Origin of the sequence: Faecalispora jeddahensis, assembly GCF_000577335.1 — a bacterium.
GTDB classification, from domain to species: domain Bacteria; phylum Bacillota; class Clostridia; order Oscillospirales; family Acutalibacteraceae; genus Faecalispora; species Faecalispora jeddahensis.
In genome coordinates this window covers 1-115343 of the sequence record NZ_CBYL010000003.1, presented here as the reverse complement: position 1 = coordinate 115343, position 115343 = coordinate 1, and the positions used below count along the sequence as shown (strand labels likewise).

Sequence of the window (115343 nt, the reverse complement as noted above, 5' to 3'; positions counted from 1 at the left end):
GTGCTGAGAGAGCATCCAATTCAGCTGAATGAGGGGGATCTTGAGTACCTGGCCGGTTTTGATCTGATCCACACCAGCAACAACAGCTACATAGATTCCCAGCTGCCGGTGATAGCATCGCTGGGGAGGTTCATTTCTTATGATTTTTCCGGCACGTGGAGGGACCGGGAACGCACGCAGGGCATCTGCCGATGGGTAGACTGCGGTTTTCTGTCCTGCTCCGGTCTTACACGGGAGGAGGTTCAGGAGCAGCTTTCCGAAATCGTGCGCCTTGGCTGCGGGATCGCAGTAGCAACGATGGGCAGTGATGGCGCCATGGTGTGGGATGGCGAAAGCTTTTACCAGGCCAGAGCCAAACCCGTAGAGGTAATCGATACGCTCGGCGCGGGGGATTCGTTCGCGGCAGGATTTTTGATGGCCTACCTGACGGAAATCGTTCAGAAAAAGCTTCTAAAAGGCAGCGGCGCGTACCGGGAGAAGATGGAGCAGGTGCTTGCGGCGGCCTCAGAGCTTTCGGCAAAAACCTGCGGGCGCCCGGGCGCTTTTGGATTTGAGACCCAACTGGCATAAAAGTATAGATTTTTTCGAGAGGTGACAAAGATGGGATACATGATAGGCGTCGACGTTGGAGGAACCTTTACGGACTTTTCCGTATTTGATTCCGAAACGAAAAGACTGTTTCACTACAAGCACAGCTCTACCCCGGACGATCCGTCCCGCTCCATTGTCAGCGGAATCCACTACATACTGGAAAGCGAGGGGATCGACCCGGTCGCGGTGGAATACCTGGCGCACGGAACAACTGTAGCGACCAACGCGCTGATCGAAAAGCGCGGCGCGCGCATGGGCCTGATTACCACCAAGGGCTTTAAGGATTTGATGGAGATCGGCAATCAGAAGCGGCCTTCCCTGTACGACTTGCTCAAGGAAAAACCCGAAAGCCTGATTCCCTCCGGACTGAAATGCGAGGTGGAGGAACGCCTGCTGCATGACGGTTCCGTGAAAATCCCCCTCAATGAGGAGGATGTGCGAAAGGCTGTCCGGTTCTTTCAGGAGCAGAATGTGACCACCATCGCCGTCTGCACGCTGTTTTCCTTTATCAACCCGGCGCACGAGCGGCGGATCAAGGAAATCATTCTGGAGGAGTACCCCGAAGCATATGTTTCCATCTCCAGCGAGCTGGTCAGCGAGTTCCGCGAGTATTCGCGCATGAGCACCACGGTGCTCAACGCTTACCTTGGCCCGGTCATGAAGAAGTACGTTGAGAACTTCCAGAACAGCGTGCGGGAATCCGGGATCGCCGTGGCTCCTTATGTCACCCAGTCCAACGGCTCCATTATCTCCATCGCCGAAACGGTGGAATGCCCCATCAAAACCGCGGTGTCCGGCCCGAGCGCCGGTGTGGTGGGTGCAACCTACATCGGCCGCCAGTGCGGCATCGATAAAATCATTACGTTCGACATGGGCGGAACCAGCGCGGACATCAGCCTGATCAAAGACGGCAAGGCGCAGGTTTCGTATGAAAGAATGGTGGAGGGATACCCCGCCCGCATCCCCATGATCGATATTATTACAGTCGGCGCGGGCGGCGGCTCGATTGCCGCCATCGATGAGGGCGGCGCGCTCAAGGTGGGCCCGCGCAGCGCGGGAGCGGTACCTGGCCCGGCATGCTACATGCGCGGCGGCGAAAACCCCACCGTTACCGATGCGAACATTCTGCTCGGCAAGCTGAACCGCCACAAGATTTTGGGCGGCCGCATGGATGTGGATTGGAACCTCGCTTACGACGCAATTCAAAAGAAGATTTCAGGGAAATCCTCTCTGAGCGTAGAGGACGCCGCGGCGGGCATTATTTCGGTCGTCAACTCCAACATGGTGCGCGCGATCCGCGTCGTTTCTGTTGAGCGCGGCTACGATGCCCGTGAATTTACGCTGATGGCTTTCGGCGGCGCGGGCCCCCTGCACGCCTGCGAGGTGGCCAGAGAGCTTGGCATCACTCAGGTTCTGCTTCCCCCCGCGCCGGGCACGCTCTGCTCGCTGGGGCTTTTGATGGCCGATACCCGGTTCGATCTGAGCCAGTCGTACATTATGATCGCCGAACCGCAGAATTTGTCGGAAATGAACCGTATTTTCTCGCAGCTTACCGAAGAGGGCGACAAAATGCTCGAAAACGAAGGCATCGCCAAAGAAGATCGCGCGTTTGTTTATTCGCTTGACTGCCGGTATGAACGCCAGAACTACGAAATCACGGTAGAGCTCCCCACAGGAGAAATCACCGAAGAGGTGCTTTCGGGCCTGGTGGAGCAGTTCCACCAGGAGCATGAGCGTTCCTACGGCTATTACGATAAGAAAAAGAACATCCAGATGGTCAACTACCGCGTCGGCGCGGTCGGCACCATCGATAAGCCCGACCTGAGCGAGCACCCCGTGGAGGAAAATCCGCAGGTTCCAGCCCCGGTCGAGGTTCGCAAGGTTCGGTTCGAGGGCTCATCGGAGTATCTCGACACCAACATTTATCAGCGCACGCAGCTGCCCTGCGGCTGCACCGTCAGTGGCCCGGCGATTATTGAGCAGATGGATTCCACCTCCATTATCCCGCCCGGATGGCAGGCGTATAACGACCCGTTCCTGAATCTGATCGTCACTTATCATGGAGGTGAAACGGCATGAGCAAGCGTGTTGATGCAGTAACCGTAGAAATCATCGGCAATCTGCTGTTATCCATTGCAGAGGAAACCGGCATCGCGATCATCCGCAGCGCATATTCCACCAACATCAAGGAGCGCCGCGATATTTCCACCGCGGTGTTTGATCCGGACGGAAACATGGTGGCGCAGGCCGAGCATGTCGCCATGCACCTCGGTTCTCTTTTGGGAATTGTACAGGAGGTTTACAAGCATTTCGACCGCTCCGATATTCAGGAGGGCGACATGTTCATCGGCAATGACCCGTACAACGGCGGCGGTACCCATCTGCCGGACATTACCGTTGTCGCGCCGGTGTTCCACAGCGGCAGGCTGATCGGCTGGGTGGCCAACCTGGCGCACCACAGCGACGTGGGCGGCAAGGTGCCGGGTTCTACCTCTGGCGATGCGGTCAGCATCTTTCAGGAGGGAACGAAGATTCCGCTCGTGCGCATCTGCAGCGGCGGTGAAGTCTGCAAGGACATCGTCAGCATCATCATGGCGAACAGCCGCATCCCGAACGAGCGATACGGCGATTTGCAGGCACAGATCGCGGCGAATCGCGTGGGCCTGCGCCGCATGCTCGACGCTTACGACCGCTACGGCGATGTTCTGGTAGACAGTATGTATCAGCTGCAGGATTACGCCGAGCGCAAGCTTAAGGCGGGGATTGAGAAGCTGCCGGACGGCGTGTACCAATTTACCGATTATATGGACGACGCGGGTACTGCTTGCCCCGATCCGCTGAAGATCTGTGTTACGATCACTATCGCGGGCGATAGCATGACGCTCAACTTCAACGGCACCGCAAAGCAGGTTCCCGGCCCGATCAACGTCACCTACAACGGCCTGCTGGCCACGGTGTTCTATTCGCTGAAGGCGCTGATTGATCCCACTGTTCCGTCGAACGCAGGCATTTACCGCGCGTTTTCTGTGGAGTGCGAAAGCGGACTGCTGGTCAACGCGGAAAACCCCGCGCCCGTGGGCGAGCGAATCGATACCTGCCAGCGCGTGGCCGATGTGATCTTCGGCGCTCTGGCCCCCGCTGTTCCCGACCGCGCGATCGCCTGCTGCAACAGCTCGGTGACTTCGGCGATTTTCTCCGGCGCGGACCAAAAGGACAAAGACCGCTTCTTCGTATATCTGGAGGTAGTCGCGGGCGGCTCCGGCGCCAGCCGCGACGCGGACGGCCTTTCCGGTGTGCAGGTGCATATGACCAACACCTCAAACCTGCCGGTGGAGGCGCTCGAAATGGAGTTCCCGCTGGTTACCGTGAACAAATACGAGCTGCGGCGCGACAGCGGCGGCGCGGGGCGCAACCGCGGCGGACTCGGCATTGTCCGTGAATTTGAAATGATGTACGACGGCATCTCTTACACCGGTCTCGGCGACCGGCAGAAGATTCCGCCGTGGGGGCTGGAGGGCGGCCTTGCCGGCGAGGGCGGCGTTTACTATCTTGTCAAACCGGATGGAACCAGCACCCGCCTGCCCTCCAAATGCACCGACATCCCGCTCGAGCAGGGCGATGTGATCAGCGTGCAGACGCCCGGCTCGGGCGGGTACGGCAATCCGCTGGAGCGCGACCCCATCCGCGTTTTGACCGATGTGATCGAGGGGAAGGTTTCCCCCGAAAAGGCAAAGGAGCTATACAGTGTATGCGTTGTGAAAAATGGCAGCGGCTGGGCTGTAGACGAGGAGAAAACCAAAAGACTCAGAGAAAAGCGGTGATGTTTGGATGGCCGAACCCCTGTTGGATGTTCAGAACCTGGAAATGGTGTTTGAAAATAAATATCAGGCCTTTACCGCCGTGGATCACCTGAGCTTTTCGGTAGAAAAAGGCCAGACCTTGGGCATCGTGGGTGAAAGCGGCAGTGGAAAAACCATGGCGTCCCTTTCCGTGATGAAGCTGCTTCCCAATCAGGGCAGGGTATCCGGCGGAAAGATCCTGTTTGAGGGCAAAGACCTGGTGCCGCTGAAAGAAAAAGAGATGCAGAAGCTGCGCGGCAGGGAACTCGCGATGATCTTTCAGGACCCCATGATGTCGCTTGATCAGGTGTATACCGTGGGCAGCCAGATCGTAGAGGCGATTCTCACGCACGAGCCGGTGGGGAAGAAGCAGGCGGAAGAGCGTGCTCTTGAACTGCTCACCGCTGTGGGGATCGCGCAGCCAGAAAGGGTGTTTCGCAGCTACCCGTTCGAGCTTTCGGGCGGCATGTGCCAGAGGGTGATGATTGCCATTGCCCTCTCGTGCAACCCAAAGCTCTTATTTGCCGACGAGCCCACCACTGCGCTCGATGTGACCGTGCAGGCGCAGATTCTGGATCTGCTGCGCAAGGTGCGCGATGAATACCAGATGGGCATTGTTTTGATCACCCATGATCTCGGCGTGGTGTCGGATATTGCTGACCGTGTCATCGTGATGTATGCGGGCAAATCCATGGAGGATGCGCCTACCGATGTGATCATGAATCACCCGGCCCACCCGTATACCATGGGACTGATTCAGTCGGCCCCGAAGCTTGAAGAGCAGGTGGAACGCCTGCACAGTATTGAAGGCGCAGTCCCCGATATTCGGAACATGCCGAAAGGCTGTCGCTTCTGTACCCGGTGTCCGCAGGCAAACGACCTGTGCCGCGAAACCGAGCCGCAGGTCAGAGAGATTGCACCGGGCCACTTTGTACGGTGTCATTATGCGGGCAACTAGGAAAGGGGGATGCAGCTTGAATGAAGTATTATTGGATGTAAAAAACGTTTCAAAAACCTTTCCTGTCAAAGCCGGGCTGTTTTCTTCGGCGAAGGGTGTGGTACACGCCGTAGACAATGTCAGCTTTCAGATTCACCGCGGCGAGAGCTTTGGTCTTGTAGGGGAATCCGGGTGCGGAAAAAGCACTCTCTCCCGCACCTTGCTGCAGCTGGTTCCGGCGGATTCGGGCGAGATCTGTTTTAACGGCAACAACCTGGCGGCGCTCTCTAAAAAAGAGATGCGCGCCCAGCGCGAAAGCATGCGCATGGTGTTTCAGAAGCCGTTTGATTCGCTGAACCCCCGCCAGACGGTGCGGCAGATCATTTCGGCCCCGATGCAGGTTCACCGCAAGATGAACCGGCAGGAAATGGACGCCGAAGTGATGAAGCTGATGGACCTCGTCGGCCTCTCCCGCGGCTATGTAGACCGCTACCCCCACGAGTTTTCGGGCGGGCAGCGGCAGCGCATCGGCATTGCCCGGGCGCTCGCGCTTCAGCCGCAGCTGATTGTCTGCGACGAGCCGGTCTCTGCGCTGGATGTTTCGATTCAGGCGCAGATTCTGAATCTGCTCAAAGACCTGCAAAAGGAATTCGGGCTGACGTACCTGTTCATTTCTCATAATCTGGCGGTTGTCAAGCATATGTCGGACCGCATCGCCGTGATGTACCTCGGTTCTCTGGTAGAGGTGGCGAACGGACCGGAGCTGTACCGGGCTGCGCGGCACCCGTACACGCAGGCGCTGCTCTCCGCGATTCCAGACCCCGGCAGCGGACAGAAACGCCAGCGGATCATCCTTACCGGGGATATTCCCAGCCCGGTCAACCCGCCCGCGGGCTGCCGGTTCTGCACCAGGTGTCCCAATGTGATGGAACGCTGCAAAACCGAGCGCCCGGCGCTTCGAACCCTTGCGGATGGCGGGCAGGTCGCGTGTTTTCTGTATGAACAGGAGGGAGGAACGGCATGACGAAATTTATTGTGCGCCGAAGCGCGATTGCAGTGCTGCTCCTCTTCGTGGTTTCGAGTATCGTGTTTTTAACCGTTCATATGATGCCCGGCGACCCGGTGCTGCTGATGCTGGGCACCGATTCGAACCCCGACCCGCAGGCGGTGGAAGCGCTGCGCAGGGAGCTGGGGCTTGATCAGCCGATTCTGACGCAGTATGTGAACTGGATGCTCAATGCCCTGCAGGGAAATTTGGGAACGTCGTACAGCGAGCACGTTCCGGTGATGCAGTCCATTGGGTCGCGGCTGCCCCGCACACTGGAGCTTGCAGGCGTTTCGCTGCTGCTTGCGTGCATCATCGGTCTCCCTCTGGGCGTGCTTTCCGCTCTGCGGCGCGGCAAATTTTCCGATCTGGTGATGACGACCGGCGCCTCGCTCGGAACCTCCATTCCGGTTTACGTGCTTGGCTATCTTCTCATCATCCTGTTCTCCCTGAATGTGTTCGGGTGGAATATTCCCACATTGCCGTCGAGCGGCTATGTGAATTTCTCCAAGAGCCCCTCGGCGCATTTTCAGCGATTGATCTTGCCTGCGGTGGCGCTGGCCCTTGGGCTGGCCGCCTCGATCATGCGCATGACCCGTTCCTCCATGCTCGACGCGCTCTCCGCCGAATCGGTGCGGGCGCTGCGCGCCAAGGGCCTGCCGGAGCACAACGTCATCATCCGCCATGTGATCCGCAACGCCTTTATCCCGGTGGTAACGGTGATCGGATTACAAATGGGCAACCTGATCGGCGGCACGGTGCTGTGCGAAACGGTGTTTAACTGGCCGGGACTCGCGACGCTTCTGGTCAAGGCCATCAACCAGAGGGATTATCCGCTGATTCAGGGCTGTATTCTGGTGATGTCTTCCGTCTTTATTTTGACCAATATGGTTGTCGACATCATCTACGGTGTGCTCGACCCCAGAGCGCGGTAGGGGGGAACAATATGGATTTTTTAAAACGAAGCATGAAAAACAAGAAATTTGTGTTCAGCATCGTCGTTCTGGTGCCGCTGGTATTTGTGATCCTGTTCGGCCCCCAGCTTGCGCCGAATGATCCGCTGACAATGAATACATCGTCTGCGCTGGCTCCTTCCTCGTCCCAGTATCCGCTGGGGACCGACGAGTACGGCCGCTGCATTCTTTCCCGTTTGCTGGTGGGGGTGCGGCCCTCCATGACGGTGGCGCTGTTCGGTACGTTGGGCGCGTTTGCCGCGGGGCTGCTGCTCGGCATCTTTGCCGGGTACCTCGGCGGCAAAATCGGCGGCGCGATCATGAGAGCGGTTGATGTGATCCTCTGCTTCCCGCCGATTCTGCTTGCGATGATGGTCGTGGGGCTGTGGGGAGCAGGGGTGCGCAATCTGACCGTGGTGGTGGCGATTCTGTATACGCCCCACTTTACCCGAATTGCCTACTCCTCCACCATCAAGGTGCGGAAGATGGAGTTTGTGGAAAATGAAATTTCCATCGGTGCGACTTTGAACCGTGTGTTGTTCGGTACAATTTTTCCCAACATTTTTTCTCCGCTGGTCATTCAGATCAGCCTGACCGTCTCGAGCGCGATTCTGCTGGAATCCGGCCTGAGCTTTCTCGGCCTTGGCGTACAGCCGCCCGACCCCTCCTGGGGGCAGATGATCGGCGACGCGAGGAATTTCCTTTCAGTAGATGTGATGTATACGGTGTGGCCGTCGCTGTTTTTAAGCCTGACGATTCTGGCCACAAACCTGATGGGCGATGCGCTGCGAGATATTCTCGATCCCAAGCTGAGGGACAGCTTTTAATTATGAATCAGAGGATAAAAGGAGGAAAACAAATGAAAACAATCTGCAGGCGAATCCTGTCTGTGTCGCTGGCGGCCGTAATGGCGCTCACCGCACTGTCAGGATGCTCGGGAAACAATTCCAATTCGTCCGGGGTGGCGTCCAGCACGCCGGAATCTTCGGCGCAGAGCCAGGTCGGCAAAAAGGATGAGCTCGTTGTGGCCATCAGTTCAGACGTTTCCACGCTCGAGCCCATGGTGCAGTCCGGCCAGGCGATCCGGCTGATCAAAACGTGCCTCTACCGCGGCCTGATGGCTTACCAGGCCGACGGGAAGATCGGCACGGAAATCGCGGATTCATATGAGATCGGCGACGACGACAAGACGTATACCTTTAAAATCAAGCAGAACGCCAAGTTCCACGACGGCAGCGACATCACCGCCGAGGACGTCAAGTTCTCTCTGGAGCGTATTCTGGATGAGTCCGTCGGCGCGACCTTCCGCTCCGATTTTGCGAACGTGCTCGACAAAGTTGAGGCGGTGGACACCAAGACCGTCAAGATCACCCTCAAGGAGCCCTGCGCTCCGTTCATCGATTACCTCACCCTGCCTGAGTCGGTGATCGTGTCGAAGGCGTGGTGCGAGAGCCACAAGAACGACCTGAACGCCAACCCGATGGGCAGCGGCCCCTACACGTTTACCTCCTGGGATAAGGGCCGTGAGATCGTTCTCACCGCGTTCTCGGATTTCTACAAGCCCGGCAAGCCCGAAACCAAAAGCATCCGCTTTGTCATCACGCCCGACGCCACGACCAGAGCCAACGCTCTGCAGACTGGCGACGCAGACCTGATCGACTATGTGGCGGCCAAGGACATTACCGCGATGGAGAAGGACGACAACTACAAGGTCTATGTTTCTGAGGCTCCGTTCATGTGCCTGCAGTTCAACGTCAAGAGCGGCCCGCTGGCCAACCCCAAGGTTCGTCAGGCGATCGCCTATGCGGTTGACCGTCAGGGCGTCATTAACACCGCCTTTATGGGCCGCGGCACCCAGATCTTCGGCTTCCCCACCCAGAAGGGGGAGAACGGCTACGACGGCAAGTACGACAGCTACTTCAGCTTTGATCAGGAAAAGGCCAAGGCCCTGCTGAAAGAGGCCGGCTATCCCGACGGCTTTAAGATCAAGATTCTGTCCAGCTCTACCTACGACATGCACAAGCAGACCGCCATTGTGGTGCAGGACAGCCTGAAGAAGATCGGTATCGACGCCGAGGTGGAGCTGCCCGACTGGTCCACCCGCATCGAGCGCTCCAACAAGGGCGATTATGAGATCCTTGTTTCCGGCACCGCGGGCAACATCGTCGATATGGATTGGACGACCAACTATTTTGAAAGCGGCGAGCCCAGAATGAACAGTTCTGCGTGGTTCTCTGATGCGGAGATCGACAGCCTGCTGAAAGAAGGGCGCACCACCATCGACGCGGCCAAGCGCGAAGAGATTTACGACAAGCTGAGAAAGCGCGTGCTCGATCTGTCGCCGTTCGTATTCATCAATTACCGCGAACAGGCATTTGCCAGCTCGAATAAGGTAGAGGGCTTTGTCAATCTGCCGGGCGTTGTCACCTACAATTCCGGCCTGACACTGGAAGATACTTATGTAACCGAGTAAGGCGTATTGATTCGTTCGTCGTGTTTTCCCCGCTCTCGGCGGGGAAAACACCCGAACCTAAAAAGTCATTGTTAATAAAAATGGTAGGAACTTGTGCACCGGCCGGGCCTGTTTTTCGGCGGGCTTGGTTCGGTGCGCAACAATGAGAGGAGATTTTTATGGAGATCAAGGAAATCATCGCGGACATCAAGGGGAAAATGGAGTCGTCCGGTGGTTTGAAAAAGGTGTATTTTGTCGCATGCGGCGGCTCGCAGGCAGCGATTTATCCTGCGAAATATCTGATGGAGTGTGAAGCGAAAAATATCGGAACCGGCATCTTCAACAGCAACGAGTTTGTTTACGCAACGCCCGAATCGGTAGATAACCGCTGCATCTGCGTGATCTGCTCGCTGAAGGCCACAGCCGAAACCGTGGAAGCGGTCAAAATAGCGAATGCAAAAGGCGCTTACACCATCGCAATGACCGGGTTTCCCGACACCGCCATGGCCCAGACCGGCAAGTACGCGGTCGTCTATTCCAACGGGGATGACCAGGTCTATTCCGAGGCGAATCAGGCGCTGGCCTTAAAGCTTGTGTTTGAGATTCTGTATCAGTTTGAGGGCTATGCCCACTATGATGCGGCAATGCAGGCTTATGGAAAGATCGATTCGATCGTTGCTGAGGCAAAAGAGAGCATGCTGCCCGCCGCAAAGGCTTTTGGGGAGCGCTACAAGGACGAAGAAATCTTTTACGTGATGGGCAGCGGTCCGCTCACGGGCACAGCCTACACCATGGCATGCTGCCATTTGATGGAGATGCAGTGCCGCCACGCGGTGATGCTGCACAGCGGGGAGTATTTCCACGGCCCGTTTGAAACGACGGATCAGCGCTTGCCGATCATTCTGCTGATGAGCACGGGAAAAACACGTTTTCTGGATGAGAGGGTGCTGAAATTCCTGAAAACCTACTCAGAAAACTATACGGTCATCGACGCGGCAGACACCGGACTTTCTCAGATCGACAGCAGTGTTTCGGAGTATTTCAATTCTGCCGTCATGATTCCGCTCGAGCGCTTCTTCGTTTTGCAGATGGCGGAAATCCGCGGGCGTTCCATGGACGACCGCCGCTACATGTGGAAGGTGGAATATTGATTTTTCCTGCTTTGCTTGGCTGTTAAACAGGCAAATTGCCTCAGTTGTACTTGAATATTCCTGTTCCATGAAGTACACTAAAAAGGTAGATATGGGATTGGGAGCGAATTTGTTTCGCACTTTGATCCCTTCAATACAAATCGGCCAGAGCCGGCTTGCATAGGGAGAGATTCAGAATGTTGAAATCCAAGGCGATCACACCCTTGTATCAACAGTTGATGGATAAGCTGAAAGATCAGATCGGTGGCGGATACTATCAGCCCGGGGACCAATTGCCTTCTGAAGTGGATATGGCCAAACAGAACGACGTGAGCGTGATTACTGCCCGCAAGGCGGTAAACGAGCTGGCCGCTCTTGGTTTTGTTGAGAAAAAGCAGGGGAAAGGCACCTTTGTGGCGGTTCCGAAATATTGGAGGGATTACCGCAGAATCATGGGGTTTTCGGAATCCTGCCGGATGGCGGGGCTGACCGCGGGCAGCCGGCTGCTGGAGCATAAGCTGGTTGTGCCGTCGGATAAGATCGTGCAGTCTCTTGGCTTGCCTGCCGGGTCGCAGACGGTGTTTATTTCGCGCCTGCGGTTTGTCAATTTGGAACCCATGGCGATTGAAAACAGCTATTTCTCGTTGAAATACGCGTTTTTGCTGGAAGAATCGCTGGACGGCTCCTTGTTTGAGGTGCTCAGAGAGCGTGCGAACGTGGTCGTAGCAAAATCGCAAAAGCAGATTGAAATCTGCCGCGCCACTTCTTCGGAGGGCAAGCTGCTGAACATCAGCAAAAATGATCCGCTCCTTTTGGTAAAGAGCACGGCCTATGTCGAAACCGGCGAGCCGGTTTATGTCTGCTCGCAGATCATTAACGGAGAACGATTCACGCTGTATCTGTAAAGAACATACTGTGAAATGAGCTTCTTCCACCGTAAAAAAAGAGAGAGAAAAAGGGATGCGCACAGCTGCTGCTGTGCGCATCCCTTTTTCATTATAATAGATAGCTTAGCAGGCTGTACTGCACGGCCAGCGAAGTGACCGCCAGAATCGCCCAACAGGAGAGACCGAGCACGATTGGCCGCCAGCCGTGCTTGACCAGATCGACCAGATTTGTGTTCAGGCCGATCGCCGCCATTGCCATGACGATCACAAATTTTCCGAAGGTGGCCAGTGCCTTTCCCATTCCCGTCGGGAAGGGGATAAAGGTGTTGATGATCGCCGCCGCGACAAAGCCCAGAACGAACCACGGGAAAATTTTTGCGAAGCTGTAATTCGCATTGCCTGCACGCGACTGCCGTTTGGCTGTGTAAAAAGCAAGCACTAAAGTGATGGGGATGATCATCAGCGTGCGTGTCAGCTTGACAATGACCGCCAGATTGCCCGCTGCGTCGCTGAAGGTGTAGCCCGCCGCCACAACGGAAGAGGTATCGTTAATGGCAGTACCGGCCCACAGGCCGAAGTGAAAATCCGACATCTGCATGGTGTGTCCCAAAAACGGGAACAGGAACGCCGCAATGACATTGAAAAAGAAGATCGTTGAGATGGAGCGCGCTACGTCTTCATCCTTTGCGCCGATGACGGGGGCCGTTGCCGCGATGGCCGAGCCGCCGCAGATCGCCGTGCCAACGCCGATGAGGATATTCGTATCGCGGTCTACCTTCAGCGCCTTACCGATCAGATACGCTCCCAGGAACGTGGCGGTGAGGGTAAAGGCCATCAGCAGCAGGGTTTGGCTGCCGGCCTTAAAGATCTGGAACAGGTTCATGTCGAAGCCCAGCAGAATAATGGAATATTGCAGCAGCTTTTTCGAGGTGAAGGTGATGCCGCTCTGAAATGCCGCCGGGCGTTTCCAGAATGCCAGCAGCATGCCGAACAGGATGCCGAGTACCGGGCTGCCGATCACCGGGAATTGTTGGCCCAGAATCCATGCCGGTACGGCGATGATCGCCGCCAGCGAGATTCCGGGCAGTTTTTTAATGACTGAATCCATGGACTACCACTCCTTATGTTATCTGCTGATCAGCAGAAATTCTATCTTTTTCACTTGTTTTCTGGATGCGGAAAAGTTTTTCACTCGCGAAGAAAATCACCTTCTCTTAAAGGTGATAAAGCTTTAGCGGATTTCCTCGCACGGAAATTTCTGCTGGTGCAGTACACGCTTGCTTGTGCCGAGGCATGGGCCTTGCTTTCTTTGCCTGCTTATTATAACGCCGACTAATCAATAAGTAAAATATGATTATTTTATCTTGTGCATTATAGATTACTTATAATTAAAAATATGCAGCTCAAATCTCTCGCCTTCAAGCGGTGGTACATACCCTTACTTCGAGTCTTAAAGTTATTGGGCTCCACTCGAAATCTTTGATTTCGTCAGCGGGTCAGGTTTTTATCAATAAAAAAAGCAGCCCGTTCGGGCTGCTCGAAAAAGCGATTGTGAGGAATGCTGCAAATGATTATTCGTGAGAAAAACAGCCGGCCTCTGTGATCACGACCGGGACGGCAATATCGTGCGGCTCTGTCGGAATCTGCTCGCAAAGCAGGCGTTCCCGGCAGATCAGAACCGAGCAGAAAGACGCCTGTCCAAGAAAGCGGTCGTAATAGCCGCCTCCATAACCCAGACGGTTTCCCTGTCTGTCGCACGAAACACAGGGGAGAATCGCAAAATCGATTTCTGCTGGGGTGACGAGTGTACTGTCCGCAGCGGGCTCCAGAATTCCCATCATTCCGCTGTGCAGTTCAGCAAGCGAATGGATTTCCCGCGCTTCCATAATGCCTTTGCCGATGCAGAGCGGAATCGCGACGCGCTTGCCGTCGGAAAACGCCTGCTCGATCAAGAGGCTGGTGTTGATTTCGCTGGCAGTACCGACAAAACAAAAAATCGTTTTTGCTTTTTGGTAGCAGGGGTGACTGAGGATATTCTGTACAATCCCTCGATTGGATTCTTCAATATAGTCTGGGGTCAGTGCCGCAATTCTTTGTTTGAGTTCGGCACGCAGTTTCTTTTTTTCCTCCGGAACAGACATAAGGAGCCTCCTTTTCTGCTGTAAGGGCGCCCCAAAAGCGCCGCCTGCCTTAGCATAGCATGTCTGCGGTTCGATTGCAACCGGCATATCAACAGGGCGCCGGGAAAGCTGCGCGGCCGCAAAATGGTAAAACAACTTTGCTTCCTGTGTTGCCGTGTACCCTTAGGGGTACTGTGTGCCCGCAAGATAGCTGCATCCCGTAAGGTTATCCATATACAACGAGTATACGGTTTCCTTTGCCGTATGGCCGTCTTGTCTTGCACAGTTTTTGGCGGCCTGTATCGCTATACAGGAACAGGGCGCGGTACGAAAGCACCGCGCCCTGCCTGGGGGCAAAACTTATTTGAAAAAAGGAGAAGGTTATTTAAACAATGGCACAGACCCGGTAATAGCCGCCATAGCAATAAAGATGACAAAGATACCGATGGCCCATTTCGCGCACTGTTTCTGCCACTCGCCCATGTCCAGTCCGGTCAGGTTCAGCAGCAGGTAAATGAAAGCCACCAGGGGGCTCAAAAGGTGGAATGCCTGGCCCAGCAGAGATGCGGTGCCGAGCTCCAGAGCGGTATAGCCGTAACGGTAACCGGCCTCTGCGAATACCGGCAGCACGCCATAGTAGAACGCGTCGTTGGACAGGAAGAAGGTACCGGGTGCGGAGATGACCGCCGTTACCAGACCCCACCAGCGGCCCATCTGCTCGGGGATCAGGTAGATCATGCTGGAAGCCAGAGCGTCGGACATGCCGGAGTTGGTGAACAGACCCATAAAGATACCAGCCGCCATAACAAGGATGGATACCTGCAGAGCATCGCCGGCGTTGTCGGAGATACGGGCCTTCTGATCCTTAATGGAACGATAGTTGATAAGGACAGCCAGAGCAGTGCCAACCAGGAAGATAAAGACGGACGGGAAGGTGCCGAGAACCAGCATAACAACCGCGCCGATAGTCAGGATCGCGTTGATCCAGATCAGCTTCGGGCGCTTGAGGGCTTCCTCTTCGGGAGTAGCGGGCTTGGTCAGCGCTTCGATTTCCTCATGGTTCAGGTGCTGAATGCCGACTCTCTTGCGCTCCTTCAGACCCAGATAGTAAGCGACGCCGAGCATGTAAATGATGGCAACACCCATGCCGGGCAGCAGAGCGTTCAGGATGCTCTGTTCAGAAACCTCGCCCAGCACAGAGATCACGCGGGCGGTCGGTCCGCCCCAGGGCAGCAGGTTCATAATCGTGTTCATCAGAACGGTCAGAACGCCGAGGTTCATCATCTTGAGACCCAGCTTCTGGTAAATCGGGATGAACGCGGTGCAGACGATCAAAGTGGTGGTGGTTCCGTCGCCGTTCAGGGAGACCATCGCAGCAACCACTGCGGTGCCGACCAAAACCTTTACCGGGTCGCCGCCGGCCAGACGGATGATGAACTTGGTGACGGGATCAAACAGACCCACATTCAGCATCACAGAGAAGAACAGAATGGCGAACAGCAGCATGATTGCGGTGGTGGAGGTCGTTTTCAGACCGGCCGCAGTCCAATCACCGATGATGCGAACCTGATCCCAGATGGTTACATCGGCAACAGGAACTTCTTTGGCCTTTGCCACCAGCTCAGTGTACTGATTTCCCAGTGCACCAAAGAGTGTAAATACGATAGGTACCAGTACCAGAGCGGTAAATGGTTGCATTTTTTTGGAGATGACCAGCGCAAGGAATACGATGATCATAACCCATGCTAAAATAGTTAAAAACATAAGCGATCCTCCTCAAATTAGTTGGGCATGCCCGGCGACAATGGTTCCCGAACGTGCATGCACGCCTGACCGGACTATGTAGGCGGAAGGCTCCCGTTGCCGGGAGACATTCCAAAAAGGAAATAAGCCAGCGTGCTGTGTTACGATTCCGCGTTTCACTGCGTGGATCCGTTCTTCTCCAGCTCCCGTGCGTTTTCCGCCAGCAGCTGAATCAAGCGCTGCTGCAGCACGGGGACCGGATGAAGCCGTCTGCTTGCGCAGATTCTGGCATCCTGATCGCAGATCAGGCATCGTCTGGGCTCATAGCCGAGTTCCACTCTGCTTCGAGTCCGCACAAGCCCATCCTTTTGATCCAGCACATCCGCGTCGAACAATCTGCCCAGTTTTTCTTCCTCAAATAAAATCATGTTACGCTTCACCTCGAAGGAATCCTTCGGGATGACCCAGAAAGCTTCCGGCCCTGTGCGCAGGCTCAGCCGCTTCTGGTAGTTTGGCTGCCAGCTTTGGTTCGACAGGATTTCACGAATCCGGTTTTCTCCGTAATCGAACAAAGCTAAAATTTCCCCGTTGCTTTTGATAGGCCCGGGAATGTTGCACTTTAGAGAGATCACACAGCTTTTCGGGAAGCGCCTGAGCAGCTCCTCAATGAACTGTACCCGCCGCTCGCGGTTCAGAAGAACCTCATCGAGCTCGGGAGTCTCTCCGTGTGCGAACATTTCTGCCGTGTTCATCTCAGCGCTTAACCTGCCTTACCACATCGATCAGACTGCCGTCGCGGTACTCGATGAGAGCCACGACCTTGTCTCCGTACTCGATGGGGTCGGGTGTGCCGGCCAGCGCATAGGCCTTGTTTTTCAGCTCCTCCATGGTAAAGAGGTTCACTCCGGCGTTTTTCAGGGCCTCCTGCAGGTCTTTTCTGCGGGGGTTCACTGCAATGCCGACTTCCGTAACGACAACGTCGATTCCCTCGCCGGGGGTAATGACGGTGTTGACCTGCTCCACAATGGTCGGGATGCGTCCGCGCAGCAGGGGGCACAGAATCAGGCTCAGCTTTGCGCCGGCCGCTGTGTCGCTGTGTCCGCCGGAGGCACCGCGGATCACACCGTCGGAACCGGTCATGACGTTCACGTTAAAGTCTGTGTCGACCTCCAGTGCCGAGAGCATTACGACATCCAGCTGGTTCACCGCCGCGCCCTTGTTGCCGGGGTTGGCGTAAAAGGAAGCCGAAATCTCGTAGTGGTTCTCATTGCGGGCGATCGAGGCCGCAGCGCCGCGGTCAAAGGTCTGGGTGTCCAGAATCTTCTTGGCCAGGCCCTCTTCGAGCAGTTCCACCATGTTGCTGGTGATGCCACCCAGCAGGTATCCTGCGGTAATGCCGCTCTCACGCATTTTCTCTGCTAAGAAGCGGGTGACCGCCAGGGTGGAGCCGCCGGAACCGGACTGGAAGGAGATGCCGTCTTTAAAGTAAGGAGAGGCGGTGATGACTTTGCAGGCATTTTCCGCGATCAAAAGCTCCTTGGGGTCAGAAGTAAAGCGGGTTGCACCCTTTGCAATCCCGTCGGGATTGCCGATCGCGTCTACCACCACAACATAATCCACCAGAGTCTGGGAGATGCTGATGGGGGTGTTGGGGTAATCGACCAGGTGGTCGGTAATGATTACGACCTTATCTGCATATTCGGCGTCTACCTTGGCGTAGCCCAGGGAACCGCAGGTCGCGTTGCCCTGAGAGCCGTTCGCGTTGCCGTAAGGGTCCGCACTCGAGGCGCCGAGGAAAGCAACGTCGATATGAATCTCGCCGGATTCAATGGCGCGCGCGCGTCCGCCGTGGGAACGGATGACGACCGGCTTTTCCATCAGGCCGTGAGAGATCGCGGAGCCTACCTTGTCGCGCAGGCCGCTGCTGGTGATTTCGGTAATCACGCCGCTTTTGATGTGTTCAATGAGAGGCTCGTGCACATTGGCGATCGAGCTGGCGGCGAGCTTCAGGTTTTTGATGCCCATTTTGGCGATCTCTTCCATAACCATGTTCAAAACATAGTCGCCCTCGCGGAAGTGATGGTGGAACGAAATCGTCATGCCGTCCTTCAGGCCGGATTTCTCGATTGCTTCCCGCAGGGAAGAAACGAGCTTTGTCTCGCCGGGGAGGGTGGGCACCACCTTGCCGGCCGCTCTTCTATATTCGTTTTTGCGGGCGTACTGGCCCTCGAACACGCCGTACTGGTCTGCGTATTCCTTCGGGATTTCACGGCCCACTGCATTTTTAACCGTTTCCATTGCTTAACCCTCCTGTCCTTCCGGCCCGGTATAAACGCCGGCGGCTTTGGCCAGCGCGAGCACGCGCTCCGCACGCTCTACAAAGGGCTTATCGATCATCTTGCCGTTCAGGGCGATGACGCCGGAGCCCTTGGCGTTGGCTTCCTCAATTGCGCGGAAGACGTTGAGCGCATTGTCGATTTCCTTCTGGCTCGGGGTGTAAACGGAATTGACCACTGCGATCTGGCGGGGATGAATGACGGACTTGCCGTCAAAGCCGAGCTGACGGACAAACTCGGTTTCCTTTCGCAGGGTTTCCATGTCGTTCACATCGGCAAAGATCGTGTCGAGCGCGGCGATTCCGGCTGCACGGGCGGCGTGGACGATCATGGAGCGGGCGAAAAAGATTTCTTCGCTGTTGCGGTCTGCGTAGCGTTTGGTCTTCATCGCGGTAACGTAGTCTTCGGATCCCAGCGCGATGCCGATCAGGCGCTTGCTGGAATGGGCGATCGCAACCGCGTCCAAAACGCCGCGGGGATCCTCAATAGCCGCCATCATCCGGGTGGAGCCGGGTTCACGGCCGCAGGCTTTCTCCGCTTCCAGAATCACTTCCTCGGTGTCCAGAACATCCTGGGCACAGGTCGTTTTCGGCAAACGGATGACGTCGATGCCGGCGCGCACCATTGCGTGCACGTCGTCTATGCCACCTGCGTCCAGCGAGTTGATGCGGACAACGGTTTCCGTAGAAGAGAAATCAAAGGTTTTTACCGCCTGGAAAACAAGAAAGCGGGAAGTGTCCTTCTCCGCCAGGGAGATCGCGTCTTCCAGGTCAAACATAATGGAGTCCGCGCCGTAAATGATCGCGTCCTTCAGCATGCCGGGATTGCTCGCCGGCAAAAACATCATTGTTCTTCTTAAACGTTCCATGAATCGATCGCCTCCCAATCATAGTGCTCGGTAATTCCGCACGACCGATGTACCGCCGCAATGGTGCGGGCGATAATGGTACAGTCCAGCGCGCCCTTATCCACAGCGGTCAGCTTCGCGTTGTCGATCCCCATGTTCGAAAGGGTTTTACAGATCGTTTCGCGAATCTGCCGGCCGTACTGGTGCTCTACGCTGCTGGTCAGGTTGATGTCGATTCCCTCGCCGTCATTCTTGTCGATCATGATCTGAATATCGGAAGATTCCAGCGTGCCGGCAATTGCCGGTTTTTGAATTTGATAAAGCGGCATGTGTTTATCCCTCCTGCTGCAATTTCTGAATCAGTGCTTTTCCTTCGGGAGAAATCAGGTAGGCGTAAGTGCTTTCTGGAACAAGCTCTTTCGTTTCTTCTGTTTTTCCCCGTTTGAGAAGATCCCTTACACGGGAAGCGCTGATGACGTTTCCCCCTTGTTCGATGCGGGGGAGGATGACTAAATCAATCGCTCCGTGAAACACCTCTTTCATCGACTCATTATATAGCTGTGTCACCGGAGATAGGGGTTCTTCGCCAACGTACCTGCGGGTAATCCCCGCCGCCGGGGCGATATGATCCCGAAACAGGATCGCATCCAGCGTGGCCTGAACCTTTGCCACCTGAACGTCCTCTTTCAAAAAGTAGGAAGGGAACGTTTTGGCAGAAACCATGTAATCCCCTGTGGGGTGAACACGAACGTTCGGCAGATGCTGAACTCCGCGCCGGACAAGCTCCAGCCGGGTACTGGCCGGGAAAGCGGACAGATCTTCCGACAGAACGAACAGATGCAGCGTTTCGTTTTCTTTGGCGGCTCTTTCCGCCAGATAACGGTGCCCCAGTGTGAACGGGTTTGCGTTCATCACAATTCCGGCCGCCTGGCCGGGGACCCGCTGCCGCTCCAGATCCTTCAGGTACTGCGGGAAGCCGTAAATGGCTTTCTCCATAAATACCAGCTGATCGTCTACGCGGGCCAGCTCCCGAAATCCCAGCTCCTCAAAAGAGCGGGCCGCCTGGGGCTTGGTGTACACGTAGCAGGAGGAGCTGCCGTTTTCCATCACGGTGCTGAGCAGGTGGGAAAGCAGAATGCTGACCGCCTTGCCGCCCTGATGCGCGGGGCTGACTGCCACACACTTGATGATGTTCTGATACAGAGAACCGGTTGCAACGAGCTGGTCTTCAAAGAAAAGCCCTGCACAGTATGAGATGGCGGCCTCCGCACGGATGCCGCTGCTTTGCAGCAGATTCTGCCAAAGCTGTTTTTGGCGGGGATCACGGTCGATCCATAAACGCCTGATTTCGTACTCCATAACGTGGCTCCTGTTCTTCAGAACCGAATATCCCCCTGAAAAACGGCAATGTATGGTTTTAGGATATTTTTGCAATACTTTGTCGTAAAAGGAAGAGTTTTTACTCGAATCTGTCAAAATCACTTTTGCGCTTTTTTGCTTTGTCTGTGGACATTATACATTAATTAATCACAGGGTGGGTGTGCTTTTGATGTCCTTGGTGTTTTTTTATTGCTTTTTTTACGTATAAATAAAATTGACAAACAATCGAATATACCCTTATAATGATTATCATTAAAGGACGGTGGTTTTGTGCATGAGTATTTAAGCAGGTTGGTGCAAATCATCAATTTATCGCAGAACAGACCGCTCAACGACATGGTGTATGAGGGCCTGAGAAAAGCAATCATTCAGGGTGTGATTCCGGTCGGCGAAAGACTCAACGAAAAGGTCTTGTCCGACTACATGAACATCAGCCGTACGCCGATCCGAAACGCGATCAAAAAGCTGACGGAGGAAGATTTGGTGGAGTATATCCCCAAATACGGCGTGGTGGTCAAGCGGGTGACGATTGAGGATGCAGAAGAGATTTATCAGATCCGCATCGCGCTCGAAACCATGGCGACCATTGCCGCCATGGAGCGCATGACGCCGGAAAATCACCGCGAAATGCAGGAACTGCTGCGCAACATGGCAGAGAAGAACGAGGCGGGAGAGGTTCAGCAGGTCATCCGTTATTGTACCGATTTCAACGCGCTGATATACCGTTTTTCCCGCATGCAAAGACTGGAAGCAGTCGTCGGCAAGATGCTGGAATACGTCTCTCGCTTTCGCGACATTTCTCTGTACGACGCTCAAAGGCGGAGTCTTGCCGTGAAAGAACACGGCCTGATTTACCGCGGGATGCAGACAAAGGACGAGGAATTGATCACGCTGATCGTAAAAGAGCACCTGAATCATTCCAAGGAATTTGTGATGCGTGAAATCATCCGTTCACAGGAAAACATGAGGGATGACCTGAAGGATTTGTACCGGAGGATGGAATGACACGGCGAAATCAGAGAGAAACCATGCGGGCGGGCCATGCCCGGCGGGCGGCAGAGCGTGCCGCGCGTGAAGCTTACTGCGGCCAAATTTCAAAACTGGCGGTTCGTTCGCTGCTGTATGAGGTGTGCATTGGGCCGAAGCCCGGCCTGGTAGACCGTTTTAACAACGGCGCCCACCGCGATATGAACCTGTTTACCTTTCTGGACAGCGCCTGTGCGCTGTCCAGCTATTTTCGGGAGATTACCGCACAGGCGATGCGCCATGGCCGGATACCGCCGGAGCGGCTACTGCCGCACCTGCGCGCGCCGGGTATCGAGGCGGAGCGCGAAATGTTTCGCGCAACCGGGGGGGTAAACACCCACAAGGGAATCGTGTATTCCATGGGGATTTTCTGCGCCGCCTGCGGCCTTTTGTACAACCAGTCACACTGTGTTCCGGTGGAGCGGCTGTTTTCGCTGTGCGCGAAAATTGCCTGCGGCGACCACCCGCCGAAAGAAAAAACGGAAACAAACGGCGAACGTTTATACCGCCAGTACCGTATTGAGGGTGTGCGCGGTGAGGCGGCCAATGGGTTTCCTGCGGCGCGCGTGCATGGCCTGCCGGCGCTGCGCAAGGCCGGTGCATTGGGCTGGGATATTGACGCCGCCGGAATTTATGCGCTGTTTCATATTATGGCCAATTTGGAGGATACCAACCTGATCAGCCGTTCCGATCTGCAAACGCAGAGGCAGGTTCGGGAGCACCTGGCCGCTTTGCTGCAAGCACCCGACCTTTCGCCGGCGATGCTGCTTGCGGAGGCGGCGCGAATGGATCAGGAGTTCATCCGCAAAAATATCAGCCCGGGCGGCGCGGCGGACATGCTCTCCATGACGCTGATGGCCTTGTGGCTGGAGCGGGAGTTCCCGGAACGTTTTTGTCCGGTTGCTTCCGATCAGATGGATGAGAGCAGCAGGGATAAAAAGATTTGTTGATATTTAAAAAATAGTTTTTGAGCAGCGATGCACAGAAACCGGACAAATAAAAAGGGCGTCTTTCTTCTGCTCCATTCGGAGCGAAAGAAAGACGCCCTTGCTATGTTTTCCATCCTCAGGTAAAAATATTTGCCAAAACGGGAATCAGGCAGATGACCGAAATCAACCGGCAGGAATGCATCAAAACGATCTTCGGGGTATCTAGGCCCAGCTCTTCGGCAATCAGCCCCATTTCGGCGATTCCGCCGGGAGTGCAGCAAAACAGCGCGGTGGCTTTGTTCATCCCGGTGAAACGGCTCAACAGGTATGCCGTGACAAAAGACATGACAAAAACCTCTACGGCCATGATGATCATTGGAATGACCAGTTCACCCAGAGCGGCCCAGGTAGCCCGGCTGATCTGGCTGCCGATGTAGCACCCCGCCAGCACGCGGGACAGAACCTTGACAAAAGACGGGTAAGAGAGCAGATCCGAAGCCACGCTCAAAACGACTGTGGCAAGAATGGCACCGATGATTGCGCCGGCCGGAACACCCAAAAAGCGCAGCAGCAGCGCGCCGGCTGACGATACGATGAGAGAAACCGCAAATTTTTTCAGCTTTTCCGGAGAAAATTGCCTGGAGGAGTCTTCTTCCTTGGGTTCCGCCTCGCTGTCCTCCACAGAGATGGGGGGGGCAGAGGTGCTCAGATACAGCTTTTTGATGATATTGGGAAAAAACATGACCACAATGACAAACCGGAACAGTTGCAGCAGCATCACCTTGTCGGTGCTGGCGCCGAAGTCGACCGCAATCAGCGACAAGTCCGACATTCCGCCCGGCGAGCAGGCAAACAGCGAGGTCATGAAAGAAAGACCGGATATTTTTTGCATCAGCACGGAGAACAGGATCGTGAAGGTGAACATCATGGTCAGAAGAATCAAAATCGGCTTGCCCATCACGCGCAGCGCCTTCACGTCCTCACGCGTAAAACGGCCGCCGATGATCAGGCCCGACAGAATTTGTACGATCACGCGCAGGTTGGGTGGATAATGGGCCGCATGTCCTACCAGAGTGTTCATCAGTGCCACAGCCAGCAGCGCGCCGATCATCGCGCCGGCCGGAATCCCTTTTTTCTTTCCCCAATAGCCGCCCGCACCGCCTACAAGGTGCGTAAGAACCAGATACACGGAAGCATTTCCTCCCCTCAGTCGCGCACAGAGCTGCCGGCAGCGTGACACAGAATGTCCCACAGGCTGCAAATGACGCGTATTGCCGCATTAGTATAGCATAAAACAAATTCACAAATCAACTTTAGATCGTTTATCGTCTAAACGATTATTATACCACCCGATCGCAATTCCCGTCAACTCTGCTGCTTTGCTTTCACCCTTTCCCTGAAAAGAATTATTTTATATGCAATCCAAATCCATTCTCCCACTCACAAATGCCGCGCATGCCTAGCAATCAAAACCAATTACTATAAAAATATCGATAAATTTTACAAAATTGTAAATTATATTTTGTATATTGATAATAAGAATGTGATTTATTATAATGGTTAATATCAAATAATGAGAGGCAGGAGTGAAATATGAAAAAGAGAATGGCGCTGCTTTTGACAGTTTGCTGCTTTCTGGCAATAGTAGCCTGCACAGCGCAGAACAGTGAAACTTCCGCACCAGAGGAATCTACTGCCGCCAGTTCAGACACGGATATCTCTATTCCCGAAGAAAGCAGCACACCGCGCGAACTTAACATAGGCAGTGATGAGCAGGGGATTGAAAAGGCCAAAGAGATTGCCGATGATTACTATAAAAATGAAATTGAGGTTGAAAAACGGGGCTGGGAGGTTGAAAAATACACCTATGACCCTGTTTACGGTTCGGAGTTTGAGAGCATTTGGCTCGAAATGATTGGTACAAAGTGGGCGGTTTATCCCGAGTGGACTTTTTATGCGCTTGATGTGGAGTTAAATGATAATCAGCGGAATATGATCTTGATTGGGAAATCCCCTGAAAACAAATGGAAGGTAGTTAATTTTGGAAAGTGAGGGAAACACAAGAAATCCTGAAAAAGTATCGAAGAGGAATGACGATAAACGCTGACAAGATAAGGCTGCATGCTCCCGCTGTAGGAGCATACAGCCTGTTTTGTTGTCAACAGCCCGTTTAACGGGCTGCGTGCCGTTCCTTATCAACTGATCGAAATAAATTGCAAAACTTTTTTTGGTTCATTAAAAGAATTTGAATAGACGGATTTTGGCGTTTTGGAAACATAAAACTTTTAAAAAACCGATTCGCATCATGGGAAGCGACGATAAATGGCCTGATTTTGAGTGGGAGTAGACGAAAAATCGACGCAATTGTGATACTTTTATTTGCGGCACACAATATTTTTCTTTATAATAGAGAGTGCCAAAAGGCAATTTTTGAATCTATTAAGACTGCGCGTTTACCAAAGGAAGCTGCGCGGCAACGAGAGGGGCATTTTTCTTGAAAAACTGGATGGAACAAATCAGGTCCTCCGCACATGAGATGAAGCAGGTATCTACCATTTCTGTTGCCGGTCTGTTGGTGGCAATCAGCGTGGTTCTGGCGTTCTTTAAGCTTGCGATTACAGAAACCCTTCAAATCAGCTTTGCGTTTTTGCCGATTGCCGGCGGCGGTATGCTGTTCGGGCCGGTAGTGGGCGGAATCATCGGGGCTGTCAGCGATGTGGCGGGTTTTGTGATGCGCCCGACAGGGCCGTTTTTCCCCGGCTTTACCATCAGCGCAATGGTAACCGGCGCGCTGTTCGGGCAATTGCTGTATAGAAAGCCGATCACCGCTAAACGCGTTCTGACTGCCTGTATTCTGAATACCGTGCTGGTGAACTGGGTGCTCAATACATTGTGGCTGTCCCTGATGTATGGCAATGGATTTATCATACTGCTGGGCGCACGCATCATTAAAAATCTGATTATGCTGCCGATCGATACGGCGCTTTTGTTCTCGCTGCTCAAGCTGTTTGAACGTTTTCGATTTATCAACAAGGCAAAAGGGAACGGCAGTTTTTGAATATTCTTCTCTTCGGCAAACAGGTTCCTCACGCGATGTATGAATGAAAATTTTTGAATTCTTTTGTAGTCATTCCGTACAAATCCATTATTTTTCAAAAAAATGGATTGACAAATTGTGCAGGATTCATTTATACTGATTGCAGAAATCAGCAATTGCTTTTGCGGGATTTTCTGCAGGAACCGCCGATGATTTGCCGGGAGCCTTTTTTCAAAAGATACTGGCAGATAAAAAGCCGTTTTCTGAAAACAATACACGATTTTTATTTATTGGGGCCGGACGTCCTCCGGTTCTATCAGTAAAAGGAATCCGTTGTCTTGCATTTTTTGATGCAATACAGTGGGTTCCTTTTTGTGTTTTTATCAGGGGATCCGCGGGGTATTGTTTCCAGAAGCGAATGAATTGCCTGACAGGCAATCCTGCATAAAGCAATCTGGCTGTAAAGGTTGAATCCAGCGTACGGCGGGGGGTGACAACACAGAGAAAAACGCAGTTTCAAAGATCAGAAAGGGTGCGGTGCAGGCAGCTCCGCCGTAGTCTTTCGGCAGGGGTACGAGCCGCATGCCGTGAAAACAATGGTTGAAATTGATCTGAGGAGGTTATTTTATGGAACTTGGAAGCTGGTCACTGATCCACTCCCCTTCGCTGCTGGCATTAATTCCGCTGGCAGTTTACATCGTCATGGTGTTCCGGGGAAAAGACAATACGTCCGGCATTATCGTAGGTATCGCGATTGGCGCACTGATGATGGGTCAGGATCTGAAAATGCTTGCTTCCGCTTTTGCGGCGAGCCTGGGCTCCAGTACGGCGCTGATCGGTGTTATCATTATGACGGGCGCAGGCCTTGGCGTTCTAATGACAGAGGCGAGAGTGACCCATACGCTGGTTTACTGGATCGTAAAGCGGATCGGAGTCAATACACAGACAAAAGCAAAAGTCACCCTGGTGATCTGTTCCATCTTGGTCTGCGGTCTGCTCGGAACCCTTGGCGGCGGAAATGCAGTCATTGCGCCGATTTTGATTCCGCTGATGGCGACCCTGGGCGTAACGCCCACTGTGGTGGCGGCGCTGTTTAAGGTATCGGGAGAAGTCGGCCTGATGGTCGGGCCGCTGACCGGTGTTACGCTGATCACCATGGAGGTCACGGGGCTTTCTTACGGCCAGCTGATGATAGGCGCTGTGATTCCTTTTGCAATATTCTGGCTGGGCGGCATGTGGTTCGCAGTAAAGCGTACCCAGCGCCGTACCGAAGGCAAGGAATTCTACCGGCTGGACGATATGCAGAACATAAATGAAATTGTCATCACCCCCAGAGAGCGCACCACTACCATCGTATTTTTGCTTTCCTTCCTCCTGCTGATTGCCTATGGAATCATGACCAAGCAGGGCACCAGCTACGCTCTGATCGTCATGATCATCCTGTCGGCGGTGGTTGGCATTGTAGGCAGAATGGATATTGACCACGTGGTCGAATCCATGTCGAAAGGAATTGCGTCGCAGGCGAAAATGTTTGTCGTGTTCGTCACCATCGACGTGCTGCTGAATCTGGTCACCTTGGGCGGCGGCTTTGACGCGATTTCGAATCTGCTGGGCGGCGCGGCCGGTTCCAGCCCCACGGCTGTTATGCTGATCGCCTCTGTGGTAGGCGGCTTCGGAATCGAAGCGGCGGCTGTTGCGGAAATCAAGATCATTGCGGAGATGTTCGGTGCGGCGGCTGCTTCCAGCGGATTGCCCATGACCATGTTTGCCATTGCGATTTTGTCCGCGACACGCCTGACGGGCGGCATTTATCCTACCAGCAATATGATGGGACAGCTGGGGATCGCCCAAAGCGAAAACACGCGTGAAATGCTGGAGGCGAACTGGATCTCCAGCGGTGCAGCCATTGTATTCGTGGTCATCTGGGCTTTGATCGGGCCAATGATTCTGACCTGACCATGCCATTGGTGATGAAAAAGTAGAATCCAAAGGTGTTTCTGCAGCCCGCTGCTGCGCAAAGCGGCAATGTTCTCTTGACGCTGCGGGCATTTTTGGAATAACATAACAACGGTTTTATTTTTCAGTAAGGCAGCAAACCTGCATTGCGGTAAAAAGTGGGATCCCGTTGAAACGCTTGGCCAAAGAGGTCCTTCGGCCAAAATGAAAAAGCAAGGGGCTTACAGAGTTCATTTTGTCCTTGAAAGGCGGTTGCTGAACAGACCGCTTTTCACGAATGACCACGTCCGCAGACATGCCAAAAAATCGCTGAAAATAGAACCAGAACCATAAGAAAGGGGTTTCAGGGTATGGATTATCCCGAAAACACAGTGTATCTGGTGGGCCACGCGAAGGTAGCCAGCGACAATCCGATCAGCATTTCTTACGGAATTTTTTTCCTGCCTTTTGTGGTGGATCTGCATACTCATCAAATTGTTGATGTATCTTGTAATGCGATCCTCGATATCAGCAGGGATTTTGTACGAAGCCTGCTGGTGGGGTGCGACCTTCTGGATGGGTTGGACGATGCGATCCATCGGGTGAGAAGCCGGTATTTTGGTTCCTCGCAAAAGGCTCTGGTGGCAGCTCTGCGCGACGCAAACGGAAGATTGCGTGATATTTTGTCTGCCCAGCAGTAAGTTGAGGCAGAACTTAAAATGGGAGGCATTGCTGTTATGAAAATTGGAACCGTGAAAGAAATCAAGAACAATGAGTTTCGTGTGGGGCTTACTCCGGACCATGTGAAAGCGTATCACAGCGCGGGGCATCCGGTTTATGTGGAAAAGGACGCCGGAATCGGCTCCGGCTTTTCCAACGAGGAGTATTGTTCCGCGGGAGCCATTGTACTTGACACCGCAAAAGAGGTATGGGATACCGTTGATATGATGGTCAAGGTCAAAGAGCCTCTGGAAGCGGAGTACCAGTGTTTTCACAAGGATCTGATTTTGTATACGTATCTGCATCTGGCGGCGGACCGCTCCCTGACGGACGCGCTGCTGAGCGCCGGAGTAAAGGGTGTGGCTTACGAAACCCTGATTGAGCGCGACGGCAGTATTCCGCTGCTGGCGCCCATGAGCCAGATCGCGGGCCGCCTGAGCGTGCAGGAGGGAGCGAAGTATCTGGAAAAACCCATGGGAGGGTCCGGTATGCTGCTTTCCGGTGTGCCCGGTACGCCTAAGGCGAAAGTGATGATCCTCGGTGCGGGCACGGTTGGCGCCAATGCCTGTAAAATTGCTGTGGGCATGGGAGCCGACGTGACGATCACAGACATTAGCCTGCCGCGCCTGGCATACCTGGACGATATTTTCGGCGCGCGCATTCAAACCATTTACAGCACCGATTCCGCCGTAGAAAAAGAGCTGGCTCAAGCCGATTTGGTGATCGGTTCGGTGTTGATCCCCGGAAAGAAAGCGCCGAAGATCGTCAAACGCTCCTATCTGAAAAACATGCGCCCTGGCAGCGTCATCGTTGACGTGGCGGTGGATCAGGGCGGCTGCTGTGAAACAACCCATGTGACTTACCATGACGACCCGGTGTACACGGTGGACGGCGTAGTACATTACTGTGTGGGCAATATGCCCGGCGCGGTGCCCAGAACCTCTACCATCGCCCTGACCAACGCGACGCTTCGCTATGGCCTGCAGATTGCAGAAAATGGGCTGGAAGAAGCCTGCCGCAAAAATCCGGTGCTGTATTCCGCAGTCAATACCTATAACGGAAAGTGCACCTGTTTTAATGTAGCCGATGGTTTCGGAATCGAGTCCTGTTCCGCAGACCAATTGTTTTAAATAGTTTTCACACTCGTTCCGATCAGACCAGACGATGACATGGAAGAAAGGGGATCCCGGTATCATGAAAAAGTTATATGCCTTTGCAATGAGCGTTCTAATGGCCTGTACAGTTGCTTCATATCCAGATACTGTTTTTGCAGCTTCCCCCAGCGATGCGTCTCTGAAATATTCTCAGGTTCCCGTTGCGGAACATGTGACCCCCGAAATGCTTCAGGCTCAGTATTGGGTAGGCCGCATCCAGAATGCCAACGCGGTCATCCTGTCTCAGGATCAGATTCAGTCGTTTAACATCGCCACGCGTGAAACACTTGGTTCAGGTGTCATGTATGATCTGAGCAGTTATGGCGACACGATTGCTGGTTCTGAGCTGAAAAATCTGATTGAGTCACAGGCGTCCGTTCCCTCCGGGGAATGGTATGTCGACGGAAAAGCGCTGGAGGCCGTTTACTGGCAGGGTCTGCAGAGCCAGCTCAACCTGGGGAACATCGGCAGTGAAAACCCGGTTCGCTTTGGAGTGACGGTACACCGCACCAGCGTTCGCAGCTTCCCGACAAAGGATGTTGTGACGGACGAAGCGACCGATCTGGCCTATGACATTCTGCAGGAGACGGCGCTGCTGTGCAACGAGCCGGTTGTGGTTCTGCATGAATCCGCCAACGGGTTATGGTACTATGCCGTGTCGGGCTACTACCGGGGTTGGGTTCCGGCTGCGGACATCGCGCTGTTCCAAAACAAAACCCTGTGGGAGCAGGCGCGCGTCCACAGAGATTTTCTGGTAGTGACCGGCAGCCGGGTTCGCCTGGAGCAGACCCCGTATTCCGACGCGCTGTCGGAGCTGGAGCTTTCCATGGGAACGGTGATGGATCTTGTAAAGAAGGAGCAAATCCCCGCGACTGTGTTTGAGAGAGTGCCCATGAACAATTACGTGATAAAGCTTCCCACGCGGCAGGCCGACGGCATGGTGAAATATGAATATGCGCTGCTGCCGATGAACCGGGATGTCAGCGTGGGGTACCTTCCCTACACCAGAGCGAATGTTGTTACACAGAGCTTTAAGATGCTTGGCGATACCTATGGCTGGGGCGGGATGCTCAATGCAAGAGACTGCTCTTCTCTCACCTATGAGGTATACAAATGCTTTGGATTCCAGCTGCCCAGAAATTCCGGGGATCAGGGGAACATTCCGTGCCTGACGTACGATTTTACCGGCAAAACAACTGCTCAGCGCAAACAGATTCTGGATCAGCTGAAGCCCGGTTCGATTCTGAATCAGCCCGGACATATCACGCTTTACTTAGGAAAGGTGGACGGTCGTTACTATGTGATCAACTCTACGGGTGGGTTTGCGCCGGAAGGGACCGGTGCAACCTCTACCGCCAGAATCCGCAGTGTTGTTATCAACGATTTGACAGTCCGCCGCGCCAACGGCGTTTCTTGGCTGGATTCTTTGCAGAAAGCGAAGGAGATCGGAACGCCGGCGTAGTACCTGAGGCAGATTGCTCTGCATGTTGCCGGGCCGTCCGTTTTGGATACTGCGGTAAATGAAAAGGAGACTCCCTGCCCTTGCTATGATTTTGCTGCGGGGGCAGGGGAGTCTACCGGAAAGAAGGGGAAATATGCCTATTATTGATTTGCACTGCGATACCATCTCTGTTCTCCTGGAGAGCGGTGAGCCGCTGCTTTCCAGCGATCGGAACGTCAGTATTGAAAAAATGCGCTCATCGGATGTGTTCTGCCAGTTTTTTGCGATGTTTATCCGTCTGACGGATTTTAAAAGCGTCGACGCCGCGTATGAATACCTGAAAAAAATGCAGAGCCATTACCTGCGCGAGATGGAGCAAAATCGTGAGTACATTCGTCCGGTGCTGTGCGCCTCGGACCTGCATCAAAACCGGGAGGAAAAGAAGCTTTCCGGAATTCTTACTGTAGAGGAAGGCGGCGTGATCGGCGACTCTCCGGAGCGCCTGGAAGAGCTGCACGATATGGGCGTGCGGCTGATCACCCTCACATGGAACTACGAGAACTCGCTGGGCTACCCGAATTCGGATGACCCCGCCGTGATGGGTGCGGGCCTGAAACCGCTGGGCAAACAGATTGTGGAGCGTATGAACGAGCTGCACATGCTCGTAGATGTTTCTCACCTGTCCGACGGCGGCTTCTGGGATGTGATGGAGCTGACAAGCGGGCCGTTTGTGGCGTCTCATTCCAATGCAAGAGCGGTGCGCGATTTTCGCCGGAATCTGACGGACGAGATGCTGCGCGCGCTTGCGGATCGGGGCGGTGTGACCGGCATCAACTTTTACCATAAGTTTTTGGGTGAGGACGGACAGGGCAGCATCGCCGATATGGTCCGCCATATAGAGCACATCCGCAAGGTTGCGGGAATTGATGTGATCGCGCTGGGAAGCGACTTCGACGGCTTCTCCGGCCCCTGTGAGGTTCGTGACTGCACGCAGTTTTACAAGCTGACGGATGCGCTGACTGCCGCTGGCTTTACCGATGAGGAAATTGAAAAAATCTGCTGGAAGAACGCTCTGCGCGTGATCGACAGTGTGTTGTAATAAGCGAAGCTTTAGGTACCTTGTAATTGGAACATGATAATATGGGGCGGAAGGCAACTCATTATAGCAGAGTTTAGTTCTGTGCTTACCGTGATGGATCACACCGGTTAAATTGAAAAACAGAAAAGGACCGCTGAAAATGAAAATTTTCAGCGGTCCTTTTTTCAGGTCAATATGATTGGATCGGCTGGTGTACCTGTGCCGCGCGCAGACGCCTCTGCTACAGGATGGACAGTACTCGCCTGAGCACCTGCTGATAAGATTCATCGAGATGCTCGCTCATCAGCTGTACTGCCTTCTGCCGGTCATTTTTTAAAATCGCATCGATCATATCGGTATGCTCCTGATGGCGCGGCCTGTATTTTCGATTCTGCTCGAGCATGTACATCCGAACCAGAGTCAAATAGTCCAGGCTGCTGGCCAGCGATTTCACCGCATACTGATTATTCAGGCTTGCGATCAATACCATGTGAAATTCGTTGTCAAGCTCGACAAGCTCCCTGCTTTCCTGAACAGGAGAGGTACAGATCGTTACGAATTTTTTACGTGTTTCCAGCAGCCAGCTGCGGTCAATATTCTGCATGCCCTTTTCCAGCGCGTAAGGTTCAAGGATTTGGCGGATTTCGTAAACGTCCTGCAGGCGTCTGGGGGAAATATGGGCGATTCGGTATCCCTTGCGAAATTGCCGCAGAATGAGGCTTTCGTTTTCCAGCAGAAGAAAAGCGTCGCGGATGGCTTTTTGACTGAAAGCGGGGTATTTCATCTGTATTTTTGCTTCACTAATCGCCTCCCCGGGAGTACAGTTTTCATAAATGATGAATTTCTTGACGATGGTGTACGCTGAGTCATTTCGGTTTTCCAATTGCATGTTTGCCCTCACTTACCTTACAGTAATAAATTAAGGGGCAGGGGAATTCGAGCCTATGTGTATTATCATTTTAATTGTTTTTCGACAAAAAGTCAATTTTATTATATAATACTTACATTTTTTCATTTTCGTATAAGTGTATTTATATTTAACTATAACAAAACAGTTATGGCTAATTTTGGGAAAACCGAAATCAGCCATAGTTTGAAGCAAAATAAAAATTATGGTTGAAGCGGAAGCGTTACAATAAAGGAAGTACCCGCCCCGGCCGAGCTGACAGCAGAAATTTTTCCGCCGTGCGCTTCCACAATGGTTTTTGCGATGGAAAGGCCCAGGCCATAGCCCTCGGTTTTTCGGGCGCGGGATTGATCCAGACGATAGAAGCGTTCAAAAATCTGCTCCAGCTGATCCATGGGGATCAAGGCTCCGGTGTTGTTGACCGTCAATCTGGCTTTTGACTGCACCTGCTCGAGCGTCAGCGTAACGATTCCATGCTCACCGGCATATTTGCAGGCGTTGTCCAGCAGAATCACAATCAGCTGCTGCAGGCGGCCCGAGTCCCCCAGTATAAACAGGTTTGGCGCAATGCTGCTGTTCAGCGTAACGCCCTGCTCAAACGCGACGGATTCATACGGCAGAAGGCTGCTCCACGCAATGTTGCTGAGATCCACCGGCGTTTGGGGCTGCGGCATGCGCCGCGTGTCCGATTTGGCCAGGAACAGCAGGTCGTCTACCAGCTGCTTCATGCGGGTTGCCTCCATGCCGGTGTATTCCACCCATTTCAGCTGTTGTTCGATCGTGCTCTCGCGGTGGGAAAGTAAAATCCCGATGTTAGCCAAAATTACCGTCAGCGGAGTTTTCAACTCGTGAGAGGCGTCGGCAACAAATTGCCGCTGCTGCTCCCATGCGCGCTCCACCGGGCGCAGTGCCCACCGGGCCAGATACAGGCTGATCAGGAAAAAGGCGAACAGCCCGCCGGCTCCCACTAAAAGCGCGCTGAGCAGAAGGCTGCGGATGGAATCGCGTTCGTGGCTCCTGTCCGCAAAGGCGATTTTCACTCCGCTGGGCATGTCCTGCCGCAGAAAGCGCAGGTCGAGAGAAGAAATCGTCCCCTCCCGCGTATTTGCCTCCAGAGCCTGCTGTACCGCCTGCTCCAGAACCTGCTGTGAAATTTCCGCGTTCTGTCCCACGGTTTTCAGAATTTCTCCGTCGCTGTCAAGCACGGCACAGACGATCGGTGTGGTGGGGGGCAGATCCTGCGGCTTGCTGCCGCCGATTTCAAACTTCGGCGGCGTTTTTTCAGAGGTGCGGGTCAATGCCATCTTCATATCGTTTTTGCTGGTGTTTTCCAGCCGCTGATAGTTCGTGTACAGAAACACCGAGAATACGATGAGCAGCACGGAGAACACAAGCGACATATTGATCAGTACAAATTTACGCCGCAGCTTCTGGATCATGAAGCATCCTCCTCCAAACGGTAGCCCACCTTGCGCACGGTGCCGATGTTGACCTTGGAGCCGAGGAAGAACAGCTTTTTGCGCAGGAACGAAATGTAAGCCTCCACGTTGTTGTCCTCCGCGCCGGATTCAGTGCCCCATACCCTGGTAATTAAGTCGTCCTTTGGCACGATCATGGAGGGGTTCCCCATGAGAAGGCGCATCACCTCAAATTCCTTAAAGCCAAGGTGCACCGATTTTGCGCCGCACTCCAGCGTGTAGGCCGACAGATTCAGCGTTACATCAGAAAATGTCATTTCTTCCAGCACCACGTCGCCCTGGCGGCGCGCCAGGGCGCGGACCCTTGCCAGAAGCTCTTCGGGGGAAAACGGCTTTGTCATGTAGTCATCCGCTCCACAGTCCAGCCCGGTTACTTTATCCGAAATTTCATCCCGAGCGGTGAGCAGCAGCACGGGCGTGGCAATCTTCTTGCCGCGCAGGGCACGCACCACCTCGAACCCGCTGCGTTTCGGCAGCATCACATCCAGAACGACCACGTCGTATAATCCGCTTTCCGCATAGGCCAGGCCATCCTCCCCGTCATGAACCACATCCACGGAATACTTTTGCTCCGTCATGATTTGAGCGAGAGCCTCCGCAAGGCGAACCTCGTCCTCCACAATCAAAATATTCACAGCCGACCCCTCCCTGTTGTTCCGGTAATTTCCATTATAGTACGTTAAAGTATAGATCCTTTTATACATGAATCAGATGAATTTTTGATTTACCGGAGTCTCTCTTTGATGCTATCTTAACTGACCAGGCTGAAATTACTCTGAAGCCGCATTTTCAGAGTAATTTCAGCCTTTTGATTTATGATGGTCACACAACAAAACATTCCCGGACGTTTTCCTTTAGTGTAACATATCCAAATGGATTGTTCCAGCGGGAGATCGGCCGTGTATAAAATCTGACCGATGGAGGGATTTCAAATGACGCAGTATCAGGATGTGTTCAAACGATATGAAAAGAAATATCTGATGAATCAGACGCAGTATGCCGCGCTGGAAGCGGGGCTGACGCCTTATATGAAGCATGACCAGTACGGACGGCACACGATCTGCAACCTGTATCTGGATACCGAGGATTACCGGTTGATCCGCATGTCGCTGGAGAAACCGGTTTATAAAGAGAAAATCCGTGTGCGCAGCTATGGTGTGCCACAGCAGAACGATTCGGTGTTTCTGGAGCTGAAAAAGAAATACAAGGGCGTTGTGTACAAACGGCGGATTTCACTCCCGCTGAAAGAAGCCATGAATTTTCTCGCCTGCGGCCGCCTGCCGCAGGGGGATTCGCAGATTTTTGAGGAAATCCGCTGGTTTGTGGATTTCTACCGTCCCGTTCCAAAGACGTTTATCGGGTACGACCGTGCGGCGCTGTTTGGGCGGGAGGATTCAGAGCTGCGCATTACCTTTGACCAGAATCTGCGCTGGCGCGATACCTCTCTGGATTTAAGCATCGGTGATTTTGGCTCGCCCATCATCGGGCCGGAGCTGGTACTCATGGAAATCAAGGCGCCCGGCGCCATGCCCTTGTGGCTTTGCCGCCTGATGACGGAGCTGGAGATTTACCCGGTTTCGTTTTCCAAATACGGGGCCTGCTATGAAGAGTTCCTGGCTCCCAAAGACACATACAGAACCCGCTATGAGGGGGTTCCGGCATCCAGAACGTTCGAAAAACATTCGGGAGGGATCATCTGTGCTTGACAGTATCTTATCGACAGCCACAACCACCACCGCCGCTGCGGTGGGGATGAATGAGCTGATTCTCTGCACGCTGGCCTCCATGGCGCTTGGCATCGGCGTGGCGCTGTGCTACATGTTCCGCAACACCTACAGCAAAAGCTTCGTCGTCACTCTGGCCCTGATGCCGGTGATCATTCAGACGATCATCATGCTCGTCAACGGGAACCTCGGCACCGGAATCGCCGTCATGGGTGCGTTCAATCTGGTTCGGTTCCGTTCGGTGCCGGGCAGCGCCAGAGAAATCGGCAGCATCTTTTTTGCAATGGCCATCGGCCTTGCCACCGGGATGGGTTACCTGAGCTTTGCGCTGCTCTTTCTGGTGCTGGTCGGTGTAATGACGATGGTCCTGTACACCACTCCATTCGCAGAACCGCGCAAAATCCGCAAGGAGCTGAAAATCACCCTGCCGGAAGACCGTGACTACGACGGCATTTTTGATGATCTGTTCGAAAAATACACCAAGGGTGCGGAGCTGGTGCAGGTGAAAACCGCGAATATGGGCAGCTTGTATGAGCTGCGGTACCACGTAACGCTGGCTTCCCCGGTGGTGGAAAAAGAATTTATCGACGCGCTTCGCTGCCGTAATGGGAATCTGAGCATTTCCTGCGGGCAGGTTTCCAATCTTCGCGAGGAGCTGTAATACGACTCTTGGATCAAACGCAAATGCAAAATTTCTCCCCGCCATAGGTGGGGAGAAATTTGACAGCCTGTTTTACAAAATAGAAAGAGCAGTCATGGAGGAATTACGATGAAATTAAAAGGGAAAGCGGTTCTGGTGGGACTTTTGTCCGCCATGTTGCTTCTTTATACGGCCGCCGGGTGTGTCCAGACACAAGACACGAGCAGCAGCGCCGTCAGTGAAGTTTCCACAGAAAAACCGCTGACGGTGGAATACACGGAAGAAGATCTGGATGCCGCCTGGAGCGAATCCGGTTCCACATCCATCACACTCAGCGGGAATACCGCTACAGTTACCGGCAGCGGCGCTACGGTAAAGGACAGTACGGTTACGATTTCTGCCACAGGAACCTATGTGCTCAGCGGTACACTGACGGACGGGCAGATCGAGGTCAGCGCGGGGAAAGAGGATTTGGTTCGTTTGGTTCTGAATGGTGTAACGCTCTCCAATTCCACGAGCGCGCCGATTGATTCCAGCCAGGCCGGCAAGACTGTGATCATTCTTGCCGAGGGAAGCAAAAATACCGTGACCGACGCGACAGAATACAAATATGAAAGTGCAGATGACGATGAGCCGGACGCGGCCATTTTCAGCAAGGATGATCTGACCATCAACGGCACCGGCTCGCTGACGGTGACGGGCAACTATAAAAACGGGATCGGCAGCAAGGATACTTTGAAGATCGTCAGCGGTACGATCAGCGTGACTGCCGCGAATGACGGAATCAGGGGCCGCGACGCCGTGGCCGTAAAGGATGGCACCATTACCGTCGACGCAAAGGGTGACGCGGTTCGCTCGAACAACGACGAAGACACCGCCAAGGGCTGGGTCGCCATTGAAGGCGGCGCCTTCCAAATGACCAGCGGCCAAGATGCCTTCCAGGCAGAAACGATTCTGCAGGTGACCGGCGGAACGTTTGACATTACTGCCGGCGGCGGCAGCGCGAATGCGGCAGCCCATCAGGAGCAGTTCGGCGGGCAGGGCGGCGGCTTTGGCGGCGGTCGTCCCGGTGGGAACGGCGGCTTCCAGCCCGGCGGCGACAGAAGCTCCGCTTCCTCCGGCACTGCTTCCGGAGCGGCTTCGGGTACACAGGCTGAACGCCCGAACGTGATTCCGCCGGCGGAGTCGAGTGCCGGTACCGCGACGAAAAATGTTGCCGCTTCGGTCAGCTCCAATACAGCGGAAAGTCAGACTGCACAGCCGGATCAGAGCGGTTCTTCCGGCACAGCGGAAAGCACGGAAGAGGACAGCACCAGCACCAAGGCTTTAAAGGGCGGCAGTGAGGTGTACCTCAGCGGCGGCACCTTCCAGATTGATTCGGCGGACGACGCGGTGCATTCCAATGGGACGGTGATCGTGGCCGGCGGAAATCTGAACATTTCCACCGGGGATGACGGTATGCACGCCGACGACGCGCTCGTCATTCAGGACGGAACCATCGAGATTCAAAAGAGCTACGAGGGCCTCGAGGGCGCCAGCGTTACCATCAGCGGAGGAACCATACATGTAACCGCAAGCGATGACGGCATCAATGCCGCGGGCGGCAGTGACGACGACACGGATTCCCGCGACAGCTTCCAGGCAAACTCCAGCAATGAGATCCGCTTTACGGGCGGAACAGTCGTGATCGACGCGTCCGGCGATGGAGTCGATTCCAACGGAAACGTTGTGCAGGAGGGCGGCACGGTTCTGGTGAACGGGCCGGTCAATTCCGGCAACGGTGCGCTGGACTTTGGCGGCACCTATCAAATTTCTGGCGGAATCCTTGTGGCGGCGGGCAGCTCCGGCATGGCGCAGGCCCCTGATGAGGATTCGCAGCAGAATTCGCTGACGGTGGTCTTTACCGAAACGCAGGCCGCCGGTACCGCGGTGAACATTGCGGATGCTGCAGGCAATTCCATTCTCACGTTCGCCCCTGCGAAGCAGTTCCAGACGATCGTCGTCAGCGCACCGGGCCTGAAACAGGGCAGCAGTTACACGGTTTCTACCGGCGGCGAGAACAGCGGTATGAATGAAGACGGCTATGCCGCTTCCGGTACCTATTCCGGCGGTACACAGCTAACGAAGGTGACGCTTTCAGGCGCGAGCACCGTGATTTCCAGCACCGGGGAAGAGACCACTCTGGGTGGAATGGGAGGAATGGGCGGGGGCGGCCGCCCCAACCGAAACGATGGGCAGAACGCCGGCGGCTCCGGTAATGGCGGTACACCGCCCGATCTGGGCAGCGGCGCTCCCGCCGACGCAGGCGGCGGCCCGAACGGAAGAACACAGCAGAGCGGATCAGCATCCTCCCCCTCCTGAAAATAAAAAGCGTCCGGCTTTCGGGTTTCCCGCAGCCGGACGCTTGCGTTCTGTAAACAATGAAAAGGAGAACGATACTGCGTGAAAACCAATGTCCCCCTGCCAAAAGACAGGGGGACATTGATCTTTACATGTAGGAATGATCCATTTGAATTCAGTGCTGGGATGCACCGCAGTCAGCAGATGGTTCGTCATCCCAGGGTGAGGACAAAGACCCCTCCAGAGCGCTGGTCAGCAGCAAAAGCAGTTCGAGCGTGCTTTGAAAGGAACGGACCTGATTGGTGTCCGTCCGCTGGAGGATGCCCTGCCAGGTAGAATTCTGCCGCATGGTGACCTGTACAATGAAGGTTGTGCTGCCTTCGGGCTGCTCCTGCAGATTCCATTCCTCGGCGGTCGTTAAAACCTCGCGGGGCTTTTGCGAGGGGTATTTCACGGGGAATCCCTCCCTTGCCCGTTTGTTGTTGGTCTTTTTGGCAAATCTGCGAAGCCGCGTGGTGGACTGTGGAATTTCTTTGGAGTCCATCCATCGGGTCAGCAGCTTTAAAAGCTCCAGTTCACTTGAAAATGGAGCGCTTTTTTTGCAGTATGGGCTGTAAAAAGCTCCCTGCATTTCGCGATTGCGGTAAGAAGCAATGCGAATGAGATTTACCTCGTAACGGTTGATTCCGTTTGGTGCAGAAACCAGTTCCTGCAATCGATTCATTGGAATGTTTTTCCCTTCCCGGCCAAAAGAGAACCCGGCAGCGCGCCGCTGTGAAAAGCGCGGCACGATCATACGGAAAAAAGATTATTTTTCAAGCGGTTCTATCGGCCGCAGCGTAAAAATGATTTTCAGGTCTTTCTTTTTATAGGAGGCTTCAAATTTACGCGTGATGCGCTGCATGACTCCCTCTGCGTTTTCCAGATTCGTCAGGGGCAGCATCAGGATAAACTGAGATGAACTGTATGCGGCTACGGCGTCGCCTTTGCGCAGGTTATGCACAATCACCTCTCGAAACAGGTTTACGGCAGATACCGCTTCCGAGCCGTTTACGATCATTCCATTGTCATCCATCAGTGTCATCAGCGCCACGATGATGGATTGACCCGTCCGCTTCAGGCCGCGGGCCTGAATCCGATACAGATTTTTAAAGATTTCGTAATCACAGTAGTATGCTCCGGCATTGTCCGATTCTTCGCGCAGGCTCTCTTTAATGACAGACAGATCCAGCTCGGCCTTGTGAACCGTCTTTGTAATCTGGCGGTATAAGTCGCGAAGATTCTTCGAAATGTTTACACCAAGCTCTCGGTAAAACAGTTCGGTCACATATTGATAATGCGCCAGGGCCTTGCTGTTCTGGCCGGTGCGCAAATACGCGCCGGTCAGGTATTTGTGCAGGGATTCTTCAAAGGGGACCAGTGCGGTTGCAGATTCGCACAGGGCGATCATCTCCGCGTACTCCTGCGCTTCTTCGAGCAGCAGACAAAGGTTGCGCACACTTTGCAGGTAAAGGCCGGTCAACTCTTTCCTGCGGGCGATCACCCACGAGGAATAGCTGGAATTCGGCAGAAAATCCCCCCGGTACTGTGAAATCGCTTGCTGGTACAAAGAAATCTGCCGCGTCGCTTTCTGCCCGGGCAGTCCGGCCAAAGCAGAAAGGCGGCGAAGCTCTTCCTCATCCACCACGCAGTGCAGTTCGGGATTCCACAGATACGAACCCTGCGAATAGATAATAAATTCAGTTTCATTGTCATGCAGCTCTTTTTTGAGCAGGTCTCTGGCGCGGTAAACCAGGTTCTTCAGGGCGTTCATCGGGTCTGCGCTTGAGCGGGAATCCGCCCACAGAGCCTGAATCAGCTGTTCAATCCTGGGGCCGGAATTGCGGTTGGCGATCAAATACTCGATCAAAAGCCATACCTGCTTCGGCTTCCCGCTCGATTGCGTCAGAACATGTTCCCCGCGCTGTATACTGAATTTACCCAACGTATGTATCCATATCGTTTCGCTTTCGGGTTTTGTTTGTGCCACAGAGTCTGTAACCTCCTCCAAATGCGGTAAGGAGCTTGATTTAGCTTGTCTACCAGTATAACATGCAGAATGACAATTGGCAAGAAATAGGCAGGCTGGTATTGAATTTTCTTTCATAATTTTCTCAGAAAATGGATGCAGCCATCCGTTTTGATGTCATCTGCGAAATTTGCCCGGTTTGTGCCGGCAGAAAGGGGCATATTATGCGGAAAGCGATTCGCCGCCGCCGCGTTTTTTAGGGGATTTTTCTATTTTATCCGGTGACGAACTATGTTAGAATAGAACAGAAATAGGAAAGGCCGCTTTGGCGGCCGGAACGGGGGATTCAATGGCGGTCATCAGGGTGTATGTGGAGAAAAAGCCTGGCTTTCATGTGGAAGCGCAGCATCTGAAAGAGGATTTGCAGCAGAATTTGGGGATTACCGGCCTTACCGAGGTTCGCATTGTGAACCGGTACGATATTTCCGGCCTTTCGCCGGAGGAGTTTGAGGCGGCGCGGGGCACGATTTTTTCGGAGCCGAACGCGGACAATGTTTACGATGAGGAATACCCGGTGCCTGAGGGGGCGCGGGTGTTTGCAACCGAATACCTGCCCGGCCAGTACGACCAGCGGGCGGATTCCGCAGCCCAATGCGTGCAGCTGCTGACCGCAGGAGAGCGCCCGCAGGTAGCGTCGGCCAAGGTGATCGTTCTGCTGGGGAGTGTGAGCGACAGCGAGCTTGCCGAAATCAAGCGCTACCTGATTAACCCTGTGGAATCCCGCGAAGCTTCTCTGGACAAGCCCGAGTCGCTGGAGCTGCGAGTACAGGAGCCTGCGGCGGTCAGCCGGGTGGAGGGCCTGATTTCGTGGGACGACGAGAAGCTTTCGGAATATTACGATTCCATGGGCTTTGCGATGAGCCTTGAGGATTTGTTTTTCTGCCGCGATTACTTCCGCGACACGGAGCATCGTGATCCTTCCATTACCGAGCTGCGTGTGATTGATACGTATTGGTCGGATCACTGCCGCCATACGACCTTTGCCACCCGCCTTGAAAATATTCAGGTAGAGCCGGGCGCCCCGGCGATCGACAAAGCGCTCAAGGATTATTACGATGCGCGTGTAGAGGTTGCGGGCACGACGAAGCCGATCTGCCTGATGGACATCGCGGTGATGGGCATGAAGCTGCTGCGCCGTCGCGGCCGTCTGCCGGACCTGGATGTCAGCGAGGAAATCAACGCCTGCTCCATCGAGGTTCCCGTCGAGATCGACGGAAAGGCGGAGACCTGGCTGGTTCAGTTCAAAAACGAAACGCATAACCACCCGACGGAGATCGAGCCGTTCGGCGGCGCGGCCACGTGCCTTGGCGGCGCGATCCGCGATCCGCTTTCCGGCCGCGCGTATGTGTATCAGGCGATGCGCGTCACCGGTTCGGGCGATCCGCGCAATCCCAACACTCTGCCGGGCAAGCTGCCCACCCGTAAAATCACGGTGGGCGCGGCGCAGGGCTATAGCTCCTACGGCAATCAGGTGGGGTTGGCCACCGGTCAGGTAACCGAGCTGTACGACCCCGGCTATGTGGCCAAGCGAATGGAGATCGGCGCGGTGATTGGAGCTTCCCCGAAAGAAAATGTCGTGCGCGGTATTCCCGCTCCGGGCGACCGGATCGTTTTGCTGGGCGGTAGCACCGGCCGCGACGGCTGCGGCGGCGCAACCGGCTCCTCGAAGGCCCACACGCTGGAATCCGTCAAGGAGGCGGGGGCCGAGGTGCAAAAGGGCAACGCGCCTACCGAGCGCAAAATTCAGCGCCTGTTCCGCAGCCCCGAAGCAGCAAAGCTGATCAAGCGCTGCAACGATTTCGGCGCGGGCGGCGTGTGCGTCGCCATTGGCGAGTTGGCTGCCGGTTTGCAGATTCAGCTGGATGCCGTGCCGAAAAAATACGAAGGTCTTGACGGCACCGAGCTTGCGATTTCGGAATCGCAGGAGCGCATGGCCGTGGTGCTTGCCCCCGAAGACGTGGAGCGTTTCTGTGCGCTGGCGGAGGAAGAAAACCTGCAGGCGGTGGTGGTGGCTGAGGTCACCGAGCAGCCACGCCTGCGTATGGAGTGGCGCGGCGATACGGTCGTTGACCTCAGCCGCGCGTTCCTCGATACGAACGGCGTGACGCTTTCCGCGAAGGCGGCGATTCCGGTGCCCGATCTTTCTCAGAATTACCGCGAGCTGGTTCCCGCAGAGCTGGCGGGCCAGCCGCTGGCAAAGGCGTTTGAGCAGAATTTGTCGCGCCTCGAGGTCTGCTCGCAGCAGGGCCTTGCAGAGCGGTTCGACGCCAGCATCGGCGCGGCAACCGTGCTGATGCCCTTTGCGGGAAAATACCAGCGTACGCCTGAAGAGGCGATGGTGGCAAAGCTCCCGGTTCTCAGCGGAGAAACCGACGACGCAACCGCGATGAGCTACGGGTTTATTCCCGGCATTTCGCGTTTCAGCCCGTTCCACGGCGCGGCCTGGGCGGTGGTGGAAAGCCTGTCGAAGCTTGCAGCGGTCGGCGCAGACCCTCTGAGCGCGAGACTGACATTCCAGGAATATTTCGAGCGCCTGCGCAAGGACCCCGAGCGCTGGGGCAAGCCTGTAGCTGCGCTGCTTGGCGCGTTTTCTGCGCAGATCGGCATGGGCCTTGCCGCGATCGGCGGAAAAGACAGTATGTCCGGTTCGTTTGAAGAGCTGGATGTTCCGCCCACGCTCGTGAGCTTTGCGGTAGCGATGACAAAGGCGAGCTGCACGCTTTCGGCGGCCTTCTCCGCCCCCGGCGACAAAGTATATCTGCTGCCGCTGCCGGAGCAGAAGGAGACCGGTCTGCCGGATTATCCTGCTTTGCAGGAGTATTACCGCGCGGTGCGCGAAATGGCGGAGCTGGGCGGTATAACTGCCGCTTCGGTCGTGCGCGAGGGCGGCGCGGCCGCCGCAATTGCCCGCATGTGCTTCGGCAATCGTATGGGTTTCCGCTTTGAAAACGGAGCGCTGGCTGAAAAACTGCTATTCGCGCCGCAGTCCGGCGCGTTGGTGATCGACGCCGCACCCGGCGCCGTTTTGCCGAAGGAGCTGCGCGCCGCCCTGATGGGCACGGTAACCGAGGAACCCGATGTGGTGCTGGGCGAGGAAGCTCTTTCCGTCGATCATTTGCTTGCCGCTTGGACCGGTACGCTCGAAAAGATTTTCCCGACCCAAACGAAAGAGGTACCTGCTCCGGAGGTGCCGCTGTTTACAGAGCGCTTTGCAGGTGCGCCCGCCATTAAAGCGGCGAAGCCCCGCGTGGTGATCCCGGTGTTCCCGGGCACGAACTGCGAGTACGATACCGCACGCGCGTTTGAAAAAGCCGGAGCGGAGCCAGAGGTTCTGATTGTGCGCAACCTGACGCCGTCGGCGATCGAGGAGACGATTGACCGATTGGAGAAAGCGGTTCGCAATGCGCAGATCATCATGCTGCCCGGCGGATTTTCCGGCGGTGACGAGCCGGACGGCTCCGGCAAATTCATTGCCACCACATTCCGCAATCCGCGTCTTTCACAGGCGGTGGAAGAGCTGTTGTATCACCGCGATGGTCTGATGCTTGGTATCTGCAACGGTTTTCAGGCGCTGATCAAGCTGGGGCTTGTTCCGTTTGGTCACATTGTACCTACTGGGGAATCCGCGCCCACACTGACCTTTAACGAGCTGGGCCGCCACATTTCGCGCATGGCGTATACGCGCATCACCTCGGTCAAATCGCCCTGGTTTGCGGGTGTGCAGGCCGGTGACGTGTTCTGCGTGCCGGTTTCACACGGTGAGGGCCGCTTTGTAGCGGATGAGGAAACGCTGCGCCGCCTGATGGAAAACGGCCAGATCGCCACACAGTATACCACGCCGGAGGGAATCCTCAGCGGCGAAACGCAGTGGAACCCCAACGGTTCCGTGTGGGCGGTGGAAGGCATCACCAGCCCAGATGGCCGCGTGCTGGGCAAGATGGCCCATTCGGAGCGCAAGGGCGAAAACCTGTATAAGAACGTACCGGGCGAAAAGGATCAGCAGATTTTTGAATCCGGTGTAGCATACTTTCAATAAACAACAAAAAAATAAGGCTGTCGCGGCTGCTCCTTTGGAGCTCTGCGACAGCCTTTCTGTTTTTCGGTTTTCATATCCTTTAGCGCTCGCTTTCGTACCATTCTTCGCCATTGAAAATCAGATCATCCAGGTCAACACCGGCAGTTAGTTCGCTGTACAGACAACGGTACAGGTCATCATCCAGATTTTCAGGGCGATTCAGCTGCATGGTCTGTTCCATGTCATCGCCTCCCCAATCCCTTATCTTATTTTTTAAAAAGTGTTCTACCAGTATATGCCCTGAATTCTAAAAAAATGACGAATGATTTTCCGGTTCCAAAAAAATTTTGTTCGTTTTTTGCGCATTTTTATCTTGCCCGCGGCGGTTGATTATTTCACACAGCGGTACTATAATAGAAGCCATATCCGTACAAATAGAAGCACGGGCTTTGAGCCCGATTTTGAATTTAAAATAAGGAACCGGTGTTTCATGAATCATTTTTTAAAACGTACCTGGGCGGAGGTTGACCTGGATGCTCTGGATCACAATTACGATGTGATCCGTGCGGCGGTTGACCCCAGAACGAAGATTTGCTGTGTCGTGAAGGCGGACGCTTACGGCCATGGTGCGTCGTTTGTGTCGCGTGAGTTTCAGAAAAAAGGGGCGGACTGGTTTGCGGTATCCAATCTGGAAGAAGCGGTTCAGCTGCGGCGGGCCGGGATACTGCGCCCAATTTTGATTTTGGGCTATACGCCGCCTCAGATGGCGGAGCGCCTGCAGGAGCTGTCGATTTCGCAGTCGGTCTTTTCCGCGGAATACGGCAAAGAGCTTTCGGATTGTGCCGTGGCGGCCGGTGTTCGGGTGCGGATTCATATTAAGCTCGACAGCGGGATGAGCCGCATCGGCTTTTTGTATCAAAACCCGGAGAGGGACAGCGGGTCGCTTTCCGAAATCGAAGCCGTCTGCAAGGAGCCGGGCCTGATTCCGGAAGGAATTTTTACGCATTTTTCCGTTGCGGATGACGGCGGTGCCGGGGAAGATTTCACCATGCTTCAGTATGACTGCTTTGACGGTGCCGTCGGGGAGCTGAAACAGCGCGGGATTACCTTTGAGCTGCGCCATTGCTCGAACAGCGGCGCGGTGGTCGATTACCCGCAGTTGGATCTCGACATGGTGCGCCCCGGCGTGATTTTGTACGGTCTGATGCCGTCGGATCAGATGCGGCGCGATCTGGATCTGCGCCCCGCGATGGAGCTGAAAACGGTGATTTCTCAGCTGAAAACGGTGGAGCCGGGTACGAGCGTGAGCTATGGGCGGGAATTTGTGACCGAACGGCGCACGACCCTGGCCACGGTGCCGATCGGCTATGCCGACGGATACCCCCGCCGCCTGCACGACAGGGCCGATATGCTTGTCTGCGGGAAACGCGCCCGCGTGGTGGGACGCGTTTGCATGGATCAGGTGATTCTGGATGTGACCGATATTCCCGATGTTCGCACGGGGATGACAGTGACGATCTGGGGCCGTGACGGCGAAAATGAGGTCAGCGTGGATGAAATTGCCCGGCTGGACGGTACGATTCATTATGAGATGATCTGCCTGGTTGGCAAGCGTGTGCCGCGTGTGTTCCTGCGCGAAGGCAAGCCGGTCGGCCAGTTGAACTACATCTGCCCGGAGGAAGAAGGCTGAATTTTAAAACCACCCCTTGTCAAAGCAGGGCTTTGACAAGGGGATTTTTGTATTGCCAAGTCAATTCTAAATAACCTGATGTAAGTACAGCGATTTCTTCCCCCGCCACAGGCGGGGGAAGAAATCGCTCATTGTTTTAAAGTGGATGACTCTATTCTGAACGATCGGGCAAATCGCCAGAGCTTTCCTTTTAGGGAGAAAGTTCCGGCGATTTTTTTGGGTGGGTAGAGGCGTTTCCACACAATGCAAGCACTGTGTGGAAAAATGAATGAAAGAGGGGAGAAGAATATGGAGAAAATCAAGGCGGCGGCCATTTCGGGCTTTACCGTGCTTTCCGCCTGGATGGGAGTTTTGGCCGTGCCGGTCTATCTGCTGGTAGTGACGAACGTGATCGATTATGCCACAGGCATTGCGGCCTCTATCTGTCGGAAAGAAACGGTCAGTTCCTATCGGGGGATTCGCGGAATCATTAAGAAGGTGTGCATGTGGCTGCTGGTTGCCGTTGGCGCTGTCATCGACATATTGGCGGCATATGCCGCCGAGCAGACGGGAATCACGCTGCCGTTCGGCTATGCCGCAGCGTCGCTGGTCGCCGTATGGCTGATCTGCAACGAGCTGCTTTCCATTTTGGAGAACATTGCGCAAACCGGTGTGCAGCTTCCGCCGTTTCTGGAAAAGATGATTTCTTATCTGAAGACGCAGGCCGAAAATCTGCCATCCGGCGGGGAACAAAAATAAAGCAAAGGGCAGGCCATAATCGGCCTGCCCTTTTGCTTTTGTGTGTGAGCTCAATAAGCGGTAAAGCCTGCATCGGCTACCAGAAGGGCGCCGTTGATCAGGCTGGAGTCATCACTGGCTAAAAACAGTGCTGCGTTGGCAATCTCTTCGGGGCTGCCGCTGCGGTAATTCGCGCCGGTGCCGGCCATCGAGCGCTCCATGCCTTCTTTATGAATGTGAGAGGGATCACTGAGAATCTCGGTATCCACGCCGCCGGGGCAAATCGCGTTGCAGCGGATTTTCTTCGGCGCATACTGGAACGCGACGTTCTTCGTCATGCCGTTGAGCGCGTGCTTGGAGGCCGTGTAGGCTGTGCCGGCTCTGCATCCCTGCAGACCGCCGATCGACGAAATATTCAAAATCACGCCGCCGCCCTGCTCGACCATCGTGGGCAGCGCTTCGCGCATCGCAACCATCGGCGCGGTTACGTTAACGCGCATTACCTTGTCCCACAATTCGTCAGACACATCGGCAAGCATGGTGAAATCGTCCATGATTCCCGCATTGTTGACCAGAATATCGAGCCTGCCATAGGTTTTGATCGTATCTTTTACCATGGCGATGACCTGATCCTTTTCCATCATATCTGCTGCCAGAGGATGAATGTTGGAATTTTCGGCGGCCAGTTCGTCCAATCGGCTTTTTCTGCGGGCCACTGCAATTACGGTGGCGCCTTCATTCGCGAACAGTCTGGCGATGGCACGTCCCATACCAGCGCTCGCGCCGGTAACAATGCAAATCTTGTCCTTTAATTTCATATGGCATCCTCCTAATATTATAAAATGGTAGCTTGATAAATCAATCAAGTGATTGTCTATACTATAACAGCTTTACCACAAAAAGTATATATTTAACAATACAAATTTTTTAAATTTATATAAATATACGAAAATAATGAGAAATGATTGTTGAAATGGAAGAATACGGCATCGATTCTCCGGTCGCCCTTTGCGGCTGGCTTGCCTGCAAAAAGAGCTGGTGGGTTGCATTACTCCGGCGAATCGGCTAAAATGAAATCAAAAAGCTCTGGGAGGAATGCGTTATGTTGGTAAAAGAAAATGCGGCACTGCTGCTGATTGATATGCAGGGAAAGCTTGCACAGAGCATGTTTGAGCCCGATATGGTTCTGGAAAATTGCGCAAAGCTGATTCAGGCGGCCAAACTGTTTGAGATGCCGATTCTGATTCTGGAGCAATACCCGAAGGGCCTTGGGCCAACGGCTCCGGTCCTGCGCGAGCTGCTGGGCGACCAGCCTGCGATTGAGAAGGTTTTCTTCAGTGCCTGCGACAGTGAGGAATTCCAGCAGCAGCTGCGCGATGCGGGCCGCCGCCAGCTTCTGGTGGCCGGGATTGAAGCGCATGTTTGTGTGTACCAGACAGTGCGCGATCTGCTCAAGCAGCCGTATGAGGTGCATGTTGCGTCGGATGCGGTATCGTCGCGCACCGAGTGGAATCGCAATATTGCTCTTGAGCGCATGCGTGAAATGGGTGCGGTGATTACCAGCACCGAAATGGCCCTGTTTGAAATGATGCGCGCCGCGAAAGGCGACCTGTTTAAGCCCTTTGCGCAGATTGTAAAATAAAAAATAGAATACAAAAGCGCTGCGGAGTACATTCCGCGGCTCCAGATAAAAAAGCCACCGGGCACTCCGGTGGCTTTTTTTATCCGATTTTAAGGGGGTTAGTCCTGCGCAGTTCGGCACAGACAGCGCACCTGCTCACGGATATTCCTCTCTTGGGTTTCCGAAGAAAGAATGACCAGATAATCTCCGGGCAGAATCCGCGTTTTACCGCTGGGAATCAGTTCCTTTGTTCCGCGCCGCAGGCCCACAATCAAAAGGCCCTGCGGCCATTTGACCTCTTTTACCGTGTGATTTGCGGCGGTACTGCCGTATTCCACCGGGAACTCAATTAGGCCGCCCTGCTCGGGATGAGGTGAGGAATTCCCGCTCTTTTCCAGGTAGCGATCCAGCAGGGAATCGTAGATCGGCTCGATTTTCAGCATGTCTGAAACAAGGAGTGCAACAAATGCGCAGGCCGCCACCGGCAGTAAATGAACCAGCGAGCCAGACATCTCTGCCGTGAGCAGAATGCTGGTAACAGGCGCTTTTACAGAGGCTGCAAGCGCGCCGGCCATGGCACATACGGCAAAATCTGAAATATACTGCGGCGGCAGGCCCATTCCGGAAGCAGCGCATCCTACGATACTGCCAGAGAGCGCACCTACGGTGAGGATAGGGAAGAAGATGCCGCCTGGTACACCGCTGCCAAAGCTGGCGCCGGTAAACAGTAGCTTTACAATCAGGTAAACAAACAGCATGCCAAGGCCGAGCTGTGTGCTTTCGGAAAGGCGGATTAGATCGCGTCCACCGCCCAGCGTCAGAGGCAGAAACAGCCCACAGGGCAGCGCAATCAGCAGTGCTGCGCACGGACGTGCCGGCGCGGGAAGCTTGGTGTACAGCTTTTGAAAATCGAGCAGCGTACGGTTCAGAAGCGAACCGATCAGGCCCGAAACGATGCCCAGCGGCAGCAGCCACCCGTAATAGGGGATGGGCAGTACGGGTACATCGGTAAAATCAAGAACAGGCCTCAGCCCGAAAAAGTTTTTAGACAGAAAGTCTGCTGTAAGAGAAGCGGCGGTCGCCGAAATCAAAATGAGCGGGGAAAAACTGCGGTGGATTTCCTCGAGTGCGAACACCATTCCAGAAAGAGGCGCGCTGAATGCTGCGGAAAGTCCCGCCGCTGCGCCGCCGGTGATCAGGTAATCGTCCTCCAGCGTTCCATGGCGGCCGCAGCGCTCCGCCGCGGCCTGCCCCGCCGCCGCGCCGATCTGGATCGACGGACCTTCCCGTCCCAGAGACAAGCCGAAAAAGGAACATAGAATACCGCCGACAAACCGCACGGCCAGAATCGACTTCCACTTCATTTTCAGGCCGAACAGCACGACGCCCTTCACCTGCGGGATGCCGCTGCCGGAAGCCATCGGCTCGTGCTTTATCATCCAATTCAGAAGAAAACCGACTCCCGCGATCAAAGCCAGCCACGGCAGCAAAAGCAGGGGGTGTGTTTTCAGGTAAGCATAAATTTGAATGGAGGTATCTACTCCATGCTCAATGCCCATTCGGTAAAAGATGGAGAGTAACCCTGCCAGCACCCCAACCCCAATTCCTTTCAAAGTAAGGCTCCATTTGAGCTGGTTCATTCCAGAGAGGATGCGATAAATTCTGGTTTTTGCTTTTTCCACGTGAAATACAGCTCCCGTTCAGGAAAACGCGGCCCTGTGGGGCCGCATTTCGGATTCTATCATTAATCTTAAAATGAAATCACAGAAAAACAGCTCAAGCGGCAGAGCCACTAAGCTGATAGTTCCATATTTTCTCAGCCGCAGACCGAAGCTTTGCTTCGGTCTGCGGCTGAGGTTATTATAACACTTTGTCTGTGTGCCTTCAAATTGAATGGCATGTCCGTAGTGAAAAAATTACAAAATATTTGCGGTGGTTTTTATATAAAACACACAATTTGATTTTCTGAGGACCTGCTCAGAAAACAAGTGATTTTCCATAAAATCTCCACCTCAAAATAGATAATTTGCAGAATATTTTCAGCTCGATTTTGAAGAATTCTATAAATATTTATATAAATTTTTATATAAATATGCATGTAAAAATGTAAAATATCGTTTATTTTTAGACAATCCATGGTCGATTTAAATAATATACTAAATTTTTATTCGTTATAACTATATAAATTTATTTGAAAATATGAAAATGACTAAAATTTCGATTGTAAATTTTTAAATGATGTGTATAATGGTGAGCAACAGGAAGGAAATGAGGGATTCCGTTGAAGGGAACCATTAAATTGATCAGCGAAATGACCGGCTTTTCTCCGGCAACCGTTTCGAATGCATTGAACCATAAACGAGGGGTCAACAAGCAGACGGTGGAACGTGTTTTGCAGGTTGCAGAAGAGATCGGGTACTCTGTAAAGCCCAGAATATCCAAAATCAAATTTGTCATTTATAAAAAGAACGGTCTGATTATCAATGACAGCCCGTTTTTCCCGGCTGTGATCGAGGGAGTGGAACGTCAGGCGAAAAATCTTCAGTTTGAAACCGTGTTCTGCAATATCGACAGCAGCAGCCCCGACTGCGCGGAGCAGGTACATAGCATTTTGGAGGATACCAGCGCGGCGGTGATCCTCCTCGGTACCGAGATGACGGAGCAGGATTTTCAGTTGTTCCGCAATCCGAAATGCCACCTGATTCTGCTCGACGGCTGGAGCGATACCATCACGTTCGACAGTGTTTTGATCAGCAACACCGATTCCGCCTGCCATGCAGTGGAATACCTGATCGAAAAGGGGCATAAAAAGATCGGCTATCTGCGTGGGCGCTTCCGCATCAAGGCGTTTTCGTACCGCAGCATTGGCTATAAACGTGCGCTGGGAAAAGCGAATTTTTCCATAGAGCCGCAGCACATCATTACCCTGGGCACCACAACGGAGTCCGCTTACCGCGATATGGTTGCCCACCTGGAATGGGCAAGGGATCTGCCCACGGCCTTTTTTGCCGATAACGACGTGATCGCCCTTGGCGCCATGCGCGCGCTGCAGGAAAAAGGCTACCGCGTGCCGGAGGATGTTTCGATCATCGGGTTTGACAACATCCCGTACTGCGAGATTTCCAGCCCTCGCCTGAGTACCATCCACGTGTTCAAGCAGGAGATGGGCGAAATCGCCGTTCGGCGGCTGAACGACCATATCCGGCAGGAGAGCAAGGTCAAAACGAAAATACAGGTCTGCACCGAATTTGTGGAACGTGAAAGCGTTCGCGACCTGAATGCAACATAACTAAGGGAGGGCTTTTCGATGGAGAAAATCAAGCTGGGGTATGCGCCTACCAGAAGAAGCATTTTCAGTGCGCCGGACGCGCTCAAATACCGGAATCTGACGGCCGACCGGCTGCATGAGCTGGGCGTGGATTTTGTGGATATCACAGACATCAACGACGAGGGCCTGCTGTTCGACGACGCCGATATGCAAAAGATTGCCGAAAAATTCAAAGCCGAGAAGATCGACGGATTGTTTTTGCCGCACTGTAATTTCGGCACCGAATATGTGTGCGCAAGGCTTGCCAAAGAGCTGAATGTTCCGGTGCTGCTGTGGGGCCCGCTCGACGAGCGCCCCGAACCGAACGGCGTGCGTCTGCGCGACACCCAGTGCGGCCTGTTCGCCACCGGCAAGGTGCTGCGGCGCTTTCAGGTTCCCTTTACCTACATGACAAACTGTCGATTGAGTGACCCCGTGTTCGAGCGCGGTCTGCGTGATTTTATGGCGGTGTGCAATGTGGTCAAAACGTTCCGGCATACCCGTATTCTGCAGATTTCTACCCGCCCGTTCGATTTTTGGACCACCATGTGCAACGAGGGCGAGCTGCTCGAGCGCTTCAACATTCAGCTTTCGCCCATCCCGATGCCCGAGCTGACGCAGGAAATGCGGCTGGCCAAGGAGCACACTCCCGATGAGGTCGAGCAGGTGCTCGGCTACATACGCGAAAACATGGATGTCCGCATCGCGGAGGAGGCGCTGGAGAACGTGGCGGCTCTGAAGGTTGCGATGAAGCATCTGGTGAAAAAATACGGCTGCAACGCGGTGGCAATTCAGTGTTGGAATGCTCTGCAGCAGGAAATCGGGATCATGCCCTGCGCGGCGAACGCGCTGATGAACGATGAGGGGATCCCGGTGGTGTGCGAAACGGATATTCACGGCGCGATCACCGCCCTTTTGGTGGAAGCCGCCGGGATGGGCGAAACCCGTTCGTTCTTTGCGGACTGGACGGTGCGCCACCCCGACATTGAAAACGGCGAGCTGCTGCAGCACTGCGGCCCGTGGCCGGTTTCGGTCGCGCAGAAAAAGCCGGTTCTGGGCTACCCATTGGCGTTCAAGCATCCGGGGAGCCTGACCGCCGAAGCAAAGCACGGCGAGCTGACCCTATGCCGGTTTGACGGCGACAACGGCGAATACTCCATGCTGCTGGGCAACGCCAAGGGCGTCGACGGCCCGAACTGCATGGGAACCTACCTTTGGATCGAAGTGGAAAACATCAAGCGCCTGGAAGATAAAATCGTCTGCGGCCCGTATATCCACCACTGTGTGGGCATCCACAAAAATGTGGTGCCGGTTCTGTACGAGGCCTGCAAATACATCCATGTAACACCCGATTTTTATGATCCGATTGAGGAGCAGGTGCGCGCTTATCTCAGGGGGGAATAAAAATGGTGAATTTGCAGGAAAAGACATGGCAGATCAGACAAGACGTGGTGACTCTGATCCACAAGGCGGGCAGCGGCCACATCGGCGGCGATATGAGCGTAACCGATATTCTGGTTACGCTGTACTACAAGCACATGAACTGCTCGCCCGAAAACCAGAACGACCCGAATCGCGACCGCTTTATTTTAAGCAAGGGCCACTGTGTGGAGGCGCTGTACTGCATCCTGGCGGATAAGGGTTATTTCCCAAAGTCGGATCTGGATAGCTATTCTGGCTATCTTTCGAAATATATCGGTCACCCCAGCGATAAGGTCAACGGCGTCGAGATCGGCTCCGGCTCTTTGGGGCATGGCCTGTCGTATAGCATCGGCATGGCGCTGGCCGGCAAAATGGACGGCGCACCGTACCGCGTGTACACCGTGATGGGCGACGGCGAGTTGGCCGAGGGCTCCGTGTGGGAAGGCGCTATGGCGGCGGCCCACTACAAGCTTGACAACCTCACCGCCGTAATCGACCGCAACCGCCTGCAAATCTCCGGCTCGACAGAGACGGTGATGGCGCAGGACAGCCAAGAGGAGCGCTGGCGCGCATTTGGCTGGCATGTGCTTTCAGTGGACGGAAACAGCACGAAGGCGCTGGATTTCGCCTTGCGGGAGGCAAAGCAGATCAAAGGCAGGCCGACGATGATTATTGCGAACACCACAAAGGGCTGCGGTGTATCGTTTATGGAAAACCAGGCGTCCTGGCATCACAAATCTGTGGACGACGAGCATTATGAACTCGCGATGCGCGAGCTGGAGCAAAGGAGGGCGGCGGCACATGAACAAGATTGCAAATAAGCAGGCGATCTGCGACGTGCTGCTGCAGGAATCGGAGCACGATCAGGATATTGTTGTGCTGTGCAGCGATTCGCGCGGCTCCGGCTCTATGACTCCCTTTGCCGAGCAGCGGCCAAAGCAGTTTGTAGAAACCGGCATTGCCGAGCAGAATCTTGTCACGATCAGCGCGGGGCTGGCCAAATGCGGCAAAAAGTCATTTGCCGTTTCCCCCGCGTGCTTCCTCTCCACCCGCAGCATGGAGCAGGCCAAGGTCGATGTGGCGTATAACCACGCGAACGTGAAGCTGATCGGCATTTCCGGCGGTGTCAGCTACGGCGCGCTGGGCCTGACGCATCATTCCACCAACGACATCGCGGCGATGGCCTCGATTGTGAATATGCGAGTATATCTCCCGAGCGACCGCCTGCAGACGGAGTGTTTGATTCGGGCTCTGCTCAAGGACGGAGAGCCCGCGTATATCCGGGTGGGCCGCAACGCCGTGGAGGATGTTTACGATGAGGGGAAAGTTCCCTTTACATTAAATAAAGCGACGCTGCTGCGCGACGGTACGGATGTGACGATCATCGCGTGCGGCGAGATGGTTTCCGCCGCAAAGCAGGCGGGAGAGCTGTTGGAGCAGAAGGGTGTTTCGGCCCGTGTGTTCGACATGTACTGTCTCAAACCCATCGACCGGAAGGCAGTTTTAAAGGCTGCAAGGGAGACGCGGGGAATTGTGACGATCGAGGAGCACACCGCGTTCGGCGGGCTCGGCTCTATGGTCAGCCAGATTGTCTGCGCGGAGCACCCTGTGCGGGTAACCAGCCTCACACTGCCGGATGAACCGGTGATCACCGGAAAATCCCAGCAGGTATTTGATTATTACGGCCTGAATGCCGAGGGCATTGTGAGGGCTGCGATGGAGTTGATCTGACGATGCGGCAAACCTATTTGCTTGCGATAGACCAAAGTACTCAGGGCACCAAGGGGATGCTGTTTGACGCCGAAGGGAAACTGACCGCCCGGTGTGACCGCTCCCACGCGCAGCGGATCGATGATAAAGGCTGGGTAGAACATGACCCGGAGGAAATTTACCGCAATACCATCGCCGTTGTGCACGATGTGGTGGAGCGGGCGGGGATCGACAAAAATCAGGTCGCTGCTGTCGGCATCAGCAACCAGCGTGAAACTGCCGTGGTGTGGGATCGTGAATCCGGCAAGCCGGTTTACAACGCCATTGTGTGGCAGTGCGCGCGCGGCGAGCAGATCTGTGAGGAAATCCGCGCGGCGGGCTATGCCGAGCGGGTTCGCGAGAGCACGGGCCTTCCGCTTTCGCCGTACTTTTCGGCGGCGAAGATCGCCTGGGTGTTTCGAAATGTAGACGGCGTGGAGGAGCGCGCCAGAGCCGGGGGCATCTGCTGCGGCACGGTGGACAGCTGGCTTTTGTACCGCCTGACCGGCGGAAAAACCTATGCTACCGATTATTCCAATGCGTCGCGCACGCAGCTGTTCAACATTCGCGCCCTTTCGTGGGACCCGGAGCTCTGTATGCTGTTCGGCATTCCGCTGGACTGCATGGCGCAGATTCGGGGTTCTGACGAATGGTACGGGGATACGGATTTCGAGGGCTTTTTCGATCATTCCATTCCCATTCTTGCGGTGCTGGGCGATTCACACGGCGCACTGTTCGGGCAGGACTGCCGGGAGCCGGGACTGGTCAAGGCGACCTATGGCACGGGATCTTCCGTAATGCTGAACACGGGCGACGATCTCATCGTGAGTCAAAACGGGCTTGTCACCTCGCTTGCGTGGTGTATGCACGGCAAGGTGCAGTATGTGCTGGAAGGAAACATCAATTACACGGGTTCGGTCATCAGCTGGCTGAAAAACGATTTGCAGCTGGTGCAGACGGTGCAGCAGGCCCATGAGCTGGCCGCTGCCGCGAATCCACTCGATCAAACCTATTTTGTCCCCGCGTTCACGGGGCTGGGTGCGCCGTATTGGGACAGCGCCGCAACCGGGCTGTTTACGGGCATCACCCGCCTGACTGGCCGATCCGAGATGGTCAGGGCCGGGGTGGACTGTATCGCCTATCAGGTGGCGGATATCGTGAACCTGATGCGCGAGGAGTCGGGCCTTGCGATCCGCGAGCTGCGGGTAGACGGCGGGCCGACGGAGAGTGCCTATTTGATGCAGCGCCAGAGCGATATCTTGGGTATCCCCGTCTGTGTGCCACAGTGGCAGGAGCTTTCGGGGATGGGCGCGGCCTATGCCGCCGGAATTTCAGCAGGAGTTTATGATCAGGCGGCGATTTTCTCCTGTATGGAACGTACGGCTTATGAGCGCAGAATGCCGGCCGGGCAAAGCGAAGAGCTGTACCGGGGCTGGAAGCATGCCGTACAAACGGCACTGAATCACGGATAGAAGACCAACGGGAAATTTGGGGTCCTGTGGTCTCTATTGGGGCAGGCCGGAAAAGAGCACGGCAAGCCCCGAATATATTACAAAAACTGGGAGGAAACAAAATGAAGCACACAAGGAAACTGACAGCAGGTCTTTTGGCCATCGCAATGGCAGCGAGTATGGCAGGCTGCGGCGGAAACAACGCAAGCTCCGCGGCGCCGGCGTCCAGCACACCGGCTTCTTCTGCAGCTGAGGCAGCAAAGCCGCTTACCGGCGGCGGATCAAAAATCATGTACATCATTACTCCCTCGCACTCGAATCCTTTCTTTAAGACAGAGGCGGAGTCCGCTTCCGCCAAAGCAAAAGAGCTTGGCTATGAGGTAAAGGTTGTTTCTCACGATGATGATGCAACCAAGCAGGCCGAACTGTTCGACAACGCCATTGCCGATAAGGCAGCCGCGATCATTTGTGATAACGCCGGCGCCGACGCGACCGTTGCGGCAGTCAAGAAAGCCCGCGACAACAATATTCCCACCTTCCTGATTGACCGCGAAATCAATGAATCCGGCGTGGCGATCTCTCAGATCGTAGCGAACAACTACCAGGGCGCCAAGGCCATCGCAGAAAAATTTGTTGAGGCCATGGGTGAGAAGGGCGAATATGCCGAGCTGCTCGGCAAAGAGTCCGATACCAACGCGGGCGTGCGTTCCAGCGCATTCCACGAGATCATCGACCAGTATCCCGACATGAAGATGGTTGCACAGCAGACCGCGAACTGGGAGCAGACCGAAGCCTACCAGAAAGTGGAAACCATCCTGCAGTCCAACCCCAACATCAAAGGCATCGTCTGCGGCAACGACACCATGGCGGTCGGCGCGGCTGCGGCTATTAAAGCGGCCGGACTGAAGGATATTGCGATTGTCGGCGTTGACGGATCTGACGAAGCGGCGGAGCAGATCAAATCGGGCAACATGGTCGGCACAGCGCTGCAGCAGGCGGCCCTGATCGCCGAAATGGGCGCAGAGCAGGCAGACCAGTACCTGAAAACCGGCAGCACCGGCAAGGATGAGAAGCAGCTCGTAGACTGCATCGCCATCACCAAAGATAACGTAGACAAACTGAAGAACTTCGTATATTCCGGCTGAACCGCCAAGCACACTTTAGAACCGGCGGCTTTGGCGGGGTGCCAAAGCTCCAAAGAGAAGATTTTTTAACGGAATCTGCCATAAAAGATCAATTGAGCAGAAAGCGCAAGATTTGATGGGTGAGGATAAGGAGAAGGGTAAAAGAGCACGCTCTCCCTTATCCTCACTGATTTTAAAAGGGCATGTAACTTGGAAAACAAAAGCCTGTAAAGGGCTTTCAGCGATATTTCAGAAATGGGGAGTGCAAGTTGAAAAAACGATTAGCCGCACTGCTTTTGATTTTGGCGTTTGCAGCATCCTCCCTGACAGGCTGCGTAAAAGTGGTGAAAATCGGGGAAGAGGGCAAGTTGACGGGGGAAGTCGCCTTTAACGCGGACAGTGACGTGGAAAGCATCTGGCAGTCGAAAGCGGTACCGGAGTTGACGGAAAAAGCGGTGGACCTGAATGCGTTCCTGACGGAATCCAAGGGGGATCTCAAAACCCTGGCGGACAAATACGGTAAATACTCCATGGGAACCTCCGGCGAGCTGAACTATGTGGTAAAGGGAACCGCCGAGGTGGTAAAGGTAGACCAGACGAAGAAGGCCGGCGTAATGGATGTCAAGCTTCAGGGCTATGATGGCCCCGAAACCATCCAGCTGCAGATCGGCTCGGTGTTCAAGGGTTCTGCCGTGCGCGATTCTTTGAACTTTATCAAGTATGAGGATTACAAGAATCAGGTGCAGTGGGCCAACGTGTCCCAGAGCATCCACACGGTGATTCAAAAGCAGGTGCTCGATCCGCTGGACGTTTCCTCCCTTACCGGAAAAACCGTGGAATTCATCGGGTGCTTTACCGTAGACGGCAACGACAAGCTGCTCATCACCCCAGTGCAGATGACAGTGAAGTAGGGGGTAACAGCATGGATAATCAAGAGGTCTGCCTTAGGGCGGAGCACATCTGTAAGATTTACCCCGGCACCAAGGCGCTGGACGATGTGTCGTTTCAAGTGCTCAGGGGCAAGGTGAACGTGCTGATCGGAGAAAACGGAGCGGGAAAATCCACGCTGATGAAGATCATCGCGGGAATTGAGCAGCCCAGCTCCGGCAAGCTGTACATGGATGATCAGGAGCTTTCCTTCCGGGATACCACCGAGGCCCGCGCACATGGAATCGGAATCATTCATCAGGAGCTGAGCCTGTTCCCGAATCTGAATATTTATCAAAATATCTTTATGTCGCGCGAAAAAACAAAGCATCATATCCGGCTCGACAACGCCCAGCACGCGGAGCTTACCGAAAAAGTGCTGCAGCGCCTGGAGCATCCCATTCCACCGGAAACGCTGGTGGGCAACCTGCGCGTTGGACAGCAGCAGATTATTGAAATTGCCCGCAATCTGATCCAGGATGACCTGAAAATCCTGATTATGGATGAACCCACCTCGTCGCTTTCGGCGCAGGAGGTGCAGATTCTGTTCAAGATCATGCGCGAGCTGACCGCCGCAGGCATTTCGATCGTGTACATATCGCATCGTCTCGAAGAAATTTTGCAGATCGGCGACCACGTTACCATTCTGCGCGACGGGAAGTACGTTGCGGACGAAGAGGTTGCAAACATCACTGTGCCGTGGATCGTCAAGCGGATGGTCGGTGAGGAAAAGGGCTACGCCCACCGGGAGCGGAATGTGGATTGGAGCGAAGTCCCCACTGTGCTGGAGGTTCGCGACATCACCCTGCCGAAAAGCGGAGGCGGCTATTTGCTCGACCACGTCGGCTTTCAGGTGAAAAAAGGAGAGATCCTCGGTATCTACGGGCTGCTCGGCGCGGGGCGCACGGAGCTGTTTGAGTGCATTATGGGTCTGCATCCCGAGCATACCGGCCAGGTACTGCTGGACGGGGAGGAAATCAAGGTCGACAGTGTGGCAGGGCAGATTCACCGGGGCTTTGCGCTTGTGCCGGAGGACCGTCAGCGCGAGGGTCTGGTGCAGACCCTGAATATTGCGAAGAACATTTCCCTTTCCAGCCTGAAGGCCTGTACCAAAGGAATTTTTCTGGATAAAAAGACAGAAGACGAACAGGTGGAACGGCAGATCAAGGACATTCATATTAAGGTTGCGGATAAGCGCCTGCCCATCTTGTCGCTTTCAGGCGGCAACCAGCAAAAGGTGGTCATCGGCAAGGGAATTCTGACAGACCCCAAAATACTGCTGATGGATGAACCCAGCCGCGGAATCGATGTCGGCGCGAAGGCCGAGGTGTTCGACATCATCAATCAGTACGCGGAGCAGGGCCTGACCATCCTCGTGATTTCTTCTGAGCTGAAAGAAATTCTGGCGATCGCCGACCGCATTATCGTGCTTTCGAACGGAAAGAAGACAGCGGAGCTGGCCGGGGATGAAATTACGGAAGATAATCTTGTGATGGCGTCCTATCAGGGGCATCATTTGCAGGCATCGGGAACATAAAGGGGAGAATGCTGGTATGAAAAAGAATCAATCCAATCATGGGCTCGCGATGACGCTCCTGAAGGGCCGAACCTTCATCGTGCTGATTGTTCTGCTGATTTTCTTCAGCTTTGCGGCGCCCAACTTCTTTTCGCAGAATACGATGCTTCTGATTGCGAAGCATGTGGCCCTGTACGGGATTCTGGCGATCGGTATGACCTACGTCATCATCACGGGCGGCATCGATCTTTCGGTTGGCGCGGTGGTCGGTTTGGCCGGTATGGTGGCGGGCGGCCTGATCAACAAAGGCCTTACGCTGCCGATGTTCGGCGTCACACTGTATTTTGATGTGCCGCTCATCGTACTGATCACCATTGTGGTGGGCGCTTTGGTCGGCTGGTTGAACGGCATTGTGATCACGCGGTTCAATGTCGCGCCGTTTATCGCCACTCTGGGCATGATGTATGTGGCGCGCGGCCTTGCAATGCTGCATTCGAACGGCGCTACCTATTCCAATATCGTCGGCAAGCCGGCGCTTGGCAACACGGGCTATGATTTCTTCGGCAGCAATATTATGGGCATCCCGGTCGGCGCGATCATTCTGGTGATCATCGCGGTCATCACCGCGATCCTATTGAAATTCACGCCCTTCGGCTGGCATGTGTTTGCAATCGGAGGCAATGAAAAGGCCGCGAAGCTTTCGGGCATCAAGGTCAATCAAGTCAAAATCATGGTTTACATTTTGTCCGGCGTATGCGCGGCAATTGTCGGTATCATCAATTCCGCGCAGCTGGTGGCTGCACACCCCGCCTCCGGTGAATCGTGGGAAATGAACGCCATTGCGGCGGCGGTTCTGGGCGGAACCTCCATGGCCGGCGGCATCGGCGGTATCGGCGGCACTATTGTGGGCGCGTTCGTCATCGGTGTCATCAACGACGGCATGGTCATGTGCGGCGTTTCGGAGTTCTGGCAGATGGTCATTAAGGGCCTTGTGATTGTATTCGCGGTCGTCATTGACCAGTTCCAGCGAAACCTGCAGGCAAAAATGGCGCTTCAGGCGAGGGGCGAGGAAAAAGAAACGGCGGCTTCCAATCCGGGAGGAAATTTGGCATGAAAAAAACGGGTATTTTGAATGCCCAACTGGCGGGATATATCGCCGGGCTGGGGCATAAGGAACGCTTTTTGATCGGCGACGCGGGGATGCCGGTCCCAAAGGGGATTCCGGTTGTTGACTTGGTGCTGTGCGGCGGAATCCCCACCTTTCAGCAGGTAGTGGACGCCGTGCTGAATGAAACGGTAGTAGAGGGCTATACCTTTGCCGCAGAGGCGGAGGAGAAGAACCCCGCCATGGTGGCGTATGTGCGCGGCAAGCTTTTGGGGATTCCCGAACAGACGATTTCGCACGACGAGCTGAAGCGCCAGACGGAGAATATCAAGTTTGCCGTGCGCACCGGCGAGTTCACGCCGTATTCCAATCTGATTTTACAGGCGGGCGTGGCGTTCCCCGATTAAAGGAGCCTTTCTATGAAGATACTCAATTTCGGTTCTCTGAATTACGATTATGTGTATTCGGTCGACCATATCCTGCTGCCGGGAGAAACCTCCGCCGCATGGCGGATGGAAACCTTCATCGGCGGCAAGGGCCTGAATCAGTCGGTGGCGCTGGCCCGCGCGGGAGCCGAGGTGTGGCATGCCGGGCAGGTAGGCGAGGAAGGCGGGCAGCTTCTTACGATGTGCCGCGAAAACGGTGTGAATACCGAATATATTCGTCAGGTGCCGGGCAAAAGCGGCCACACGGTGATTCAGGTGGATAAGGGGGGCCAGAACAATATCCTGCTGTTCGGCGGAGCCAACCGCAGTATTCCGCAGGACTTTGCCGACGAGGTGCTTGCCGCATTCGGCGAGGGAGACCTTCTTCTGCTGCAGAACGAGATCAATGGAATCCCACGCCTGATTGAGAATGCCCACGCACGCGGCATGCGGATCGTTCTGAATCCCTCCCCGTATGATGAGGTGATCAGCGAGTGTGACCTCTCTAAGGTGTCCATCCTGCTGGTCAATGAAATCGAGGGCTGGCAGATCAGCGCGCAGCGGAAGCCTGACTCGATTCTGGAGGTTCTGGCACATCAATATCCCGAGCTGGCGGTCGTGCTGACGCTGGGCAGTCAGGGCGTGGTTTATCAACATCAAAGCGAACGCTTTTCGCACGGGATTTACCCCGTGCCGGTGGTGGATACCACCGCGGCGGGCGATACCTTTACCGGTTACTTCCTGGCCGGGATGACCCGCGGCCTGAGCGTGCCGCAGTCGCTGGAGCTGGCTTCGAAGGCTTCTTCTATTGCAGTTACCCGGCACGGGGCCGCACCGTCGATCCCCTTGCTGCGAGAAGTAGAAAGTTACGCGTTTTGACACTCTTTTTTGTGATTCTCATATTCCTCCTGAACGGCCCAAAGCATACTGGATGCGATGGGCCGTTCCTTTTTGATGTGAATCTGTGATGCAAGGGTGAAAACAGGGATTTTTCTCCGCCTTTGATTAGGGAAAATCAACGAATAGATTTATTATTTTTATGAAAAATTACTACATGGACATTTTTCACATAAATGGAAAATTTTTTCTCTACTCTACTATAATAATGAAAAAGGAGGGGGAAAAGATGAAATTTGGTCGAAAAAGCTCCGTTCTGGTCGTGTTGACGTTAGCTGCCGTCCTGCTGCTTACGGCGATTGGTACGCACTCTATTTTTGCGAGGGCTTCTGCCGCGGCGGTGTCTCTGACGTTCCCCTCCGGCTTCTCGGATCCGGAAGGGGTGGAGCTGCTGTCTGCCGGGGAGAATCATTTTCTGCTCTGCGGAACCGAGGAGAATCGATCATTTGTCCTTCTGCTGGATGAAAACGGACAGGTGATCGATCAGGCCACCGTTTCAGCCCACATGGCCTACCCCTTGTATCGTGAGGGAAATCTTTCACTGGTTTGTCCCTATCGGGGTACCAGCAAGGATGAGTTTGGCGTGGGTGTTTATACCTATACGGTTCGGCGTGATCGGCTGGATACAAAGCTCTTTATCGATCTTCCTCAGATTTATGTAGAGGAACGCAATGATTTCGATGTGGACTCCGCGGGGCGGTATTACGCGCTCCATACCCCAATGGAGGAAACAATTCTGCTGTTCGATTTTTCGGGTTGGCTGCTGAATCAGATCTCTTCGTCGCGCGGGGAGTTTTCCTCCCTGGCGGTATCGCCAGACGATGTGCTTTATACATTATATTCTGATGAAAGCAAGCTGGGTGTGAAGGTTCTGCCCGACTCCATTCGGGAGGAGACGCAGCTCGGGGAGCCATCGCTCTTTGCCAGTGAAATTCCGCGGGGCGGCTTCCGCTTTTTAAGCGCTGAAATTTTGATTGATGAGTCCGGTGATCTGTACGACGTGCTGCCCGACACGCGTCTGTTCAGCCGCTCGGCGGAAACAGGGGGAGACCTTAACTGTGCCGCCGCGCTTTCTTCCGGCTGCGTTCTGGTCAAAACAGGAGATTCCCGCGCCGACGCGTTTGAAAACGGCGAACGCATCGGCACCTATGGGTTCGGCAGAGAGCTGATTTCTTTGGCCGCGGACGGGGATCGCGCAGCCGCAGTGGTACGGGGTGAGGATGGCTGGTATTTTGTTCCGGTGACGGACGACCTGCTGGAGGAGCCCGATGATTCTTCGCAGGAAGATAGCAGCGAGGAAAGCTCTTCGCAGACAGGGGAGTCCTCGTCTTCTGAAGAATCTTCTCAGTCATCCTCGAACTCTGACCAGACTACAGAGATTTTCAGTCTCAGTGAAGCGGTTCGAATTGACCGCGATGCGCAAAAAATCTATTTACCTGCAAATACTACATATGCGGCGCTCAAAAACATGCTGCGGGTACAGAATGGAACGCTGGAGGCGCAGAAGCCCAACGGCGTGCCGCTTGTGAGCGGCTATGTGATGACGGGAGCGGTGCTGCTCGCCAAAAACGGAAGCGGAGAAGTGACGGACGGCCTTACCGCGATCGTGCCCGGTGACCTGAGCGGCACGGGGCGCCTGACGCAGACCGACAGCAAGCTGCTGTACCGTGTGCTGAATGGTACGGCGGAACTGGACGAGGCGTCGTTTTCCGCTGCGGACCTGGACGGCGACGGGCAGCTGACAACGGCAGACCTGCTGATCCTGAAAAAAGAATTGAATAAATCCCCTTGACATTTGCTCTTTTTCAGATAAAAATAAAATAATACAGTTTAAAATCGTGTTAACTTCATCCCTTAACTTTGTTAGGGGATGAAATTGCCGTTTTTTAGTGATAAGCTGAATAATGGTAAGAGGAAACAAAACGATACCAATTTTTAGGAGATCAGCAGTATGTCAAGTATTGAGACAAGGGATTTATTTGATCTGACGCATACGATGGCGGCTCCGTTTCTGCGGGACTGTCGGTATCCCTGGCAGGCGTTTCCCCAGATCAGCGGGTGGATCCGCGAGCTGGGCGCGGCGCTTTCAGCGGAAGAATATGAACAGCGCGGGGAAGACGTTTGGGTTGCGCGCAGCGCCAAGGTGGCCCCTACGGCTTACATCGCGGGGCCTGCGATCATCGGGCCGGGCACCGAGGTGCGCCACTGTGCGTTCATCCGGGGCAGCGCTCTGGTGGGCGCGGACTGTGTGGTGGGGAATTCCACGGAGTTGAAAAATGTCATTTTGTTCGACAAGGTGCAGGTTCCGCATTACAATTATGTGGGCGATTCGATTTTGGGCTATCGTTCCCATATGGGGGCCGGTTCCATTACGTCCAATGTGAAGTCCGACAAAACCTTGGTAACAGTTCGCAGCAAAGACGGAATACTGGAAACGGGGCTGAAAAAGTTCGGCGCCGTTCTGGGCGATTCAGTAGAGGTTGGATGCAATTCGGTTCTGAATCCCGGTACGGTTGTGGGGTCCGGCAGTACAGTGTATCCGCTTTCGATGGTGCGCGGAGTGATACCGCCGAACAGCATTTACAAATGTGCCGGCGAAATTGCAGAAAGAAAATAGAGGTGTTTTAGGGATGGAACGGCAAAAAAGAGTAGCGGCGATCCACGATATTTCGGGGTTCGGAAAATGTTCCCTCACCGTGGCACTGCCGATTATTTCGGCGGCTGGGATTGAAACCAGCGTGATGCCTACAGCGGTGCTTTCCACCCATACGGGCGGATTTACCGGCTTTACGTATCGGGATCTGACGGAGGATCTTCCGCCGTTCGCGGCGCACTGGAAGAGTCTTGGTCTGCAGTTCGATGCGCTGTACAGCGGTTTTTTGGGCTCGTTTGAGCAGATTGATATTGTAGAGGATATTTTCCGCCAATTCAGAACAGAAGATAACCTGATTATGGTGGACCCTGTCATGGCGGACAACGGGGAGCTATACTCCATTTACACGCCCGAAATGGCCAAGGGAATGGCGCGCCTGTGTAAAAGCGCGGATCTGATTGTGCCGAACCTGACTGAGGCGGCGTTCCTGCTGGAGAGGGAGTATCAGGAGGGCCCGTATGAGAAGCAGGAAATCGAAGAACTTCTGAAAACGCTGGCGGCGCTCGGCCCGAAGAAAGTGGTTCTGACCGGAGTTTGGTTCGATGAAAGTCAGCTTGGCTCCGCTGGGTACGACAGCACCACGGGTGAGATCAGTTATGCGTTTTCGGAGCGGATCGAGGGCTCTTACCACGGCACCGGTGATGTATACGGCAGTGCGCTGCTGGCGGGGCTCCTCAACGGGCTGGGTCTGCAGAAATCCATGCAGCTGGCGGTCGATTTCACCTGCGGGGCGATCCGCAGAACCAAAGCGGCGGGAACAGACATCCGCTTCGGCGTGAATTTCGAAATGGAGATTCCCGCACTCCTGAAAAACCTGGGTCTCGTAAAATAAAGATCGGATTATTTTCCGTTCGATCAGAAAAAGAGAAGCGCCCCTGTGCATTGCACAGGGGCGCTTCTCTTTTCGGGATAAATAGACTAGGATAGAACCTACGTGGAAAGCAATATAAAAATGAATCAAGAGGCCGGGAGGATGATGATATTATCGGATGGTGCGAAGGCCTCTGCGGGATTGGATTGCGGGAAAGCGGCTTTCATCAGTTGTACCGCCTTTTCCAGGTTATTCTGGAAAAGCTTGACCTCTTGTTTTTCTTTCAGGTCGCCCGCACAAATATTAATATACGGAATTAGCTCAGCTAACTCCTGGGTATTTCTTTGAAATGCTTCCTCTTGGGGAACTTGGCCATCTGTCTGCAGCCTGTTTCCGAGCTGCTCCAAATAATCGGATTCTGCGGCGGTAAAGGAGTCCAGGGATTGCTTGACATCCGTTGGAATCAGCTGGTCTTTCAGCTCAGACTGACTGAAATAAATATTCCGCAGAAAATAACCGACGCGGGAGGGGCTGCTGCCCTGCAGGTAGCCCAGCAGGTAGTCGGCAGATTTTCCAGAATCCTGCTCAGTCGCCATTTTTGCAACATTTTGCAGGGCATTGCATTTATCGAACCAGCCTCGTGTAAAGGAATTGGAGAGTGCCGTAGACAGCTGTATTTCCGACTGAATTTTTGCGGAGGAAGACGGAAGGGCGCAACCGCTCAACATCAGCAGTACAACTGTAAAAATAAGAATTCCGATTTCGGGGGGAGAGAGACGTTTCTGTTTTTCGTCGATTGGTAAATGCACGGCAATCTCTCCTCCTCCAATATTTTATTGTTTTAATTTTAAAGCTAATATATCACATAAAACAATAATTGTCAATAAAATATATGGTTTTTTAAGGAAAAAACTGTTAGTCATTCATTATCGCTATAGTTACATTCCGTTTGATATTGTCGGAATGAATTGATTTTCAGAATAAAGCCGATAAGGCGGGAGAATAAGGCGATGAAGAGGTTTGTATTTTTGAGGGTTCAGTATCCCATCCGCATCAATTGCGGATGGGATACTGAGAAAATGGAGGAATGTTACATCATGAAAAAGCGAATTCGTTGAAATTGTCTTTTTATTATGAGAAGTTGAGCCTCTATATATCGAAGTGTTTTTAAAAATTTAATTGCGCAGGGATGTCCTCATTTTTAAATCGGGAATAAATTGGGAAGAAATCAGCAAGAATCTCTGTCAGAAGCAGTGATATATTCTACCGTGCCGTTTCGATACACACTTGCGTTGACTTCCAGTATATATGTATTTCCGCTCGCAACATAATACGCTTCATCGAAATATAAGATTTCACCAGAAACACTCTTTGTCCATGATTTTACCGTTTTGGTTCCAGTACTGGTTACCTGCTTCAGTAAAAGAGTAGCAGAAATTTTGTTTGTTCCGGATTTAGCATAGACTTCTGCTACACATGATGCTCTGTTTCCGGAAAAATTCAAAGAGATTGCAACCATGTCCGTATTGGTCCACATAATCTGATATCCGGAATTTGCCTTGGGTACATCCAGCTTTTCTGTTTCCATTGCGAAAGCTGGAACATTCATGGTAAAGATTGCAGAAAATGCCAATAAAAATGCGAGGATTTTTTTACACATAATCATTCTCCTTTGTTTTTGAGTTTCTCTTATATTGATATAACGATTGAACCCCCCATTTTGTTACAAAATTTTTCCAAAAATTTAAAATTTTTTATTTTGCCACGCTTTCTGCCATTTTTACGAGTTCCTCCGGAGGAATTTTAGAGCTTAATTGGAAACTGTAGGAATGATTTTTCCACAACAAGTAAGACATTTCATCCGGCTTATCTGCAATAAAAAGGCTGGCTTTTTCTCCTTGTATTTCAATTTCTTTGTGAGTGGTGTGCTCCGTATCTACCAAAAGGGATCCTTGTTTTGATAGGGGGCTTTTTCGGAAAAGAATCAGTTCTCCCCGATCGTTTCGGTATTGTATAGTAAAACTTAAATCTGTCTGATTTATCTCGGCCTCAATAAAACCTTCCGGAAGATAGCGCGGCTTTATTTCGGAATCATCGGGCGAGGATGTTTTACCGGAAGAATTTTGTCCATCCTGATATTGAATATTGACATGGTCGGAGGCCCAATTCATCACAGCGTTGAAAATCAAATTCCGGGAAGCCTCTACGCTCAACAGACTAACCATAGAAACCGGGATGATGATCGCTGCGATCACCGCTGCCCTTTTCGCTGCTTTTTGCATTCGCAGGCGTGTGGATTTGTGATTGGCGGTTTTGATCCATTTTTCGATTTCTTTTCGGGTAGATTCAGATAATTCATAATCATCCGTCAGCTCTTTTGCTGTTGGAAGTTCGTGTAATTCTTTTTCGAAATTTTCCTTCACCGCCGTTTGGAGCATAACTTCAAAAATCTGATCTTTCATTTCCTTTTTATCCATGGTTTGCTCCCCCTTCTGTCAGTTTTTGTAAAAGGGCGGTTTTGGCCCGGTGTAGTCGCACCCGTACATTCTCCTGCGAAATATTTAGCAATTCCGCTATTTCACGATCAGAGTAATCGTAAATATATTTCAGCTTTAAAACGCTGCTCGATTTTTCACTAAGCTCAGAAATCCCACTTAAAATCATCTGGTAGCCTTCTTCTGACGCAAGCTTTTCGTAAGGAAAATCTTCCAAATTGCCGCGCAAATCGGCTTCATCCAGGGAAACCAGGCTCCATCGATTTTCTGACCTGAGCATGTCGTAACAAATATTCCTCACTAATATACCGATTAAGCCCTTTGTTTTGTTACAATCTTCGAAAGAAAATTTTTGCAGGTTGTCAATAATCTTGATAAAAGTTTGAGAAACTGCGTCTTCCGCTTTTTCCTGATCCTTTAAAATTTCTCTGGCTATGTACATCATCAGCCGATGGTAGTTATGGTATAAATTCTCTATTGTACTTCGGTCTTCCTCATTTTGAATTACCATGCCAAAAAACAGCATATATCATCACCCCTCTGCCTCTCTCTGCTGCTTTCATTATATACTATATATAGAAAGAAAACCAACTGTTGTCTTTGTGGTTTTTACAATTTTCAAGTGAATATATTGCAGGGAAAGAGCAAGGGCCGCAGTATGATACTGCGGCCCTTGCTCTTTCCCTGCAATTCTGTTTTCTTATGTTCCCGAATCAATCTGCCGCGGCTTCTCCCAGCACGATTGACAGAATTTCTTTCGGCTCGTGCACAATGTAGTTTGCCCGGCTTTTTTCCAGCTCGTTGCGGCAGCGAAAACCCCAAAGCACGCCCACGGTATCCATCCCGGCGGCGATGCCGGTTTGCATATCAATGTCGCTGTCGCCGATGTAAAGACAGTTCTTCGGCTCTACGCCAAGCTCTTTGGCGATTTCCAGCGCGCCATCCGGCGACGGCTTGCGCTCTACATTGAAACGCTGGCCATAGCACACGTTGAAAAGCCGCGACGAATACATCATCGTAATCAGGCGGGTAGTAATATTGTGGGGCTTATTCGACAGCACTCCCAGCTTGATCCCGCGATTTTTCAGATCACGCAGCACCTCTTCCATACCGTCGTACTGATCTACAAAGTACATCGGGTCCTGCTCGTAAAGATTTTCGTAAGTTTTGCGCAGCAGAATCACATCATCTTCAGTGTATCCTTTGGGAGAAACCTCCTGAAGCATTCCGCGCATCAGAAGATCCGAGCCTTTTCCAACCAGGTAGCGGTATTTTTCACGATCAATTGCCGGGTAACCGCACTCCGCCAGTGCAGAGTTGCCAAAATAAACAATGGAATCGAGTGTATCCGCCAGTGTTCCATCCAAGTCAAAGATACATGCTTGGTACATGATAAGCAATCTCCTTTCTGTATGGTATCTGAAATATTGCTTACATTCCTATCTAAACATATTTTTCGCCGTTTTGCAAGGATTTGCAGGAACTATTCTTGAATGCTGCAGAAAATATGTTATACTGAAACCAAATGTGCAAAAATTGGAGGAACAGCAAATGGATTATGCAGCAGAAGCATTAAAAAAGCATAAAGAATGGAAAGGAAAGATTCAGATTCAGGTGAACTGCCCTGTTGAAACCAGAGACGATCTTTCCATTGCGTATACACCCGGCGTGGCGGAGCCTTGCAAAGAGATCAGCAAGGATGTGGACAAGTCCTACGAATACACACGCCGCGGCAATATCGTGGCCGTTGTAACGGACGGTACGGCAGTGCTGGGCCTTGGCGACATCGGCCCGGAGGCCGGAATGCCTGTCATGGAAGGAAAAGCTGTTCTGTTCAAGGCGTTCGGCGGTGTGGATGCAATCCCGCTGTGTATCCGCTCCAAGGATACCGACGAGATCGTGCGTACGGTAGAGCTTCTGGCCGGTTCGTTCGGCGGCATCAATCTGGAGGATATTGCCGCGCCCCGCTGCTTTGAAATCGAGCGCCGGCTGAAAGAGTCGCTGGATATTCCGATATTCCACGACGATCAGCACGGTACGGCGATCGTGGTGGGCGCGGCGCTGATCAACGCGCTGAAGGTAGTGAAAAAGGAAATTTCCGAGGTGCACGGTGTTGTCAACGGCGCGGGCTCTGCAGGCATCGCGTGCGCAAAGCTGCTGCTGTCCCTCGGCGTAAAGAATCTGATTCTGTGCGACCGCAAGGGCGCTGTTTGTGAGGGCGAGGACTGGCTCAACCCGGCACAGGCCGAAATGGCGAAAATCACAAACCGGGAGCATGTTCGCGGCACGCTGGCCGACGTCATGAAGGGCGCGGATTTCTTTCTGGGCGTTTCCGCTCCGAACTGTGTGAGCGCAGAGATGGTCAAAAGCATGGCCCAGCAGCCGGTCGTATTTGCAATGGCGAACCCGGTGCCCGAAATTTTTCCCGATGAAGCTCTGGCTGCCGGGGCGGCTGTAGTTGGTACGGGCCGCTCCGATTACCCGAACCAGATCAACAATCTGCTGGCGTTCCCCGGTATTTTCCGCGGCGCGCTCGATGTTCGCGCAAAAGACATCAACGACGAAATGAAGCTTGCGGCTGCGTTCGCCATCGCCGGGATGATCCCCGAGGAGGAGCTTTCGCCGGAGTATATTATTCCCTCTCCGCTCGACAAGCGTGTGGCGCCGGAGGTGGCAAAAGCCGTGGCAGAGGCTGCCCACCGCACCAATGTGGCCCGTATTTGAACTCTTTCAGAGTATTTTCAGTTTACGGTCACATTTTTTTCTCGATTCCGTCATAAAAAAGATAAGCGGGCTTCATAGGTTTTTCATAATCCTTTGGCATACTAAGACTATCGAAACAAGCCACATAGGAAAGGACCTGATGTTATGTATCCCTATGACGATAACGATAATCAGAACAACGCACCGCGCGACAACTATACAACGGGAAGCAGTTACCAATGGAACAATCCGCAGCAGCAGGTGCAGTGGGACGGCAATACTTACCGTTCTTACGGTTCTCAGCCGGGCAGTTATAACAGCTCCTCACCAGAGCCAGAGTCTCCCAAAGGGCCAAAAAAGAGGACAGGCACAAAAATCCTGTGCGGTGTTTTGGCCTGCCTGATGATTTCGGCGGGTTCCATCGGCGGTTTTGTCGCATTGGTCAATAACGGATATGTTACCCTGAACGGCGGCGCTTCTTCCGGCAATGCTTCTTCAAGTCAGGCTTCCACATCCTCTTCCATTCTGACAACGCCGACCACGACGAAGGCCGGCGCCCTCACGGCGCAGGAGATTGCGAAAAAGGTGATTCCCTCCGTTGTCTGCATTCAGAATTACCAGGTAAGCCAGTCGCTGAATTTGCAGCGCAAATCCGGCAGCGATGAGACAGCGGTTTCCCCCACAAGTGAGGGCTCCGGTATCATCATCTCTTCGGACGGCTATATCGTGACAAACGCCCATGTGGTTTCCGGCGCGGATTCCCTCAAGGTGATTCTATCCGACGGAAAATCCCACGAGGCCAAGCTGATCGGCAGCGATACCGTAACCGACCTGGCGGTGGTGAAAATCGAGGCCACCGGCCTGACGGTCGCTGAGCTCGGTTCTTCCTCCTCCCTGCAGGTGGCGGACACCGTTATGGCGATCGGCAACCCTGGCGGCCTGGAGTTTAACTCCAGCGTAACCATCGGTTATGTTTCCGCTCTGAATCGTGAAATCACCAACAGTGAAAACGGCTACACCATGAAATGCATTCAGACCGATGCCGCGATCAATCCCGGCAACTCCGGCGGCGCGCTTGTCAACTCCGCCGGTCAGGTCATCGGCATCAACTCTTCCAAGATCGTAGCCGAGGGCTACGAGGGACTTGGGTTTGCGATCCCGGTCGACGATGCCAAGCCGATCATTGAAGATCTCAAGCAGTATGGCTATGTGAAGGACCGCGCAATGCTTGGGATTTCCGGCCAGTTTGTCGATACCATGATTTCCCGCTTCTATGGGTTGCCGGTTGGGTACTATGTATCCTCCGTGGTGAATCCCTCCGTCAATGCGGCGGGGATTGAGGCCGGCGACGTCATCACCAAGATCGACGGCAAGGAAATCAATTCCAGCACCGTGCTTACCACCGCAATTGCGGCGAAAAAGCCGGGCGAGACCGTTGCACTGAGTGTGACAAGGCCAAAGACGGGCAAGACCTTTACGGCAACCGTCACGCTGGCTCAGTCCACCGGCAGCTAATTTTACCAACAACGATTTTTCATAAACTCTCTTCCTTCCGAACAAAACGGCGCCTCAAATTTCGGGCGCCGCGGAAAAGCAGCAAAGCACCAATGCCTTGCTGCTTTTTCCGCGTTTTTCAGGCGTTTCGACGCGTTGCAAACGCCTGTGAAACATGCTAGAATTGAATGGAAAAGAAATAAAGATAAGTGTTTTCTTTCTCCTGCCGAAGGCGCGGGAAAAAAGCAAATATTTTGATCTTTTAAAATGGCATATTATGAAAAGAATACGAATAGGTGATGAAGTTGAGAAGGCTGCTTTCTGCGCTCCTTGTCGCGTGTATGCTGCTGGTATTCCCGTCCTGCGGGCAGCAAAAAAATGAGGCCGCGGACAAAATAATAAAATACTATGTTGATCAGGAGCCACAAACGCTTGACCCGCAGGTGGCTACCGATTCTTCCGCTGTTCTGACCATCGGCGCCCTTTACGAGGGCCTGGCCCGGCTGGACCAGAACGGAAAAGCGACTCCCGGTGTGGCGGAGAGCTGGAACGCGAACGATGCTGCCACCGTGTTTACCTTTCACCTGCGCGAAAACGCCGTCTGGTCTGACGGACAGCCGGTAACGGCGGCAGATTTTGTATTTGCGTTTCGCCGCGCGCTGGCCCCGCAGACAAAATCGGCAGCCTGCCGCCCGCTGTATGTGGTGAAAAATGCCCGTAAGGTCAGTACCGGTGCCCTGCCTGCCGATCAGCTTGGCGTGCGGGCCGAAAACGATAAAACTCTGGTGGTGGAGCTGGAGTACGCGTATGCGGATTTTCCGGCTTTGGCTGCGGAGAGCGTGTTCATGCCCTGCAACGAGAAATTTTTTCAGGAAACGCAGGGCAAATACGGCCTGGAATACAAATCCATTTTAAGCAACGGCCCGTTTGTTCTGGGGAACCAATACAGCTGGGATCACGGCAAGCAGATCAAGCTGACTCGCTCCGACACGTACCGCGGCGCGCAGGCCGCACTGCCGGCTGCTCTGATTTTCTCCATGAGCGGTTCGGATGTGGACGTTTCTGACCCGATCAAGGCGCTTACCACCTCGGCGGTAGACGCGATCGCTCTGCCGGAGCAGCAGGCGGCGAAGGCGCAGGAGCTGGGGCTGCCGATTACCTCGTTTCAGGATATTACCTGGGGGCTGGCGTTCAACACCCAGGACCCGCTGATGCAGAATGAAAAAATCCGGCAGGGCCTGGTGCAGGCGCTGCCGCGGCAGAAGCTTTTGGGACACCTGCCCGAGAAAGCGGAGCAGGCGGAGTATATCATTGGCCCGCAGGCCATTCTGATGGGCCAGAATTACCGGCAGCAGGCGGGTACGGCAGTGGGATACCTGAAAGAGAGCACGCAGGGCGGCACGCTGGTGCAGGCCGGCCTGAAAGAGCTTGGGCACCCGGAGTTTTCCCACGTTACGGTACTGTGCCCGGACACTGAGCAGAGTAAGCTGATGGTAAATGAAATGCTCGTGGCGTGGAACCGCCTGACAGGCCAGTATTTCAGCATGCAGCCCATGGCGGAAAGCGAGCTTCAGAAAGCGGTGGATTCCGGCGACTACCAGATTGCGCTCACCGGGATTTACCCGGAGAAGGAAGGCAAGATGCTTTCGGTGTTCCGCTCCGACAGTCCGCAGAATCCGTCGCGCCTTGCCAGCCAGGATTTTGACCGTTTGCTGCTCACAGCGGAGCAGTCCGGCGGTGCCGCCGCGCTTGCTTCGTATCTTCAGGCGGAGAATTACCTGAGCGCTCATGCCGTTTTTTACCCGGTTTATTACAAAAACAGCTATTATGCCTGCGGAAAAGGAGTCACCGGGATCGTATTCCGCCCTAACTCCGCCGGAATTGATTTTTTACTTGCTGGAAAAACGGACTAGGGATTGACGAAAGACTGCAAATTCTATATAATGTAACGACGGAGCCGCGGGGGATGTTTTTCCCTGCGTGTAACATGCACGAAGCAGGCCTGCCCGACTGCGGGATATGGCTTTGACAGAGAACCCTGACGGGGTTAAGGGAGGACGAAAGGATGTTAGACGCAGCCTTGTCGAAAAAGCTTTCTTTGATCGTTGCGATTGTAAACCGCCATCAAGGGGAAAAGGTATCAAAGCTTCTCAATTCCGAACATCTGAATTTTAACTATATCTTTCTGGGACATGGCACTGCCAGCTCAGAGCTGCTGAATTATCTTGGAATCGGTGAAACGGAAAAGGATATTGTACTCAGTTCCGCTCCGGCGGAGAAGGTTCCGGAACTGATGGAAAAGCTGCAGCGCGAGATGCAGCTGGATAAAGCAGGCAGCGGCGTTGCATTTACAATCCCGATTTCCAGTGTAGGTGGGTCAAAAACCCTGTCATTGATGACGGGCGAGTTTCAAAAAGGAAAGGGGGATTCCTGTGATTGCTGCGAACCAGTATAATCTGATCATTACCATTGTCAACCGTGGGTATTCGGAACAGGTAATGAAAGCGGCGAAACTGGGCGGCGCCACCGGAGGAACCATTGTGTTAGCGCGCGGAGCGGGAATGCACGAGGCGGAAAAAATCCTCGGGTTCTCGATCCATCCGGAAAAAGAAATTGTTCTGATTTTGACCCTTCGGGAGAAAAAGCAGGACATCATGCGGGCCATTTGCCAAAAATGCGGGTTCTGCACCGAAGCGCACGGTATCTCGATCGCGGTTCCTGTAGAGGATGCGATGGGTCTGCCGGTAGCTGATATGGAGCGGGAGCTGCATGCGCAGGAGCTTCGCAAAACAGGTACGTGAATCAAAACAGTTAGGGCTCTTTCCCAAAAGGGAAAGAGCCCTTTTTGTTTACGAAAGCTCGGATATGCCGCGGTACAGCTGGTCATACCTGCCCTGCTGGGCTAAAAGCTCCTCGTGGGTACCCTGTTCTATCATGCGGCCATGCTCCAGAACGAGAATTCGATCCGCGCCCCGCACGGTGGAAAGGCGGTGGGCGATCACAAACACGGTGCGGCCCCGCATCAGGCTGTCCATTCCCTGTTCGATCAGCGCCTCGGTGCGCGTGTCGATGGAAGAGGTCGCTTCATCCAGAATCAGCACGGGCGGGTCTGCCACGGCGGCCCGGGCAATCGCCAGCAGCTGCCGCTGCCCCTGCGACAGATTAGCCCCGTCGGCGGTCAGCAGAGTATCATACCCCTGCGGAAGATGCCGGATGAACGAATCGGCATTCGAAAGCTTTGCAGCAGTGATAACTTCATCGTCAGTCGCGTTCAGCCTGCCGTAACGGATGTTTTCCATCACCGTACCGGTGAACAGGTGGGTGTCCTGCAGCACCAGAGCAAGGGAGCGGCGCAGATCATCTTTTTTGATGCTCTGGATTTCAATGCCGTCAAAACGGATGCTGCCCCGCTGAACCTCATAAAAGCGATTGATCAGGTTGGTGATCGTCGTTTTTCCCGCTCCGGTAGAACCGACGAAGGCAAATTTTTCTCCGGGATCGGCGCACAGCGAAAGATCATTGAGCACGGGCTTTTCCGCGTCGTAGCCGAACACCACGTGATCAAGCTCTACCCGGCCCTCCAGCCTGCGCAGAGAAGGGCCTGCGGATGGGGAGGGGATTTTCCAGGCCCACAGACTGCCGTGCCCTTCGCTTTCGTACAGGGTACCGTCGGCGTTCTGCTCCGCATGTGTTAGTGTAACACAGCCGTCATCGATTTCCGGCGGCTCATCGATCAATGCAAAGATGCGTTCGGCCCCAGCCAGTGCGTTCAGCACCGAGCTAAGCTGCTGTGACATCTGCGTCAGCGGGGAGGAAAAGCTGCGGGTGAACTGCAAAAACAGCACCACGGTGCCGAGCGTGAGAATGTTGCCGATTGCCAGTATGCAGCCCAGAACAGCGGTGAGAGCGTATTGCAGACTGGCCAGATTGGTCATGATGGGCAGGAGGATGTTTGCAAACGTGTTGGCTCTGTCGGCGGATTCGCGCAGGGTTTCGTTGATGCGCCGGAATTCCTCGCGCGCAGCCTGCTCGTGTCGGAATACCTTGATGACCCGCTGTCCTTCGATCATTTCTTCAATATAGCCGTTCAGCGAGCCGAGTGCGGCCTGCTGCTTTTGAAAGGCATCTCCACTCCTTCCGCCGATCACGCGGATGACGTTCACCATCACCACCAGCAGGAGGACAGTCAGGAGCGTCAGCTGCCAGCTGTACCAGAGCATCAGCAGAAAAATTCCGGCAACGGTGAGAAAGGACGAAATAAAACTGGTCACGCTGCTGTTCAGCATATCGCGCAGGGCGTCGGTGTCGTTCGTAAAGCGGCTCATCAGCTCGCCGTTCGATTTGGAATCGAAATAGCGCAAGGGGAGGCGCTCCATTTTTGCAAACAGCTCTGTGCGGATTTTGTAGAGCGTCGTGGTGGAAATTTTGAGCATCAGATAGCTGTATAGATATGACCCAAGCGCGCTTGCCACGAACAGCGCGAGCATAACAAACGTCAAATGAAGAAATTTCTGCATCAATGTGTCGTCGTACTCCCGGATCAGCGGAGTCAGGCAGTCGTCGATGATCGTCTTCAGCAGGGCGCTGCCGGCAATTTGTGCGCCTGAGCTGACGAGGATAGCGGCTGTTACAACCGCCAGATGGGGTCGATAGGGGTGCAGGTAGCTCAAAATGCGCCGGATGGTTTTGCCGGTATTTTTCTTTTCCGCGGGGGAATCGTTTTTTTCTTCGGGACTTTTTTCTGCCGCGCTCATGTCGCCATCCCCCCTTTCTGTTGGGATTCGGCAATCTCGCGGTAAATTGGATTGCTGACGAGCAGCTCTTCATGGGTGCCGATTCCGCTGATCATTCCGTTTTCCATGACGATGATGCGGTCCGCGCCGCGCAGAGAACCGATGCGCTGGGCGATGAGCAGTACGGTCGCGCCATGAAGTTCCCTGCGCAGGCCCTCGCGGATCCGGGCGTCGGTGGCGGTGTCCACCGCGCTGGTGGAGTCGTCGAGGATCATGATCTTCGGGCGGCTGAGCAGGGCGCGGGCGATGCACAGCCGCTGCTTCTGTCCGCCGGAAAAATTGGCGCCGCCCTGCTCCACGTGGGTCTCAAGACCGTCTGGCAGGGCATCGATGAATTCCTTGGCCTGCGCGGCCCGGCAGGCGTTCTCCAGCTCCTGCTGCGTGGCGCTGGGATTTCCCCACAGCAGATTTTCCCGGATGGTGCCGGAAAAGAGAGTGTTTTTCTGCAATACCATCGAAATGCCTTTGCGCAGCGCGTCGAGGGAATACTCCTGTACCGGGCGGCCCCCTACCAGCAGCTGACCGTCTGACAGATCGTACAGGCGGGGGATCAGCTGCACCAGAGTGGATTTTGCCGAGCCGGTACCGCCGATGATGCCGATCATCTCGCCCGAGCGGATGGAAAGGCTGATGTGCTCCAGCGTCAGGTTATCGCCCGGCCCGCCATACGAAAAGGACGCGTCGATAAATTCGATGGAGCCGTTAGTCAGCTCGGGCGACGGCCCGGGGATATCCTGTATGGTAGGAGTCTCCGCCAACACTTCCTGAATTCGCGTGACGGATGCGCGGGACAACACGCACAGCAGGAAGATCATCGACAGAAACATCAGCGACATCAAAATTTGGGAGACATAGCTCAAAAAGGCCGAAAGCTGCCCGAGCTCCAGACCGCCTGCAATCACCAGATTGCCGCCAAACCACACTACCGCTACAATGCAGCCCGAAATCGTCAGCTGCAGGATAGGCAGGGTCAGCAGGATCAGGCGCTCAGCAAAAAACTGTGCCTTGCGTAGGGCTTCCGCATTTTCGGTGAATTTTTCGGTCTCGTGCTCCTCACGTACATAAGCCTTGACGACCCGGATGCCGGTCAGGTTTTCCTGAACGGAAGCATTCATGGCATCCACGCGGCGCAGCATCTGCTGAAAGCGCGGATACCCGTTTTTCATCATGGTAATGATCGCAGCAGCCAGTATGGGTAAGGCGGCGAGAAAGATCAGAGAAAGCCTGCGGCTGATGAGCACTGCCATAGAGGTCGCGCCCGCCAGCAGAATCGGCGCTCGCAGGCCCATACGCAGGATCATCAAAAACGCGTTCTGCACGTTGGTTACGTCGGAGGTAAGACGCGTGATCAGCGACGCGGAGGAAAAATGATCGACGTTGGAGAAGGAGAAATCCATCACTCTGTCGAACAGGGCGGTGCGCAGGTTTGCGGCCAGCCCGGTGCAGGCCCGGGAGGCAAGACGTCCGGCCAGCGCACCGAAGATCAGAGCCGCGAGCGCCATCAAAATCATCAGTCCGCCCATTTTTACGGTATAAGAGATTCCGCCGCCGCCCAGCACGCCTTGGTCAATCAGGCCGGCCATCACATAAGGGATGAATAGCTCCATCAGCACTTCCCCAAAAATCAGAAATGGAGCCAAAAGAGCGTCCCGCCGGTATTCGCCGAGCAGGGTGTACAGCTGTTTGAGCATGCAGTTCCTTCCTTCCGCCGCGCAGGGCGGCAAACTGTGCGTTCGGCCCGGTGAAAAAGCCGGGCTGCTTTGCAGTGTGAACGCATCTGCCAATAATTTGCGCAGAAATTTCCGTTCCATTCGGAAAAGCGGCGACTGTTTCGGCACAAAAAAGCCCCGCCCGTGTAATTACGGGCCGGGCTCAAAGCGTCAGGAAAGCTGTACATGGTTCGGTAAGCTCAGCGAAGCTCTTCTTCAATTAAGTAGCGGGGTCTGTCTTTCACCTCATTGTAAATTTTCCCGATGTAGCCGCCCAAAACGCCGATGCAAAGCAGCTGGATGCCGCCGAGCAGCCAGATGGAGCAGATAATGGCCGTCCAGCCCGCTACGGCGTTGCCGGTAAAATAAGAGATGAGGGCGTACAGCAGGCCGAGAATACTCAGAACGGAAACCAGCACGCCCAGGTTTGCGATGATCTTCAGGGGCTTGACGCTGAACGAGGTGATGCCGTCGAGCGCAAAGGAGATCATCTTTTTGAGCGGGTATTTCGATTCGCCCGCAAAGCGTTCGTGCCGTTCATACGTTACGGTACCGCTGCGCAAGCCGATGAGCGGCACAATGCCGCGCAAAAACAGATTCGTTTCGCGGTAGTCCGCCAGCGCGTCCAGCGCCCGGCGGCTCATCAGGCGGTAATCCGCGTGGTTGTAGACAAGATCGACGCCCAGCATCTTCATGACCCTGTAAAAGGCCAGAGCGGTGTTGCGCTTAAAAAAGGTATCGGTTTCGCGCTTGCTGCGCACGCCATACACCACATCGCAGCCGTCTTGGAATTGACGTACGAACTGGTCGAGCACCTCAATGTCATCCTGCAGGTCGGCATCCAGGCTGATGGCGCAGTCCGCGTATTTGCGCGCGGTCATCAGCCCGGCCAGAAGCGCATTCTGGTGGCCACGGTTATGCGCCAGCTTGACTCCGCCAACCAGCGGGTTTTCGCGGTGATAGCCCTCAATCAGCTCCCAGGTTTTGTCGCGGCTGCCGTCATCCACAAACAGCATACGGCTTTCGGGTGATGCGATTCCGCTTTCGATCATGCTGCCGAGCTTTACGGTCAGGCGCTTGACGGTTTCAGGGAGCACCTGCTCCTCGTTGTAGCAGGGAATCACAAAATAGACAATAGACATTACAATTCCTCCTCCGCAGCTCCGTTTTCCGAAGATTTGATTCGGAAGATGCGGCGCTTGCGGTCTTTCTGCAGGCGGTTGTCCATGCATAGGGTCAGGCGGTGATACAGCACCAGAAGAACCAGCGCTGCGCCGGACATGGCGAACCCTTCGCCGAGGCCCGGAGTACGGTATTCAAAGCGGATGTCCGATTCCCCGGCGGGAACCTTTACGGCCATAAAGCCGACGCTCACCTTTTCCACAGGAACCGCCTGCCCGTTTACGGTTGCGCTCCAGCCGGATTCATACGGAACGCTGAAAAAGACCAGCCGCTCTTTTTCCGCCGAATAATGCAGGGAAAACCCGGTGCCGTCGTGTGAGAACTCCGTTCCCGCACTAGCCCGCCGCTCCTGACACGCCTCGTAATACTCATCGTGGGTAAAGTCCAGATCCGCGGGATCGAGCTGTGTCAGCAGGGAGCCGTACGTTTGGATCTGTTCGTCTGAAAGCACCAGAGCGTGCAGCAAAAGCAGATCGCGGTCCCCTTCGGAGGCTTCGTCGTACTGCTCCTGGGTGACGTAAGAATCATAGGAAAAGCCCATGGGAATATAGTATTCGTTTTCCCAAACATCGAAGCCGTTCTGGGTGTCGTAATAGTGCCAGCCCGGCATTTCGGGGTTTTGCCGGTTTTCACCGCCAAAATAATTGTCGTCCCCGGTATAGTCAAACAACCAGCGGCAGGAGGTCAGCGCGCGCAGTCCATACGTTTTGGTGTCCGGCCGCGAGCCGACGTCACGCGTGACACCGATGGTGGGATAAAATTCCATAATCGAACCGGGCACAATGCTGTGAAACGCCTGAATGCTGGGAATCTGCCAGTACATGGCCTGATTGTCCATCGCGTGGTAAAAATCGGAGCGCACGTTCTGCAGATCGGGCAGGGAGACGTCCGCGCCGCCGTTGAGCGCATAGGGGATCAGCTGTCTGCGAACATCCTCCGACTGGGTTTTTCCGAGGGAGATAAAGTAGATGGAGTATAAAAAGGAGATCGCGGCAATCCCGGCAAACATCCGGCGCTGAAAGATTTTCTTGTCGCGCTTCCAGTATTTCATCACGATGCACAGCGCGAGCAGGCCGAGCAGAGCCAGAGCCACGTAGGCCCAGAAACGGGTGGGGTATTCCTCCAGCCCGATGGTGCGGGTGGTGGTACCGTTGTTGGTCTTCGACTGCGGCATCAGGCCGATCGGCAAAGCGATGCCGAGTGTGATGCCCAGCACCCAGTGCACGGCCCTGCGCCAGTCGCTGCTTTCGCGCTCCAGGGAAATCAGGGTGGCAAGGCACATCATGAGCACCAGCATATAGAACCACCGCGCGTAATACGAGGCGTTGAACAGCTGGAATGCGGAATTCAGGATCGGCACCATGGTCATCAAGAACAGAATGCCGAGCAGCTTTTTCAGCCAGTGACGGTGGCGGTTCTGCAGAAAAGCGAATACGCCCGTCATGCTGAACAGTGGCAGCCACGCCCCGAGAGACGCCCATTTTGCCTCGGAATTCGGCGTGAAATTCGGCCGGGCCGGGATATCCGGCGGGAAGAAGAACGACTGCAAAATGTGCATATAGCGCTGGTTCCAGCCGTACAGCAGCGCGCCCCAGCCGTCCGGCGGATTGTCGACGCGGGGGTTCTGAATCACCGTCAGGATGGTCGGCACCAGCAGCGCACCGGAGAGCGCGACACCCAGCACGGACTCCACAAGCAGAAGCAGAAAATCCTTCACCGTGATCTTCCAGCTGCCGCAGAATGCCCGCACCAGCCAGTACAAAATGCAGAATACGACTTGTCCCACAAAAAAGTAGTAATTGACAAAGCAGCTTGCGAACACCGTCACCGCGAAGATGCCGCGCCGGCGATGATACATATATTCATCCATCGCCCACAGCAGCAGGGGGAATACGATGATCGCTTCATGAAAATGATTGAAAAAGATGTTATAGACGGAAAAGCCGGAAAACGCGTACAGCATCCCGCCGGCCACGGCAAATTCGGGGTCGCGGACATAACGCTTGAGATACAGACAGCCGGTGCAGCCGGAGAAGGCAAATTTCAGCACCAGCAGAGGGCCCATCAGGTATGGAACCGCATTGCTGGGGAACGGGATAGTCAGCCAGAAAAACGGGCTGCCCAGCAGATAAAAGGAGTAGGAGCCGATAAAATTGGCGCCCAAATCCGTTGTCCAGCTCCACCGCCAGTTGCCGCTGCGGATTGCGTCGTGGCACATGCGGTAAAAAGGAACCTGCTGAACATTAAAATCGCCGTAAAATAAAAAATAGCCGCTGTCTACCAGCTGAAAGGGAAGAAAAATCAGCGTGGCAAGACCCAGACTATACAAAAATGCTTTCAAGAGTACGTTCTTGCTCGACACCGTTCTGGAAAGCAGGTTCAAAATCGTCCACTCCTTTGCGCAGAAAAATAAGCGTCTGCCTGTCCGCCGGAGAGTCGCCATATGGGGACAGTACGCAAACCGGCAGCAAATGCGGCGGGCGGCGCGCAGGGTATTCAGTGAAAGCGGCGCCTTTGCCTTTTTTGATTCATACCGGCTGGGAGCCTAAATGCCGCGGTCGATAGGCTGCAGGGTTTAGGGTCAAGAAAACAATAAATAATATTTTATAACAGAATGCATTTTAAACAAACTGATTTATAACAGGAAATAATGATTTCATGCTGGCTTATTCTGTTTCAATGTTCTCCCAGCCACCCGAAGCTCTGCTTCGGTTTGTGGTGTGAGGTTATTATAACAGAATGTATTTTAAACAAACCGATTTATAACAGGAAATAATGATTTCATGTTGACTTATTCTGTTTCAATGTTCTCCCAGCCACCCGAAGCTCTGCTTCGGTTTGTGGTGTGAGGTTATTATAACAGAATGTATTTTAAACAAACCGATTTATAACAGGAAATAATGATTTCATGTTGGCTTATTCTGTTTCAATGTTCTCCCAGCCACCCGAAGCTCTGCTTCGGTTTGTGGCGTGAGGTTATTATAACAGAATTCATCTGTAGAATGTACCTGATAAAAGTGAATTTGCAGTGAGAAAATAAAGCGGCCATACGGGCTGGATTACAGCGCGAGGTGATTATAACAGAATACATTGTAAAGAGCTCTATTCACAGCGGCAGAGCCGCCTTTTTATATGGTTTATTCTGTTTCAATGCTCTCTCAGCTGCCCGAAGCTTGCTTCTGTTTACAGCGTGAGGTTATTATAACATAGGAATTCCCCTGAATGAAGAGGAAATCATGTCAATTGTAAAATAATTTCGATTTGTTGTATCCTGCGTTTTTCTCTGTTATAATAACTGTCGTAGTTGCTTTGAGCCGAAATTTGTCACATAAGCGGCTGGGAGGAATGGAAATGTATCATTTTTATGCGATGCTTTCGCGAATGAAATACATTAACCGATGGGGCCTGATGCGCAATACCAGAAGCGAGAATATCTGTGAGCACAGTCTCGACGTTGCGGTGATTGCCCACGCGCTGGCGCTTTTGCGCAATACCCGCTTCGGCGGCAGCGTGAATCCCGAACGGGCCGCGGTACTGGCCATGTTCCACGATGTAACCGAGATCTTAACAGGGGATTTGCCGACACCGGTGAAATACGATAACCCTGAAATCCGGCAGGCATACCGCCGGGTGGAAGAAATGGCACAGCAGCGCCTTCTGGCTTTGCTGCCGAAGGATCTTCGGGGAGCATACGAGCCGCTGATTTGTGAAAACGAGCCGGGCGACGAGGAGCTTTATCCATTGGTGAAAGCAGCGGATAAAATTTCTGCTTTGATCAAATGCGTGGAGGAGCGCGGAATGGGCAACGCCGAATTCCGCCGGGCCGAACAGGCGCAGCGGGAGACGATTCTGGCGATGGGTCTGCCGGAAGCGGAATGCTTTCTGACAGAATTCCTGCCGTCCTACGAGCTGACGCTGGATGAGCAGGACCTGCCGGGAGAAGAGCCCGATCCGGCGAATCCGCAGAAAAAATAAGCTTATTTGCTGCCGGAATACGAGACATAAAAAAGGATAAAACAGAACAAGATAACACATAAGGGAGTGCCTGCGGTACAAGCAAGAGCTTGCCTGACCGAGACGCTGAAGAAGGGATGATGTTGTGAAAAAGAAAGAGCCGATGAAGGGTCGCCGGCCCGTTTCAGGAAAAGGAAAAAAGGCTGTGATTCTCAATGTGGCGATTTTGGTCGTCAGCCTTGTTTTAATTACGGTAGGCGGGACGCTGGTTTATGCGGATCATCTGCTGGGACGCATACAGTTTGAACCGGACCCGGTGCAGTCCTCGACGCCGAACAATTCGGGAGTCACCTCTTTTGATAACATGGGGAATTCCAAATATGTTGTTAATGGGCTGTATCATGATGACAAAATCCTGAATGTGCTGCTGATGGGCGTGGACGATTATCAGGAAAACGACAAGGGCCGCAGCGACAGCATGCTGATGGTCTCTCTGGACCGCAGACACGAAAAGCTGAAAATGACGTCCTTCATGCGCGACATGTACGTTTCCATCCCCGGCCATCAGGCCAACAAGCTGACGGTTGCGTATTCTATCGGCGGCCCGACGCTGACGGTGCAGACCATTGAAAACGGATTTGGCGTGGATATTGACCGCTATGTGCTGATCAGCAACGATTCCTTTAATAAAATTATCGACCGCCTGGGCGGCGTTACAGTGGAGATTAGCAGCGCGGAAGCAAAGCTGATCAATACGTATTCCGGCGAATCCTACTCCAAACGCCTGACCGGCGGTATACAGCATATGACCGGGAAGCAGGCGCATTATTATTCCCGTATCCGCGATATCGGCAACGATTATGAGCGTACGCTGCGTCAGCGCAAGGTGCTCCAGGCGATCATCGACGAATTCAAAACGTCCGATCTGGGAACGATCAACGGGATTCTGTACGATGTGCTTCCTCTTGTGACCACGAATATGACGAAGAACGAGATTTTGTCGCTTGCGGCCAACTCGCTGACGTATCTCAATTATCCCACCAGTCAGAACCGAATCCCTGTGGATGGGACCTTTGACGATCAGAATATTCCGGGTGTTGGTTCTTCCCTGGTTGTCAATTTTGAGAAAAACCATAAAAATCTGGTGGAATTCATTTACGAGGAAAACCTCGGGTCGTCCGATTCCTCTCAGGAATCTTCTTTTGAAAGCCGCTGAGATTGATTCAAAAAGCCTTGAGCTGGTAAAAACAGCTCAAGGCTTTTTTATCGTTCTTTCAGCAGAAGCCGTGTCTGCCCCTCGTTCAGGGAGATCAGCTTGCTTTGAATCCGCGCGTGTTTTAGCTCAAGGCGCACCATGTTTTTAAGTACCTGCCCGTGGCTGTACCCGTGGATCACCACGATTTCGCGAACATCTTTTCCAGCACGGGAGAGCAGCCGCTCCAGCTGACGCTTGGCGTCGTCTGAACGCATTCCGTGGATGTCTATGGTCAGGACGCTCCCTTTTTGGCTTGTCAACATGCGCGGCTACTCCTTTCTCCTGCAGAAAATTCCCGTGCGGGGAATGCAAATTATGGGGGTTTATGATATAATAACCTCACGCCGCGACCCGAAGCAGAGCTTCGGGCGGCTGAGAGAGCATTGAATCATCCAGTCCAGAGAAAAACAGATGTCTAGCTGTTTTTTCAGAACAAAGCAAGAAACGGGATGATATAATAACCTCACGCCGTAAGCAAAAGCGAAGCTTTTGGCGGCTGAGAGAGCATTGAATCATCCAGTCCAGAGAAAAACAGATGTCTAGCTGTTTTTTCAGAACAAAGCAAGAAACGGGATGATATAATAACCTCACGCCGTAAGCAAAAGCGAAGCTTTTGGCGGCTGAGGGAGCATTGAATCATCAGTTTTATTATCTAATATCTCAGGCGGCTTTTTGTAAGCCCATATCGGAATTTATGATATAATAAATCATCAGTCTATCAAGCCGGGCGGACAAGCTGTACCCGGCGGGAAAGCGGGGGAATCATATGACGGTTGTGGATATTCGCAACAAGGTCACCGACAGCCGTGTAAAGCTGATCGAAATCAGCGGGTCTACGGTATACTATGCAGAAGAAAAAGCGGAAGAGGGGCATTACAGCCTGTTTCTGCTGGAATATGACAGAAACACCAAGACGGAGCGGGTGGTCGCCAATTGCTTTTTGGGCGACCCGGCCGTGGTGCTGCACTTTTACTCTTTTCCCGGCGACATTATTGTCGTGATGGAAAGCGGAGAAAGCTCCGCCCGTCTTTTGCGGTTCGACAAACAGACCGGGCAGGAAAAAAAATCGGAAGAACTGCGCTTTGTGGGCAGCTTTGCAGACTGCCAGGCGCTTGACGAAAGCCGTGTGATTTTTTATACGGAAGAGAATGAGCGCCATCGACATCTGTTTGAGGAATATAAGAAGGCGTCCGGTTTTGAGCGGATCGCTTACCTGTATGATCTGGAGGAAGGACGCTATTATTATGTAAGGGATAAACGGCTCTGCAACCTTTCTGCCGAGAAGCTGGTTCCATTTGACGTGGCCGGCGAGCGGATGCTCCTGATTTTAGAGCCCTACGGCAGCGAAGAGGAAAAAGAAAAATGCTACCGCAACCGGCGATGGCTGGGGGATGACATCAGCGATAATGTGTGGCTGTGCCCGCTGCTGGATTTTGTTGTTGCCGTTAAGGCGGACGAAACTCACCTGCCGCTGGAGCTGCTGCTCAGCGCCGGCACACAGGGTTTGGTGCGCTATGTGGGGCAGGATCAGGACAGCTTGTATTTTCGCGCAAAATACTACCCTAACAGCGACCAGCGTATCTGTGCGGTAGAGAAGGCCGGCGGCAAAAAAACGGTTGCGGCCGAATTGAATCTGAAAGAAGGGGAAGAGCCGGCTACCTTTTTCATTGAGCCCTGCCCCACCCGGATTTACCGTGTGACGGAGCATGAGGATACTTATGAGATTCAGGGCGTGTTCAATTCCTCGGTGAGCAGTCAGTACAGCAAGGAGCTTGGGCAGTTTGTCGCCTGCGTGGAGGATCGTTTTCTGGTGGCGGAATACGTGATCAGTGATGAAACGGATTCATTTGTTTTTTACTCCATTTTTGATCTGGAAACACACCAGCAACAGAGCTTTGAATGCGGTTGCGCCGTTCAGGACGACACCATTGTGCTTTATTAATTGGTAGCAATCGGCTTAATAAATTGATTTTGATTTATCAGTTTGGGCCCCATATGCCGTTACAGCGTATGGGGCTTATTTATGTTTTCTCTGTTCCACATCCTAACATGCACCTTTTAATTTTGCAATAGAAGGTCGCCTTGCTGCATGAAAGAATTCCGGTTTTCTTTTGGGGTTGGCCGTAGCCGAAAAAATGAGAAATAGTATGCTCTGAACAGAAAAATCCGCCCTTGAATCAGAAATTCAAAGGCGGCAAAGTGTTTCGGGGAAAAGCATTACTGGAGTGCGGACACATCTCCGCCGCGAGAGAGATAATCCTTTTTTACTTTTTCCATGAGCGGTTCGATGGTTCGGATTTCTTCTTCGGCCTGGTTGATGTCTTCTATATTATAGGGGCGCTGCAGATGCTCTATCCATTGATTTTTATCGACTTGTAAAGCCGAGTATAGACGAGCCGTTTCTTCTATTGTATAATCCATTGATCGATGACTCCTTTTTATCATTTTGATTCATATTCTTAGCTTTTGCGTTTTTGTTTTTTCTATCCAAATCCATTCTTGAAAACCCTTTGAGCCTTTTCTTCAAAAGAAAGAAAAGACCCAAAGGGTTTCTGTTTTTTAATTAATTTAAAAAATAAAATTTACTTTCCCTCTACTGGGAAAGATTCCTGCTGATTGTCGGTAGTATTGTGAGCAGATTTTCCCTCAATGAATCGGAGCCGAGATTTGTGTTCCGAAAATTCGGAATACACCGTAATCCGTTGTTGCGGTTGCTTCCAGTTTGTTCCCGTTCACGACGCCTTTTGCGGTATATTTCAAACGGAAAAGACCGGTATTTAAGATTCCCGAAAACTCAAATGAGTTTCCTTTTGATTTTCCGTTTTTAAAGTAACTGGTATTGCCCATTGTGTGAATCGAACCGCTAATGGTTCCGCCTTCGTCTGTAAAGGAGAGCGTTCCATTTTGCGGGCCCATTGGAGTGCGCATAGAGATTCTGTAACTTCCACTCATTGTTGCCACCACATTTCTTTTCGTTTGATTCAAGATATGCGGTTTCGTACAGAAGTGATTCCACAGTTTCAACCGAGTTATCAACATGTTGTGGTTGGATGAGTTTGCATACACAATTTATTCTATAAAATGGAGGTTGATCATGCAACTATCTGAAAAAATAACGATTCCGCAGTCTCTGCAGAACGGGATTGAGAATGGCACCCTGACGATTTCTGATCACTTGATGCTGGCTGCGGCACAGCTTACCGCCACCCTATTCCCGGATGCCGAGACCTATATTGGTTTGCCGCAGACCGCCGTTGCCCCGGCCTTTTTCATTGACTATGATTCTATTGCAAACAAAAAGCGGCTGAAGCTGACGTCGGAATACGAATTCATGCTGAAAATCACCTATGTTCCGGTCGACAGCGCTGACCGCCGGGAGCTGCAGAATACCATCTTCCTGCTGGAACAGAGCTTCGATCGGCTCCAAAGCGAAATCGGAATATTCCGGTGCTTCTCCAGGAATTCAAGTATTGCAGATGGGCTGGCCCAAGTGGCCGGTACCGTAAAAGTATGGGAAACTGACGTGCCCGATGATCCGATCATCGGACATGCAGACCAAAATATAACACTGTAAGGAGCTGAGAAAGATTGATTACAAAAATCTTGCCAGGCACTAACATCGAGCTGAAATCCGGAGCCCGCGATGCTGATCTGAGCGTTACCGGCGTTGTGGCGATGGCCCTGCCTCTTCATTGGGGCGACCAGGTGACGGTTATCAATGCAGGCGACAATACGCTTTATTCGCTGGGGTATAAAACTTCTGATCCCGCGATGAAGCTGGTGCGAGAAGTCATGAACGGGGCAAAACAGCTGATTCTGTATCGCCTCAACACCGCAGGTGTGAAGGCTTCCGCAGAGGTTTCCACCGGTATCACCGCAGAAGCGGGTTTCCCCGGCACACGCGGAAACGACCTTTCCGTCGTAATCTCCGCCAGCGGCGAAAAATGGCTCGTTAAGACCTATCTTGGCACACAGGAGGTGGATTCGCAGATCATTTCGACCGCAGCAGACTTTTCGCCGTATTATGTGGCGCTCTCCGGCACCGAGATTCTGACGGCAGCCACTGTAAAGCTGACCGGCGGTACCGACGGCGCGGTAGAAAGCGATTACACCGGATTTTTCGCAGAACTGGAAAAGCGGGAATACAACGTGATTTGCAGCACGGATTCGGATCGTGCGGCTGACGTGGTGTCCTTTGTAAAGGAACAAAACGCTAACAAAGCCTATGTGCAGGGCGTTGTGGCCGGCGTTCATCCGGACAGCGAAAATATTTATGTTTGCAATTCCACCGGCGGCGTAACGGCCGATTATGAGCTGACACCGGCGGAATCCTGTGCCACACTGGCCGGTTTGATTGCGCAGGCCGGAGTAGTGAACAGCCTGACCTACTGCCGGGGAATTACCGGCTGGACGGATGTGAGGCCGCATTTGACCCGTGACCAGCAGATCAGCAGGACGCAAAACGGCGAAGTGCTGTTTGTGCCGCTGTATGGCTCCCCGTCCGTCTTGTATGACATTACCAGCCTGACCACGTTTGACGAGGATCATCCGAAAGATTTTGGAAAGGGTCTGGTCATGCGCACGCTGCAGAAGTATCAGGGCGACCTGCAAAAGCTGCTCGACACCAAATGTGTCGGCAAAATCCGCAACAGTGTGGAAGGGCGCGCGCAGATCAAAGCGATGGTGTTCGAGATGACCTCTCAGAACTACCTTGCGCCGGGATACATTGAAGATTTTTCTGCGGACGATATCACCGTGACAGCCGGTACGGAGCGTGACGCGGTAAACGTAATCGTGGGCATCAAAGCAGTGGATACGGTGGATAAGATCTATGTCACCGTAACCGCACTGTAAGGAGGGATAAGGAATGGCAAAAACAAGATTGCAGGACGTGTTCTCCGGACATGACGGAGAGGCATTTATTCGACTGAACGGCTCTATTGTTCCGGCGTTTAAGATTTCTAAAATCACCGCCAAATTAGAGGCCGTTGTGGAAAACAGACGCTTTTTGAACGACCCGATGGAACAGGCCGCGCAGCGCGGGCTCAAGGGCAGCGGCGATATGACATATTATCACACCACGCCCGCCTTTATTCAGGCGATGCGCGATTACAAAAATGGCGGTTCGGCTCCCAATATCAGTCTGCAGTTTTACGCAGACGCTGCGGGCTCTCAATATGACCGAATCGGGGTGACTCTGTCGGATGTCATCCTCGCCAATATCGGCTTGATTGCGCTGGATGACAGCAGCGACAACGCCCAGACCATTGAAACTACATTTACCTTCAACGATTTTGATCTGGCATAAGGAGGCGGGAGAATGGACAAGTCACTGATGCAGTTTTTGCATCCTGACCGAAAGCCCAACGCGACATTCAAGCTGAACAGCTTTGGCGACGCAGAATTTGAAATGCGTGTGCTGACTGCGGATGAAATGGCGCAGATGTCGGCTGAGGTACAGACCAAAGGGCTCAAAGGGCTGGAGGCGCTTTACCCCACCATTGCCGCGAGCCTGGTACGCCCGAATCTGCGCAGCGCGGAGCTGCTGGATGCTCTTTCTGAAAGGGAAGGCAGAAAAATCCTGAGCCCCACGGATGCGCTCAAATCCATGTTCACCGCCGGCGAAATCGGAGCGCTGCTCAGCATTTATAACGAGCACGCCGATGTGACGGTTGACTTTGGGAAAAAGGTGGAAGAGGCAAAAAACTGATTGAGCAGGGTGAAGACGGATTTTATTTCTACGTCCATCTGGCCCTGCAGAATCACAACATTCTTCCCCGCGATTTTATGGAGCTGTCGGTACAGGAGCGCGCCCTGATCATAGCAAGCGACCTGATCGTAAACAATGAGATGAGAAAAAAATGATGCGGCGGATTTCATCCGCCGCTTTCGGCTCCATCTAGTTCGGTAAATTTCTCAATATGCACCATAACGGAAAAGGGGTGATCCCTATCGCAAATACTTTAGATGATCTTCTGAAACTGGCAGACCAATACTCTGCCAATATGGAAAAGATTCTGCAAACCTCTAAAAAATATCGAAGCTACCAGAAAATGGCCTTGACCGCGACACAGGAGTTTAAAAGCGGGCTTGCAAACATCAAGAACGTTTCGAACGATGCTTCGAATGGGATTGGCAAAATCAATCAAAAAATTTCTGACACGATTTCAAAGGCTAAGCTGGGAAAAAAAGCACTTGATCTGATGGTCAGCGGCGTAAAGAACGGAGCGAATCAACAGGTACAGGAAATTTCGCTTCAATCGATGCTTGGCAGCGAGACAGCCGGTTCCGCTCTATACAATTACACCGAAGCCTACGGTGCGCAGAAATCTGTATTGGGGATTGCTGGAGTTCAAAATGCAACGAAAGCTTTTTTGCCATATACGCACGATCCGGATGAATTAACCGGGATGTACGGGCTGGCGGAACGCCTTTATGCGCGGGATCCGTCTCAGGGAGCCGATAATGCAGTTTCTTCCGTGCAGGCGCTGCTAGCGGGCGATGCCTCAGGAATCCAGGATAACTACCACATTGCCGGAGTGGACGAGGAAACGATAAAGGGCTTCACCGGCAGCGGAGACATGGGCGGGGCCATCGACTACCTTGACGGTGTGTTCAACAGCTTTGGTGCTACGCAGGAAATGGTGGAGAAAAATTTCCTCTCTTTGCAGACACAGGCGGCCAGGTTTGGTGAAAACATGCAATATGCCATGGGGGACCAGTCCAGCTCGGTGGTTCAGGGATTGTCCATCCTGCTCCAGCAGCTCAACGATCAGTTGCTATCCGGCGGCTTTGACTGGTTCTTCAATGCGGTCGGCAACGGAATGCAGATGCTTGGCTACGCGATGCAGTGGGTGGCAGACAACAGCAGCACATTGATTTCTGTTTTAAAAACAGTCGTTATTGCACTGGCTATTTATCAGACTGCAATGAAAATGGCTGCTATTATGACTGAGGTGATGAATTTAGCGACGGGCATTGCCTCCGGAAACATTTATAAAATCATTGCTTCGATTGCCGGAGGAATAGCGGGAGTCGCTGCATTTAGCTTTCTGGATAATTTGTTGCCGGATACCACGCAAAATGGAATGTTTGATGATCTGGATCAGGCGCACGCCAATGCCAAAAAAGAGATGGCTGATTCTAAAACACCGACTCTGAGCGCAATGAATCAGAAGGTTCAAGCAGAGATTACCAACACGGCTCCGATTGCGGTGACCGGTGAGGTGGAAATCCAAAAGGAAGTGCTGCGGTACCAGTTTGATCTGGCTGCGCAGAAGGCGATGGCGGTGTTCCGGATGCAGCAGTTTGTGCCGCAGGTTATCATCCAAAACCAAAATGTAAGCCAGACGGCAGACCTCAACGAAATCAACCTCAGCCTGGGGGACATGGTCTACCAGAATCAGCAGCTTCAGCCAGCGGGGGTGTACGCATGACCTACTATATTAATTTGGGCGGTATTTTGTTGTATGGAATAAAGAGCGTCAACGACGACGGCGAACGCGAGATTACCTCTTATGACGGCATCGGGCAGGGTTTCTTCCCGGTGCCGGAATCCCGAAAGCTGCGCACGTGGACGATCGAATGCGAAATGACGGAGAAAAATCTGAACGGGCTGCCGAATTGGTCTGCCGCCAGCAAGGCTTTCACAGCGTTTGAGGTGCTGCTCGCTACCAAAGACCCCAGTCGTTTTATTTTTGTTTCAGACAACCGGAGTGAATCGATGTCTGGCTATCTGACCGGGTACAGCAAAAAGGAGGAATACCCCGGCGTTTACAGTGTGACGGTAAAGGTGACGGAATATAAAGCAGCCGGTGTGAGAACGACGGCAATTCCGTACATTCAGCGCCCTGGGAAAGTGCCTGCTATTCTGAAGACAGTCGCTTTTAACAGTAAAACCACGCCGTACAAAATGAAGAAGGATGAAAAAAAGGGTAGCGGAGGCAGCGGTTCTGATAGTAAGGTGGTTCAAGGCCCTCAATCAGCGGTAATTGGTGGCGTGCTTAAAGTGCTCGACACTAAAACGGGAGAATATGTCGTGAAAAGAACGGCTTGGGGCGGGCTTTCTGATAAAGATACAGGAAAACCCGTTACGAATCCAGCGATGATAAAAGATAGATCCTATATTTATTCATCGGAAGCCAGTAAAGTGGCTGCAGAACGTGGAGCGGCGGACATGCAAAAAGTATTTAATGCGATCGGCGGGGCGTTCGATGCATTTAAAAAAGCGGCCAGAGCCGATCTCGCCGAACGTCAGAAAGCATTAGGTAGGTGATGCAATGCTTTTGATCAACAATACCGATATTTCTGATATCGCGCTGAACGTGACCTATCAATCTTCCTGGAACAACGGAGCCGGGCAGTTGACTTTTGATTACCCTTCCTTGAAAGCTGGAATGTTCCCGAATGGCAGCACGGTTGTTTTCACTTACGGTAATGCAAATATCTTTTATGGCTTTCTCTTTACGACAAAGCAGGATACGAAAAAATTTAGTTGTGTCTGCTACGACCAGCTGAGATATTTCAAAGCGAAAAACTCCATCATCCGGCCTGTTGGTACCCTGTCGGAGTTTTTAAATACGGTAGCGGCGGCCATCGGCGACCGGGTGAGGCTTGGCCAGGTTGACAGCACTGTTGCAAAGCTGACACAGTATCGATTTGATAATCAGACTCACCTGGATATGATTTACAAATCGATCGAGGAAAATCTGTATACAAACGGATACTGGTATGTTCTGCGAGATCACTTCGGAGCGATTGAGCTGCGCGATCTTGTAGACCTGCGGCTGCCGATTCTGATCGGAGACGGCTCGATGGGAACCGGCTTTGATTATGAGCGCTCCATCGACGAGGATACCTACAACTACATTAAAGTAGCCAGGGACGATAGCAAAACAGGCATCTGTAATAGCTATGTTTCGATGGATCCCGGTAACATCAAAAACTGGGGAAAGCTGATGCTTTTTGATAAGGTAAGCGCCAATCTGAATGAATCCCAGCTGGCGGTGCGTGCGAATCAGCTGTTGCAGCTGAAAAACCGGGAAACTCAAACCCTGAAGATCGACTGCATGGGGGATACCCGGGTGTTTGGCGGCAGCGGCATCCGGATAAAAATCGCCGAGGCCGGTCTGGATTTGTGGGCGGTTGCAGACCAGGTAACACACAATTTTGGTCACAACAAGCACACCATGAATCTGGAATTAAAATTTGTGTGGTGATGATATGGATTTAAATACCGCAATTAAAAGCATCGTAAAAGAATATCTGCAAAATGAGGCCCTGTGCGATCTGATCTATGGAACATGGGGAAGTTCCAGTATTAAGATAGATAACCGGCCCTTGGTGGTTCCTCTCGAAATGGTGGATGTGCCGAAGGGGCTTACAGTAACGATCGGAGCGCGGGTCAGCCTGATTCAAAAGCACGGCGGCCAGCGATTTGCAGTGATAGGGGTGATTGGATGAGCGTATTGAAAACCTATGGCGATGATACAAACAGTTTTCATCCCTCTAAAACATGGAGGCTGTCCGGGAACCGCCTGCAGGGGATGATCGATGGAAAAGAGGCCGCCGCGCAGGCGGCTGATCTGGCGCTTTCTACAGAGCGCTTTTTCTACGACATTTTTTCGTATGATTATGGTGTGGAGCTCGCCGATTTGATCGGAAAGGACCGTGAATATGGAAAGGCGGATTTGCGGCGGCGTATCGAAGAGGCGCTCGGCGAGGATGACCGGATTACAGGAATCTCTGATTTTACCATTGATTTTGATCGGGAAGCCGCAAATGTACGCTTTACAGTAAATACCATCTTTGGGGATTTTAACACGGAGAGGAGTGTAACGCTTGGCTGAAGCTTATGAGTACGAAGCAATCCTGAAGCAGATGCTGGATCAGGTGCCGGACGACATCGACAAGCGCGAAGGAAGCATCATTTACCACACGTTGGCGTCGACAGCTTTTGTGCTGGCCCAGCAGGCCTATATGATCGCGTATTTGACAGACCTGCTGTTTGCAGATACGGCACAGGAGGAATGGCTGGATCGGGTTACATCGGATTTCGGCATCGACCGCGAACAAGCGACGCAGGCAGTACGGCAGATCAACACCTTCGATGGCTCCGGTGCGCCGAAAGATATTCCGATTGGCAGCCGTTTTGCAGTGCAGGATATCTCCTTTACCGTCACGGAAAGGCTTGTGGCAGGCCAGTACAAAGCCATCTGCGACCAATCCGGCATTCAGGGCAATGCCTATGGCGGCACCATTTTGCCGGTGGACAACATCAACGGCCTTGCGTCGGCGGAGCTGGTTGCCCCCGCGCTCATCCCCGCGCGGGATCAGGAAAGCGATGATGATCTTCGTGCACGGTTTCACACAGCAGTGCGGCAGCAGCCCTACGGGGGAAACATCGCGGACTACAAGGAAAAAACGTTGGCCATTGACGGCGTGGGAACCGTTCAGGTATTCGGCGCCCCTTCGATGGGCGCCGGCCGGGTTGGGCTGATCATTGGCGATGAACAGGGTAACACCGCCACGCAAACGCTGGTGGACAAGGTGCAGACTGTAATGGGCACAGACGGTGACGGAATCGCGCCGATCGGCCACACGGTAACAGTGGGAACCTCTGTTAATCTGCCTGTGAATGTAACGGCGCAGATTCGATTGAGAGCCGGAGCCAGCTTAGAGCTTGTAAGACCGTCGGTGGAACAGGCAATTGCCGATTATATCGGCAGCATCGATTTTGCCGCGGAAACGCTGTTTTACGCAAAGCTGGTCGCGAATATCCTGAACGCACATGAGAGCATTGTCGATGTTGGTACCGTGACCATAAACGGCGCCAGCGCCAATCTGTCCCTGCAAAAAAGCTTTGCCGCATACCAGGTGCCGACAATCGGGATGATCACGGTGAGCGAGGTGGCCGACTGATGTTTTATGACCATAAAAACGATTTGAAAGGCTATCTGATTGAAAAACTGCAGGATGTCGTGGAGATCGACGCGATCGCGGGGGTCGTGAATATTCAGATGGATGCTTTATCGGAACAGGTGCGGCGGATGGTGAAGAACAAATCCGTTTCCACCTGCGACGAGGCGGGAGCACAGCGCTGGGAGCGCTTGCTTGGGGTGTCCTCTCCGCTAAATTCTACCTTGCAGGCACGGCGAGACGCGCTCAAAGCCAAGCTGATGACGAAGCCGCCGATCAATGTCAATGTATTGCGGGGAATGGTAGAGGCGTACATGGGACTTGGTGTTGACGTCAGTGTGCAGGATTTTGTCATCAAAATCCGCTACCGCGGAGAGAGCCGCGTGGCCGACCTGAATCCGCTGTACGCGACGGCCTATGAGACGATCCCGGCGAATCTTCTGTTGGATATTGCTTATCTCTATGTAACCTGGGATGAGCTGGACGCCCAATCGATCACTTTTGACCAGCTGGACGCGAAGAACTTAACCTTAACGCAATTAGAAAGGGGCGAGTGGATTGCCTGATATTACAACATTATTTGAAGGAACCGACGGGGTATCCCGCACTCTCTTTAACCAGAAGCTGAGCGATATCAATGCACACGGGAATGATGCCACTATGCATGTTACGGCGGCAGAGAAGTCTGTGTGGAACGGTAAGGCAAACGGCAATAACGCTGTGTGGGTAGCTACAGATGTTGTACAGGGTAGTACGCCGTGGTTTTTATCTTTAACTGTTCCGAATTTTATATTTACCGAAGGATGTCAGGTTACTTTTAGAATACCAACACTTGATTTTACGGGAGTTAGCAGTGGTAATGCCTGGGGAATGCAAATTAATACTCCAACCTCTGGAGCTACATATCGTTTTATAAATGGTGGTAGCAACACATCGGAAAATCTTGTGTATATGTCCGATATGCAGAGTAACGCCATTATTACTGTAACCCTTAGTCGAGCGCTTACGGACCCGGTAAATTCAATAAACGGTACGGCTTTTTTTAAAGGCGGCTCTGGGTCTCTCAAAGAGATATTGACTTTTCCACTCAGTATCCAGACGGCAGAGCCTACTCCGTTAGACACCAATCATATTTGGATACTGAATGACACAAAAAGACTTGTCATGTTTGACGAGGCAGTACGATCAGATCCATTAGATGATAGTTATTGGATTATTCAAGATAATATGGATAACTCGTTCATTTATCTGTATTCACCCATGCGGACGACAGATAACGTAACAGTGCCTAGCCTTCTTCGTAAAGTTAATCGAGATGCTGTCCCATGGAGATTAAGTGCTAGAGGCGGCACTAATGGATATGGTCATTTTTTTGCTAAAAAGAATGGAATAAACTTTTATGCAGATATTACCTCTAAATGGCCTCGCGTTCTATCCCGTGTTGGATCAACCATTGATGTAGAAAGTGCCAAACGTTGGGATGGTTCTGCCTGGCAATGGTTGAGTCAAAAAGGAAATTACTTGATATCTCCTGCTTATTTTTCTAACCGAACAGAGGGAGTCATATCGAACACTAGAGCATATGATCCAACTGTGAATGGTCGGGTTGCAATCTCGCTCGATAGAAATTGGGTGGCTCGTTCTGGAGCAGGCGGGGTTAAGGTTTATAAACGGAATGGAGATACTTTAACCTTAAATACAACCTTTCCGGAAGGTGGAATAAATTCCACTATGGCCCTTTCCTTTTCTGAGGATTGTCAGTATTTGGCTTTCTCTACGGGAACTGGTGGTTATAGATGTGTAATTGCAAAATTAGTAAATGGTGCTTGGTCGATTGTTTCCGAACTTACGTATAATGTACCTTCCGGTGGAACTTGCTATGCAACCAATGCTTGCTGGAATTCGGCCCAAAATCTCCTAATTGTGCGTTGGACTATAAGCTATAGTCGAGATACTTATATTGTTTATCAGCGAAGCGGGGATTCCTTTTCGATTAAAAATCAAAGTACTTTGACTACCGTAACCTATCGTTATTTTGGCGAAACCATGATTTCGAAAGATAATGATTTATATGATTATTATAATTATAGCACTGAGTCTGGAGGGGGGATAGGACATCATGTTCGCAGAATGTCTTTGTCCGATTTTTCGTCTATTAATAGTCAATATCTCGGAAACACCGCTCGTACCACCGTGTCTTTTGCTAGATTAAGCAACGGCAATTTAATTTTCCTAAAACACGAGCAAGCGAGGGATTACGTACAAATTTGGGATGCGTCATTAGGAACAAGGCTTGCAAATTTGGATCTTACTGTTAGAGCAGCTAGCTTTGCTCTGTCATTTGATGAGAGATACTTGTTCGTTTCCTTGGGCGGAAGTAGCGTGTCTGTTTTCACTCTATCCGGAAATACTTTGACGTATTTAACGAATATAAGCACTATTGGATATAACTCCGATTCCATTGAATGTTGGTAAGAAAGGAGATCTGTTATGTACTATCTCTATGACGATCAATCCGAAATCTACGCAAAGTCTGATACGGAACCCGAATCGGGTCTATATTGTATCAGCAATATAGACTTTGATTTGACTTTGTATCGGGTGATTGTAGGCGCTGTCAGCGAGGACAAGCAGCTTGCCTATTATACTCAAAAGGCGAGACCAGCAGAGCAGCTCGCGCAGATTGTCAGAGATCAGCAAGCCGAAAACGATGTACTCGGCCAGACCATCGCGGGCCTATCGCTGCAAAACATGCAGCTCAACGCAACATTGGACACGTTGAGAGAGACGCTCGCGCAGGCACAGCTTGATATTATGACGCTCAAAGGAGGCGCAGTATAATGGCATTTTGGCAGCTTGCTTACAGTCGCAAATGGGTGACAATTGATCAGTTGAGACTGGCGGTTAAGACAGAGAGCAACCCATACGGCCAGATTACCGCCGATGAGTTCAAGACCATCACAAGTGAGGATTACAATGCTTAACGGCATCGACGTCAGCAATGCTAACGGTCGTGTCGACTGGGACAAACTAAAGGGCAACATCGATTTTGCCATCCTGCGCTGCGGCTATGGCAGCGATATGGTCAGCCAAGACGACAAGCAGTGGGCGCACAATGTAGTCGAGTGCAGTCGGCTGAACATCCCGTGGGGCGCGTATCTGTACAGTTACGCAATAAACATGGCCGAAGCCGAAAGCGAGGCGGCGCATACTCTGCGGCTGCTCGAAGGTCTGAAACCTGTCTACCCGGTCTATATCGATATGGAAGACGCTGATGGCTATAAAGCCAAGCGTGGCGGCATCAGCAAACAGATGGCAACAGCCATCTGTTTGCTTTTTTGTGAGCGATTAACTGCTGCCGGATATACCGCCGGGGTTTACGCAAACAAAGATTGGGCGACGAACCGGCTCGATATGGCGCAGCTCTCTAAGTACACGTTTTGGCTGGCACAGTATAACGACAGGGTAACCTACCCCGGTCAATACGACATGTGGCAGTACACCAGTGACGGCAGCATGCCGGGCGTGAGCGGGCGAGTAGATCTCAATTACTGCTGCAAGGATTTTTCTTTGGCTGCTGTCCCGAATATCTCCGGCCTGAGTTTGGATACCTCAAGCAAAGACATGAACAGCGGTGAAAAATACACGGTGTTGGCTCGCTGTCAGGAGAAACCCGCAGTAATCACTGTTGGACGGGATGTGATCGCCGTATCGGAACCGCGCCCTGACCCGAAAGGGCGCGGCTGGCTGATCGACGTTCGGGGGCTGCCGCCGGAACCTGTGGTAAGGCATGGACATATTATGGTCACGTCGGGTGGACAGACCGTACAGTGCAATTTTAATGTGCGCTGAAATATCGAGTTCCATCTGACAGAAAGAGGGGTATCAAATGAGCAAAATCAATTGGGCACAGAAGCTGACATCCCGTAAATTCTGGATGGCGGTTGCGGCCTTCGTGGTTGGCGTGCTGGCTCTGTTCGGAGCAGACGCGAACGTTGGGCAGCAGGTCAGCGGTGTATTTCTGTCACTGGGCGCAGTCGTTGCCTATATTGTCGGTGAAGGATATGTGGATGGGCAGGCAGCGGGAGAAGACAAAACGGAATAGATGTGAAAACCGCATACTCAATGTATGAATGATGCTGAGAAGAACCGATCACAAAAGAAAGCCCCCAGCCACAGATTTTCCTGTGGCTGGGGGCTTTTGTCATATTACAGTTTCGTGTGAGGCTCCGCCGGCCGCGGAGGAAAGTATCCGCTGCGTCAGCAGCTCAATATCGTGAAAAACTGTCAGCTGCCCGGCCTCACGGCGAAAGGATGCCGCGTTCGGCAGGCCCTTAAGATACCACCCGGCATGCTTGCGGGCTTCGCGCATAGCGCGGTCTTCTCCCTTATCCTCGCACATGGCACGCACATGGCGCAGCATCACGAGCAGCCTCTCGTTTAAGGTGGGCGGCGGCAGGAGCACTCCTGTCGTGAGGTATGCGTGAATCTCGCGAAAAATCCAGGGATTCCCCAAAGCGGCACGGCCGATCATGACCATGTCGCAGCCGGTCTGCTCCAGCATTTTGGCGGCGCTTTTCGCATCGGTGACATCGCCGTTGCCGATTACGGGGATTTTTACTGCCTGCTTGACCGCAGTGATGATCTCCCAATCCGCGCTGGGCTGGTACATCTGCTCGCGGGTTCTCCCATGAACGGCGATTGCGTCTGCTCCCGCCGCTTCGCAAATCTGCGCCACTTCTACGGCGTTGACGCTGTTTTTATCCCATCCCTTGCGGATTTTTACCGTTACCGGTACGTCCACCGCGGCCTTGACTGCCGCCACGATTCTGCCGCAAAGCTCCGGATCCTTCATCAGCGCGCTGCCGCTGCCGTGGCCTCGGCCACTGGTTCCGCATACCTTTGGCGCGGGGCAGCCCATATTGATGTCGATGGCGTCGGGAGAAAAATTCATCGCGATTTCCGCTCCGCGCGCCAGATAATCCGGCTCATCCCCGAACAGCTGAATCGCCGCGGGCCGCTCTGTATCAGACAGCTTCATCAGCTGGTTTGTCTTATAGTTTTTATATGTCAGGCCCTGCGCGCTCACCATTTCGGTCACGACATACCCGGCACCGAAATCCACGCACAGCTGGCGGAACGAGGCATCGGTAATCCCGGCCATCGGCGCGAGAGCCGCACGGCCCTCAATTTGAAAAGAACCCAGTTTCAAGTAAAAAAATCCTTTCGGTTAAAAGTGAAAAGTCCCGATATAATATACCACAATCCGAGGCGAAAAGCACTTAATTTTTTTGCTGGAAGATGTTATAATAACCTCACGGCGCAAGCCGAAGCGAAGCTTCGGGCGCCTGAGAGAACATTGAAACAGAATAAACCGGAATCAAGGAAGAACTGTTTGTAATAATGAAAGCTGTTTGAAAGGCATTCTGTTATAATAACCTCACGGCGCAAGCCGAAGCGAAGCTTCGGGCGCCTGAGAGAACATTGAAACAGAATAAACCGGAATCAAGGAAGAACTGGTTGTTATAATGAAAGCTGTTTGAAAGGCATTCTGTTATAATAACCTCACGGCGCAAGCCGAAGCAGAGCTTCGGGTTCCTGAGAGAACATTGAAACAGAATAACTGGAATAAAGAAAGAACTTGTTGCTCTAACGAAAGTCGTTTGAAAGGCATTCTGTTATAATAACCTCACGGCATAACCGAAAGCAAAGCTTTCAATGCTTGGGAGAACGTTGAAACATGATAATATCGCTTAAAAAACGTCTTTTCATAATCAAGTGGGGTTTTGTACTTACGATCATGTTATAATAACACAATAAAGTAAACAGGGGAGACTCCTTTTTAAATATATCTGGTCCGCTATATTCAGCGGAGGAATGGAGAAGAATGATGAAATTACTGGTGCTGGACGGAAACAGTATCCTGAATCGCGCGTTTTACGGGATTAAACTGCTGACCACCAAGGATGGCCATTTTACCAATGCGATTTACGGTTTTCTGACGATGCTCAAAAAGATGTGGGATGAGACGCAGCCGGATGCAGTCGCCATTGCGTTTGACCGCAGGGAGCCCACGTTTCGCCACCTGGAATACGATGGCTACAAGGCCCAGCGCAAGGGAATGCCGGAAGAGCTGGCCGAGCAGATGCCCGTTTTAAAGGAATTGCTGGAGCTGCTCGGTTATCCTCTGGTGGAGCAGGCAGGGTTTGAGGCGGACGACATTTTGGGCACGCTGGCCAAAGCCAGCCGCGAGCAGGGCGCGGAATGCGTGATTGCCACCGGGGACCGCGACAGCCTGCAGCTGGTGGGTGACGGCGTCACGGTGCGCCTTGCCGCAACCAAGTTTGGGCAGCCGCAGGTAACGGTGTACGACGCCGAGAAAATCCGCGAGGAATACGGCGTGGAACCGCCCCAGATGATCGAGATCAAGGCGCTGCAGGGCGACAGCTCCGACAATATTCCCGGCGTGGCGGGCATCGGCCCCAAGGGTGCGGGTGAACTGATCCGCAGCTTTCACGACATCGACCATATCTACGAAAATCTGGATACCATCGACATCAAAGAAGGGATGCGCAAGAAGCTGCGCGAGGGAAAGGAAAGCGCCTACCTCAGCCGTAAGCTGGGCACGATCTGTACGGATGTGCCGATTGATACGAAGCTGGAAACGTATCGCCTGCAGTCGGGCGACAAGGCGGCCGCAGCCCGTTTGATGGCACGGTTGGAGCTGTTTTCGCTGATTCCGAAGCTGGGGCTCGACGCTGCGGCGCAGGAGACCCCCGAGCAGAGCAAAACGGCGGATTCCCTGCCGGTAAAGGTGCTGGCCGATGGTGCAGGATTGCTGATCCCCCTGCAGGAGCAGGGCCGTGCGGATTTGACAGCCGTGTACGACGGAAACGAAATTTCCTCTCTGCTTTTGCCGATGGATGGAACGGTATTTGTATTAAAGCCCGAAAAAGCGTTTTTGCGCGCGCTGTGCGGCAATGCAAAGATCGTCAAGAATATCCACAACAGCAAGCCGTTTTACGCCGCGCTGGAGCGGCTGGGCGTGGAGGTCAAAAATTTCGGCATGGATACCCTGCTTGCGGCCTATCTACTGAACCCCACGTCGTCCGATTACGGGGTGGAGCGGCTCGCAGCGGAATATGAGGTACCGGTTCCGAGTGCAAATGGGGAATATGCGGATGCGGCCCGCGCGGCGCTTCTGCCCGCTCTGGTCGATCGCCTGACGACCGAAATCGAACAGAACGGCCAGCTCGACCTGCTGAAAAAGATTGAGCTGCCGCTGGCAAAAGTGCTGGCCGGCATGGAAACGGTCGGCTTTGCCGTAGACGCGGCGGGCATTGAGGAATACGGTAAGGGGCTGCAGACCCGCATCGATGAAATCCAGAGCCGTATTTATGAGCAGGTCGGCTACGAATTTAATGTGAATTCGCCGAAGCAGCTCGGTCAGGCGCTGTTTGAAAAGCTGGGCCTGCATACGGGCAAAAAGACAAAAAGCGGCTACTCCACCAACGCGGAGGTTTTGGAAAGCCTGCGCTATGACCATCCTGCGGTAGAGATGATTTTGGAATACCGCGGGCTGACGAAGCTGAAATCCACCTATTGCGACGGTTTGCTCAAGGTGATCGGACCGGACGGGCGGATTCACTCAAGCTTTAATCAGACCGAAACGCGCACAGGGCGCATCAGCTCCACAGAGCCGAACCTGCAGAACATTCCCGTGCGCACCGAACAGGGCCGCGAGCTGCGCCGCTTTTTCATCGCCCGGCCCGGATGGGTGCTGGTAGACGCCGACTACTCGCAGATCGAGCTGCGGGTTCTGGCTCATGTGGCCGACGATAAAAATATGATCGAGGCATTCCGCGAAAATGCGGATATTCACCGCAGCACCGCCGCCCAGGTGTTCCGCATGCCGGAGGAGATGGTCACGCCCATCATGCGCAGCCGCGCCAAGGCGGTCAACTTCGGCATTGTATACGGCATCGGCGCGTTTTCGCTGTCGAAGAACATTGGCGTTACCCGCAAGGAAGCGGATGACTATATCAAGGCGTATCTGGCCCATTACGATGGCGTGCGAAGCTACATGAACCATGTGGTGGAGCTGGCAAAGGAGCGCGGCTATGCCGAAACGCTGTTCGGCCGCAGGCGCTACCTGCCGGAGCTGACCAGCAGCAACTTCAATCTGCGCTCGTTCGGCGAGCGCGTCGCGATGAACATGCCGATTCAAGGCACCGCGGCGGATATCATCAAGATCGCGATGATCCGTGTGGCGGAGCGCCTGACCCGTGAGAAAATGCAGGCGCAGCTGATTCTGCAGGTGCACGATGAGCTGATCGTCGAAGCGCCGCAGGAAGAAGCCGAGGCTGCGGCGAAGCTGCTCACGGAAGAAATGCAGAATGCGGTTTCGCTTTCCGTGCCGATGCTGGCGGAGGCCAAGATCGGCAAAACGTGGTACGACGCAAAAGAATAAACCCATCATTCAGCTCCCCGGTGATCTGCCGGGAAGAAAGAGGAATGCATATGAAAATCATCTTTATCTGTACGGGCAACACCTGCCGCAGTCCGATGGCCGAAGGCCTGTTCCGCAGGCTGCTGGCCGAGCGCGGCATCATGGACATTACCTGTGACAGCGCCGGGCTATTCGCGAATCCCGGCGAGCCTGCGGCAGACAACGCGGTGACCGCCTGCCGCGAGCTGGGCGTCGATCTTTCCGCTCACCGCGCCAAACCCCTTTCGCAGGAAATGCTGCAATCCGCCGATCTGTTTGTGGTCATGATGCAGAGCCATGCCGGGGTGCTCAAATCGTCGGGAGTACCGCAGGAGAAAATCAAGGTACTCGGCGGCGGAGTCGGCGACCCGTTCGGCGGCAGCATGGCCATTTACCGCGCCAGCCGCGACCAGATTCAAAAGGCGCTTGAGGAGCTTTTGCATGAGCTGGGGCACTGAAGAAATCCGCATTGTCCCGATGCGGGAACATCATCTGGACGCGCTCGCCGCGCTGGAGCGGCTCTGCTTTTCGCTGCCCTGGTCGCGTGAGGGCCTTGCGACAGAGCTTCTGGAGCCGACGGCCTGCTTTCTGGCGGCGGAGTGCGGCGGGGAAACTATCGGCTACGCGGGAATGCACTGTATTCTGGATGAAGCGTACGTCACCAATGTTGCGGTAGACCCAGGGTTCCGTCGGCACGGGGCCGGGCGGCTGCTGATGCAGGCATTGGAGCGGGCGGCGATCGGGCGCGGCGCGGCGGCCTTGTCGCTGGAGGTGCGCGTCTCGAATCAAAACGCGATCCATTTATACCGGAGCTGTGGATTTGCAGAAATCGGCCTGCGCCGCGGGATGTACGAGCAGCCGAAAGAAGATGGCCTGATCATGACAAAAGCCTTTTGCTGAAAGAAGGATTTCGATGAAATACTGTATTGTGTACGGCGGCCCCCGCAAAAAGAATACATACCACGCGGTGCAGATCGTCAAAAAGCGGCTGGCCGCTCTGGGGCCTGCGGAGTTTACCGAATTTTATCTGCCGCAGGATTTCCCGAAGTTCTGCACGGGATGCTATACCTGTTTTATGAAGGGTGAAGAGAAGTGTCCCCACCGGGAATATGCGGGGCCGATCGAAAGCGCAATGCTGGAGGCCGACGGCCTGATCTTTGCTTCGCCGGTGTACGTGATGGAAATGGCGGCGCCGATGAAAAACATGCTCGATCATTTCGGGTATCTGTTTATGGCGCACCGCCCGCGCAGGGAGATGTTCCATAAAAGCGCGCTGATCGTTTCCACCACGGCGGGCGCGGGGACCAAGTACGCAATCAATAATATTGCCCGTTCACTGTCGTATTGGGGAATCAGCCGGATTTTTCGCTGTGGGGTTACCTTATGGTCCGAAGGCTTTGATGATATGAAGGAAAGCCGCCGCATCAAAGCGGAGCGTTCTCTGGTGCGGACGGCGGAACGGCTGTACGAGAGCCTGAAAAAGGGCCCTTCGACGTCCATCCGGACAAAGGGAATGTTTTTTATCATGAAGCAGGCGGTATTCAAGTTTGCGGATAACCCCGCAGACCGGACTTACTGGACGGAGCAGGGCTGGGCGCAGGGCGAAAAACCGTGGAATCAGACAAAGGGGAAACAGGAATGAGATTGTTAGGAATTGAAAGCTCGTGCGATGAAACGGCTGCGTCCGTGGTAGAAGATGGCCGCCGTGTGCTGTCGTCTGTGATTGCGTCGCAGGTGCTGGAGCACCGCAAATTCGGCGGTGTGGTACCGGAAATAGCCTCGCGCCGCCATGCGGAGGCCATTGTCGGCGTGGTGCAGCAGGCGCTGGACGACGCCGGAACAAACATAAAGGAACTGGATGCGATCGCGGTCACTGCCGCACCGGGACTGATCGGCGCGCTTTTGGTCGGTGTGAATTTTGCGAAAGGGCTGAGCTTTGCGTCCGGTGTGCCGCTGGTGCCGGTGCACCACCTGCGCTCGCATGTGGCGGCGAATTATCTGACGAGCGCCTCGCTCAAGCCTCCCTTTTTGTGCCTGGTGGTTTCCGGCGGGCACACGCATATTGTACATGTGACGGATTATACCGAGTTCCGCGTATTGGGCTGCACGCGCGACGACGCCGCGGGCGAAGCATTCGACAAGGCGGCCCGTGCCATGGGCCTGCCTTACCCGGGCGGCGTATTTCTGGACAAAGAGGCAGAGCTGGGGAATCCGGACGCGTTTTCCCTGCCGCATCCGTCGGTGGATGGCGCTCCGTTTGATTTCAGCTTTTCCGGGCTGAAAACGGCGGTCATCAATCTGATCCACAATGCCGCGCAAAAAGGGGACGAGCTTCCCCGTGCCGATCTGGCGGCTTCGTTCCGCCGCGCGGTGGTGGACTGTCTGGTGCGCAACGTAGTTGCCGCCATGCGTGAAACCAAGGAACGCCGGCTGGTGATTGCGGGCGGTGTTTCCGCCAATTCGCTGCTGCGGCGCGAGCTGGAGCGAATCTGCCGTGCGAACGGATGGGAGTTTTACCGGCCCGAGCTTTCTTTGTGCGGGGACAACGCGGCGATGGTGGCGTCGCAGGGGTATTACGAATTTCAGGCGGGCAGGCGCGCCGGGCTTGATCTGAACGCGCTCGCTACTATGGACATTCAGCTTGATTTTAAAGCATGAGAGCCGATTGCAGCACCTTGTGTAAAAACCGGAATTTTCTCCTCTGTTTTCGGCGGAGGAAAAAATGAACGGGCTTTATCGGGTAAAATAAGTACTGGCTTGGAAAGGGTTGGCAGGCAGTGTTTTTTTCGTGATTCTTTAAACGAACTTAACAGATATTCCGTTTGTTTTTTGGTTGACAATCCACAAATATCAATTGATTCCTGAGCCAAAATCGATTATAATAAAACCAGAGTTATCGTATTTGGCTATCAGGCCGGAAGGAGAACTGGAATGACAAATAACAAATCGGTATTGAACTGGATCGAAGAAATGAAAGCTCTTGTCAGCCCCGATCAGGTCGTTTGGATCGACGGCTCAGAGCAGCAGATCGAACAGCTGAGAGCAGAGGCTTGCTCTACCGGTGAGCTCATTAAGCTCAACCAGGAAAAGCTGCCGGATTGCTATCTGCACCGCACAGCGGTCAATGACGTTGCCCGCGTGGAGGATCGTACCTTTATCTGCTCCCGCAAGGAAGAGGATGCAGGCCCTACTAACAACTGGATGGAGCCGAAGAAAGCCTACGAGATGCTTTATGATATTGCTCGGGACAGCTATAAGGGCCGCACAATGTATGTGATTCCCTACTCCATGGGCCCGGTTGGTTCTCCTCTGGCAAAAATCGGCGTTGAACTGACGGATTCCATCTACGTTGTGCTGAACATGGCGATCATGACCCGTGTTGGCCAGGCGGTTTGGGATGTTCTGGGCGATAATCCCGAGTGGGTGCGCGGGCTGCACTGCAAATGCCAGATCGATCAGGAAAAGCGCTACATATGCCATTTTCCTGAGGATAACACCATCATTTCCGTGAACTCCGGTTACGGCGGAAACGTTCTGCTGGGCAAAAAATGCTTTGCGCTGCGCATTGCATCCAATCTGGGCCGTCAGCAGGGCTGGATGGCGGAGCATATGCTGATTCTGGGCATCGAGAATCCCGAGGGCGAGGTCACCTATATTTCGGCGGCGTTCCCGTCTGCCTGCGGCAAGACGAACCTGGCGATGCTGATTCCGCCGGAGGGTTACCGCAGTAAGGGCTATAAGGTCTGGACAGTCGGCGACGACATCGCGTGGATGCGTCCCGGTGCGGACGGCAGACTGTATGCCATTAACCCCGAAAATGGATTCTTCGGCGTCGCGCCCGGCACGAACGCCAAATCCAACTTTAACGCTCTGGAGTCTACCAAGAGAGGCACCATCTTTACCAATGTTGCGCATAACCTCGACGACAACACTGTCTGGTGGGAGGGCCTTGACAAGAACCCTCCCAAGAACGCGTTGAACTGGAAGGGCGAGCCCTGGGACGGCACTACTTCCTCTGATAAGGGTGCGCACCCCAACAGCCGCTTTACCGCGCCTGCCAAGAATTGCCCCTGCATCAGCCCCGAGCTGGATAAGGGCGAGGGCGTGCCGATTTCCGCCATCATCTTCGGCGGCCGCCGCGCGCAGACCACTCCGCTGGTCTATCAGTCCCGCGATTGGGATAACGGTGTGTTCGTCGGTTCCATCATGGCTTCCGAAACCACAGCCGCCGCAGCCGGCGCTGTCGGCGTCGTTCGCCGCGATCCCATGGCGATGCTGCCATTCTGCGGTTACCACATGGGTGACTATTTCGGCCACTGGATCGAGATGGGCAAAACTCTGGGCGATAAGGCTCCAAAAATCTTCAACGTCAACTGGTTCCGTCTGGACGACGAGGGTCATTTCCTGTGGCCCGGCTTCGGCGACAACATGCGCGTGCTGGATTGGATCATTGCCCGCGTAGAGGGAAAAGCAGATGCGGAGGAAACCCCGATCGGCTTTGTACCAAAGGCGGAGGATATCAATATCAACGGCATTGAGGATGAGATTTCTCTCGAGACGCTGCGCAGCATCCTGAAGATTGACAAGGCACAGTGGGCCAAGGAAGCTGAGGGCATTGAGGAATTCTACCAGAAATTCGGCGATAAGCTGCCCAAAGAGCTGCATGACGAGCTCGAGAAGCTGAAAGAGCGCGTAAAATAAGTTTTTGATCAATCGTGTGGGTTTTTATTCCATACAAATAATCTGCATAAAAGGAACGGTTCCAGCAAGGAACCGTTCCTTTCTTACGTTCATGAAAAAATGTGCCTATATTTAAGGCCGAAAACACGGAAGAAACAGTCACTTTTGATGATGGTGTGGAATTTATAAATGAACTTATTTATATTATATAATTCATAAATAGAGCTTATAATCGTTTAAAAATACTTAAAAAATCAAAAAAATACAATAAAATGAAGCTTAAGTATTGAAAAAATTCAAAAACGGGGGTATAATCAGAACAATTTGTTAGAGGAGGTAATCCACATGTCCTTTCAAAATCAATATCTGTTGTCTGTGTATCAAGACGTATGCCAGCGTAACGCAGGTGAACCGGAATTTCTTCAGGCTGTTCAGGAAGTTCTGGAATCCCTTGATCCCGTGGTGAAAAAACGACCGGATCTGGTAGCGTCAGGTATCATAGAAAGGCTTGTGGAACCGGAACGGATGATTCAGTTTCGGGTATCCTGGATTGATGATAAAGGCGAAGTACGGGTAAACCGTGGCTGGCGCGTTCAATATAACTCTGCAATTGGCCCTTATAAAGGCGGGCTGCGTTTACACCCCAGTGTGAATGCTTCTATACTCAAGTTTCTCGGGTTTGAGCAAACCTTTAAAAATTCCCTGACAGGCCTGCCGATCGGCGGTGCAAAGGGTGGGGCGGATTTCAACTCAAGAGACAAAAGCGAAGGCGAAGTTATGCGATTCTGCCAAAGCTTTGCCACAGAGCTGACCAAACACATTGGGGCAGATACCGATGTGCCTGCGGGCGATATTGGAGTGGGCTCACGGGAGATTGGGTATATGTTTGGCCAATATAAACGGCTCAGCAACGAATTTACCGGCGCCTTTACCGGGAAATCCCTGTACTCCGGCGGCTCTCTGGTCCGTAAAGAGGCAACCGGTTATGGGTTGTGCTACTTTGTACAGGAATTGCTGTCTTACATAAAACAGGATTCCTTAGAAGGAAAAACCGTAGTGGTCTCCGGTTCAGGAAATGTAGCGATTTATGCCAATGAAAAAGCGGCGCAGCTGGGGGCAAAAGTAGTTGCCATGTCAGATTCCAACGGCTATATTTACGATGAAAACGGGATCGATCTGGCGGTAATGAAGCAAATCAAAGAGGTGGAACGCGGCAGAATTAAGTTGTATGCCGAGCGTGTTCCCGGAGCGGTATATACCCCGGGCTGCGGTGGAATCTGGAGTGTGAAATGTGATGTCGCTCTGCCCTGCGCCACGCAAAACGAGATCAATAGCGAACACGCGCAACAGCTTGTCAATAACGGGGTCTCCGTTGTGGCGGAGGGAGCAAACATGCCATGCACTCCCGAGGCGATAGAGATCTTCCGCTCCAACCATGTTCTGTATTCTCCCGGCAAAGCCTCCAATGCGGGCGGCGTTGCGGTGAGCAGTCTGGAAATGTGCCAGAATTCCATGCGCTATTCCTGGAGCTTTGAAGAGGTGGATGCAAAACTGAAAGAGATTATGGCGACTATTTTTCATAATGCATATCAGGCTTCCGAGGAGTTTGGCCATAAAGGGGATTTGGTGATAGGTGCAAATATCGCAGGCTTTTTGAAGGTGGCTGAAGCGATGAAATGGCAGGGTGTCGCGTACTAAATCAGTCCGCTGTCTCTTTTGTATCGATGTCGAAGGGTTTGTTCTGCAGAGCAAACCCTTCTTTCAAGTATAAAAAACCGCAGATTTTGACAATGATATAGAGCCAATTATTTTGAAAAAAGAAAGAAATCATGTAAAATTCTTAAAAAAGTTATGAATAAACTGTTTCCAAATCGAAAAATTTGTCGATTCGCACACTTGATTTTAAGCGAGGAATTCTCTATACTTAGGATTGTTGATTCAAGTCCTAAAAGATAGGCAAAATCCCTAAGAAGCCGCATTTGGCTTCTTACTTTATTTCAGGAGGAATGAACGAATGGCGGAAAACAAACAGGTCACGTTTCACCCCAAGGGAGATTTCTTTGATCTGAAGGGTCAGAACACCAACGTCAGAACCGAGGTCATGGCAGGCGTAACTACCTTCTTTACCATGGTGTACATTATTATGGTAAACCCCAGCATGCTGTCGCAGACGGGAATGCCCTGGGGCGCGGTTTTTCTGGCAACCATTATCGCTTCGGTGATCGGTACCCTTGTGATGGGGCTGTTTGCCAACGTACCTTATGCACAGGCTCCCGGTATGGGCCTGAACGCTTTCTTTGTTTTTACCGTTTGCTTCGGTTTAGGCTTTCAGTGGCAGGAAGCTCTCGCGATGGTTTTCCTGTGCGGTATCCTGAACATTATTATTACGGTCACCAGAATCCGTAAAATGATTATCGAGGCAATTCCTCCCATGCTGCAGCACGCGATCGGCGGCGGTATCGGCGTGTTCATCGCGTATATCGGCGTGAAAAAGTGCGGCCTGCTCACCTTTACCTCTGACCCCGGCCAGAATATCGTTCTGGACGGCGGCACGGTCATTGCGAATTCAAGCATTGTTCCCGCGATTGTGCAGTTCAACTCCCCGGCGGTTCTGCTGGCGCTGTTCGGCATTATCCTCACCGTGATTCTGATTATCCGCAACGTAAAGGGCGCGATCCTGCTCGGCATTCTGGTCACTGCCGTGATCGGTATTCCGCTGGGCCTGACCTCCATGAGCAATTCCGTCAGCTTTTCCGACGCGGTCAGCCAGCTGCCCGAGACCTTCGGCGCGGCGTTCGGCAACCCCGGCATGCAGTCACTGTTCTCAGATGCTTCGAAGCTTCCCCTCGTTTTAATGACAATTTTCGCATTCAGCTTGTCTGATACGTTTGATACCATCGGCACCTTTATCGGCACCGGCCGCAAGTCCGGCATTTTCTCCGAGCAGGATGAAAAGACGCTGGAAGAGAATCAGGGCTTTTCGTCCAAGATGGACAGAGCGCTGTTCGCGGATGCGACCGCTACCTCCATCGGTGCGATCTTCGGTACCTCTAACACCACTACTTATGTGGAAAGCGCAGCCGGTATCGGCGCGGGCGGACGCACCGGCCTGACCAGTGTTGTCACCGCAGCCATGTTTATTCTCAGCGCATTCTTTGCACCGCTTGTCAGTGCGATTCCCGACGCGGCCATCGCCCCGTCTTTGATTATTGTCGGTATCATGATGCTCAGCTCCTTCCGCGACATTAAGTGGGAAGACATGGAAGACGCGATTCCCGGATTTTTCGCCGGTATCTTCATGGCGCTTTGCTACAGCATTTCTTATGGTATCGCCGCAGGCTTCCTGTTCTACTGCATCATTAAGACAGTGAAGGGCAAGGCAAAAGAGATTCACCCCATCCTGTGGGTCGCTACCATCCTGTTCGTGCTGAATTTTGTAATCCTTGCAAAAATCAGTTAAATTTGTTTGTTCGCCTTTTTAGTTTAGCTTGAGGTTTTATACAGAAAAAACCGCCTTGGGAATTCGCTCCCGGAGGCGGTTTTTCCTTTATGTGTACAAAATAAAGTGCCGCCCCAAAAGTCATAAGACTTCTCAGGCGGCAAACGTGGTTCGTTATTTATCGGTGAGCTTCTCTTTTGCGCACCAGCTCGGTCAGACGCTCAATGTTGCGCAGCATCGCTTCTTTGTCCTCCGGCAAACGCCCGCGCACATCAATATAGTTGGAGGCGTGTGCGCTTGTGTAGTAGCAGTGCTTCAAATCCAGATTCTCGATCAGCAGCTTCATCTCCTCCAGCACCTGCGTCGCGGAGGGAAGACGGAACGTTCCCTCAGCGATTTTGCGGAACATGTCGGTGTCGTTGCCGGCGTGCAGAACCAGCATGCCCACGTAGTCGGGCTGCATCTGGTTCAGGGCGTCCGCGGTTTCAAGGATATGCTCGCGCGAGAACTCCTGCCCGCCAAGTCCGGAGATTATGCTGATCGAAAGGCGCAGGCCCGCGTCGGTGGCCGCTTTTGCAGCCGCGATCATCTCGGCCTTGGTGATGCCCTTGTTGACTTCCTCCAGAACCTTGTCGCTGCCGGATTCGAGACCAATGTAAACCATCTCGAGCCCTGCCTCGTGCAGCTGACACAATTCCTCATGGCTCTTGCGCAGAATGTCCTTGGCGGAAGCATAGACGCGAACCGCATCCAGATCGGGGTACAGCTCGCGGATGGTTCCCAGAATTTCGAGCAGCATCGGCGTTTTCAGCACCAGCGCATCGCCGTCGCACAAAAAGATGCGGCGGATTTGATTACGCCAGCGGGAGCCTTCTACAAGGTCTGCCTTGATTTCATCCAGATTGCGTACGCGGAACTGCTTATCGGAATACATGTCGCAGAATGTGCATTTATTCCACGAACAGCCCACCGTCACCTGAACCAGCAGGCTGTCGGCCTCCGACGGCGGGCGGAAAATGGTACCTTCATAATGCATGAGATTGAAATCCTCCTTATTGGTACCGCGCTCCCCGCAAATTTTCGGGAACGAGCGGGTAATCTATTGCATATTGACGATGTTTTCGGTATGCTATTACTAAATTGTAGCATGATTCGATTGTTAAGAAAAGATCACGCGTTATTTTTGGCGATTTTACCTGCCGGATGTCTGCAAACAGACCGCGAGTGAGCACAATGCTTGATTTTCGGCGTTCATCTGGAAGGATTATGCAGGTATGTTGCCCGATTGGAAATAAGAATTGGTTGGGAGGCTTTGGATATGGATCAGGAGAGAATCAAGGCAGCGGTAACGGAGCTGCTGCTTGCGGTGGGGGAGAACCCCGAGCGCGAGGGATTGCTCGAAACGCCGGACCGCGTCGCAAAGATGTATGCCGAGATTTTTTCAGGACTGGAGGAAGACCCCATGGAGCACCTGAAGATTTTTCAGGAGCCGCAGCAGCATGGGGAGCTGGTTCTGGTACGTGATATTCCGCTGTATTCCGTTTGTGAGCATCACCTGCTGCCCTTTGTGGGCAAGGTGCATATCGCCTATATTCCCAAGGATGGCAGGATCATCGGGCTTTCCAAATTCGCCCGGATCGTCAGGACCTTTGCCTCGCGCCCTCAGGTGCAGGAGCGTCTGACGGCGCAGATCGCGGATTTTCTGTTTGATAATCTCAAACCGTACGGCGTGGCGGTTGTGGCCGAGGCCGAGCATCTCTGCATGACGATGCGGGGAATCCGCGCGGCCGGAGCGGTTACGCAGACCTCCGCCCTGCGGGGAGCGATGCGCACTGAGGCGAAGACCCGCAGCGAGGTCATGTCGCTTCTGGCGGGAGGAGGTCGCCGATGAGCGGGTTCCGGGCGGGAAAATATTTCCTTTCATTGAATGGTCCGGCCTGTATCATGGGCATATTAAATGTAACGCCCGATTCGTTTTCTGACGGCGGGCAGAACTTTCGCCCGGAGGATGCGGTGGCGCACGCGCTCGAGATGCAGGAGCAGGGCGCCGGGATGATCGACATCGGC

Annotated in this window: 106 protein-coding genes (1 of these 106 running past the window's edge); 75 read left to right on the top strand and 31 right to left on the bottom strand. The window is 53.3% G+C overall.

From position 1 onward, the window contains the following. From TY09_RS02105 to TY09_RS02060, 10 genes are all read left to right on the top strand, one after another. Window positions 1–570, top strand: the 3' portion of a protein-coding gene (locus TY09_RS02105) for a fructoselysine 6-kinase (RefSeq protein WP_042430677.1). Its footprint begins 294 nt before the window's first position; only the last 570 of its 864 coding nucleotides appear in the window; the start codon falls outside the window, past its left edge; its stop codon occupies window positions 568–570. Between the two features lie 30 nt (window positions 571–600). Next, window positions 601–2670 carry a hydantoinase/oxoprolinase family protein gene (locus TY09_RS02100; RefSeq protein WP_042430674.1) on the top strand — a complete coding sequence of 690 codons (2070 nt, stop codon included), beginning with the start codon at window positions 601–603 and terminating at the stop codon, window positions 2668–2670. Next, window positions 2667–4412 carry a hydantoinase B/oxoprolinase family protein gene (locus TY09_RS02095; protein ID WP_042430671.1) on the top strand — a complete coding sequence of 582 codons (1746 nt, stop codon included), beginning with the start codon at window positions 2667–2669 and terminating at the stop codon, window positions 4410–4412. The genes TY09_RS02100 and TY09_RS02095 overlap by 4 nt, the downstream gene beginning before the upstream one ends. 7 nt (window positions 4413–4419) lie before the next feature. Next, window positions 4420–5388 carry an ABC transporter ATP-binding protein gene (locus TY09_RS02090; protein ID WP_009065648.1) on the top strand — a complete coding sequence of 323 codons (969 nt, stop codon included), beginning with the start codon at window positions 4420–4422 and terminating at the stop codon, window positions 5386–5388. Between the two features lie 16 nt (window positions 5389–5404). Continuing rightward, complete coding sequence (locus TY09_RS02085) at window positions 5405–6391, top strand: ABC transporter ATP-binding protein (protein WP_042430668.1); 987 nt, start codon at window positions 5405–5407, stop codon at window positions 6389–6391. Beyond that, window positions 6388–7347, top strand: coding sequence for an ABC transporter permease (locus TY09_RS02080; RefSeq protein ID WP_009065693.1), 960 nt, complete (start codon window positions 6388–6390; stop codon window positions 7345–7347). The genes TY09_RS02085 and TY09_RS02080 overlap by 4 nt, the downstream gene beginning before the upstream one ends. 11 nt (window positions 7348–7358) lie before the next feature. Next, window positions 7359–8192 (top strand): ABC transporter permease, encoded by an 834-nt coding sequence (locus tag TY09_RS02075; RefSeq protein WP_009065634.1) that lies wholly within the window; start codon window positions 7359–7361, stop codon window positions 8190–8192. Between the two features lie 32 nt (window positions 8193–8224). Next, complete coding sequence (locus tag TY09_RS02070; protein WP_042430664.1) at window positions 8225–9838, top strand: ABC transporter substrate-binding protein; 1614 nt, start codon at window positions 8225–8227, stop codon at window positions 9836–9838. Window positions 9839–9996: 158 nt separating this feature from the next. Further along, entirely contained in the window at window positions 9997–10968 is a 972-nt protein-coding gene (locus TY09_RS02065; protein WP_042430661.1) for an SIS domain-containing protein, read from the top strand. Window positions 10969–11144: 176 nt separating this feature from the next. Then, window positions 11145–11852, top strand: a complete 708-nt coding sequence (locus TY09_RS02060) for a GntR family transcriptional regulator (RefSeq protein WP_009065723.1) — start codon at window positions 11145–11147, stop codon at window positions 11850–11852. A 91-nt stretch (window positions 11853–11943) separates the two neighbouring features. Here TY09_RS02060 and TY09_RS02055 read toward each other — a convergent pair whose 3' ends face one another. The 8 genes from TY09_RS02055 to citC form a co-directional block, all read right to left on the bottom strand. Continuing rightward, window positions 11944–12942, bottom strand: coding sequence for a YeiH family protein (locus tag TY09_RS02055; protein ID WP_042430658.1), 999 nt, complete (start codon window positions 12940–12942; stop codon window positions 11944–11946). A gap of 463 nt (window positions 12943–13405) precedes the next feature. Further along, entirely contained in the window at window positions 13406–13975 is a 570-nt protein-coding gene (locus TY09_RS02050; protein WP_042430769.1) for a 5-formyltetrahydrofolate cyclo-ligase, read from the bottom strand. Between the two features lie 360 nt (window positions 13976–14335). After that, window positions 14336–15718, bottom strand: a complete 1383-nt coding sequence (locus tag TY09_RS02045) for a CitMHS family transporter (RefSeq protein WP_042430656.1) — start codon at window positions 15716–15718, stop codon at window positions 14336–14338. A gap of 155 nt (window positions 15719–15873) precedes the next feature. Next, window positions 15874–16449 (bottom strand): citrate lyase holo-[acyl-carrier protein] synthase, encoded by a 576-nt coding sequence (gene citX / locus TY09_RS02040; RefSeq protein WP_042430653.1) that lies wholly within the window; start codon window positions 16447–16449, stop codon window positions 15874–15876. A 1-nt stretch (window position 16450) separates the two neighbouring features. Next, on the bottom strand, window positions 16451–17995 hold the full coding sequence (gene citF / locus TY09_RS02035; protein ID WP_009060342.1) for a citrate lyase subunit alpha: 1545 nt from the start codon (window positions 17993–17995) through the stop codon (window positions 16451–16453). Between the two features lie 3 nt (window positions 17996–17998). Continuing rightward, window positions 17999–18901: an aldolase/citrate lyase family protein gene (locus tag TY09_RS02030; RefSeq protein ID WP_009060270.1), complete on the bottom strand. Its 903-nt coding sequence runs from the start codon at window positions 18899–18901 to the stop codon at window positions 17999–18001. Continuing rightward, the gene (gene citD / locus TY09_RS02025) at window positions 18889–19209 is read right to left on the bottom strand and encodes a citrate lyase acyl carrier protein (protein ID WP_009060331.1); all 321 of its coding nucleotides are present in this window, start codon (window positions 19207–19209) and stop codon (window positions 18889–18891) included. The genes TY09_RS02030 and citD overlap by 13 nt, the downstream gene beginning before the upstream one ends. A gap of 4 nt (window positions 19210–19213) precedes the next feature. Beyond that, window positions 19214–20239, bottom strand: coding sequence for a [citrate (pro-3S)-lyase] ligase (gene citC / locus TY09_RS02020; RefSeq protein WP_042430650.1), 1026 nt, complete (start codon window positions 20237–20239; stop codon window positions 19214–19216). A 291-nt stretch (window positions 20240–20530) separates the two neighbouring features. Here citC and TY09_RS02015 point away from each other — a divergent pair, with 291 nt between their 5' ends. Beyond that, window positions 20531–21265, top strand: coding sequence for a GntR family transcriptional regulator (locus TY09_RS02015; RefSeq protein ID WP_035316389.1), 735 nt, complete (start codon window positions 20531–20533; stop codon window positions 21263–21265). After that, complete coding sequence (locus tag TY09_RS02010; protein ID WP_242841420.1) at window positions 21262–22236, top strand: triphosphoribosyl-dephospho-CoA synthase; 975 nt, start codon at window positions 21262–21264, stop codon at window positions 22234–22236. Before TY09_RS02015 ends, TY09_RS02010 begins: the two co-directional genes overlap by 4 nt. Window positions 22237–22351: 115 nt before the next feature. Here TY09_RS02010 and TY09_RS02005 read toward each other — a convergent pair whose 3' ends face one another. Further along, complete coding sequence (locus TY09_RS02005) at window positions 22352–23404, bottom strand: AbrB family transcriptional regulator (protein WP_042430647.1); 1053 nt, start codon at window positions 23402–23404, stop codon at window positions 22352–22354. Window positions 23405–23808: 404 nt separating this feature from the next. Between TY09_RS02005 and TY09_RS02000 the strand changes: the two genes are divergently transcribed. The 8 genes from TY09_RS02000 to TY09_RS01965 all read left to right on the top strand — a co-directional run bounded on the left by TY09_RS02000 (window position 23809) and on the right by TY09_RS01965 (window position 31601). Next, entirely contained in the window at window positions 23809–24267 is a 459-nt protein-coding gene (locus tag TY09_RS02000) for a hypothetical protein (protein ID WP_042430644.1), read from the top strand. 454 nt (window positions 24268–24721) lie between these two features. Further along, window positions 24722–25273: a folate family ECF transporter S component gene (locus TY09_RS01995; protein ID WP_242841419.1), complete on the top strand. Its 552-nt coding sequence runs from the start codon at window positions 24722–24724 to the stop codon at window positions 25271–25273. 139 nt (window positions 25274–25412) lie between these two features. Then, a complete protein-coding gene (locus TY09_RS18220) occupies window positions 25413–25700 on the top strand; it encodes a hypothetical protein (RefSeq protein WP_147584575.1) in 288 nt (95 codons plus the stop codon). Between the two features lie 179 nt (window positions 25701–25879). Continuing rightward, window positions 25880–27208, top strand: coding sequence for a TRAP transporter large permease subunit (locus tag TY09_RS01985; protein ID WP_009060246.1), 1329 nt, complete (start codon window positions 25880–25882; stop codon window positions 27206–27208). Between the two features lie 350 nt (window positions 27209–27558). Further along, window positions 27559–27888, top strand: coding sequence for a DUF3870 domain-containing protein (locus tag TY09_RS01980; protein ID WP_009060259.1), 330 nt, complete (start codon window positions 27559–27561; stop codon window positions 27886–27888). Between the two features lie 36 nt (window positions 27889–27924). After that, entirely contained in the window at window positions 27925–29037 is a 1113-nt protein-coding gene (ald, locus tag TY09_RS01975; RefSeq protein WP_042430641.1) for an alanine dehydrogenase, read from the top strand. A gap of 64 nt (window positions 29038–29101) precedes the next feature. Next, window positions 29102–30523 carry an SH3 domain-containing protein gene (locus tag TY09_RS01970; protein ID WP_042430635.1) on the top strand — a complete coding sequence of 474 codons (1422 nt, stop codon included), beginning with the start codon at window positions 29102–29104 and terminating at the stop codon, window positions 30521–30523. Between the two features lie 133 nt (window positions 30524–30656). Next, window positions 30657–31601 (top strand): dipeptidase, encoded by a 945-nt coding sequence (locus tag TY09_RS01965; protein WP_042430632.1) that lies wholly within the window; start codon window positions 30657–30659, stop codon window positions 31599–31601. Window positions 31602–31821: 220 nt separating this feature from the next. Here TY09_RS01965 and TY09_RS01960 read toward each other — a convergent pair whose 3' ends face one another. The 3 genes from TY09_RS01960 to TY09_RS01950 form a co-directional block, all read right to left on the bottom strand. Next, complete coding sequence (locus TY09_RS01960; protein WP_009060262.1) at window positions 31822–32469, bottom strand: GntR family transcriptional regulator; 648 nt, start codon at window positions 32467–32469, stop codon at window positions 31822–31824. Between the two features lie 221 nt (window positions 32470–32690). Beyond that, entirely contained in the window at window positions 32691–33926 is a 1236-nt protein-coding gene (locus TY09_RS01955) for a sensor histidine kinase (RefSeq protein ID WP_042430629.1), read from the bottom strand. Further along, window positions 33923–34600, bottom strand: a complete 678-nt coding sequence (locus TY09_RS01950; protein WP_009060255.1) for a response regulator transcription factor — start codon at window positions 34598–34600, stop codon at window positions 33923–33925. Before TY09_RS01950 ends, TY09_RS01955 begins: the two co-directional genes overlap by 4 nt. 297 nt (window positions 34601–34897) lie before the next feature. On the opposite strand from TY09_RS01950, the gene TY09_RS01945 reads away from it, so the two are divergent. The 3 genes from TY09_RS01945 to TY09_RS01935 all read left to right on the top strand — a co-directional run bounded on the left by TY09_RS01945 (window position 34898) and on the right by TY09_RS01935 (window position 38690). Continuing rightward, on the top strand, window positions 34898–35671 hold the full coding sequence (locus tag TY09_RS01945) for a polyphosphate polymerase domain-containing protein (RefSeq protein WP_042430626.1): 774 nt from the start codon (window positions 34898–34900) through the stop codon (window positions 35669–35671). Then, a complete protein-coding gene (locus TY09_RS01940) occupies window positions 35664–36350 on the top strand; it encodes a DUF4956 domain-containing protein (protein ID WP_042430623.1) in 687 nt (228 codons plus the stop codon). The genes TY09_RS01945 and TY09_RS01940 overlap by 8 nt, the downstream gene beginning before the upstream one ends. 108 nt (window positions 36351–36458) lie before the next feature. Beyond that, window positions 36459–38690 (top strand): carbohydrate-binding domain-containing protein, encoded by a 2232-nt coding sequence (locus tag TY09_RS01935; RefSeq protein ID WP_042430620.1) that lies wholly within the window; start codon window positions 36459–36461, stop codon window positions 38688–38690. A gap of 154 nt (window positions 38691–38844) precedes the next feature. Here the strand turns inward: TY09_RS01935 and TY09_RS01930 are convergent, their stop codons facing one another. Together TY09_RS01930 and TY09_RS01925 are read right to left on the bottom strand one after the other, a co-directional pair. After that, the gene (locus tag TY09_RS01930) at window positions 38845–39393 is read right to left on the bottom strand and encodes a hypothetical protein (RefSeq protein WP_242841418.1); all 549 of its coding nucleotides are present in this window, start codon (window positions 39391–39393) and stop codon (window positions 38845–38847) included. A gap of 84 nt (window positions 39394–39477) precedes the next feature. Continuing rightward, window positions 39478–40698: a BTAD domain-containing putative transcriptional regulator gene (locus tag TY09_RS01925; RefSeq protein WP_009060264.1), complete on the bottom strand. Its 1221-nt coding sequence runs from the start codon at window positions 40696–40698 to the stop codon at window positions 39478–39480. A 328-nt stretch (window positions 40699–41026) separates the two neighbouring features. Here TY09_RS01925 and TY09_RS01920 point away from each other — a divergent pair, with 328 nt between their 5' ends. Next, window positions 41027–44773, top strand: coding sequence for a phosphoribosylformylglycinamidine synthase (locus tag TY09_RS01920; RefSeq protein WP_042430762.1), 3747 nt, complete (start codon window positions 41027–41029; stop codon window positions 44771–44773). Between the two features lie 79 nt (window positions 44774–44852). Here the strand turns inward: TY09_RS01920 and TY09_RS18505 are convergent, their stop codons facing one another. Then, window positions 44853–44993 (bottom strand): hypothetical protein, encoded by a 141-nt coding sequence (locus TY09_RS18505; protein WP_009060251.1) that lies wholly within the window; start codon window positions 44991–44993, stop codon window positions 44853–44855. A 249-nt stretch (window positions 44994–45242) separates the two neighbouring features. Here TY09_RS18505 and alr point away from each other — a divergent pair, with 249 nt between their 5' ends. Then, window positions 45243–46442, top strand: a complete 1200-nt coding sequence (gene alr, locus TY09_RS01915) for an alanine racemase (RefSeq protein ID WP_042430759.1) — start codon at window positions 45243–45245, stop codon at window positions 46440–46442. A 288-nt stretch (window positions 46443–46730) separates the two neighbouring features. Continuing rightward, window positions 46731–47180 carry a phage holin family protein gene (locus tag TY09_RS01910; protein ID WP_009060314.1) on the top strand — a complete coding sequence of 150 codons (450 nt, stop codon included), beginning with the start codon at window positions 46731–46733 and terminating at the stop codon, window positions 47178–47180. Between the two features lie 50 nt (window positions 47181–47230). Here TY09_RS01910 and TY09_RS01905 read toward each other — a convergent pair whose 3' ends face one another. Further along, entirely contained in the window at window positions 47231–47977 is a 747-nt protein-coding gene (locus TY09_RS01905) for a glucose 1-dehydrogenase (protein ID WP_042430615.1), read from the bottom strand. 284 nt (window positions 47978–48261) lie between these two features. On the opposite strand from TY09_RS01905, the gene TY09_RS01900 reads away from it, so the two are divergent. Further along, complete coding sequence (locus TY09_RS01900) at window positions 48262–48801, top strand: hydrolase (RefSeq protein ID WP_042430614.1); 540 nt, start codon at window positions 48262–48264, stop codon at window positions 48799–48801. Between the two features lie 98 nt (window positions 48802–48899). Here the strand turns inward: TY09_RS01900 and TY09_RS01895 are convergent, their stop codons facing one another. Next, window positions 48900–50462: a ClC family H(+)/Cl(-) exchange transporter gene (locus TY09_RS01895; protein WP_147584573.1), complete on the bottom strand. Its 1563-nt coding sequence runs from the start codon at window positions 50460–50462 to the stop codon at window positions 48900–48902. Between the two features lie 599 nt (window positions 50463–51061). On the opposite strand from TY09_RS01895, the gene TY09_RS01890 reads away from it, so the two are divergent. The 14 genes from TY09_RS01890 to TY09_RS01825 all read left to right on the top strand — a co-directional run bounded on the left by TY09_RS01890 (window position 51062) and on the right by TY09_RS01825 (window position 66188). Further along, window positions 51062–52069, top strand: coding sequence for a LacI family DNA-binding transcriptional regulator (locus TY09_RS01890; RefSeq protein WP_009060326.1), 1008 nt, complete (start codon window positions 51062–51064; stop codon window positions 52067–52069). Between the two features lie 18 nt (window positions 52070–52087). Further along, window positions 52088–53491 carry an L-fucose/L-arabinose isomerase family protein gene (locus TY09_RS01885; RefSeq protein WP_042430611.1) on the top strand — a complete coding sequence of 468 codons (1404 nt, stop codon included), beginning with the start codon at window positions 52088–52090 and terminating at the stop codon, window positions 53489–53491. A 2-nt stretch (window positions 53492–53493) separates the two neighbouring features. Beyond that, window positions 53494–54330 carry a transketolase gene (locus tag TY09_RS01880; RefSeq protein ID WP_042430607.1) on the top strand — a complete coding sequence of 279 codons (837 nt, stop codon included), beginning with the start codon at window positions 53494–53496 and terminating at the stop codon, window positions 54328–54330. Next, window positions 54311–55240, top strand: coding sequence for a transketolase family protein (locus TY09_RS01875; protein WP_042430605.1), 930 nt, complete (start codon window positions 54311–54313; stop codon window positions 55238–55240). Before TY09_RS01880 ends, TY09_RS01875 begins: the two co-directional genes overlap by 20 nt. Window positions 55241–55242: 2 nt before the next feature. Continuing rightward, complete coding sequence (locus TY09_RS01870; RefSeq protein WP_042430602.1) at window positions 55243–56730, top strand: FGGY-family carbohydrate kinase; 1488 nt, start codon at window positions 55243–55245, stop codon at window positions 56728–56730. A gap of 101 nt (window positions 56731–56831) precedes the next feature. Next, a complete protein-coding gene (locus TY09_RS01865; RefSeq protein WP_009060297.1) occupies window positions 56832–57854 on the top strand; it encodes a D-ribose ABC transporter substrate-binding protein in 1023 nt (340 codons plus the stop codon). Window positions 57855–58102: 248 nt separating this feature from the next. After that, window positions 58103–58744, top strand: coding sequence for a DUF2291 domain-containing protein (locus tag TY09_RS01860; protein ID WP_042430599.1), 642 nt, complete (start codon window positions 58103–58105; stop codon window positions 58742–58744). 11 nt (window positions 58745–58755) lie between these two features. Next, the gene (locus TY09_RS01855) at window positions 58756–60297 is read left to right on the top strand and encodes a sugar ABC transporter ATP-binding protein (protein WP_042430596.1); all 1542 of its coding nucleotides are present in this window, start codon (window positions 58756–58758) and stop codon (window positions 60295–60297) included. A 16-nt stretch (window positions 60298–60313) separates the two neighbouring features. Beyond that, entirely contained in the window at window positions 60314–61390 is a 1077-nt protein-coding gene (locus tag TY09_RS01850) for an ABC transporter permease (RefSeq protein ID WP_009060286.1), read from the top strand. Continuing rightward, window positions 61387–61788, top strand: coding sequence for a D-ribose pyranase (rbsD, locus tag TY09_RS01845; RefSeq protein WP_042430593.1), 402 nt, complete (start codon window positions 61387–61389; stop codon window positions 61786–61788). The genes TY09_RS01850 and rbsD overlap by 4 nt, the downstream gene beginning before the upstream one ends. 12 nt (window positions 61789–61800) lie before the next feature. Beyond that, window positions 61801–62685 carry a ribokinase gene (locus tag TY09_RS01840; RefSeq protein ID WP_009060249.1) on the top strand — a complete coding sequence of 295 codons (885 nt, stop codon included), beginning with the start codon at window positions 61801–61803 and terminating at the stop codon, window positions 62683–62685. Window positions 62686–62932: 247 nt separating this feature from the next. Then, entirely contained in the window at window positions 62933–64495 is a 1563-nt protein-coding gene (locus TY09_RS01835; protein WP_009060334.1) for a dockerin type I repeat-containing protein, read from the top strand. Window positions 64496–64654: 159 nt separating this feature from the next. After that, the gene (locus tag TY09_RS01830) at window positions 64655–65320 is read left to right on the top strand and encodes an acyltransferase (protein ID WP_042430589.1); all 666 of its coding nucleotides are present in this window, start codon (window positions 64655–64657) and stop codon (window positions 65318–65320) included. A gap of 13 nt (window positions 65321–65333) precedes the next feature. After that, a complete protein-coding gene (locus TY09_RS01825) occupies window positions 65334–66188 on the top strand; it encodes a pyridoxamine kinase (protein ID WP_042430585.1) in 855 nt (284 codons plus the stop codon). 125 nt (window positions 66189–66313) lie between these two features. Here the strand turns inward: TY09_RS01825 and TY09_RS01820 are convergent, their stop codons facing one another. From TY09_RS01820 to TY09_RS01800, 5 genes are all read right to left on the bottom strand, one after another. Then, window positions 66314–66976 carry a hypothetical protein gene (locus TY09_RS01820; protein ID WP_042430583.1) on the bottom strand — a complete coding sequence of 221 codons (663 nt, stop codon included), beginning with the start codon at window positions 66974–66976 and terminating at the stop codon, window positions 66314–66316. A gap of 419 nt (window positions 66977–67395) precedes the next feature. Further along, on the bottom strand, window positions 67396–67827 hold the full coding sequence (locus TY09_RS01815) for a hypothetical protein (RefSeq protein WP_042430581.1): 432 nt from the start codon (window positions 67825–67827) through the stop codon (window positions 67396–67398). A gap of 94 nt (window positions 67828–67921) precedes the next feature. Next, window positions 67922–68644 carry a DUF4367 domain-containing protein gene (locus TY09_RS01810; protein WP_042430579.1) on the bottom strand — a complete coding sequence of 241 codons (723 nt, stop codon included), beginning with the start codon at window positions 68642–68644 and terminating at the stop codon, window positions 67922–67924. Further along, entirely contained in the window at window positions 68637–69188 is a 552-nt protein-coding gene (locus TY09_RS01805) for an RNA polymerase sigma factor (protein ID WP_042430577.1), read from the bottom strand. Before TY09_RS01805 ends, TY09_RS01810 begins: the two co-directional genes overlap by 8 nt. A 187-nt stretch (window positions 69189–69375) precedes the next feature. Continuing rightward, complete coding sequence (locus tag TY09_RS01800) at window positions 69376–70053, bottom strand: HAD family hydrolase (protein ID WP_042430574.1); 678 nt, start codon at window positions 70051–70053, stop codon at window positions 69376–69378. A 160-nt stretch (window positions 70054–70213) separates the two neighbouring features. Between TY09_RS01800 and TY09_RS01795 the strand changes: the two genes are divergently transcribed. From TY09_RS01795 to TY09_RS01775, 5 genes are all read left to right on the top strand, one after another. Further along, complete coding sequence (locus TY09_RS01795) at window positions 70214–71386, top strand: NAD(P)-dependent malic enzyme (protein ID WP_042430571.1); 1173 nt, start codon at window positions 70214–70216, stop codon at window positions 71384–71386. Between the two features lie 144 nt (window positions 71387–71530). Further along, window positions 71531–72880, top strand: coding sequence for a S1C family serine protease (locus TY09_RS01790; protein WP_042430569.1), 1350 nt, complete (start codon window positions 71531–71533; stop codon window positions 72878–72880). Window positions 72881–73158: 278 nt separating this feature from the next. Continuing rightward, window positions 73159–74772, top strand: a complete 1614-nt coding sequence (locus TY09_RS01785) for a peptide ABC transporter substrate-binding protein (RefSeq protein ID WP_242841417.1) — start codon at window positions 73159–73161, stop codon at window positions 74770–74772. A gap of 152 nt (window positions 74773–74924) precedes the next feature. Then, window positions 74925–75314, top strand: coding sequence for a hypothetical protein (locus TY09_RS01780; RefSeq protein ID WP_009061362.1), 390 nt, complete (start codon window positions 74925–74927; stop codon window positions 75312–75314). After that, window positions 75292–75660, top strand: coding sequence for a hypothetical protein (locus tag TY09_RS01775; RefSeq protein WP_009061331.1), 369 nt, complete (start codon window positions 75292–75294; stop codon window positions 75658–75660). Before TY09_RS01780 ends, TY09_RS01775 begins: the two co-directional genes overlap by 23 nt. A 48-nt stretch (window positions 75661–75708) precedes the next feature. Here the strand turns inward: TY09_RS01775 and TY09_RS01770 are convergent, their stop codons facing one another. The 4 genes from TY09_RS01770 to TY09_RS01755 form a co-directional block, all read right to left on the bottom strand. Continuing rightward, window positions 75709–77613, bottom strand: a complete 1905-nt coding sequence (locus TY09_RS01770; RefSeq protein WP_042430564.1) for an ABC transporter ATP-binding protein — start codon at window positions 77611–77613, stop codon at window positions 75709–75711. Further along, a complete protein-coding gene (locus tag TY09_RS01765; protein ID WP_042430562.1) occupies window positions 77610–79343 on the bottom strand; it encodes an ABC transporter ATP-binding protein in 1734 nt (577 codons plus the stop codon). Before TY09_RS01765 ends, TY09_RS01770 begins: the two co-directional genes overlap by 4 nt. A gap of 218 nt (window positions 79344–79561) precedes the next feature. Next, window positions 79562–80503, bottom strand: a complete 942-nt coding sequence (locus TY09_RS01760; RefSeq protein WP_042430560.1) for a glycosyltransferase family 2 protein — start codon at window positions 80501–80503, stop codon at window positions 79562–79564. Next, window positions 80503–82926, bottom strand: a complete 2424-nt coding sequence (locus tag TY09_RS01755; RefSeq protein ID WP_042430557.1) for a YfhO family protein — start codon at window positions 82924–82926, stop codon at window positions 80503–80505. The genes TY09_RS01760 and TY09_RS01755 overlap by 1 nt, the downstream gene beginning before the upstream one ends. A 968-nt stretch (window positions 82927–83894) precedes the next feature. Between TY09_RS01755 and yfbR the strand changes: the two genes are divergently transcribed. Both yfbR and TY09_RS01745 read left to right on the top strand, forming a co-directional pair. After that, a complete protein-coding gene (gene yfbR / locus TY09_RS01750) occupies window positions 83895–84518 on the top strand; it encodes a 5'-deoxynucleotidase (RefSeq protein ID WP_009061361.1) in 624 nt (207 codons plus the stop codon). A 124-nt stretch (window positions 84519–84642) separates the two neighbouring features. Continuing rightward, on the top strand, window positions 84643–85713 hold the full coding sequence (locus tag TY09_RS01745) for an LCP family protein (RefSeq protein ID WP_009061359.1): 1071 nt from the start codon (window positions 84643–84645) through the stop codon (window positions 85711–85713). Window positions 85714–85760: 47 nt separating this feature from the next. Here TY09_RS01745 and TY09_RS01740 read toward each other — a convergent pair whose 3' ends face one another. After that, window positions 85761–86015 carry a Smr/MutS family protein gene (locus TY09_RS01740; RefSeq protein ID WP_042430553.1) on the bottom strand — a complete coding sequence of 85 codons (255 nt, stop codon included), beginning with the start codon at window positions 86013–86015 and terminating at the stop codon, window positions 85761–85763. 503 nt (window positions 86016–86518) lie between these two features. Between TY09_RS01740 and TY09_RS01735 the strand changes: the two genes are divergently transcribed. Next, complete coding sequence (locus TY09_RS01735; RefSeq protein ID WP_042430550.1) at window positions 86519–87694, top strand: hypothetical protein; 1176 nt, start codon at window positions 86519–86521, stop codon at window positions 87692–87694. Window positions 87695–87969: 275 nt separating this feature from the next. On the opposite strand, the gene TY09_RS01730 is transcribed toward TY09_RS01735, so the two are convergent. Both TY09_RS01730 and TY09_RS01725 read right to left on the bottom strand, forming a co-directional pair. Beyond that, the gene (locus TY09_RS01730) at window positions 87970–88173 is read right to left on the bottom strand and encodes a hypothetical protein (protein WP_009061340.1); all 204 of its coding nucleotides are present in this window, start codon (window positions 88171–88173) and stop codon (window positions 87970–87972) included. 225 nt (window positions 88174–88398) lie between these two features. After that, window positions 88399–88737 (bottom strand): hypothetical protein, encoded by a 339-nt coding sequence (locus TY09_RS01725; protein WP_242841416.1) that lies wholly within the window; start codon window positions 88735–88737, stop codon window positions 88399–88401. A gap of 109 nt (window positions 88738–88846) precedes the next feature. Between TY09_RS01725 and TY09_RS01720 the strand changes: the two genes are divergently transcribed. The 16 genes from TY09_RS01720 (at window position 88847) to TY09_RS01645 (ending at window position 100774) form a co-directional block, all read left to right on the top strand. Next, window positions 88847–89326 (top strand): phage tail terminator family protein, encoded by a 480-nt coding sequence (locus TY09_RS01720; RefSeq protein WP_042430544.1) that lies wholly within the window; start codon window positions 88847–88849, stop codon window positions 89324–89326. A gap of 14 nt (window positions 89327–89340) precedes the next feature. After that, window positions 89341–90606: a phage tail sheath subtilisin-like domain-containing protein gene (locus TY09_RS01715; protein WP_042430541.1), complete on the top strand. Its 1266-nt coding sequence runs from the start codon at window positions 89341–89343 to the stop codon at window positions 90604–90606. A 13-nt stretch (window positions 90607–90619) separates the two neighbouring features. Beyond that, on the top strand, window positions 90620–91060 hold the full coding sequence (locus TY09_RS01710) for a phage tail tube protein (RefSeq protein ID WP_042430538.1): 441 nt from the start codon (window positions 90620–90622) through the stop codon (window positions 91058–91060). A gap of 12 nt (window positions 91061–91072) precedes the next feature. Then, window positions 91073–91462 carry a phage tail assembly chaperone gene (locus TY09_RS01705; protein ID WP_042430535.1) on the top strand — a complete coding sequence of 130 codons (390 nt, stop codon included), beginning with the start codon at window positions 91073–91075 and terminating at the stop codon, window positions 91460–91462. 211 nt (window positions 91463–91673) lie between these two features. After that, window positions 91674–93188: a hypothetical protein gene (locus TY09_RS01700; RefSeq protein WP_042430532.1), complete on the top strand. Its 1515-nt coding sequence runs from the start codon at window positions 91674–91676 to the stop codon at window positions 93186–93188. Beyond that, window positions 93185–94027 (top strand): hypothetical protein, encoded by an 843-nt coding sequence (locus tag TY09_RS01695; RefSeq protein ID WP_042430528.1) that lies wholly within the window; start codon window positions 93185–93187, stop codon window positions 94025–94027. The genes TY09_RS01700 and TY09_RS01695 overlap by 4 nt, the downstream gene beginning before the upstream one ends. Before the next feature lie 4 nt (window positions 94028–94031). Further along, complete coding sequence (locus TY09_RS01690; protein ID WP_042430525.1) at window positions 94032–94970, top strand: XkdQ/YqbQ family protein; 939 nt, start codon at window positions 94032–94034, stop codon at window positions 94968–94970. Between the two features lie 4 nt (window positions 94971–94974). Continuing rightward, window positions 94975–95214, top strand: coding sequence for a hypothetical protein (locus TY09_RS01685; RefSeq protein ID WP_042430754.1), 240 nt, complete (start codon window positions 94975–94977; stop codon window positions 95212–95214). Next, window positions 95211–95600, top strand: a complete 390-nt coding sequence (locus tag TY09_RS01680) for a DUF2634 domain-containing protein (protein WP_042430522.1) — start codon at window positions 95211–95213, stop codon at window positions 95598–95600. The genes TY09_RS01685 and TY09_RS01680 overlap by 4 nt, the downstream gene beginning before the upstream one ends. Beyond that, the gene (locus TY09_RS01675; protein WP_042430520.1) at window positions 95593–96672 is read left to right on the top strand and encodes a baseplate J/gp47 family protein; all 1080 of its coding nucleotides are present in this window, start codon (window positions 95593–95595) and stop codon (window positions 96670–96672) included. Before TY09_RS01680 ends, TY09_RS01675 begins: the two co-directional genes overlap by 8 nt. Further along, a complete protein-coding gene (locus tag TY09_RS01670; protein ID WP_042430517.1) occupies window positions 96672–97235 on the top strand; it encodes a putative phage tail protein in 564 nt (187 codons plus the stop codon). Before TY09_RS01675 ends, TY09_RS01670 begins: the two co-directional genes overlap by 1 nt. Continuing rightward, window positions 97228–99144: a hypothetical protein gene (locus tag TY09_RS01665; protein ID WP_042430516.1), complete on the top strand. Its 1917-nt coding sequence runs from the start codon at window positions 97228–97230 to the stop codon at window positions 99142–99144. The genes TY09_RS01670 and TY09_RS01665 overlap by 8 nt, the downstream gene beginning before the upstream one ends. 15 nt (window positions 99145–99159) lie before the next feature. Next, window positions 99160–99510, top strand: coding sequence for a hypothetical protein (locus TY09_RS01660; protein WP_042430514.1), 351 nt, complete (start codon window positions 99160–99162; stop codon window positions 99508–99510). Then, entirely contained in the window at window positions 99510–99653 is a 144-nt protein-coding gene (locus TY09_RS01655) for an XkdX family protein (protein WP_042430511.1), read from the top strand. The genes TY09_RS01660 and TY09_RS01655 overlap by 1 nt, the downstream gene beginning before the upstream one ends. Next, window positions 99646–100521 carry a glycoside hydrolase family 25 protein gene (locus TY09_RS01650; RefSeq protein ID WP_042430510.1) on the top strand — a complete coding sequence of 292 codons (876 nt, stop codon included), beginning with the start codon at window positions 99646–99648 and terminating at the stop codon, window positions 100519–100521. Before TY09_RS01655 ends, TY09_RS01650 begins: the two co-directional genes overlap by 8 nt. 37 nt (window positions 100522–100558) lie before the next feature. Continuing rightward, a complete protein-coding gene (locus TY09_RS01645) occupies window positions 100559–100774 on the top strand; it encodes a phage holin family protein (protein WP_042430507.1) in 216 nt (71 codons plus the stop codon). 99 nt (window positions 100775–100873) lie between these two features. Here the strand turns inward: TY09_RS01645 and dusB are convergent, their stop codons facing one another. Then, complete coding sequence (dusB, locus tag TY09_RS01640) at window positions 100874–101881, bottom strand: tRNA dihydrouridine synthase DusB (RefSeq protein WP_052335535.1); 1008 nt, start codon at window positions 101879–101881, stop codon at window positions 100874–100876. A gap of 675 nt (window positions 101882–102556) precedes the next feature. Here dusB and polA point away from each other — a divergent pair. The 8 genes from polA to TY09_RS01600 all read left to right on the top strand — a co-directional run bounded on the left by polA (window position 102557) and on the right by TY09_RS01600 (window position 113297). Continuing rightward, window positions 102557–105139: a DNA polymerase I gene (gene polA / locus TY09_RS01635; RefSeq protein ID WP_042430504.1), complete on the top strand. Its 2583-nt coding sequence runs from the start codon at window positions 102557–102559 to the stop codon at window positions 105137–105139. Between the two features lie 50 nt (window positions 105140–105189). Beyond that, the gene (locus TY09_RS01630; protein WP_009060114.1) at window positions 105190–105615 is read left to right on the top strand and encodes an arsenate reductase/protein-tyrosine-phosphatase family protein; all 426 of its coding nucleotides are present in this window, start codon (window positions 105190–105192) and stop codon (window positions 105613–105615) included. Next, window positions 105599–106057 carry a ribosomal protein S18-alanine N-acetyltransferase gene (rimI, locus tag TY09_RS01625; RefSeq protein WP_042430500.1) on the top strand — a complete coding sequence of 153 codons (459 nt, stop codon included), beginning with the start codon at window positions 105599–105601 and terminating at the stop codon, window positions 106055–106057. The genes TY09_RS01630 and rimI overlap by 17 nt, the downstream gene beginning before the upstream one ends. A 13-nt stretch (window positions 106058–106070) precedes the next feature. After that, a complete protein-coding gene (locus TY09_RS01620; RefSeq protein ID WP_042430497.1) occupies window positions 106071–106799 on the top strand; it encodes a flavodoxin family protein in 729 nt (242 codons plus the stop codon). Then, window positions 106796–107815, top strand: coding sequence for a tRNA (adenosine(37)-N6)-threonylcarbamoyltransferase complex transferase subunit TsaD (gene tsaD, locus TY09_RS01615; RefSeq protein WP_042430494.1), 1020 nt, complete (start codon window positions 106796–106798; stop codon window positions 107813–107815). The genes TY09_RS01620 and tsaD overlap by 4 nt, the downstream gene beginning before the upstream one ends. Before the next feature lie 273 nt (window positions 107816–108088). Then, a complete protein-coding gene (locus TY09_RS01610; protein WP_009060078.1) occupies window positions 108089–109858 on the top strand; it encodes a phosphoenolpyruvate carboxykinase (GTP) in 1770 nt (589 codons plus the stop codon). Between the two features lie 324 nt (window positions 109859–110182). Beyond that, window positions 110183–111535 (top strand): NADP-specific glutamate dehydrogenase, encoded by a 1353-nt coding sequence (gene gdhA, locus TY09_RS01605; protein WP_042430491.1) that lies wholly within the window; start codon window positions 110183–110185, stop codon window positions 111533–111535. A 316-nt stretch (window positions 111536–111851) separates the two neighbouring features. Further along, entirely contained in the window at window positions 111852–113297 is a 1446-nt protein-coding gene (locus tag TY09_RS01600; protein ID WP_009060071.1) for an NCS2 family permease, read from the top strand. A 157-nt stretch (window positions 113298–113454) separates the two neighbouring features. Here the strand turns inward: TY09_RS01600 and TY09_RS01595 are convergent, their stop codons facing one another. Continuing rightward, entirely contained in the window at window positions 113455–114312 is an 858-nt protein-coding gene (locus TY09_RS01595) for a radical SAM protein (protein WP_042430488.1), read from the bottom strand. Between the two features lie 282 nt (window positions 114313–114594). On the opposite strand from TY09_RS01595, the gene folE reads away from it, so the two are divergent. Beyond that, window positions 114595–115167, top strand: a complete 573-nt coding sequence (gene folE, locus TY09_RS01590) for a GTP cyclohydrolase I FolE (RefSeq protein WP_009060076.1) — start codon at window positions 114595–114597, stop codon at window positions 115165–115167. Continuing rightward, window positions 115164–115343 (top strand): dihydropteroate synthase (locus TY09_RS01585; RefSeq protein ID WP_042430484.1); only part of this gene is annotated, 180 nt, incomplete at its 3' end. The genes folE and TY09_RS01585, both read left to right, overlap by 4 nt.

Coding starts and splice junctions, on each gene's coding strand:
- TY09_RS02055 (WP_042430658.1), bottom strand. CDS start 12,942: ATGGATTCAGTCATTAAAAAACTGCCCGGAATCTCGCTGGCGGCGATC.
- TY09_RS01875 (WP_042430605.1), top strand. CDS start 54,311: ATGAACAAGATTGCAAATAAGCAGGCGATCTGCGACGTGCTGCTGCAG.
- yfbR (WP_009061361.1), top strand. CDS start 83,895: ATGTATCATTTTTATGCGATGCTTTCGCGAATGAAATACATTAACCGA.
- rbsD (WP_042430593.1), top strand. CDS start 61,387: ATGAAAAAAACGGGTATTTTGAATGCCCAACTGGCGGGATATATCGCC.
- TY09_RS01795 (WP_042430571.1), top strand. CDS start 70,214: ATGGATTATGCAGCAGAAGCATTAAAAAAGCATAAAGAATGGAAAGGA.
- TY09_RS01810 (WP_042430579.1), bottom strand. CDS start 68,644: ATGGATAAAAAGGAAATGAAAGATCAGATTTTTGAAGTTATGCTCCAA.
- TY09_RS02075 (WP_009065634.1), top strand. CDS start 7,359: ATGGATTTTTTAAAACGAAGCATGAAAAACAAGAAATTTGTGTTCAGC.
- TY09_RS01620 (WP_042430497.1), top strand. CDS start 106,071: ATGAAATACTGTATTGTGTACGGCGGCCCCCGCAAAAAGAATACATAC.
- TY09_RS01960 (WP_009060262.1), bottom strand. CDS start 32,469: ATGCAATTGGAAAACCGAAATGACTCAGCGTACACCATCGTCAAGAAA.
- TY09_RS02095 (WP_042430671.1), top strand. CDS start 2,667: ATGAGCAAGCGTGTTGATGCAGTAACCGTAGAAATCATCGGCAATCTG.
- TY09_RS02045 (WP_042430656.1), bottom strand. CDS start 15,718: ATGTTTTTAACTATTTTAGCATGGGTTATGATCATCGTATTCCTTGCG.
- TY09_RS01920 (WP_042430762.1), top strand. CDS start 41,027: ATGGCGGTCATCAGGGTGTATGTGGAGAAAAAGCCTGGCTTTCATGTG.
- TY09_RS01900 (WP_042430614.1), top strand. CDS start 48,262: ATGTTGGTAAAAGAAAATGCGGCACTGCTGCTGATTGATATGCAGGGA.
- TY09_RS01770 (WP_042430564.1), bottom strand. CDS start 77,613: ATGAGCGCGGCAGAAAAAAGTCCCGAAGAAAAAAACGATTCCCCCGCG.
- citC (WP_042430650.1), bottom strand. CDS start 20,239: ATGGAGTACGAAATCAGGCGTTTATGGATCGACCGTGATCCCCGCCAA.
- folE (WP_009060076.1), top strand. CDS start 114,595: ATGGATCAGGAGAGAATCAAGGCAGCGGTAACGGAGCTGCTGCTTGCG.
- TY09_RS01660 (WP_042430514.1), top strand. CDS start 99,160: ATGTACTATCTCTATGACGATCAATCCGAAATCTACGCAAAGTCTGAT.
- TY09_RS01655 (WP_042430511.1), top strand. CDS start 99,510: ATGGCATTTTGGCAGCTTGCTTACAGTCGCAAATGGGTGACAATTGAT.
- TY09_RS01600 (WP_009060071.1), top strand. CDS start 111,852: ATGGCGGAAAACAAACAGGTCACGTTTCACCCCAAGGGAGATTTCTTT.
- TY09_RS01670 (WP_042430517.1), top strand. CDS start 96,672: ATGTTTTATGACCATAAAAACGATTTGAAAGGCTATCTGATTGAAAAA.
- TY09_RS01630 (WP_009060114.1), top strand. CDS start 105,190: ATGAAAATCATCTTTATCTGTACGGGCAACACCTGCCGCAGTCCGATG.
- TY09_RS01805 (WP_042430577.1), bottom strand. CDS start 69,188: ATGCTGTTTTTTGGCATGGTAATTCAAAATGAGGAAGACCGAAGTACA.
- TY09_RS01800 (WP_042430574.1), bottom strand. CDS start 70,053: ATGTACCAAGCATGTATCTTTGACTTGGATGGAACACTGGCGGATACA.
- citX (WP_042430653.1), bottom strand. CDS start 16,449: ATGAACACGGCAGAAATGTTCGCACACGGAGAGACTCCCGAGCTCGAT.
- TY09_RS01735 (WP_042430550.1), top strand. CDS start 86,519: ATGACGGTTGTGGATATTCGCAACAAGGTCACCGACAGCCGTGTAAAG.
- TY09_RS01785 (WP_242841417.1), top strand. CDS start 73,159: ATGAAGTTGAGAAGGCTGCTTTCTGCGCTCCTTGTCGCGTGTATGCTG.
- alr (WP_042430759.1), top strand. CDS start 45,243: ATGAATCATTTTTTAAAACGTACCTGGGCGGAGGTTGACCTGGATGCT.
- TY09_RS02050 (WP_042430769.1), bottom strand. CDS start 13,975: ATGTCTGTTCCGGAGGAAAAAAAGAAACTGCGTGCCGAACTCAAACAA.
- TY09_RS01955 (WP_042430629.1), bottom strand. CDS start 33,926: ATGATCCAGAAGCTGCGGCGTAAATTTGTACTGATCAATATGTCGCTT.
- citF (WP_009060342.1), bottom strand. CDS start 17,995: ATGGAAACGGTTAAAAATGCAGTGGGCCGTGAAATCCCGAAGGAATAC.
- TY09_RS01790 (WP_042430569.1), top strand. CDS start 71,531: ATGTATCCCTATGACGATAACGATAATCAGAACAACGCACCGCGCGAC.
- TY09_RS01720 (WP_042430544.1), top strand. CDS start 88,847: ATGCAACTATCTGAAAAAATAACGATTCCGCAGTCTCTGCAGAACGGG.
- TY09_RS01870 (WP_042430602.1), top strand. CDS start 55,243: ATGCGGCAAACCTATTTGCTTGCGATAGACCAAAGTACTCAGGGCACC.
- TY09_RS01935 (WP_042430620.1), top strand. CDS start 36,459: ATGAAATTAAAAGGGAAAGCGGTTCTGGTGGGACTTTTGTCCGCCATG.
- TY09_RS18505 (WP_009060251.1), bottom strand. CDS start 44,993: ATGGAACAGACCATGCAGCTGAATCGCCCTGAAAATCTGGATGATGAC.
- TY09_RS02030 (WP_009060270.1), bottom strand. CDS start 18,901: ATGGAACGTTTAAGAAGAACAATGATGTTTTTGCCGGCGAGCAATCCC.
- TY09_RS01705 (WP_042430535.1), top strand. CDS start 91,073: ATGGACAAGTCACTGATGCAGTTTTTGCATCCTGACCGAAAGCCCAAC.
- rimI (WP_042430500.1), top strand. CDS start 105,599: ATGAGCTGGGGCACTGAAGAAATCCGCATTGTCCCGATGCGGGAACAT.
- TY09_RS01855 (WP_042430596.1), top strand. CDS start 58,756: ATGGATAATCAAGAGGTCTGCCTTAGGGCGGAGCACATCTGTAAGATT.
- TY09_RS01825 (WP_042430585.1), top strand. CDS start 65,334: ATGGAACGGCAAAAAAGAGTAGCGGCGATCCACGATATTTCGGGGTTC.
- TY09_RS02065 (WP_042430661.1), top strand. CDS start 9,997: ATGGAGATCAAGGAAATCATCGCGGACATCAAGGGGAAAATGGAGTCG.
- TY09_RS01985 (WP_009060246.1), top strand. CDS start 25,880: ATGGAACTTGGAAGCTGGTCACTGATCCACTCCCCTTCGCTGCTGGCA.
- TY09_RS01595 (WP_042430488.1), bottom strand. CDS start 114,312: ATGCATTATGAAGGTACCATTTTCCGCCCGCCGTCGGAGGCCGACAGC.
- TY09_RS01865 (WP_009060297.1), top strand. CDS start 56,832: ATGAAGCACACAAGGAAACTGACAGCAGGTCTTTTGGCCATCGCAATG.
- TY09_RS01780 (WP_009061362.1), top strand. CDS start 74,925: ATGTTAGACGCAGCCTTGTCGAAAAAGCTTTCTTTGATCGTTGCGATT.
- citD (WP_009060331.1), bottom strand. CDS start 19,209: ATGCCGCTTTATCAAATTCAAAAACCGGCAATTGCCGGCACGCTGGAA.
- TY09_RS01995 (WP_242841419.1), top strand. CDS start 24,722: ATGGAACAAATCAGGTCCTCCGCACATGAGATGAAGCAGGTATCTACC.
- TY09_RS01840 (WP_009060249.1), top strand. CDS start 61,801: ATGAAGATACTCAATTTCGGTTCTCTGAATTACGATTATGTGTATTCG.
- TY09_RS01850 (WP_009060286.1), top strand. CDS start 60,314: ATGAAAAAGAATCAATCCAATCATGGGCTCGCGATGACGCTCCTGAAG.
- TY09_RS01710 (WP_042430538.1), top strand. CDS start 90,620: ATGGCAAAAACAAGATTGCAGGACGTGTTCTCCGGACATGACGGAGAG.
- TY09_RS01910 (WP_009060314.1), top strand. CDS start 46,731: ATGGAGAAAATCAAGGCGGCGGCCATTTCGGGCTTTACCGTGCTTTCC.
- TY09_RS01680 (WP_042430522.1), top strand. CDS start 95,211: ATGAGCGTATTGAAAACCTATGGCGATGATACAAACAGTTTTCATCCC.
- TY09_RS02000 (WP_042430644.1), top strand. CDS start 23,809: ATGAAAAAGAGAATGGCGCTGCTTTTGACAGTTTGCTGCTTTCTGGCA.
- TY09_RS01645 (WP_042430507.1), top strand. CDS start 100,559: ATGAGCAAAATCAATTGGGCACAGAAGCTGACATCCCGTAAATTCTGG.
- TY09_RS02060 (WP_009065723.1), top strand. CDS start 11,145: ATGTTGAAATCCAAGGCGATCACACCCTTGTATCAACAGTTGATGGAT.
- ald (WP_042430641.1), top strand. CDS start 27,925: ATGAAAATTGGAACCGTGAAAGAAATCAAGAACAATGAGTTTCGTGTG.
- TY09_RS02080 (WP_009065693.1), top strand. CDS start 6,388: ATGACGAAATTTATTGTGCGCCGAAGCGCGATTGCAGTGCTGCTCCTC.
- TY09_RS01880 (WP_042430607.1), top strand. CDS start 53,494: ATGGTGAATTTGCAGGAAAAGACATGGCAGATCAGACAAGACGTGGTG.
- TY09_RS02010 (WP_242841420.1), top strand. CDS start 21,262: ATGACACGGCGAAATCAGAGAGAAACCATGCGGGCGGGCCATGCCCGG.
- TY09_RS01695 (WP_042430528.1), top strand. CDS start 93,185: ATGACCTACTATATTAATTTGGGCGGTATTTTGTTGTATGGAATAAAG.
- TY09_RS01690 (WP_042430525.1), top strand. CDS start 94,032: ATGCTTTTGATCAACAATACCGATATTTCTGATATCGCGCTGAACGTG.
- tsaD (WP_042430494.1), top strand. CDS start 106,796: ATGAGATTGTTAGGAATTGAAAGCTCGTGCGATGAAACGGCTGCGTCC.
- TY09_RS01765 (WP_042430562.1), bottom strand. CDS start 79,343: ATGCTCAAACAGCTGTACACCCTGCTCGGCGAATACCGGCGGGACGCT.
- TY09_RS01740 (WP_042430553.1), bottom strand. CDS start 86,015: ATGTTGACAAGCCAAAAAGGGAGCGTCCTGACCATAGACATCCACGGA.
- TY09_RS01815 (WP_042430581.1), bottom strand. CDS start 67,827: ATGTGTAAAAAAATCCTCGCATTTTTATTGGCATTTTCTGCAATCTTT.
- TY09_RS01885 (WP_042430611.1), top strand. CDS start 52,088: ATGGAGAAAATCAAGCTGGGGTATGCGCCTACCAGAAGAAGCATTTTC.
- TY09_RS01730 (WP_009061340.1), bottom strand. CDS start 88,173: ATGGATTATACAATAGAAGAAACGGCTCGTCTATACTCGGCTTTACAA.
- TY09_RS01700 (WP_042430532.1), top strand. CDS start 91,674: ATGCACCATAACGGAAAAGGGGTGATCCCTATCGCAAATACTTTAGAT.
- TY09_RS02090 (WP_009065648.1), top strand. CDS start 4,420: ATGGCCGAACCCCTGTTGGATGTTCAGAACCTGGAAATGGTGTTTGAA.
- TY09_RS01685 (WP_042430754.1), top strand. CDS start 94,975: ATGGATTTAAATACCGCAATTAAAAGCATCGTAAAAGAATATCTGCAA.
- TY09_RS01930 (WP_242841418.1), bottom strand. CDS start 39,393: ATGAATCGATTGCAGGAACTGGTTTCTGCACCAAACGGAATCAACCGT.
- TY09_RS01650 (WP_042430510.1), top strand. CDS start 99,646: ATGCTTAACGGCATCGACGTCAGCAATGCTAACGGTCGTGTCGACTGG.
- TY09_RS01760 (WP_042430560.1), bottom strand. CDS start 80,503: ATGTCTATTGTCTATTTTGTGATTCCCTGCTACAACGAGGAGCAGGTG.
- TY09_RS01970 (WP_042430635.1), top strand. CDS start 29,102: ATGAAAAAGTTATATGCCTTTGCAATGAGCGTTCTAATGGCCTGTACA.
- TY09_RS01980 (WP_009060259.1), top strand. CDS start 27,559: ATGGATTATCCCGAAAACACAGTGTATCTGGTGGGCCACGCGAAGGTA.
- TY09_RS01965 (WP_042430632.1), top strand. CDS start 30,657: ATGCCTATTATTGATTTGCACTGCGATACCATCTCTGTTCTCCTGGAG.
- TY09_RS02100 (WP_042430674.1), top strand. CDS start 601: ATGGGATACATGATAGGCGTCGACGTTGGAGGAACCTTTACGGACTTT.
- TY09_RS01905 (WP_042430615.1), bottom strand. CDS start 47,977: ATGAAATTAAAGGACAAGATTTGCATTGTTACCGGCGCGAGCGCTGGT.
- polA (WP_042430504.1), top strand. CDS start 102,557: ATGATGAAATTACTGGTGCTGGACGGAAACAGTATCCTGAATCGCGCG.
- TY09_RS01830 (WP_042430589.1), top strand. CDS start 64,655: ATGTCAAGTATTGAGACAAGGGATTTATTTGATCTGACGCATACGATG.
- gdhA (WP_042430491.1), top strand. CDS start 110,183: ATGTCCTTTCAAAATCAATATCTGTTGTCTGTGTATCAAGACGTATGC.
- TY09_RS01610 (WP_009060078.1), top strand. CDS start 108,089: ATGACAAATAACAAATCGGTATTGAACTGGATCGAAGAAATGAAAGCT.
- TY09_RS02070 (WP_042430664.1), top strand. CDS start 8,225: ATGAAAACAATCTGCAGGCGAATCCTGTCTGTGTCGCTGGCGGCCGTA.
- TY09_RS01835 (WP_009060334.1), top strand. CDS start 62,933: ATGAAATTTGGTCGAAAAAGCTCCGTTCTGGTCGTGTTGACGTTAGCT.
- TY09_RS01945 (WP_042430626.1), top strand. CDS start 34,898: ATGACGCAGTATCAGGATGTGTTCAAACGATATGAAAAGAAATATCTG.